The sequence below is a fragment of the Argonema antarcticum A004/B2 genome (assembly GCF_023333585.1).
GTDB classification, from domain to species: Bacteria; Cyanobacteriota; Cyanobacteriia; order Cyanobacteriales; family Aerosakkonemataceae; genus Argonema; species Argonema antarcticum.
This window is the reverse complement of the sequence record NZ_JAIQZN010000002.1, coordinates 57,325-157,919: the sequence shown is the minus strand read 5'-3', so window position 1 is coordinate 157,919 and position 100,595 is coordinate 57,325. Positions and strand designations below refer to the sequence as shown.

Here is a 100,595-nt window from a genome sequence, read left to right as displayed (position 1 = left end):
AACTGACCACTGACAACTGACCACTGACAACTGACCACTGACAACTGACCACTGACAACTGACAACTGACAACTGACAACTGACCACTGACAACTGACCACTGACTAATTTTCTTTTGATTTTTCTTGCCCAATTCCCCAATCCAAAATCTAAAATCTAAAATCTAAAATTGAATGAGTTTTCCTGTTTATTTGTGGCTTGGTTCTTGGCGGATTCATCCTCATATTTTATTTGAGTCGTTGGCTTATGCGATCGCTTTTCGACTTGTTCTGCGTAATGTTCGCCAAGATACTATTTCTTCGCCGCAACGCAGTTCTGTGATCGTCGGTGGGATGGTTGGGGCTTTGGTGGGTGCTAAGGTGCTGGTTTTGCTACAGCATATTGATGTAGTTTGGCAGAGTTGGGAAAATTTTCTTTTACTTTTATTGCAGGGGAAAACTGTAGTCGGTGCTTTGCTTGGGGGATTGATTGGGGTTGAGTTGACGAAAAAGTGGATCGGAGTAAGGCGATCGACTGGCGATGCTTTTGTCTATCCTTTGATTGTGGGGACTGCTGTGGGACGGATTGGCTGTTTTTTGACGGGGTTGAGCGATCGCACTTATGGTATTGCGACTAGCTTACCTTGGGGTGTCGATTTTGGCGATCGCATTCCTCGCCATCCCACTCAGTTGTATGAAGTTATATTTTTGTTGATTTTAATGATATTTTTATTCATCCGCAGCCGCTACTCTCGTCAGGAAGGGGATTTGTTTAAGTTTTACGCGATCGCTTATTTAGGTTTTCGCTTGTCGATCGATTTCATTAAGCCAGATTTTCACCCATTTTTGGGGCTAACTGCTATTCAGGTTGCTTGTTTGCTGGGACTTTTGTATTATTCCCGCAGTATTCCCCAGATGTTCTCTTTCACTCCTATTTCAGCTAGGTTGCCTTAGTAGGGCACCTGATGTCTCGGATTGTCTGAAAATTGCGGCAAAATCGCATTGAAAAGGGGGATCGGGAGGTACTAGACAGGGACGGCTGTTTGATGTATGTTTATATAATAGGAATCTGTCAAAAATAAATATTACAACCTAGTTCTTCCTTGTCAAGATTAGTCTAACATAAAAAATTAGTCCTGTCAAGGGAATAGAAGAAAATGGCTGCCGGATTTGAAGACTAAGTTTAAGTGGTTTTTAACCACAGATGAACACAGATGAAGATGTGGATTTTTGGTAGATATAGTTAGTAGGGTGATAGACTAAGCTTTTTGGGAATTGGGAAAAAGGTTTTTTCTGTAGTTATCCATTACCGCTATAACAAAAAGCGCGGTTTGTCACCGCCTCAGATAAATATAGATGGTTGTTAAACTGCGATCGGGCCTAGTTGCCTAGAAATCTGATTTTTGAGCGGGCTCATAACGAGATTCAGGTTTGTAGGTAGTATGGAAGAATCGGGAGAAGCATAATATTGCACTGTAGTTCTTACTTGTCAATACTAAGGTAACATAAAAAAATAGTGCCGTCAAGAGGATAGAAAAAAATCGTGGGGGGATTTGAAGAGGAAGAGGTTTGGAAGTAGAGATAAGTAGAGATGAAGATGAAGATGTGGATTTTTTGGATATAAATGTAGATAGTTGTGAAAGTGCGATCGGACTTGGTTGGTTAGAGATATGAGTTTTGGGATTATCATGGCAGTATTGGCAAGTATTGTGTAATAGATCGTCAGAAGTGGAAGAAAGTCAAAGTATATATCAATCAATCTTAGCCAGCCTGGTATTATTGTGCCAAGGTTACATCCCAGCAGTCATCTTGGGAATTCCGATAGGAATGTTGATTGGGATGAACAACGTTATTTATCAGATATTTAAGAGAATTTGTCATATCCCAGCGACTATCCCTTCCATCGCCTTGTTACCGATTGCTTTGGTAGGATTCAAAAATAACCAACACGCCATCCTTTTCCTGATTTTCTTCAGCGCCATCTGGGAGATGATCGTAAATACTGGAACGGGTGTACAGGAATTCCGACGTAATGACAACAACTTTAGATCCGCTATCCATCATACATTTACAGGGCTGAGAATGGGAATGAGGTTAGCTTGGTTCACCCTAATCGCAGCAGAATTTTTGACAGGTAGTCAAGGGCTCGGCTTTTTCATCTGGGACGCCTATAATTCTAACATGATGAATGAAATGATGAAAGCGTTATTATATGTTGGGACGATCGGCTTTTTGGTGGATGGGGTGCTAGACTTGGCAGAATATCTGATTTCGCGACAAGTCGCAGACGAGCAAAATATGTAAACTTTCGTAATTGCTATGCCTACTAGATCGTATCTTTTTTATGCTTTAACGAACAGCGTTTGCTCTCAATGTCTAGTCAAGGTAGAAGCGAAAATCATTTTTCGGGACGATCGCGTTTACCTGGTGAAACATTGTAGCACCCACGGGCATGAGGAAGTGCTAATTGCGGATGATATCGAATATTATAAACAATCCCTGGGATTCATTAAACCTGGGGATATGCCGCTGAAATTCAATACACCGATAAAATACGGATGTCCCTACGACTGTGGACTTTGCCCAGATCACGAACAGCATAGCTGTTTAACGCTGGTAGAGGTAACGGATCGGTGTAATTTATCCTGTCCAATTTGCTACGCTGATTCGGGAATGGAAGAAATTTCCCAAATTTCGCAACAACCGCGACGCCATCGTAGTCTAGCACAAATTGAAATGATGTTGGATGCGATCGTAGAAAATGAGGGAGAACCTCAAATCGTGCAGATTAGTGGCGGGGAACCTACGGTACATCCTGAGTTTTTTGAGATTCTGGATCTTGTCAAAAGTAAGCCCATCAAGCATTTGATGATCAATACTAATGGTATCCGCATTGCCAAGGAGAGGAGTTTTTGCGATCGTCTCAGTCAGTATATGCCGGGAATCGAAGTGTATCTGCAATTCGATAGCTTTGAGGTGGCGGCGCTGAAAGAGTTGCGAGGTGCGGATTTGCGAGATGTTCGTGAAAAAGCGATCGCACATCTCAACGAGTATAACATCTCCACCACCCTAGTCGTCACCCTGAAAAAAGGATTGAATGATGGGGAAATCGGCAAAATCATCGACTACGCCTTACAGCAGAAATGCGTGCGCGGTGTCACTTTTCAACCTATCCAAGCAGCGGGACGTTTGGAGGATTTCGATCCCAAGCGAGATAGATATACGCTGACGGAAGTCCGTCGTTCTATTTTACAACAAAGTTCTCATTTCAAACCAGAAGATATTTTACCTGTGCCTTGCCATCCAGATTGTTTGGCGATGGCGTATGCGCTGAAACTGAATGGAAAAGTAATCCCGCTGACTGGTTTACTCAATCCAGATGAATTTGTCAAAATCATGCCAAATAGCGTTCTTTACGAGCAAAATGAAGAACTGAAGCGCAACATTTTCGAGCTATTTTCCACCAGTCATTCCCCCCAATCTTCTGCAACTTCGTTGAAACAACTATTGTGCTGTTTGCCCATGCTACCAGTTCCCGAAGGAATTACCTACGAGAATGTTTTTCGGGTGATGATTGTGCAATTTCTCGACCCATATAACTTTGATGTTCGTTCGGTGAAACGGTCTTGTATTCATATTGTACATCCAGATGGGAGAATTATTCCATTTGATACTTTCAATATGTTCTACCGCGAGGGAAGTGCTGGGTATCAGTTGGTTAGTAACCGACCGTAGAAAATAAACGGAATTTATTTGATGTCTTACAATGAGTTTAGTTTACCTAAAATCAAATATAAAAGGATAAATTATGGCAATACGAAATGAATTTCTTGGCATAATCTATGGAATGTTATTGTTATTGGGTATGCACGCCATCGCAATAGTAGCAATATTCATTTTAGGATTTGTTTTATTTTATAAAACACCAGATTACGTTATTTTAGTATTTTGGTTATATGCAGCATTTGGTTTTTCCTTAATTCAGTTATTATATGTAATTCCAGTTGTTTTAAGGCTCAAAAAACAACAAAGATGGGGAATGATGAAAGGAGTGATTATCGGCGCAGTAATTACTGCTTTGGTGAATGGCGGTTGCTTTTTGATTTACGGTAGAGCTACTTTCTAATGTTGGTAAAATTATGTCAAACAGGGATGAATTCGCCAAACCGAAAAATGGACGCGCTTTGCTTTGTTGGGTTGAGGCACGAAACCCAACAAAGCAAAGAAATGGCGAAGGTATTGTTGGAGAAACCCGGTTTCTAAGGGCTTGGCAGTTTTACGCTTAATTATGGCCACCTACTTAGCTGTGGGGTACGAAAGAAGCGATCGCATCTTCAATAGTAACGCGCCCTTTCAGATGGGTTGTTCCCTCATCTTCAAAGACGATATGTCCCGTATTGAAACCGCGTAACATCTCGCTCCAACCGACGATCGCACCTGGGCTATTGCCAAATTGTGCCAGCAACTGCGCCCAGTCCGATTCGGGCACTTCCACCGCTTGTACAGGGCGACCCAACGCCTGTGCGAATGCCGCCGCCACGTCGTTTGGGCTATAGGACTGCGGGCCTTGAAGTTCGAGCGTTCTGATACCGCTCCATGTTTCCAGCAGCGATTCTGCACAGACACGGCCAATATCCGCCGCTGCAACCATTGGGATCGCACGGTCTAGCGGAGAAAGAAAGCTCGGCATCACACCCTCGCTGGCGGCTACACTTGCCACAGATGCCCAATTCTCCATAAAGTAGGCACAGCGAACAAAGGCGATCGGCAAATCGATCTGTCGGAAGCGTTGCTCAAATATCCAGGTGGTGCGGATGTTACCAGTTCCCTCTGGAAGATGGGCACCTACCGAAGAAAGCACCACAAGTTTGGACAGTCCGGCATTCTGTACCGCTTCTTGCAATGCTGCACCTACGTTGTCGGCTACAGCGAACATATCATCCGCTTGGTAGTCTGGAGGATTGAGAAGATAAGCGCCTTTGGCACCCGAAAACGCCTGGGTCATCGCACCCACATCAGTAACATCGGCGACAGCTACCTCTGCACCGCGCTGAGCCCAAATCTCCCCTTTGCTAGCGTTTCTGACTACAACGCGCACAGATGCGCCGTGTTCGATTAAAGTGTTTGCTACTGCTCCTCCGGTTTGGCCCGTTGCTCCCAGTACGACGTAAATATCTTTTTGGCTCATGTTTTTTTCCGAGTTAATAGAATATTGGTTACAAAATTTCGATCGAAGTGCTTGCAGCAATTAAATTCGCTCACTTCACGTTATTATTTCACGTTTTAGCCATCTAAATCCTCAAATTTATAAAGTTCTTCTTGTACCAAATGAGCTAGTTTTTGTGCTGCACCTGCTTCACCGCGAACACTGCGGAGGCGATCGCGCATTTGGTCTAACTTTTCAGGATTATTCAAAAAATCTATAACTAAGTCTACCACATCTGAAGGTTGCAACTTCCCCACAATTTCTGGTACAATTTCGGCCTTAGCCCAAATATTCGGCCATGCAAATAACCGCTTCTGTCTCAATACCAACCAGTTAATGATTTTAGCAAAGATAGAACCAAATCCCGGTAAATTGGCAAGTAATCCTGGCAAACCATCCCAACTTCGCATTGCATCCAGTTGCTGAGTGGGAATCAACACAATCATCGGCACTGCTAAAGCGCCCAATTCAGCTGTATTCGCTCCCACGGTAGTCAGGCAAATAGAACATTGGGATAACAATTGATATGCAGGGGATTGTGTAAATAATTCTACGTGCAAACCGCTATTTGTTTTAAGAAAAGGAGGTTCTGGGTGAGGCGGACTGACCAATTCTGCACTTCCCCATCCCAGTTGCCCAATCAGGGGATTTTGTTGGGGATTTGCAAAACAAGCTAATTTTTGGATATCTAAAGTTGGCGCAACGGGAATTACGAAACGAGTTTGGGGACGCAATCTGTGGATCTGTTCTGCGATCGCCAATACCAAAGGCAGTCCTTGAAGTAATTTAGCAGGTTTAGATCCGGGCAGCAATCCAATCGATTCGATTTTAGATTTTGGATTTTGGATTTTATATTGAGGTTCGCTTTGTACCTCTGCCATTAAATCGCCGACGACGGTAAATTTATGAGCGTATTTATGATGGGTATGGGCAACAATTTCAGGTTTCATCACCCCAAATTTGTCAATCCAATTGTGCCAACGGGCTTGCCATTCTGCGTAGACTATGGTATTATAGTCTAAACGTTTGCCAATTAGCACGGTAAAAAATTGATCGCCGCCTAAAAAGAGAACTGCACCTTTTTGTCGCCAGTCCCAATTTTCGGCAGTCTTACCCCACAGCAAAAACCGAAAGAAATGTTCTGGCCCTTGGACGCGATCGACTTCTGGATAGCTTTGGGCAATTTCCACCTCTTTGCCACTCCCATTCGGACAGGGGGATAGCACGATCGAAATGCGTAAGAGAGTGCGATCGTCTCCTAATTGTTGACGAAGCGATCGCACTACTGGCCGCACCCAAGTTGCCAACTCCCCAGGCCCATTGGAGAGAATCAGAATATCAGCTGGCTGCACAATCATATTCTGTGAACGATTGCAATAGTGGTGGTAACGCAAGTTGCTAGTTATATAGTTGAGGTTGGTATTAGGTACGTAGTTGCGATGCCGCGCTCTTATTACAACTAGGATAAGATCGCTAAAACGCAACTACATACCCAGAAAGCAAGTAACTAGCAACTTGAGTTACTATAAGGCTGGGTTTAGAAAAACCGACCTTCAAAAGTGCCAAACTGGATAAAGTGGTCGTAGGCGGATTTGAAGATTCCCTCAGTTACATATTGAGCCACATCGGCATTTCTCGCCAAATAAGCAGCTTGTCGATCTTCCGTCTGTGCGGTCGCTCCCGCTCCGTAGCGTCCTTCATAGTAACCAAACTCGACAAAGTGTTCTAAGCCAGATGAGAAAGCTCCTGTTGTCACCGCACCTGCCACATCTGTGTACCTTTGTAAGTAAGAAGCTTCATCGTAATATAGCGACACCTCTGTCCGGCCTTCATGTACACCGTTAAGATTGAAATGCTCTAATCCCGAAGAAAGTAATCCAGCTCCCACAGCCCCAGCTATATCCGGGTTATTTTGCAAGTAGTATGCTTCGTTAAATAACCCAGGAGGGAGTTTGCTCATCTCCTCAAAACCACCGTTGGCAATAACAGGATTTGCTTCTAACCGAATATTATCGAAGTTGACATCTTCACCTGGGAACTGCAAAAGATTGAGCAATCGGATTTCCAGGGGTTGACCCACATTCCGAGGGTTGGCGGAAGTAGTATAGGTAAACATTCTGGGTGTAAAAGTCCCGTCAGGCGGAATCCCTTCGTTCACAGTTTGGGCAACCACCTCATCGCCCGCCCGCAGTTGCACTGCATAGCCTGGGAAACCAGCTATGAGGGGGAAATCCGCACTGGGGGCGATATTGCCCAGATCGAATTTGAAAGTGTATGTTGTATTGGGTTGTAACAGTGTTGACTCCAGTTTTTGTGTTAACCCAACTACTCCGCTTCCCGGTGGTTTGACCAGAAAAATACCTACGGCATTATTGCCTTCCGGTACTCCTTGAGGATAAAAAAGTTCTTTGTACAGTTCGGCAGCATGGAATGTGGCAGTACTAGAGTCGTCGTTACCATCTACAACGTTGTATGGGTTGTATAACGACCAACCGGGCGTTTGGTTAATAGCAACCGTATCGGGCTCAATGACAGGACTTTCAAACCCTGGGTTTACAATTGTCAGATTCATCTATCTAACCTCAGACTAAAATCAAAATTAACTCATTGTTCTTCATTATCAAGGAAATTGTGCAGCAACACGAATAAATTTAATTGTTTACAAAAAAAAGACCTTCAAAAGTGCCAAACTCAAGAAAGTGGTAACTCCCAAATAAATTTTTAACCCAAGACGAAATGTCTTGGGTCAAGGGCAATGCTTGCTAAACTTTAAATCCGATGAGGATGCTTAGAAAAAACGACCTTCAAAAGTGCCAAACTGAACAAAGTGGTCATAGGCCGATTTGAAGATTCCCGCAGTTACATACTGAGCGACATCAGTGTTTCTTCCTAAATAATCTGCTTGTCGATCGCCCGTCTGTGCTATTGCCCCCGCTCCGTAGCGTCCTTCATTGTAGCCAATCTCCAGAAAATGATCCAACCCAGAAGCATAAATTCCCACGCCCACAGCACCGGCCACATCTGTGTACCGTTGCAAGTAAGAAGCCTCATCGTAATATAGAGACACCTCTGTCCGGCCTTCATTTAAACCGAAGCGATTGAAATGCTCCAAACCCGAAGCAATTAATCCAGCGCCCACAGCCCCTGCGATATCGGTGTTATTTTGCAAGTAGTACGCTTCGTTAAAGAAATTGGTCGGCAGTTTGGTTTCCGTTAACCGCACATTATCGAAATTAACTTCTTTACCAGGGGCTGCCACCTTATTGATCAATCGAATCGACAGAGGTTGACCCAAGTTTGCATCGTTGGCAAGTGCGCTATAGGTTACGGTAGAGGTGGTAAACACCCCCTCATCGGCTGCACCAAATAAGGGATCGGCAGGCGGAAAGTAATTGTCTTGGGCAATCACCTTACTGCCAGCCAACAATTGCACTGCATAGCCCGGGAAACCCGGTTCGCTGAACTCGTCGGCCAAGGCATTACCGACATTCACTGCCAAACTATAGGTTGTATCAGCCGTCAGTACGCGATTGAGTGTCTGGGATAACCCAACCGGCCCGCTTCCGGGTGGGTTTTCTATAAAAGTATCCAAGACATTGTTGCCTTCGGGCGCTTCCCCAGGATAAGAGACTTGGTTGGGATTAAGCGTACTGTAAGAGGAATCCGGGTTGATAGTTAAAAGGTTGTTTGGGTCATATAGTTGCCAACCAGGGACATTGAAAGAGATAAAGGTACCGTCCTCCACTGAGACATCTTCAAATCCTGCATTGGCAACAGGAGCATAGCTGTCTAACCTGACATTATCGAAATTGACCTCTGGGCCTGGTGTCTGTAGGAGATTGAGCAATCGGATTTGCAGTGGTTGACCCACGTAGCCGTCATTGGCAGATGAGGTATATGTGACACTGACGGGTGCAAAAGTGCCGATCGCGGGTCTGATTGTGTTAACGTCTTGGGCAATCACCCGGTTGCCTGCCAACAGTTGCACTGCATAGCCTGGGAAATCCACACCGTCTAAGGCATTATTACCGATATCAACGCTCAAACGATAAGTTGTATTCGCTTTTAATGCTTGTCCTAGCGTCTGAGATACCCCAGCGATACCGCTGCCGGTGGGGTTTTCAAAATAAGTAGCCAAAACATTATTCCCTTCGGTCGCTTGGCCGGGATAAGCCATTGCGGATGGATTGAGCGAACCAAGGTTAGAATTGGCGTTGGTACCTAATAGGTTGAATGGATCGTATATTTGCCAACCGGGCACCGTTCTGGAACTATAGCCGCCATCCGCCAGAACGGGTTCTTCAAACCCGCCGTTAGCGACGGTAGGATTGGCTTCTAAGCTGATTTGATTGAAATCGACTTCTCTACCTATATCCAGCAAGGGATTGAGCAATCGAATTTCCAGCGGTTGACCCAAGCTGGGGTCGTTGGTCAATGGGGTGTAGCTGACGGTGGAGGTGACAAATGCCCCTTCTGGTACCACCCTGGTATTGCGGTCTTCGGCAAGTATTTTTCCCCCGGCCACCAGTTGCACTACATAGCCTGGAAAACCCGCTCCCAGGGCTGCGTCTGGCAATGGATTGCCTATTTCCGCTCGCAATGTGTAGGTGTTCCCCACTGTTAAGACATCTGTGAGGGTCTGGGACAAACCTGCTATACCGCTGCCGATCGGATTTTCTAGATAACTGGCGCTGACGTTGCCTAACGATGCTTCGTTAGCATAAGAGAGGGTCTGAGGATTGAGGGTGGCGTAATTGGAACCTACGTTTGGTGCGGTAAACAGGCCCGATGGGTCATATACTTGCCAACCTGGTATTGGTTGTGCGACGGTATATCCGCCGTCTTGTAGTGGTAAATCGTCAAAGGCTGAATTGGCTATGGTTAAAAACATCTGTCTTACCTCACACTAAGAATCGAGATTAACTGCTATTCAAAACAATACTTTAAAACTGAGATTTTGCACCTCTGCTCGTAGGGTTTCGTTAGGCTTTCGCCGTAACACGCTGCGATCGATCGTGAAAATTGTGTTTTACGCTACCGAGGAAGCACCCTACAATTGGTTGCTGGAAGACCTAAGTTCAGACAATTAGCGATTTCCAATTTTGTCCATTTTGTCCCAAATTTACCGAGTAATTGAGCAGATGCTAGTGAAAATATCATTATAGCTAGGGACTAGGGGCTAGGGGCTAGGGACTAGGGAAGAGGGAAGAGGGAAAAGGTTACTCCGTAAGGGATTATGGACTTCATGTAACAGTTGGAGTTGGCTTAATCGCCCTGGCGGTTGCTTTATTACCTGGATTTGTGAATCTTAAATTAAGGATAAATCCGCTAAAATTTTCTATTCTGTTGAAGTCGAGAAGGTAGGAAAAGTAGGAAAAGTAGTTTTTAAAGTGCCACAGGATAGAAAAAGTTGATTTTGGTCTGGAAATTCAGAATTTACTGATATAATCAATTTTGTGTTTTGAAATCAGACTGACAAGAGCAGAGTAAACATCGGGAGCGGACAAATTTACTGTTAATTTGTCGCCTTATGTTAAGGAAATTAATTTGTATCTTGGCTAGGGTAAACAGTGGTACAATAACATCACTAAAAACTTGTTATTGTAAAGCATCGTGAAAATTACCCTAGTAACGGAAGTTGGTAGTTACAATAGATCCCCCCCTAACCCCCCTTAAAAAATCGTATGGAAGAGCAAATGATGGAGATGGACATGGGAAATAATGCCCCAGCAACAACACCAGTAATGGACATGGGCAACATGGAAAATAACCCCGCAACAACATCAGTAAGCCCACCCATGATGTCATCGCCTCCGGTAAGTAGCCCGCCAGTAGCGCAAGCAAATGGAGATGGATTTCGACAATATGAAGCACTAAAACAGGCAATCAGCACACCCGAAAAAACAGTGCGGAAAGCCGTTTTAGACCTCACGCAGGATGAGAAAAACGCTTACACCAGCGCCGTGCTGCAGATGAAAAACACATTCCGTCCGGGATCGCCGATCAGTATCCTGGACGAGTTTGTGATGCTCCACATTGAAATCATGGCCTTTGCCAGGATGCCCCTCAAGCCCGGACAGACGATGGGCGAAGGGCCTTTGGATATGTCTGGTATTAACGCGGCTCACTTTGCGCCTGCCTTCGCATCTTGGCACCGCGAGCTGCTGTCACGTTATGAACAGGGATTGCAGCAAGTTTCTGGAAATCCGAACATCACTGTACCCTACTGGGACTACACCGATCCCAGAACCCTGGATGTCTTGTTCTCTCCCAATTTTCTGGGCGGTAACGGGAGCGGCGGCGACTATACGGTAACGCCGAATCAAGAACTCGTACCAAATGCAGGCAGCACCCAAACCATTGTCGGCGGCGAAGTGATGGATGGGCCATTCACTAAGGCGAATGGCTACGTCCTCGACCCCAGAATCCACTCCAACATGGATGATTCTGTGAGTCGGGGTGATGCCCTGAAACGCTATCTCTACAACGAACCTTGGGGAAGAAACATGATCCCCAGAGAAGAAGTTGAAGCTTATATGCAGCTGGATGACCCCAGTTTATTCATCAGCGCCTTGGAAGGGAACATCAAGATCCTTTCTGAGAATGGTGAATTGGTCAGGGATGCGAATGGCAACATTCAGTACGACTTTCCCATCCAAAACCTAATTTATTACGGCCACAACTTAATTCATGATTTTGTTGCTGGCAGCCCAGTCCCACCACCAGGCGAGTTCAATCCCTTAATATACTTGGGGACAATGAACGTCTCCTCTTCGCCCTACGATCCGGTGTTCTGGATGCTCCACTCCAACATTGACCGGAAGTGGGCGGAATGGCAGGCTGACGGCCATAACGGGACTGATTTCTATGCGACAAGCAACCCTCTAGACCCTGTACCGGGAACCCCGCTGCCCTACGGACAAAATCTGAACGATCGGATGTGGCCGTGGGATGGAGGCCAGAATAATCCCCGCTATGTCATGGCTCAGACCGATACGAATGGTAATCCATTGCAGCGCCTCGATGTCGCAGGTATCAATCAGAATGCCTACGGAAACGAGATTGTTCTGTTAACAGATCCGATCGATATTTCGTCGGGTCGCTACAACTACACCTATAGTTCCCTAGTTACCAGATTAAGTGCCCCACCTACCCTTGGCGCTGAAACCCTGTTCAACCCCACCTATTATGCCAAAATGAATGGCGACGTAGCCAGCGCGGTTAATAGTGGTGTTTTCAGCAGTGCTTTCCGGCACTTCGCTCAAAGCGGTTACCAAGAAGGACGGAACCCCAGTGCTTTATTTGACCAGTACGCCATAGACAATCCAGATGTGGCGGCTGCCGTTGCTAGCGGTACTGTCACAAGCGCCTTCGATCACTTCATCAAGATCGGTATAGCAGAGGGGCGCGGACTTGCTAGACAGATGGCTGGGTTAGAAGCAGTTTACGAACTCCAAAACGCAGATGTCGCCCAAGCTACTCGCCAAGGAACTATTAGCAGTAGTCTGGCACACCTATTCGGATCTGGTTTAGCTGAAGGTCGCGATCCCTTCAGACTCTATAATCTGATTGCCGAAAACTTTGACGCCACCTATTATGACGCCAAAAACGCAGATGTAGCAACAGCCGTTCGCCAAGGCTTATTCGAGAGTTCTCTGGAACATTTCGTTGAGTTTGGAATGTTTGAGGGTCGTAACCCCAGTCTTCTGTTCAACAGCAAGACTTACGATGCCAACAATCCCGATATAGCCGCTGCGGTGAGTCAAGGCACAGTAAGAAGTCAATTTGAACACTATTTGACCAGAGGTTTCGCTGAAGGAAGAGCCCTTTCAGCTGGCACAGCAGCTAGCTTTCTAGGCGGTAAAACGCTCACAGGTAGCGCTGGAGATGATGTCATCACAGGTGGCTTTGGCAATGATACCATCAACGGTGGTGCTGGAGACGACGTGATTGATGGTGCTGCTGGCATGGATATGGTCAGTGGCGGTGCCGGTCGCGATTTGTTTGTACTGGGAATGGGCATGGGTGGAGTTAACATTACTGACTTCTCTGTGGCTGAAGACAGACTGCAATTATCTATGGGTATGACATTTAACCAGTTGGCGATCTCCGCCTCTGGACAAGATACCGTTGTCAACATTGCTTCCACAGGCGAACAATTAGCAATGCTGATGGGTGTGTCGGCTAGCGCTATCACTTCTGGTATATTCGCTACCGTCTAAGACTGGAGTTTGTTTATTGACATCATCCCCTGGTTGAAAGCACCGGGGATGATTGGGTTAAAAGAAAGGACAGGTCTACGATTTGCGATCGGGCCTGTCTTGTGTTTTTCTTCTAATCTAAAATCTAAAATCTAACCCAAAAGAGTAAACCCACTTTTGACAGCATCCGCTGGGTTCAACAGTCCTAAATTCGGATTTCCCTCCACAACAGCAACCAAGTCGTTTTGTTTGCCTAAATTGCTATTGGAAGATGTATAAATCAGATAATCTCCTCCAAAACCATTCGGCACCAAAGTGTATTGATTTGGTGTGCCGCCCAGAACTATGGTATCTTTCCCCATCTCGAAATTCTGAATTATAGCGTAATCGTTAGTGCCAACATCCTTGGAATTTAGATAGAACGATTGAAAGTTATTTTGACTGGTGCTACTTGTAATACGCCCAACCCCCAGAACAAATTGGTCTTCTCCAGATCCACCAACCAGGGTATCTATTTCACCATCTCCCTTGCTAGTAATTCTAATATCGTATGTAGTACTCCCAATATCTCCAACGACATTACTGATAGCAACTCCATAGATCTGAGTTTTTGCACCAAAGCCGCTGACGACATCACTAGCGTTGGAAGCAGTAAAATACCCCGTTCGTCCTTCCAATTGTCCAACTTGTTGGTAGTGTTCCAAACCTGACTTGTTAGTGCCCAGCCTAACAGCTGCCGCCACATCGAGGTTGTTTGTTATATAAGCCTTTTCGTTAAAAAAGGTGACGGGATCGGGGCCGCCCAAAGGAACTCCAGAACGACCTTCTGCTTCTCCGAAGTCGATGAAGTGTTGCACCCCCGAACTGAAAAGTCCAGAACTAACAGCTGCTGCTACATCGCTGTATTTTGCTAAATAAGTTGCTTCGTCAAAGGAAGGAGATATTAAAGTACGACCTTCTCTTACACCAGACTCTTGAAAGTGCTGTAGACCAGAGGTAATAACCCCAGCTTCAACCGCAGATCTTACATCGGGATAGCTTGCTAGGTAGAAACTTTCATTAAAGATAGCGAAACTCATGTTACTCTCCAGCTACATATATTGTAAGGTACGCCGAGATGGGCGTATGATAGAATTCTCAACCTATTGTTGGGTTATTTGTAGGTGCTGCCCTTTACCAAGTATATTACCAGCTATCCTATTTGGGTTTCTAGCCGAGTAAGAGAATCCCGCTGGGATCGATCGCAACTAAATCCATACCAGATGTGACCTCAAACAATAGTAACAGCGAAAAAAGGTAAGTCTTCAACAGCTTACCGCACGCAACAGCGATGCTAAGCTTAGAGTCTATAATTTCTAGCTGATTTGGAAAGTGCCTCCTTCGGGGTATGCACTTTCCAAACTCAGGGGAGTTGTTATCCCTTCCACAACCGCAACTAAGTCTCTGTCTGTTCTTGTAAAGATGCTAAGATTTCCATTCGCAGCCTCTTGAGCATAATTTTCGATCGAACCTACTAACTGAATTGTGTCAACTCCTTTGGCGAAGTTCCTAATGAAAGCATAGTCAGCGGCACGTCCACCTACGTAAAGTTGTATGGGATTTGAATTCATTTGGAAGATGTCTACTTCGTCTGTGCTGAGACCTAGCAAGAAGTCATCCCTTACCTCGCTGCCAATGAGCGTATCGATCTCGCCCCGCCCGTTACTTCTAATCCTATAATCAAATGGGCTTGAAGCCAGAGTCTCATAATCAACCCCAGTTAGCTGAGTTGGGCTTTCACCAAAACTGGTGATAACGTCACTACCACCAGTACCGCTGAAGAAAGCAAGTCGGTTTTCACGTTGCCCAAAACGCACATAGTGATCGAAACCAGAGGTAAAGCTTCCGTTTCGCACAGCTTCGGCTACATCAGGATTTAGTATTATATAATCCTGCTCGTTGAAATAAGTTGGAGAACGACCTTCAAACCTCCCAGCTTTAATAAAGTGGTCGTACCAAGACTTGTAGGTTCCGACTCCCACTGCCGCCGCTACATCGGGGTATTTTCTTAAATAAACGTCTCCCGAACCAGGAATTGCTACATCTGCACTGCGTCGCTCATCATAACCAAATTCCGTGAAGTGTTGAATCCCTGATGTGAAAACTCCAGATTGCACGGCTGCCGCCACATCTGGGTATTTTGTCAAGTACAAATCTTCGTTATAATATGGTGACGCTAAAACCCGACCTTCAAATCTACCGTATCTCTCGAAGTGTTGTAAGCCCGAAAGGAATCCTTGGGAAGTATTTACACCTGCGTTTATATCTGGATAACTGCTCAGGTAGTAAGCTTCGTCAAAGAAATCAAATCTTAATGCCATCGCTTTAAAAAATTTAAAATTAATCTACTTATAAGTTAAGTACAGAATCATGCTTTTGTCAATTATTGTAAAAAAATATTGCGAATTTTTTATCAAATTGTGTCAGATCGGGGCCAAAACCCGCATATAGTAAGCCTTTTCTGGTAAAACAACATATCAACGAGAAAAATCAGCACCAGGATCGACGCTTTCAGCGACTCTGGGGTTTTAGGTGTTGGGTGTTAGGTATTATACCCAATGTCCAACAGCCTTTGGATGAGCTGACCGATGACTGATGAATGCTAACGCATCACTAAGGAGCCTAACTGAATGTTCACCCACGTCAAGTCCACCATTCGACACATTGCGCCAGATAACCTAACGGGGCGATCGCTAATTAAGGTGGTCTATGTCGTGCTAGAGCCGCAATATCAGAGTGCTTTATCAGCAGCGGTTCGCTCGATAAACCAAAATAATCAAAACATTGCGATCGAAATTAGCGGTTATCTGCTAGAAGAACTCAGAGATCCTGAGAACTACGCGGACTTTAAGCGGGATGTCGCCAAAGCCAACATTTTTATTGCTTCGCTGATCTTCATTGAAGACTTAGCAGACAAGGTAGTTGCCGTTGTGGAACCCTTGCGGGACAAACTCGACGTTGCGGTAGTCTTCCCATCAATGCCCCAGGTAATGCGCCTGAACAAGATGGGTAGCTTCTCGATGGCGCAGTTGGGCCAGTCCAAGAGTGTCATAGCACAATTCATGCGGAAACGCAAGGAAAAATCTGGTGCTGGTTTCCAAGACGGGATGCTGAAACTGCTGCAAACCTTGCCAAAAGTCCTCAAATACCTACCGATGGACAAAGCCCAGGATGCCCGCAACTTCATGCTCAGTTTCCAATATTGGTTAGGCGGTTCCTCCGAGAACTTGGAAAACTTCATGTTGATGCTGGCGGACAAATATGTCTTTAAAGGACAGCATAAAGTCCAGTTCCAAGATCCAGTCACCTATCCCGACATGGGTATTTGGCATCCCTTGGCTCCCAATATGTTCGAGGATATCAAGGAATACTTCAACTGGTACAACAGCCGCAACGAGATCCCAGAAGATTTAAAAGACCCCTTAGCACCCTGTGTTGGTTTGGTGCTGCAACGCACCCACCTCGTCACCCGCGACGATGCACACTATGTGGCGATGGTACAGGAATTAGAAGCGATGGGGGCAAGGGTAATTTGCGTATTTGCCGGGGGGTTGGACTTTTCCAAACCTGTGGATGCGTATTTCTACGATGCAGCTAGCAAAACAACAATCGTAGATATAGTAGTTTCACTGACTGGCTTTGCCCTAGTTGGTGGCCCAGCAAGGCAAGATCATCCGAAGGCAATTGATACCCTAAAACGGTTGAATCGTCCTTATATGGTAGCTTTGCCTTTGGTGTTCCAAACTACTGAAGAATGGCAAGATAGCGATTTGGGACTGCACCCGATTCAAGTGGCGTTACAGATTGCGATTCCTGAATTGGATGGTGCGATCGAACCAATTATACTATCGGGTCGGGATGGAGCGACGGGAAAAGCGATCGCGCTGCAAGATCGGATTGAAGCGATCGCCCAACGCGCCCTAAAATGGGCTAACCTGCGTCGTAAACCCAAACTCGATAAAAAAGTTGCCATAACAGTATTCAGCTTTCCACCAGATAAAGGCAACGTCGGTACAGCAGCGTATCTCGATGTTTTTGGCTCAATTTATCAAGTAATGAAAGCCCTCAAAAACAACGGTTACGACCTGCCAGAACTACCAGAATCAGCCGAAAAACTGATGCAAGAAGTCATCCACGATGCTCAAGCACAGTACAGCACACCAGAACTGAACATCGCCTACAAAATGTCAGTACCGGAGTACGAAGAATTAACTCCCTACTCGACAAGGTTAGAAGAAAATTGGGGAAAACCACCCGGTCATCTTAACAGCGACGGACAAAACTTACTAATTTACGGCAAACATTTCGGTAACGTTTTCATCGGCGTTCAACCAACATTTGGTTATGAAGGCGACCCGATGCGATTGTTGTTCTCCCGTTCCGCCAGTCCCCATCACGGTTTTGCCGCCTACTATACCTATTTAGAACAAATTTGGCAAGCTGACGCCGTGCTGCATTTCGGTACTCATGGTAGTCTGGAATTCATGCCAGGAAAACAGATGGGAATGTCAGTAGAATGTTATCCTGATTCCCTGATTGGCAAAATTCCCAACCTCTATTACTATGCGGCAAATAATCCCAGCGAAGCCACAATTGCCAAGCGTCGCAGTTATGCCGAAACGATCAGCTATCTGACACCACCAGCAGAAAATGCCGGACTCTACAAAGGTTTGAAAGAACTAAGCGAATTAATTGCTTCTTATCAAACTTTGAAAGATACCGGACGCGGCGTTTCAATTGTGAATACGATCGTGGATAAATGCCGGTTGGTCAATCTGGATAAAGATATCGATTTTTCGGATAAAGATGCCAGAGATTTAACTGCGGAAGAACGGGATAATATCGTCGGTTCAGTCTATCGGCGGTTGATGGAAATTGAATCGCGGTTATTACCTTGTGGTTTGCACGTGATTGGGAAACCGCCGAGTGCAGAAGAAGCGATCGCAACTTTGGTGAATATTGCCAGTCTCGATCGCAAAGAGGATGAACTTCTCGGTTTACCTCGGATTATTGCTAATAGCATTAATCGCGACATTGACGAAATTTATCGTAACAACAATCTAGGCGTTTTAGAAGATGTCCAACTATTACAAGACATCACCCTAGCTAACCGCGCTGCTGTTAGCGCATTAGTCAAAGAACAAACCGACGCCGATGGTCGAGTTTCCCTCGTTTCCAAGCTCAACTTCTTCAACATGGGTAAGAAGGAACCTTGGATTGAAGCATTACAAGAATCTGGATTTGCCAAAGTCGATCAAGAAGCAATCAAACCGCTATTTGAGTATTTGGAATTCTGCCTCAAACAAGTTTGTGCCGATAATGAATTAGGCGCTTTGTTGAAAGCTTTGGAAGGCGAATATGTTCTCCCTGGGCCAGGTGGCGACCCGATTCGCAACCCGGATGTATTGCCAACTGGTAAGAACATTCACGCCTTAGATCCCCAATCAATTCCCACGGCAGCAGCAGTGGCATCTGCCAAAATTGTAGTCGATCGATTGCTCGATCGGCAACGTCAAGAAACTGGCCATTGGCCGGAAACGATCGCATCCGTTCTCTGGGGAACAGATAACATCAAAACCTACGGCGAATCACTCGCGCAAATTATGTGGATGGTAGGTGTAAAACCCGTACCCGATGCTTTGGGACGAGTGAACAAATTGGAACTACTTTCTTTAGCAGAATTAGGTCGTCCTCGGATTGATGTGGTGATTAACTGTTCGGGAGTTTTCCGGGATTTGTTCATTAATCAGATGAACTTACTCGACCAAGCTGTCAAGATGGCGGCGGAAGCAGAGGAACCATTGGAAATGAACTTTGTTCGCAAACACGCTTTAGAACAAGCTGCTGAAATGGGAATTAATTTGCGGCAAGCTGCTACTCGCGTGTTCTCTAATGCTTCTGGTTCCTATTCTTCTAACATCAATTTGGCGGTAGAGAATAGCACTTGGGATAGCGAAGCTGAGTTACAGGAAATGTACTTAACTCGCAAATCTTTTGCTTTCACATCGGATAGTCCCGGAACGATGGAACAGTCACGGAAGATTTTTGAAACTGCACTGAAATCTGCTGATGTGACGTTCCAAAATCTCGATTCTTCCGAGATTAGTTTAACGGATGTTTCCCACTATTTCGACTCCGATCCTACCAAAGTGGTAGCCACTTTGCGCGGCGATGGCAAAACCCCAGCTTCGTATATTGCTGATACTACCACCGCGAATGCACAGGTGCGATCGCTATCAGAAACCGTCCGTTTAGATGCGCGTACCAAACTACTCAATCCCAAGTGGTATGAGGGTATGCTTTCTCACGGTTATGAAGGCGTGCGGGAACTCTCCAAACGGTTAGTAAATACGATGGGTTGGAGTGCGACTGCTGGTGCTGTGGATAACTGGATTTACGAGGATACTAACAGCACGTTTATTCAGGATGAGGAAATGCGGAATCGTTTGATGAATTTGAATCCTCATTCTTTCCGCAAAGTTGTTTCGACTTTGTTGGAAGTAAATGGTCGCGGTTATTGGGAGACGAGTGAGAGTAATTTGCAAATGTTAAGAGAGTTGTATCAGGAGGTTGAGGATCGGATTGAAGGGGTAGAATAGTCGGTAAGTAGAACCCATTTTGTAGAGACGTGGCATACAACGTCTCTACAAAGTCTTAATCAGAGAAATAAGGTTAAATCCTTGTTGTGTGAGAATGAAACCTCCCGATAGACGTTACATTTGTGGTGTATTTACTTTGTATCTAAATTCTGTCAGAAGCTATTACCTACAAAAACCTGAAGCTCCAAGTCCTGGTTCTTGTCTCACTCTGTCTTTTTCTTCTTCCAACATAAAGCGACATTGAGATTGAGCATTCTGCCATGAAATAACTCCTTGCAAAATTGCGTTTGAAGTCGAAACGTTACCAGCATTTATATCGCCTCTGACTCTTTGAAGACAAAAGTCCCCTGCCCCATCTACTTTTTTCCGGACTTGGGCAATTTCATCGTACCTGACATTGGGACAGTTACGTTGACCATCTTGCCAGGAAATTTTATTTAGAATGATAGCTTTAGCCGTTTCAATACGCCCTGCATAAATGTCAGCCCAAATATCATCCGTTAAGCCTATATTATACTCAGGCTGAATGATGCTAATAGTTGATATTATGCTACCATTCGCCTTGACAATTAGTTTATTGCTAGTAGGCCGTAGTTGTACTCCATTAGCTCGACTGAGGTTTAAGGTTAAGCGGTATTTAGTTGGTGTGTCTAAAGGGTCGCTTACATCAACTTCACTTTGATCGCTCTTTTTCAACAAAACCTTAATTGAGGATGGGTTAAAGTCGTATCCAATGAACTTAAGTTCTTTCAACTTATTGGTGTCAACCTCAGCTAAATCAACAGAATCAGGAATCACTTTGCATATAGCAGGTTCTACAGTTTCAACAGGTTTGAGAGGCACTATCTCTTTCTTTACCAGATCATTTACTTCCTTTGCTAGATTGTTTCTTATGCCAATTAACGCATGGCGCGATCTTTGACCTACAAAGTCAGCATTACAGCGACCTTCTTCACCGACGCTAGCAATTCCGGTGTCGATAAGGTTAGTAATTTCGTTTCTGATAGTGGACTTTACATCCGCTGTTAACTCCTTTCGAGTATTTTCCAAAACGCTCTGCCAGTTCCTAGATTCACTTACTAGAGATCCTCCTAGAGTTCCTAGAGTATTGATGCCTTTATCCAAAGTTTCTATAGCTTTTAGTGAATTTTCTATTTTTACCTTAAGTTGAATGGGAATATCGGGAATATCGGGAATTTTGAAATTTTTACCGGGAATGCCGGGGAGGGGAATGCCGGGGAGGGGAATGCCGGGGAGGGGAATGCCGGGTATTTGGGGATTTTTGGGATTTTTGGGATTTTGAACGGGGATTTGGGGATTTGGGGAAAGACTACTACAGCCAGAAAGCAGCAATAGCAGTATCAGGTAAAATACTGAATTGTAAGAATTTTTTCTACGTTGATTCATCGAAGCTTTACTCTCTCTGCTACTGGTATTCATAATATTGGCATTCAAATTTAATATCATTTTATACCACACTGACTTGCAAGTAGTCCCCAAAATTTATTTCTTAATAATTTTTTCAATTTTTAGGGAGTAGATTCCTGAACCAAAGCTCTTGTGAAAAGCGGGTTGCGTAGGGTGCTGTATGCGTTGGCGTAGCCTGCGCGTAGCGCGTATCGCCCCATCCGACTATTGAGAACTAACAGACCTAGATGCGTTGGCGTAGCCTGCCGTAGGCATATCGCACTTTCATTTTTGGCAAAGTGCGATATTGTAGAATTATTGCGAGAGGATCGGACACAGTGATTAACTTTATAATTGTAGTAAATTGTGAAGTGTTCCCTTGAATAATCCAAATAGCCAAATCCTAATATGACTGCCTTTACCCTAAACTTCAACTCGATTAAACTGACAGACGAGCAATTTTTCCAGCTATGTCAGGATAACCGCGATTTAAGATTTGAACGCAATGCTAATGGAGAATTAATTATTATGCCGCCAACTGGAGGGGAAACGGGAAACCGTAATGGTAAGTTAACGCAACAGTTATTTAACTGGACAGATGTTGATGGTACTGGTATTGCCTTTGACTCTTCCACAGGTTTTAAACTGCCAAATGGGGCCGATCGTTCTCCTGATGTAGCTTGGATACCTTTAGCACGTTGGAATGCTTTAAATTCAGAACAACAACAGAAATTTCTTCCCCTTTGTCCTGATTTTGTAGTTGAATTACTTTCTCCTAGTGATAGTTTAAGTGCAACTAAAAAGAAAATGCAGGAGTATATAGATAATGGTACTCGTTTGGGGTGGTTGATTGTTCGAGCTTCACGGCGAGTAGAAATTTATCGGCAAGGTAGAGAAGTTGAAGTACTGGAATTTCCATCTAGTTTGTCAGGAGAAGATATTTTACCTGGATTTGTCCTTAATCTTGAATCAATTTGGTAAATCCATACTAATATTATCTCAATAAGTACTTAGTGACAAAAATGATAAATGGTAAACCTATTTCTATTTCCCTCTTCGCAGGTGCTTTTGGTCTAGACCTGGGTATAGAACAAGCGGGTTTTAACACAATAACTGTAGTTGAAAAAGACCGCGATGCCACAAAAACGATCGCTCTCAATAAACCACATCTTCAAGAAAGTGCAGTTCCCAGAGAAATCGAAAAAGTTAGTACCCAAGATTTACTTGCAGAAGGAGGAAGAGTTTTAAAATTAGACCGCGCTTTACGTCCTGGTGAAGTAGACTTAGTGACTGGTGGCCCACCTTGTCAGCCATTTAGTACCGCCGGAAAAAGAGGTTCAGTGATTGACCCGCGCGGCAGTTTATTTATGCAGTTTATTCGCATTGTTAAAGAAGTGCAACCTCGTTTTTTCTTAATGGAAAATGTCAGAGGTTTGCTGTCTGCACCTATTCGCCATAGACCAATTAATCAAAGGGGAAAAAATTACCCACCATTAGAACCTGATGAAATGTCAGGTGCGGCGTTGAGGGTGGTATTAGCAGAAATGAAAGAACTAGGCTACAGTGTAGTTTATAATCTTTTAGAAGCGGCAGATTACGGCGTTCCCCAAAACAGAGAACGGATAATATTTATTGGTTCTAGAGATAGCGAAGCTGCTACATTTCCTTTACCTAAATATTGCAAAAATGGCAAAACATTACCTAAGTGGCGTACTTTAAGGGACGCTTTCACAGGTTTAGTCGATCCAGAGTTAGAATTTATAGCTTATTCAGAAAGCAGATTAAAGTATTTGAAATTACTAAAAGCAGGACAAAACTGGAGAGATTTACCAGCAGAATTAATCAAAGAAGCAATGGGAGGCGCTTACAATTCAGGAGGCGGGAAAGTCGGTTTTTATAGAAGATTATCTTGGGATAAGCCTTCACCAACAGTAACTACCAGTCCTCATCAGAAAGCGACAGATATGTGTCACCCTGTCGAATTGCGCCCTTTAAGCGTGCGCGAATGTGCGAAGCTCCAAACTTTCCCCGATGATTGGATTTTTTATGGTTCAGTAAGTTCTAAATACAAACAAATTGGTAATGCAGTTCCAGTATTGTTAGCTAAAGAAATTGGTATTTATCTTTTTGATTTTATTCAAGGAAATAAGCCAAAAGGAAAGGAAATATTTGAACAACTATCACTGTTTTCTTTATAAATTTTGTATAACTTCCCCAACTTACTTGTTAAGTAGGATGCGTCAGACAGTCAAACCCTGATTTATCGATTTATAACGAAAGCCTGACGCACCATACAACTATTTTTGATTTAGCTAGCAGCCAATTCAGCAAAAGCCTTATCTATTTTCTGTAACATATTTCTCACATTATTTTCAACAAGATCGTAATCTATATGAATGCTATTCCAAAATTCCTTACCAGCAATGCGAGGAATATTAGGGTTTTTTGGAAATGTCCATTGACCCAAATCAAAAGCAGCTATGAACAAAGGATTTTGATGAATACCTAATTCTTTTTTAGCTCTAGGTATTTGAGAACCAGTTAATGTACCTCTGAGAGTTTTTAACTGTGCAAATTTAACTATTTCTTCGGAAAGTATCACAATATCAACACCCGTAATCTTAATTCCAAATTCAAATTCTGGTATAATCACGTAAGGACTAATATTAGATATGTCTTCCCAAAGTAGCCCCATTTTTGTGCTAAGGGTTCTGGTGACAGAGTTGCTAGTTACTAGCAATTTAGCTCCACAAAGTTCAAAAAGATTGATAGGGTTAGGATGACGATCGAGGATGGCATTCTTTCTTTCAAAATCTTCTTTTAGCCACTCAATAAACTTTTCGGCAAATTTATCAGTTTTACTGCGAATTAAACTAGATTGTGCTTCCAATTCTAGAACAGTTTCGTTTAGATTATCTTGTTCAATTTGATATTTAAAATATGCTGATGCTATTGAAGCAATAACTTTTCCCAATTTGTAAGCATTATGCAAATCTTCGTCTGTTATGTTAATAACATCAATTAATGAAGCATGATGCAAAATTATTGCTTTCCGTTCTTGGATAGAAAGCGGTATTAGGGTATCAACTGCTAACTCAGTAGGCATGAAATTTCTCTTGAACTCATTGGGCGTTCTTAGTGTTAATCAAAATTATAACCTAGTTCATCCTCAAAACAATATCCGACTATAGTAATTGTAAATTATTAACTGGGAAATCAAGATGAAGATGCGTTATTAAATAATTCTTTACTGGAGTAACGAAGACCAAGTATTTATTGCTGAAGTGCCAGAATTACCAGGATGTGCTGCTGATGGAGAAACCTATCAGGAAGCGCTGCAAAATGTAGAAATTATCATGCAAGAATGGATTGAAACTGCACAAGAGTTAGGTCGTCCGATACCTGAAGCAAAAGGTCGTTTGATGTTTGCTTAGGTGAAAAGTCGGTTGGCGTAGGGTGCGGTATGCGATACGCGCTACGCGCAGGCTATGCCAACGCACTCTCATTTTACCGAAAGTGCGATATTGTAGAATTATTGCGAGAGAATCGGACACGGTGATTAATTTTATAATTGTAGTAAATTCTGAACCGTTGCCTCGGATAACCCAAATAACCGAATCTTAATATGACTGCCTTTACGCTAAACTTCAACTCGATTAAACTGACAGATGAGCAATTTTTCCAGCTATGTCAGGATAACCGCGATTTAAGATTTGAACGCAATGCTAATGGACAATTAATTATTATGCCACCGACAGGAGGAGAAACAAGCAACCGCAATGCTGGACTAACTGCACAAGTTTGGATTTGGAACGAGCAAAGTAAACTGGGTAAAGTTTTCGATTCTTCTGGTGGTTTTAAATTACCAAATGGGGCCGATCGTTCTCCTGATGCAGCTTGGATACCTTTAGAACGCTGGAATGCTTTAACATCGGAACAACAACAGAAATTTCTGCCTATTTGTCCTGATTTTGTAGTTGAATTACTTTCTCCAAGTGACAGTTTAACTGCTACTCAAAAGAAAATGCAGGAGTATATGGATAATGGTACTCGTTTGGGGTGGTTGATTGTTCGAGCTTCACGGCGAGTAGAAATTTATCGGCAAGGTAGAGAAGTTGAAGTACTGGAATTTCCTACTACTTTGTCAGGAGAGGATATTTTACCTGGATTTGTCCTTAATCTTGAATCAATTTGGTAAATCCATAGTAATCTTATCTCAGTAAACAAATTAGTCACAACCATGATAGACGGTAAACCTATTTCTATTTCCCTCTTTGCAGGTGCTTTTGGTCTAGACTTGGGTATAGAACAAGCAGGTTTAACTGGAAAATCAAGATAACGATGCGTTATGAAATTATTATTTACTGGAGTAACCAAGACGAGGCATTTATTGCCGAAGTACCAGAATTACCGGGATGTGCTGCTGATGGAGAAACCTATCAGGAAGCGCTGCAAAATGTAGAAGTTATCATGCAAGAATGGGTTGAAACTGCACAAGAGTTGGGTCGTCCGATACCTGAAGCGAAAAGTCGTTTGATGTTTGCTTAGGTGAAAAGCGCGTTGGCGAAGCTTGCGCGTAGCGCGTATCGCGTTTATGATATCTTAGTAAGTAGATACGTTTTGTATATACTTACTCATGCCATTTGAATGGAATGAAGGCAAAAACGCCCAAAATCTGAGAAAACATGGCATTAGCTTTGAAGAAGCTCAAGAAATCTTTGACGGAATTGTTTTTACCGCCATTGATGAGCGTTTTGACTACGGAGAAATCCGAGAAATCAGTATCGGTGCAATACAAGGTGTCGTTATCGTCACCGTAGTGCATACTGAAAGAAATGGAGTTATCCGCATCATTTCTGCCAGAAAAGCCACTCCACAAGAAAGAAAAACCTACTATGACTATCTCGCCGAAACGACTTGAAGAATTAAAAAACCTCCCAGAAGACGCCATTGATACATCTGATATTCCTGAGTTAGATGCGAATTTTTGGTCAAAAGCAAAACTGGTAAAACCCATCACCAAAAAATCCATTTCTATCAGGGTTGATAGCGATGTGTTAGATTGGTTTAAAAGCCAAGGAAAGGGTTATCAATCTTTGATGAATGCTGTTCTGCGAACCTATGTTGAACATCAGAAGGATTAACGAGTTAAATCCAAAAATAAGCAAACTTTCACCTTGTTAATTTCGATATGAATGCTTTAACCGTCAACTTCAATTCCATAATTAAACTGACAGACGAGCAATTTTTCCAGCTATGTCAGGATAATCGCGATTTAAGATTTGAACGCAATCCTAACGGAGAATTAATTATTATGCCACCGACGGGAGGGGAAACGGGAAACCGCAACGGTAGGTTGACGCAACAATTATTTAACTGGACAGCAACTAAAAAGAAAATGCAGGAGTATATGGATAACGGTATTCGTTTGGGATGGTTGATTGTTCGAGCTTCGCGACGAGTTGAAATTTATCGCCAAGGTCAAGAAGTTGAAGTGCTGGAATTTCCTGTTAGTTTATTGGGAGAAGATGTTTTACCTGGATTTGTTCTCAATCTTGAACCAATTTGGTAAATCCATACTAATATTATGGGTTCTTCCGTACTTAGTGTGCCACAGGTAGCACAGGACTGGGAGTGCGAATGTAATAATTTCCAGTTTCCGAATCGAAAATTCGCAATTCAATCAACTCCAAGGTTTCCAAAGCATTAATTACCAAATATTGAACTGTTGTTTCCCTGGCGCGATCGCACTCCCATCTTCTCCTCAAAAGCGTTGGTGTAGCCCGCTGTAAGCATATCGCCATCTTCGCATATTTGCTAAATTTATAGTAAGAGTAAAGCTCAACTAATATTATGACTCAAATCCTAACCGCCGCTACTCCACCACCAACAAGTTCCTACATTGTGCTGCATGACATCAGTTGGGAAATGTACGAACAGTTGTTGGAAATTTTTGCAGAACATTCAACGCCACGCATGACTTACTACAAGGGAACTCTAGAACTAATGACGCCATTATCAGACCACGAAAGGTTTAGCTGGACACTCGGACGCCTAGTAGCGGCACTTTCTGAGGAACTGGGACTCGAAATTGTCGGTGTAAAATCTACCACTTGGCGTTCAGAACCCCATGCTGTTGGTAAAGAAGCTGATGAATCTTTTTACATTCAAAATGAACCTGCTGTTCGTGGCAAATTAAAGATCGATCTCACCGTTGACCCACCACCTGACTTAACAATTGAGATTGATACAACCCATTCATCAATCGATCAAATGGCAATTTATGCAGAACTTAAAGTGCCCGAAGTTTGGCGTTTTAGAAATGGAAAAATAATCATAAATATTCTCACTGATACAGGTTATATAGAATCAGAAACGAGTCTGGCATTTGAGTCATTTCCAGTCAAAGAATTGCCGAGATTTATGCAGTTAGACCCTGAAAAAGGTGAGAATGCGCGATTGCGGGAGTTTCGGGAGTGGGTGCGATCGCGAAGTGTATAAGCTTGTATCGCATCAAAGCTTGTATATTTCCGAGGGTCGGGTCAAACTGTCAATCCCTCTCCCCATCCCCCCATCTCCCCATCAGGCTCAATATCAAAATTAAATGCGTAGCAGCTTAGCTAGGGGCTAGGGGCTAGGGGCTAAGATTGCTAGGGACTAGTGCAGGATGGCGGAAATAACTCACCACTAAAAATTGCCAATGATTGCTCTGGAAATCTTGATTTTTACCACTGACAACTGACCACTGACAACTGACCCTAGTCCCTAGCCCCTAGCCCCTAGTCCCTAGCTATAACCATAAGGGCAGACACCCGTGCCTGCCCATTTCGGGTTAAGCGAAACAAAAGTCATCTATTTGTGGATAGATCCATCGGGCATTGTCGCACCCTTGAGGTTAGTATCCGTCAAGTAAGCACCTTGGAGCTTAGCACCTTTTAAATTAGCACCCCGCAGATTAACACCCCGCAGGTAAGCACCGCTTAAATTGGCACCGCTTAAATTAGCAGCCCTCAAATCGGCACCTTTGAGATCCGCATTGGTTAAATTGGCACTCTCCAGATACGTACCCCACAGCTTAGAATCGCCGAGAACGGCACCCTCTAGATTGGCAGCTTTTAAGTCAGCACCCCTTAAGTCAGCACGCTCTAAATTAGCATCTCTTAAGTCGGCAGATCCTAAATCAGCAGCTTCAAGTTTGGTATCGTTTAGCTGGGCACCATTTAAGTCCGCACTCTTAAGCTTGGCATTATTGAGGTAGGCATAACCTAACTTGGCACGCCATAGGTTGGCACCAGAGAGGTTCGCATTCGACAGGTTGGCACTTACTAAGTTGGCATAACCCAGCTTGCTAGATTTTAGGTTGGCACCGATTAAGTTGGCACCTTCCAGATTGGAGTAGGATAGCTTGGCACCCATTAAATTGGCATCTCCTAAGTTGGCATAGGATAGCTGGGCACCGCCTAGATTGGCGTAAGCTAACCTAGCACTCCCTAAATTGGCATTTTCTAAGTTGGCATACCGGAGATTGGCACCGGATAGGTTGGCATTCCCCAGCTTGGCATTCCCTAGCTTGGCACCGGATAGATTGATCTGTTTTAAGTCAGCACCTGTGAGTTCGCATCTAAAACATTCATTAGTAACCAGCAATTGCCGGAAGCCATCTTGGGGAATTTCCAGTTTTTGAGAATGGGAGAGAGTGGAAATTACCAAACTTGTGCCGAACCAAGCGAGAAAGCCGCCGAAGGTAGCCAATCCTACTGCGATGTTTCCCATCCTGAGTTTTGTGGCACTTGATCGCATTTCTAATGTTGTGGGATTGGCAATAACATCAATAGCTAGAAGTGCTTCCAAGGCAGCAGCAGCATTATCGAAGCGATTTTTGAGGTTGGGTGCCACCATTTTTTCCAGCCAGTCCATAAACTGCTGACTCAAGTTTGGCAGTAAATGCTTGAACTTGATGGTGTAAGCTTCATCGATTAAGTTGCCGATTTCTGTTGATTTTGTATTAGTCAGCAGGCAAATCAGCGTCGCCCCCAAACTGTAGAGGTCAGAGGCTTCTGTGACTTGGCGATTGAACAATTGTTCTGGAGGCATAAATCCCAAGGTGCCTTTGACTACGCTGCTGACAGCAAGTTCTCCGCCGCCGCTGCGGGCAAACCCAAAATCTACCAGGTATACGTAGGGGCGATTCTTGTCGTAGCCCTGGTCAATCAGGATATTTTCGGGTTTAATATCCCGATGAATCACAGTCGGAATTTGCTGTTGCAGGTAGACTAAAACCTCTAAAACAGCTATGGCAATTTGCTTGATTTCTTCTGGCTTTAAGAAGCGTGGCTGTGCTAGAGAGGGGGCTTGTTTGTATTCCTGTACTAAGCAAAAGCCGGTTGGGGTTTGGAATGAATTGAGATAGTGAGGGATGCTGGGATGATCTAGCTGCCGCAGCAGTTGAATTTCTGTATCTACAGTGTCGTAGTCTGACCAACTGGCACCGAATTGGGCAAACTGAAACTGTTTTATTACTACGGGTAGATGCGTATTTGTATTAATTGCTAAGTAGGTGACTCGACCACAGGCGCGATTGTGGCCCAGTTCTCGTTCAACTTGATAGCCGTGGTTGGAAAAATCTGGGAAGTTGCTCATGACGATCGTCGCTGTATGCCGCTAATGCGGGCTATAGGCATTGATGGTTAACTACCATGTTGCTCACAAAATTGGGATTTGCGATCGCTCTTTACCGAAAAAATTAACTAATCTCAAAATAGTGCAATTCTAGTGATTACGCAAAAATATATTTTGGATAACTAGCCGTCGTGAGAATTTTGCTAGTGGAAGACGATAAGTGCGTGGCCCAACAGCTTGCGGAAGCTCTGACAAGTCACAGCTAAGGGACTCCAAACGTGCTTGCGATCGACTGATTTCGTGGCGCAGGTGGGGGTAAATGCAGTTCCCCAAAAAAAACTAGCTAATTCTACTCAATCTACTCATTTTTATAGCTAAATGCCAATAGTGACTAAGTTTTGCTGTGGCTTTTCAGAAAGCCCTTCTCGCAGTATAATCAAAACAAAGTTCTCTTAAATTAGTATTGCTTGCTAAAATGATGATATTTCCACCAAAACAGATTAGCAAAAAATTGTCATGGGTGTCAATTTTAATTGGACTGGCAATTTCAATTACAACTCTGATAATTTGGCAAAGTCTACTAGCTCAAAAAAACGAGCAAATTAGACACTTAGTGCGGATAGAATCATCCCTGGCAAAAACTGCAATTATAGCGCAAGTAGAAACTCGCATCAAAGCGCTGAATCGGATGAGTCAGCGCTGGGAAATTCGAGACTTAACACCCAGAAAGGAGTGGGAAGCAGATGCAAAATCTTACATAAATGACTTTGGCGGTTTCCAGGCGATCGAGTGGGTAGATCCTTCATTTCACGTCCGCTGGATTGTACCGCTAGCAGCTAATGAAGCAGATCGAAACCTTGACCTTCCCTTTGAGGAGCGACGACAGACTGCTCTAGAAAATGCCCTAAAAAAGCGAAAAATAACTATTACCAAACCTATAGATTTGCTTCAGGGAGGCAAAGGAATTTTAGCTTATGTACCCATTTTTAAAGGCCAAAAGTTTAACGGCTTTATAATTGGTGTATTTAGACTTCAGCCGTTACTTGAGATGATTTTACAAGAACATTCGAGGGATGAATACGCGATCGCTATATTTGACGGTCAAGAAGAAATTTACAAACACAATGCCGAAAATAAGCAATACCAGCAAAAATGGAGCGAAAAAATCGAAATTAACCTTTATGGTTCCAAATGGGAGACGCAGATATGGCCTACACCAAAATTGATAGAAAAAATATATTCTCCGCTGACTACAGTAGTATTGATTAGTGGCTTGCTGACGGGTTGGATACTAGCCTTGGCAGTATATTTTGGACAAACCGCAAAGCTTCGCACTAAACAGGTTGAAATTATCAACCGAAAGTTAGCAGAAGAAATAACTCAACGAGAACAAACACAAGAAAGACTGCAAGCGATCGCCACACTTCAGCAAGCGATTCTGGACAGCACCAATTATATAATTATTTCAACAACAGAAGACGGCATAATTTGCACCTTTAACAACGCAGCCGAACGATTGCTGGGATATACAGCAGCAGAAGTAATTGGCAAAACAACTCCTGCCATTCTCCACGACAAAGATGAAATCGCCGAACGGGCAAAACAACTATCGCAAGAGCTTGAAATTACAATTGAACCTGGCTTTGAAGTATTTATTGCCAAAACAAGCCGTGGCAAAACGGATGAGCGCGAATGGTCTTATATTCGTAAAGACGGTTCCCGCTTTCCAGTGCTGCTGTCGATCACGACACTGCGCGACGTCGCCGGAAATATCACCGGATTTATGGGCATAGGTAGCGATATCACCGAACGGAAACGTTCAGAAGAAGCTTTCCAAAAAACGTTACAAGAACTGGCATTTCAAAAATTTGCTGTAGATCGGGCTGCGATCGTTGTCATAACAGACGATCGCGGCAGAATTACCTATACCAACGAAAAATTTCGTGAAATTTCCCAATACTCTCAACAAGAACTGATCGGACAAACTCACTACTTAATCAAATCCGATTATCATCCTCCAGCTTTCTTTAAAGAGCTTTGGTCAACCATTAGCAGCGGTAAGGTGTGGCAAGGCGAGATGAAAAATCGAGCCAAAGATGGTACGTTTTATTGGGTATACACCACAATTGTTCCTTTTTTAGATAACAAGGGAAAACCCTTTCAATACCTCGCAATCCGGTTTGACATCACCAAAACCAAACAGGCGCAGGAGGCACTGCAACAACAATTTCAACGAACTTTGTTGCTTAAGCAAATCACCGAACAAATTCGCGAGAGCCTTGAGAGCCAACAAATCTTTGAGACAGCTAGCAAAGTGCTAGCTAAGGCGTTTGGTGTCAATCGCTGCTTGATTCATACCTACGTTGCTTCTCCCACACCTCAGATTCCGTTTGTTGCCGAGTATCTTGAACCCGGTTACGCATCCGTTCTCAATTTAAAACTTCCCGTACTTGGCAATCCTCATGCAGAAAAGATGCTTGCTCAAGATCGATCTCTAGCCTCCCCAGATGTTTACGCCGATCCTCTATTGAAAGAGAGCGAACCCATTTTGCGCCAGATGGGGTTGAAATCAATGCTGGCGATTCGCACTTCCTACCAGGGTAAGCCCAACGGCGCAATCTGCTTGCATCAATGCGCTTACTTCCACCAGTGGACAGACGATGAAATCGAGCTATTGGAATCCGTCGCCGCTCAAGTCGGGATCGCCCTTGCACAAGCTAATCTACTGGAGGAAGAAACACAACAGCGCGAAGAACTTACCATCAAAAACTTTGCTCTGTCACAGGCAAAACGAGAAGCAGAAACAGCGAATCGGGCAAAAAGCGAATTTCTGGCGATGATGAGCCACGAAATTCGCACCCCCATGAATGCAGTAATTGGCATGACAGGATTGCTGCCGGATACAAACCTCAATTCCCAACAGCAGGATTTTGTAGAAACCATCCGCTCAAGCGGCGACGCCTTGCTTACCATCATTAACGATATTCTCGATTTTTCTAAGATTGAGTCTGGCAAGCTGGACTTAGAGAAACAACCTTTCAACCTTCGCAGTTGTGTGGAGGAAGCGTTAGATCTGCTGGCTCCCGCAGCAGCTGAAAAGAATCTGGATTTAGCTTATCTAATTGAACCCCAGACACCAGGTGCGATCGTCGGAGATGTGACGCGACTGCGGCAAATTTTAGTCAATTTACTCGGTAATGCCGTCAAATTCACAGAAAGCGGAGAAGTCGTCGTTTCAGTAACAGCGAAACAATTGGAGATTGAAGAAGAAAATTCTCAATCTGAAATCTCAGATCGGAAATTTGAAATTCAATTTGCCGTCACCGACACAGGAATCGGTATTCCCCCAGAGCGAATAGAGCGACTATTTAAGCCTTTCAGCCAGGTTGATTCTTCAATGACTCGCCGATATGGCGGGACTGGATTGGGCTTAGCAATTAGCAAACGCCTGAGCGAAATGATGGGCGGCGGTATGTGGGTGGAAAGCTCAGCCGGACAAGGTTCTACGTTTTATTTTACGGTGCGGCTCTTGTCCGCTGCCGCTTCGCTACTTGACTTTGAGATTCCGCCTGGGCCGCATTTAGCTGGCAAACGACTGCTAGTAGTGGATGACAACGCCACTAACCGCAAAATTCTCACCTTGCAAGCGGAATCTTGGGGAATGCAAGTTCGATCGGCTTTTAGCGGCTGGCAAGCTCTGGAATGGATTGTTTCTGGAGAGCAATTTGACATTGCGGTTTTAGATATGCAGATGCCAGAGATGGATGGCTTAAGTTTGGCAGCCCACATCCACTCTTTACCAAGCTGTCAGGAATTGCCCTTGGTGATGCTGAGTTCTTTGGGCAGCATTACACAAGAAGAAACTGGAGAAAAAGCTAAATTCGTCGCCTTTTTGAGTAAGCCAATTAAGCAATCTCACCTTTACAATGTTTTTGCTCGTATTTTTAGCAAGCAACGGATCTCTGTACGTTCTTCCCAATCGTCACCGCCGCAATTCGATCCGCAGTTAGCACAACATCTGCCTCTACGCATTTTACTGGTGGAAGACGTTTCTTTAAACCAGAAGGTAGCTTTGCAGATGCTACAGAAGTTGGGCTATCGCGCCGATGTTGCCAACAACGGTTTAGAGGCACTGGCAGCTTTGCACCGCCAGCCTTACGATGTCGTCTTCATGGATGTGCAGATGCCAGAAATGGACGGACTGGAAGCGACTCGTCTAATCGATCGAGAATGGCCTGACAATTTTAGATGGGAATCTGCGGATGAGAGTCAGAAATGTGTTGACGTTAACGAGAAAACCAATAATCTAAAATCTCCTCGTCCTTGGATTATTGCGATGACTGCTCATGCTATGCAGGGCGATCGCGAAGAGTGCCTCAAAGCCGGAATGAATGATTATATCAGCAAACCGATCCGAATCGAGGCACTTGACCAAGCTTTGAAAAACTACGGACAAGTACTCGATCGGGTCGGCCCAGGAGCAGAGGAGCATTCGCACTCAGCACTCAAAGTGTTCCCAGTTGCGATCGATACCCACAAGTTCCAAGCTCTAAAGGAAATGCTATGCGAAGATGGAAATACAGAAGTTTTCGCCGAGATCGTGGACAGCTACCTGGAAGACGCGCCCCAAAGACTCCAAGCTATTATTAATGCCCTTGCCCAGTCAGATGCCTCCACACTCCAACTCTCAGCCCATGCCCTTAAGTCTACAAGTGCCACCCTTGGCGCAATTCCCCTTGCTCAAATATGCGGCGAATTGGAAGCAATGGGCAATACCGCTAATACTGCCGGTGCATCTAAACTGGTAAGCCAACTCGCGGCAGAATACGAACGAGTAGAAGCTGCTTTGAAATTACTATATCCCAGTCGGCAACTATGATTAATCCCGACTTTCAACTCGTACTTTTTTAGGGATTTGGCAGCCATAAAACGATGCCAGCCGACAAGATAGGCTCTTCCGTACTTACGATGTTATTTCAGCAGAGGGGCAGAGGAGAAAAGAAATAAAAACGGCTCTTCCGTACTTACTATGCTATTTGAGTAGAGGGGGAGAGGGGGAGAGTGGGAGAGGGGGAGAGTGGCAGAGTGGCAGAGTGGGAGAGGCGAAAAGAAATAAAAATGTTCTTAGTTGAACAAAAGCATAGCAACTCCGAAAGAGAAATAAAAATGTTCTTAGTTGAACAAAAGCATAGCAACTCCGAAAGAGCCCTATAGGTTAAGACAGTATTGTAAAATATCAAGTCCATTAAAATGGACTTTCGCTATGAGCCTGCGATTTGAAGATCTAGCAACCGCTCTCGTCGGTTAAGGCATTCTTAATTCCACCAAACCCTTGATAATAAACCTTTCTTACCCTAGCCCCTAGCTATAAGACTGTAAGCATATCTGTTTGATATTACTAGATGAAGAACTTTTAGAGGATTGATAAATAGGAATGATGATCGCAAACTCTGTTCCTTTTCCTAAATCCGATGCACAACTTAACGTTCCCCCATGTTTTTCTACCACAATCTGATAGCTAATGGATAATCCCAAACCAGTGCCTTTACCTATAGGTTTTGTAGTGAATTGGTAGTCAAACAATTTCTGCTTCACCTCTGACGAGATACCAGGGCCATTATCTCGAATACAAATTTTGATGTACTCACCTCCCTCTAAAACAATTGTGCGAATGATAATTTGATTGGGGTTAGCCTGAATATCTGCAAAGTCGCGGCAAAAGTTTTTTTCCTCTAAGGCATCAATAGCATTCACTAAAATGTTCATAAATACCTGATTTATCTGTCCGGCATAGCACTCCACTAAAGGTAAGTTGCCATACTCTTTAATAACTTCTATGGCTGGATGTTCGGGCCTTGCTTTGAGTCGATGTCCCAGAATCATTAAGGTGCTGTCTATTCCGGCGTGGATATCCACAGCTTTTTCTTCTGCTTGATCTAATCGAGAGAAATTCCGCAACGACAGCACAATTGCTTGAATGCGTTCGGTTCCTACGCGCATTGAGGAAAGCAATTTAGGTAAATCTTCTTGAATAAATTCTAGTTCTATTTCTTCTATTTGCTGCTGTATTTTTGGCGTTAATGTTGGCATCTCTATTTGACATATTTCAATCAGTGTCAGTAAATCTTTAACATAACTATTGGCGTATTCTAAGTTGCCATGTATAAAATTAACGGGATTATTAATTTCGTGAGCTACTCCTGCTACCAGTTGTCCCAGGCTAGACATTTTTTCAGTTTGAACAAGTTGCGTCTGAGTTTGTTTTAAACTTCTCAGCGCTTCGGATAATTCAGCAGTTCGTTGTTCTACTCGAATTTCCAACTCGTGCGTAAGTTTTTGCAAGGCTGCTTCGACTTGTTTGCGTTCCGCGACTTCTTGTTGAAGTAGTTGATTTTGTTTGTCGAGTTCATCTTCGGCTAACTCCCGACTTTCTTCGCTTAAAACGAACCACCAAGTGCCAATTCCGGTTAATAATATTAAGGGGACATATAAAGGTATAAATATTTGAATAAATAGATAATGTAATGATTGTGATATTTGTGGCGATCGCCATACTCCTAGATAATAGACTAAGGTGAAAATTAATGCGAACAATCCAGAAATTAATGAAAATATTTCGATGAATTTAATAATTCTAATTCCGTTTTTAGGGGAAATTTTGTCACCAAAAATTACCCGTGATATGGTTGTTCTTAAACTGGCGAAATTTTTGTGGGAGGTCTTACAGCTATCGTGACACTGAGCATCTAAACTGCAACATAACGAACAAATCGATCCATCATATACGGGGCAGTAAGCGGTATCTGCCAGGGCATAATCGCGATCGCAAATACAGCAAGTTAAAAGGGAATCCGAAGTCAAATTGTGGGTATGAAGGTTTGTCCTGGCAATATAGTATTTTCCTTTGGTGATGAAGGCGATCGCAGGAGAGAGAACAAAAGCCAAAACCAAAGCGATGAAGGGGGAATAGGCTTGGGCATAAATGCCAAAAAGGCCGACAAAAGCGGCGATCGCTACGGCTGAAGCGATAACCATTGAGCCGAATCCGACTGGATTAAAGTTGTATAGATAAGCTCGTTTGAATTCGATATAGGAGGGACTCAATCCTAAAGGTTTATTGATAACCAGATCGGCGACTACAGCGCCTACCCAGGCGATCGCAACATTAGAGTACAATCCCAAGATGGCTTCTAAGGTGTGAAATACTCCCAATTCCATCAAGAGTAACGCGATCGCAACATTGAATACCAACCAAACCACCCTTCCCGGATGAGTGTGCGTCAGTCGGGAAAAAAAGTTTGACCAAGCTAGAGATCCTGCGTAGGCGTTGGTAACGTTTATTTTGATTTGGGAAACGATCACGAATAAGGTAGCAACCGATAAAACTACATCAGGACGGGAGAACATATCCGCAAATCCCGCCATATACATATAGATGGGTTGTTTAGCAAGGGACAACTCCACGCCGCGATTAATTGCCAAAGAAGCTAGAAAAGCTCCCCCTAACTGCTTTGCACCTCCTAAAATAATCCAACCTGGCCCAGCTAAAACCACGGCCAGCCACCACCGGAAGCGGTTCTCCTTTTTGCGATCGGGCAAAAATCGCAGGTAGTCCACCTGTTCCCCAATCTGAGCAATTAAAGAGAACGATACCGTTGCGGCAGTGCCAAATAACAACGGGTCAAAACCAGCACCACTCGGCGAATTTCCCGCAAAGTTCAGCCAATTGTTAATCGCATTTGGTTCTTTATGGAGAACAAAAATATACGGCAAAATCATTAAGCTTAGCCAAATTGGTTGCGTCCATAACTGCAACTTGTTGATTAGCGTCACGCCATAAAAAACTAAAGGGATAATTAATAAAGAGCAAAGTATATAGCCAATTGCCAAAGGCAAATTAAAATAGAGTTGCAATGCCTGAGCCATAATTGCGGCTTCTAGAGCAAAAAAAATAAATGTAAATGACGCATAAATTAATGAGGTAATAGTCGAGCCTATATAGCCAAAGCCCGCACCTCTGGTTAATAAGTCGATATCTATATTGTACTTGGCAGAGTAGTAAGCGATCGGTAAGCCTGTCAAGAAAATAATTGCACTGACAACTATGATTGCCCAGAATGAATTGATAAAACCATAATTAATGATTAGCGAACCGCCAATTGCTTCTAATGCCAGAAAAGAAATGCCTCCCAGAGCCGTATTAGCAACCGCAAATTCCGACCATTTCCGAAATGATTTAGGAGCGTAGCGCAGAGAATAATCTTCGATAGTTTCATTAGCAACCCAAGTGTTATAGTCTCGTCGCTCCTTTACGATTTTTTTAGTAGTTCTAGTCATTTTTTCAGGCATAAATTTTGGCTTTGGATATATAACAAAAACAGTACTTAGCAGTTTTTGTACTAATATAGCTAACAAAATAGCAAATATATAATGGGGTTTCTGTAGTCTAAGATACTTAGGCTTTGACGCAGTTTTTTAACCTTTTAGTAAGGCAGCTTAACCAACAAAATTTAAAAATGACTTCTATTTTATCTTTTCTACCTCTATAGAATTTAAACTTCATCCAATTTTCATAAAAGATGGCCTTTAATAGCGAGAATTCACCATTAATTTATGTAACTGTCAAAATAGGTCAATTTTACTTATTTACCTGTACAGATGCTTCTCACGTGAATAAAGGTTGAGTAAAAATACTTAGAGAGAGGGGGAGAGGGGGAGAGTGGGAGAGGAGAAAATCAATAAAAATGTTCTTAAGTGAACAAAAGCATAGCAACTCCGAAAGAGCCGAAGTTCTTATTCTTGCAGTTATTAATAGCTTCCTCTAACAAATCGCTGTCGAGATCCCACCACTCTTTCAATTCGATCAAAACGGGATACAATCTGACATCTCCTATTTCCTTGGCAGCCTCAACGGGTAACCTTCCCACACAACCAGATGACAGTTCTTCGATTAGCGGATTTACTACTCTCTCATCTTTTCTTTTAGCTAAACCAACTAATGCCTCTCCACGTATTTCAGCCTCAGTGTCTGTTTTGCGACCCTCTTTAATTAGACGTTGAAATAAGGCTTCTCGTATGACTTTTGAATCTGTTTCGATTTGCGACCCCAATCCAAAAGTTGCCCAGTTTCTAACATCCTCATCAGGATCTGAAGACAATTCGCTCAATGTGTCGATCGCCAGTTCATCCTCTTGAGATAATAGACCAAAAACAACCCCATAACAGACATCAGCGTTAGGGGAGTCTTTCAATCTTACCAATGGTTCAATTGATCTAGGATATTTTATATGGCCTAAAGCAATTCCTACTGCACTCAAAACATCAGGGTCATCATCGGTTTCAAGCATTTTTAGGAGAATTGCCAAAGACTCATTAGGAAAAGTTCTCTTGGGTATTCCTAGTTGACCTAATATATTTGTTCCCAGCCTTCTTTCCTGCGGATTTTCGCTTTTGCACAACCTTGATGCAGCTTGAAATACTTCAAAGTTACCGCGAAAGTGTAAAACACCTACTAGATACAGCCACGCATCTCGATCTTCTTCAGCCAGTGCAAGTTTGATTAACTCTTCGGTGGTTCGAGGGTCATTTTGCATATCTTTGTTAAAGCTAGATTTCCAATTCATAATAAGTTTCATAATTAAACTTATAACTGCCGCGCCCTTAGAAACCGGGTTTGGACGGTGTTCGGTTTAAGCAGACTAGGAGGCTAAGTAATGACTCAAAGCGACGATCGCAACGATCGCAAACTATCCCAACCGCAACCAGACGATGCAAACACATCCATCAAACCTACTTCACCGATTGAAATCCAGGTAGAGGACGATCGCACTGGCATGACTGTACAGGCTCTAAAACGGGCCTTTGCAGATAACCTGTATTACCTGCTGGGAAAGGATGAATCCTGGGCGACACCCCACGATTACTACATGGCTCTAGCTTATACCGTGCGCGATCGCCCTTGCATTATGCAATTTTCGCAATTGAATTGGTAGATTTTATATCTAAACAATTTTAACACTTTTATGAGTTTAGTACAATAATATAATTATAGCAACTTTAGGGCGGTTAAGACATTCTTAATTCCTGAAACCCTTGGTTATAAACCATTCTTCCCTAGCCCCTAGCACTCTTAGCCCCTAGTCCCTAGCTATAAACATAATTTTCCGATTTTTACACTACTCCATCTAGCTAAAAGCTATCAAAATTTAATTTATATCTTCCTAGTTATATCCTTTGGTAGATGCTCGCTTAAGTAATTATTACTATATTATTTTTGAGATACCAAGATTTAACTCATCAAAGCCATGAATATTATGGCTTCGCTTGTTTGATTTTGGCGTGAGGGTAGATAGCTAAAGCCATCTATCTAGATTAGAGAGGTAGATGTATTTTGCAGAATCACAGATTCCCGACGATCGGTGTTATTTCTGTTTTATTACCTGGACTAAAACGCAGTTAGTTGCACAAACCTTTTAGCCAAAGCTAGATTTTTCCAATCAGAAAGGAGATTAAAATGCGGATTGCTCAGGTTGCCCCATTATGGGAAAGAGTACCACCTCTAGCTTATGGAGGTATTGAACTGGTTGTCGGCTTGCTTTGCGATCAATTAGTACGATGCGGACATGAAGTTACTTTATTTGCTTCAGGTGATTCTCTCACTCTTGCCAACTTAGAATCGGTTCACCCACGAGCTTTGCGTTTAGATCCTACAGTCAAAGAACCGGGCATTTACGAAATGCTGCACCTCAGTCAGGTGTACGAAAGGGCGCAGGAATTTGACATTATTCATTCCCATCTGGGTTGTGCTGCATTGCCTTACGCAAATTTGGTAAAAACGCCTACAGTCCACACGCTGCACGGCATTTTCACCCCCGATAACGAGAAGCTTTTTGTCCATGCTCGCCGCCAGAATTATGTTAGTATTTCCAATTCTCAGCGGGAGCCAAGGCTAAATTTAAACTATGTCGGTACGGTTTACAACGGCATTAACACGGGCATATATGAGTTCCGCGAAAAGCCGGAACAACCGCCTTACCTCGCTTTTTTGGGGCGAATTTCGCCAGAAAAAGGAACGCATTTGGCAATAGAAATTGCTCAGCGATCGGGCCAGCATTTGAAAATCGCTGGAAAAGTAGATGCGGTTGATGTAGAATATTACGATCGCGAAATCAAGCCACACATTGATGGCAAACAAATTGAATATTTGGGTGAAGCGAACCACCAGCAAAAGTGTGCGTTGATGGGCGGTGCAATAGCAACATTGTTCCCCATTACCTGGCGCGAACCGTTTGGATTAGTCATGATAGAGTCGATGGCAGTTGGTACACCAGTGATTGCGATGCCCCTGGGTTCGGTGCCAGAAGTGATTGCCGACGGAAAGACTGGTTTCTTGTGTAACAGCGTTGAAGAAGCTGTCGCTGCTATTAATAAAGTAGCAAAGATCGATCGCCATGCGTGTCGAGATCATGTACTGAAAAACTTCAGTATGGAACGGATGACCGAAAGTTATATCGCAGTCTATCAAAAAATTATCGATCGGCGCTTTGCTGAAAACGGTCATATCCACAGTCCGTCTAGTTTTGTAGCACTATCCTGAGCGAGAATAGTGAAGTTCGACGATTGAAGCGCCCAGATGAGTGAGTTCGTAGATTCCCGACAATATGCCCCAGCAACACAACGCAATCGAGAGCCTATTTTGGAGGTACTTTTAAAAGTACTGCCGCCAACAGGCACGGTGTTAGAAGTCTCCAGCGGCACAGGAGAACACGCGGTCTTTTTCGCTCCCCGACTCCATCCCCGCAAATGGATTCCTTCTGACCCCAATCCGCTGGCGCTGCTTAGCATAGCAGCATGGCGATCGCATTTTCCGGCAGATAACTTGTATCCTCCGATCGCACTTGATGTCTGCGCTCGCATCTGGGCCATCGAACGGGATGAACTCCCAAAACCATTGTCAAATCTAGACTTCAAGCGTGACGAAATTGTAGCGATCGTCAACATTAATATGATTCACATTGCCCCTTGGTCAGCCTGTTTAGGATTGATGGCAGGCGCGAGGCGGATTCTTCCTCCAGGTGGCATTCTGTATCTCTACGGGCCTTTTAAACAGAGTGGCGTGCATACCGCAGCCAGCAATGCAGCTTTTGATGAGAGTCTGCGATCGCAAAATCCTGAGTGGGGGGTGCGGGATCTCGATGAGGTAGTGGCAGTTGCCCAATCTCAAAATCTCTCCCTACTCAAAACCTATACCATGCCAGCGAATAATCTTTCGATCGGTTTTCAAATGCGATCGACAATTTGAGGCTAGTTTAAGCTGTTAAACATTTAAATTTCTGGGGCTATCTAAGCCAGTCAAGGGCTTCAGCCTCCAAAATACCCAGTTTAAATGCCGAACAGTTTAGAACGCAAAAAGCATCCACCCTTACCAAGACTAGACGGGTGGTGTCTGCGGTGTTGTACGATCGCCTGAATACTTATCCACCATTAAAAATTTGCTTTGCAGTCAAATTCAATTCTGGAAACACCAACGACTCAACCTTTTCATCTCCCCGAAACAGCTTAATTTGATACTCACCATCTACTAAATGATAAATCGACAAAGTAGGCTGTTTCGGAGAACCAATATAACGATTACCACCCAAACCCAAATAATCTACAATCCAATATTCAGGAATGCCTAATGCTTCATAATCGATCATTTTGTGTCCGTAATCATCGCGCCAATTTGTGCTGACAACTTCAATGATTAGAGGAATGAACGAGCCTTGAGTAATTGTTGAGGATTTTTCCCACAAAGGTTCTAAGACTAAAGCATCACGTTTAACTACCAAAATATCAGGCAAATAACCCGTTTCTTGACTCAGAGATTTAACCAGGGCATTTCTAGGAAATCGATAAGGAAGTTGCAGCCTGCGAGTTTCTAAGGTTAGCTCCGTTTGCAAAAATTCAACAACTTCTTCATGTTTTCCTGTGGTCTGCATTTCAACAATAATTCCGTCATGTAGTTCGTAGCGTCCCTTTTCTGTTTTCCATTCCAGAAACTCATCAAAAGTAATTAACTTGGATATAGCTTGAATCATGGCACCAACCTCCAATCCTCTAACATCATTTTAAGGAAGCGATCGCTTTCTCCATCTCAAACTCTACCAGTTGGAGCGATCGCTCTGAATGAATCCCACCACAGCATAAACCGCCCCGCTGAGATCGGATTCCTTCTCCCTCAACCGTTGCAGCGTCGTCGCCATCTCAAAACTCAACCCCGCAGACAAATAATTTGACACGCGACAGCTGAGAATACGTCCCAATTTTACTTTGTCTGCCATGCGGAAGAAAGGACTTGAACCTTCACTCCTTTCGGAACCAGAACCTAAATCTGGCGCGTCTACCAATTCCGCCACATCCGCTCGGATATCTATCATAGCAGAACATAAGTAAAAATAGTTGGCACTCTCCATCGCTGAAGTAACACACCCACAAAGCCTACCTACGCACCTTGAATTTAAGACCGCGTAGGCGGTATGAGTTCGTGTAGCCGCGCCTTTAGGCGTTCGGGTGCAGCCCCCCTACCCCCAAATTTGGGGGAGTAAGCCCCCCTACCCCCAAATCTGGGGGAGTAAGCTCCTGTTCCCCCCAGATTTGGGGGGGTAGAGGGGCGAAACAACAAATATTGCCTAAGTCGCTCTAAATTCAAGGCTGCATTTAAATCCCCGTCAGCATAGAGAACAGATCGGTAGGCGAGCCGAGCTATTGACATTGCCCGCTTAAACTGTTATATAAAAAAAACTTATATAACTGGCGGGGGATGATAAGTGACGGTAAACCTGTTCGACGTGAATTACTACCGTGGGACCAACCCAGACTTACGTACAGCTGGACTGACTACAGATACTCAGCTGGTGGATCACTTTCTGAGATTTGGTATTAACGATGGGCGTCCCTTCTCGCCCTTTGTCAATCTCGACTTTTATCGCGCTGGCAATCCCGACTTGGCGGCGGGCGGGGTAAATAGCAATTTACAAGCTTTTTATCATCTGCAAAGTTTTGGTATTGCCGATGGGCGCAGGTTTTCCTATGGCTTGAATGTGCCTTTCTATGCGGCTGTCAACCCCGACTTGGCGCTAGCGGGTATAAATAATAACGAGCAAAGATTTGAGCATTTCCGATCGGCTGGTATTAATGACGGACGGGTTTCGGCAGAAAACTTCAATGTCCGCTATTATCTGGATGCTAATCCAGATTTGAGGGCCGCAGGTTTAAATTTTGCACAGGCATTTCAGCACTATGTAAACTATGGTTTTCGGGAGGGACGCCCTGCTGTACCTAGATTAATACCGTCTTTCATTTCTACTAGCAGCGGACAAATTGGAACAATTGATCCCTTAACTGCAACATTTAGAGAAATTGCCCGTGGCCCTGCGTTTACTGATATAGCTTTATCTAATGATGGTAGGCTTTTCGGAATCACGTCTAATGATTTGCACCGTATCGATCCAATCACAGGTGCATCCTCCCGGATTGGAAGCCTTGGGGCAGGATTTTTTAATGCCTTGGGGTTCTCTGCTGATAATAGACTTTATGCAGCTGCACGCAATTCTAATCTGTATACTGTTGACCCCTTTACAGGCACTGTATCCTCTGTAGCTAACTTAGGATCTAGTTTCTCTAGCAGTGGAGACATAGTATTCGACCCAGTAAATAACCGATTTTTAGCTACATCGGACGGTGTAGGAAGCGATGTCTTATTTTCTATCGGGCTGAATGGCACGGCTACCAGGATTGGTAATATTGGCTTCTCTGGTGTATTTGGTCTAGACTTTGAGAATGGCATTCTTTTGGGCTACACAGCAAATCGACAACAAATCACTCTCAATCCAGGTACAGGATCTGGCACTTTCAGTAAAAATGTCACAGGTGTTAGTGGTGAAATTTTTGGAGCAACCTAATTGAGTAAAAAGCTCTTTATTTAGAAATGCGATCGCGCCTCATCTTCCCCCGCAGTTTGGGGGCGGGTACATATTTCGTTCGCCTCCAACCAGACTCCGAAGGTCGTAACACGAACTACTCTCTTGGACTCACTGCTAACAATACGCGGGATGGTTTGATAGATGGTGGTTTGTTGAACGGTAGCCGCACTTTCAATGAGTTTGTGGGCAGGACTGACCGCCAGGATTTTTACCGCTTCGTCTTGGGTAGTCCCAGCAACTTCAGGCTGACCTTAAACGGTACGACTGCTAATGTTGGTGTAACGCTCTATGTAGATACCAACGGCAATGGGCAAATCGATTCTAACGAGTATGTGAACGATAGAACTGTTGGCTCTGGCGGCACGGAATCATTCAGCCGCAGTTTAGGAGCAGATACCTACTTCGTTGTCGTCAGTACCGGCTCATCTAGTAACAGTAACTACACCCTTAATCTTGCTACAGTGTAGATATTACTCCCAACGGTTGTGGAAGACTATGTATAGTGGGAGGGCGAAGCATTGCGGGATTAATCTTAATTGAAAACCGAAACGTTAATTCCGCAATGCTTCGCCCCTACATAATCTTTTGGCGGGAACGGAGTAAAGCCAATATTCAGTTTGGTGAAAACTTGGGCAGCATCTTTGGTTTTACTGATATAGCAACCGCCAGGGCGATTAAGCCAACTCCAACTGTTACCTTTAGTCCATAATCCCTTACGGAGTAACCTTTTCCCTCTTCCCTCTTCCCTAGTCCCTAGCCCCTAGCCCCTAGTCCCTAGCTATATCTTGCACCTGCGCCCTGACCCGCCGGGGATTTAAAGATGCTGTTGCCAAAGTTGGTGGTCTCGCCCACACCCGCCCTGCACTCAAGTGCAGGGCTAATAGCTAAAGTCCACTAAAGTGGACTGTCAGATTAGTATTCAGTCCACTTGAGTGGACTTTCGCTATTAGCCAGCGATTTGAATCGCTGGCGGGCCCCAAGCGAAGTCAGTGGCTTTGTGTAGAATTAAAATCTCATCAATTTACCAACAACATCTTGAAATCCCAGGCTAATAGCTTAGTCCAAAAAGCGTGGACTAAGCATCTGACAAACATCTTAATTTCGGATTTTTTACCACAGATAAACACAGATAAAGTTAAATTCATCTGTGTTTATCTGTGGTTTTATAAGAAGGATAAGTAACAGTAGGGACAAGGCAAAAGAAAGATTTTGCACGAGATGAATAATGTTAATCATGCCGTGTCCCTACCAATGATTTCGATCGACAATGCGATCGCATCCATTAATTAACGGGAGTTAGGCAAAAAAAGAGGTCAAAAAAGGATATGATGCAGAGATAGCAATCATGGTTCAACTACTAATAATTATCTAGACACCCGCTTGAAAAATCAGGTTAGCAGTTAGGGTTAACTCTGGGAAAGTTGGCGATACTATCCGGTCGTCACCTCTGAACTGACTAACTTGGTATTCTCCATCTATCAGTTCGTGAATAAAGATAGTTGGTTGTTTGGGACTACCGATAAATCGTCTACCGCCCAAAGCCAAGTAATCAGCAATCCAATATTCTGGAATACCGATTTCCTCATAGTCTTTAACCTTAGTCAAATAATCAACACGCCAATTGGTGCTGACAACTTCAATCACCAAGGTGACTGATGCACCCTGAGTAACTGTAGATTCTTTCTTCCACAAAGGTTCGTTGACCAAATTGGGACGGTTCAGTAATAGAACGTCTGGTAAATAACCTGATTCGCTATCAGGTGGTTTGACCAATGCTTGATTAGGTATAAAGTAAGGCAGATTTAATCTTCTATATTCAAAGGCTAACTCCGTAGTTAAAAAACCTTTAACTTCTTCATGTCCTCCCAGTGGCTGTGACATCTCAATAATTATCCCATCATGCAGTTCATACCTTCCCTCTTCTGGTTTCCATTGGGCAAACTCCTCAAAGGTTACTAGCTTGCTTTTAGGTAAGGCTTGAACCATAATTTACCTACCTTGTTTAGTTTTCATCAGAGATCGGATCAGGCGTAAAGGCGTCCAGCGTGCCCTGAAATAACCAGGGATGGACGGGCGTCTCGCCCATCCCACCCACCCCTCCATATTCTTCTCTTCACCCCCCTCTCCGATCTCGGAGAGGGGGGTTGGGGGGGTGAGGTTCTTCTCTTCACCCCCCTCTCCGAGATCGGAGAGGGGGCTAGGGGGTGAGGTTTTCCTACACCTCCACCTTCACACCCTTCCAAAATGCCACATAACCCTCAATATTCTTAGCGGCGTCTTTAGGTTGCGGGTAGTACCAGGCCGCATCTTTGTTCAGTTGCCCATCAACTTCGATACTATAGTAACTGGCGACGCCCTTCCAGGGGCAAGTCGAGTGAGTATTGCTTTCCTTGAAATACTCCTTGTTAATTGCATCAGGCGGGAAGTATTGGTTTCCTTCCACAACTTGGCACTGATCGCTTTCGGCTAAAGTAGCACCATTCCAAACAGCTTTCGGCATAGGTTTCTTTACTGAACGACTTTCCAAGTACCATTATGAAGCTAAGGTGCAGGTATAATATCTGAAAATCCACTCCATCATGTCTCAGTTTCGCTCCCTGGAAAAAGCACTCAAACATTATTTTGGCTACGACAGTTTCCGCCCAGGACAGCAGCAGATAGTAGAAGAAGCCCTGCAAAACCGGGATTTGCTGATCGTCATGCCTACTGGCGGCGGCAAATCTTTGTGTTTTCAACTACCAGCACTGCTAAAATCCGGTTTGACGGTGGTGGTTTCGCCGCTGATTTCCCTAATGCAAGACCAAGTGGACGCGCTAAAAAATAATGGCATTGGGGCCACATTTCTCAATAGTAGCTTGAACAGTTACCAGGTGCGATCGCGCGAAGAAGCCATTCGCAACGGTCACACCAAACTCCTCTATGTTGCCCCAGAACGCTTGCTCAGCGAGAGATTTCTGCCATTTATAGACTTAGTAAAGCACCAAATTGGGATTGCTGGTTTTGCGATCGACGAAGCGCACTGCGTCTCCGAGTGGGGACACGACTTTCGTCCAGAATACCGCCAATTGCAGCTATTGCGCCAACGCTATCCCGACGTTCCCATTATGGCGCTAACTGCCACCGCCACCGATCGCGTCCGTCAAGACATCATCCAACAGCTTACACTGCGACAACCCAGCGTCCACATTGCCAGTTTCAATCGCCAAAATCTTTACTACGAAGTTCGTCCCAAACAGAAAAGTACCTACACAGAATTATTATCGCAAATTCGCAAGATCAAAGGTGCAGTAATTATATATTGTCTCAGTCGTCGCTCAGTTGACGAACTCGCCTTTAAGCTACAGAAAGATGACATTAAAGCTTTACCTTACCACGCCGGATTGAGTGACGAAGAACGCACCAGCAATCAAACTCGTTTCATTCGCGATGACGTACAAGTTATGGTAGCGACAGTTGCTTTTGGTATGGGTATCAATAAACCAGATGTGCGCTTAGTAGTTCACTACGACTTATCCCGCAATTTAGAAGGTTATTACCAAGAAGCAGGACGCGCCGGACGAGATGGAGAACCAGCTCGTTGTACAATATTCTTCAGTTATGGTGACATCAAGAAAATCGAGTGGGGGATTGACCAAAAAACAGACGAAAAAGAACAAAAAATTGCGCGTCAACAGTTGCGTCGCATGATTGACTACGCTCAAGGTACAGACTGTCGTCGGACAATGCAGTTAAGTTATTTCGGAGAGTTTTTTCCGGGTAATTGTGGTAATTGCGATAACTGTCGTCAACCTCAACCATTGGAAGACTGGACAACTGAAGCGATGAAGTTCCTTTCTTGCGTAGCTCGTTGTCATGAAAGATTTGGGATGATTTATATCATTGATGTGCTACGCGGTTCTCGAAATCAGAAGATTTTGCAGAATAAACATGATGAGCTTTCTACTTATGGAATTGGCAAAGATAAAACTGCGGATGAGTGGAAGATCTTGGCCCGATCGCTCTTACACCAAAGTTTATTAGATCAAACCACAGATGGATATGCTGTACTGAAACTCAATCCCCTCAGTTGGGAAGTAATGCGGCGTCAGCGTCCTGTTCATATTGTAGTTCCTGCTAGAAATATCCCTAGCCAGGACGAGAAAAATATGAAAAGAGCGGGGATGGAAATGCTGTTCGATCGCTTGCGCCAACTCCGCAAACAAATCGCTGACGAACAATCTGTCCCTCCTTATGTTGTATTTCAAGATTCTACGCTGAAAGTAATGGCTCAAGTGCAACCCCAAACACTAATAGAATTTGCACAACTTTCCGGAGTCTCCGATCAAAAGGTAGATAAATACGGTTCTCGTTTCGTTAAGGAAATTCAAGTTTACAGACAAGAACAAGGACTATCAACAAGTACTGGAGATTCCCAAAAAAAGATCAGAAATGCTGAGAAAACAGGTTCAGCACAGTACACGCAATTAATGAGTTTTGAGCTATTTGAACAAGGGTTAAATCTGGAAGAAATTGCTCAAAAACGTAATTTAAGAACCAGCACTATTATGAGTCATTTTGTTGAACTAATGGAAATGGGAAAACCTGTAGATTTGGACAGAATAGTTTTGCCAGAACGTCAAAAAATAATCTGGCAGGCCATACAAGAAATTGGCAGTGCTGATACGCTTAAACCAATCTACGAATATCTCAAAGAAAAGTTCACTTACGATGAAATTCGCTTCGTTCGGGCTAAGTGGCGACTAGAAAATAGAGGTTGATTAAGAAGCTTGCTTTTGGCGGTAAACTAGCGATAAATCTTCTTTTTGTAAAGTCTCTAATTCTTCCGATCGAAGAAATGTAACAACTGCTTGAACTGTATTATCTTCAATTGTGAAAACCAAATTGTTAGGTAATTCATTTTGGTATGTAGCAATCAGCTTTTTCAAAGCATTTTTTGTTTCGTTAATGGCTTGTTCTCTTACTTTTTCTGATTCTTGTGGCAAATCACTTATTTCTTTATTACCTTCTTGTCTGACCTCAGACTCTGTAAGTGGTTCTATACCTTGATAGGCATCAGGATCGGTGATTTCTGGACAGAACCTTTTGTAATCTTCAAGAAACTGCTCATCGGAGATTTCTGTAAAATACTTACGAAGAAAATCGCCAATTTCTTTAGGATCGAGCATTATTGTATTCCTCCTGGTGTTTCTATTAAACTAGACTCCTGAATAAGAGAGTTATCGATAACTGCTATCTGAATATGAGCGCGGTTAAAAATGGCAGAATTAGCAAAAATTCGCTCGCCTTCCATAAATACGCCTCGAATAGCAGGCATTCTTATTCCTCTTCTCTGGGAAAGTAATCCGACCATAAAATTGAAGAAATCACAGTCTAAACCATGAGCCTTTCTCTCAAGATTTTGTACAGGTAAAGGCTGCTGTGTTCGTTCGTATCGAGCTAAATACAACTGATACATTTCATCGATTAAGGAAAACCACTTAATATCAACTAAATCCATGCAGTTTTGATCTAAGTGGATTAAGGAACGTATCACCGCTGGGTCTGAATAACGCCTTTGGGCCCATTCCCATGCGCGTAAAGGCGCGTCTTGGAAGAAGTAAACGCCGTCTCCTAACCAATGATATCTACTAGACTTTATACTAAAACCTTCTCGCAGAATTAGCTCAGCTGCCTCTGCACTTGTGCCATGATATCCCCAAACTGTAATAATTGAACTTGTCGCATCAGTCATCTGCTGCCAGCAACCTCCTCGCACCCTATCTTATGGTAGCCAGATTCGGCGAATTCTAGATATAGCGATCGCATTAAAAAACATCCTCATCCCGAACAAGACAGCCAAAATCATTTCTGTCCCCCAGATATTCCAACTGCGCCATTGTAGAGATAGTGTGTAAACAAGATAAATTGACATTCAAATGTGAGACTATGTTGAAAGAACAGCCTGCCTCTCCCCACTCCTTGAAAATGACTGAACGAGAACGTGCCAACTTGAAACGAATGGCAGATTACTCCTCAGTGCAGTCCTTACCGGAAATTTGGCCTCTGGCAGTGCAACGATTTGAAAAAGTCGTCGCCCTCCACGACCCCCACGCCAAGCCAGAAGTAATGCTCACATACCCCCAACTCTACCAACAAATTCAGCAGTTTGCGGCTGGTTTGCAGGCGTTGGGACTCGAACCGGCGGCAGAACCGCCTCGCGTCGCGTTAATTGCCGACAACAGTCCTCGCTGGACGATCGCAGATCAGGGCATTATGATGGCAGGGGCAGCTGATGTGGTTCGCAGCGCCTCGGCAGAGCGAGAAGAATTACTGTATATTTTGGAGAATAGCGGCAGTACGGTTTTGGTGGTAGAAGATAACAAAACGCTCAAAAAAATACGCGAGCGCATTTACGACCTCCCCATCCAATTTGCCGTCTTGCTATCGGACGAACAACCAGAAACTTCATCAAACCTCAAAGTACTCAATTTCTCTCAGCTAATGGCAGCTGGTGTTTCCCAAAAATTAAAACCAGTCAGCCAAAACCTAGATAAACTCGCAACCCTACTCTACACATCTGGAACCACCGGCAAACCGAAAGGCGTAATGCTATCTCACGGTAACCTGCTACACCAAGTCACCACCTTGGGTTCAGTCATTCAACCGCAAACTGGTGAGACTGTGCTAAGCATACTCCCCACCTGGCACGCTTACGAACGCGCCGCCGAATACTTCCTCTTATCCCAAGGTTGCAGGCAGATTTACACCACCCTGCGCCACGTCAAATCAGACCTCAAGCAATACAAACCTCAGTATATGGTAGGAGTACCCCGACTTTGGGAATCAATTTATGAAGGCGTGCAAAAGCAGTTTCGCGAACAACCCGCCAACAAACAACGATTGATTAACACCCTGCTGGGTATCAGCCAAAAGTATATCGAGGCGCGGCGAATTGTCCGCAGTTTAACCTTACAACCCTACCCGCCATCCCCATCCCAAAAGCTAGCAGCGGCGATGCAAACCATTGCCCTTACCCCCCTCCACGCACTAGCAGAACGCCTGGTTTATCGACAAGTACGCGAAGCTACAGGCGGAAAACTGAAGTACGTCCTCAGCGGTGGCGGTTCTTTGGCAATGCACTTAGACAACTTTTTTGAAATTGTCGGCATAGAAGTGCTGGTAGGCTTTGGTTTAACAGAAACATCCCCCGTTACCCACGCCCGTCGCCCTTGGCATAATCTGCGCGGTTCGGCGGGACAGGCAATTCCGGGTACGGAATGCAAGATTGTTGACCCAGAAACCCGCGAAACCCTACCTGTGGGTCAGCGTGGCTTAGTGCTGGTGCGGGGGCCACAAGTAATGCGAGGATATTATCAAAATCCTACGGCAACTGCGAAGGCGATCGATCCTGAAGGTTGGTTTGATACCGGCGATTTGGGTTGGTTGACAGCGGGGAACGATTTGGTGCTGACCGGACGCGCTAAGGATACGATCGTATTAACCAATGGGGAAAATATCGAACCGCAGCCTCTAGAAGATGCCTGCTTGCGTAGTCCTTATATCGATCAGATTATGCTAGTAGGGCAAGATGCGCGATCGATCGGTGCCTTGATTGTTCCCAACACAGAAGCCCTCAAGACATGGGCATCATCCCAAAACCTGCGACTGTCCCTACCGGAGGAAACCATATCCCTCGATTCCTCGTCCACCCAAGAAATTAACCTGGATAGTAAAATTGTCCAGGACTTATTCCGGCAAGAACTAACTCGCGAAGTCCAAAACCGTCCCGGTTACCGCCCCGATGACCGCATCGGCCCTTTCAAGTTGATTCTAGAGCCATTTTCCATTGAAAACGGCATGATGACTCAAACCCTGAAAATTAAGCGACCCGTCGTAATGGAACGCTATCGCGATATGATCGACGGGATGTACTAAAAACAGTCAGTCCATTCAGTACTGAGTGTTGAGTGCTGAGTGCGGAGAAAAAAAATTACTCACCACTCAGCACTACTGAAGGCACTCACAGAAACCCCCCCCTAGAAAGAGATTCAAAGTTAAATGGTTATGGATGTCTCTACAAACCACCTTTTGCTAAAGCGCCCGGTTACAGTCAAAGCGATCGTTACGCCCCGCTGGAAAGATGAGGCGCAGCAACAACTGCAAACCCAACTCAATCAAACAGACCAGCAATTGCAACAGCTAGAAATTCAAGGACAGCGGGCAATAACAGAAATTCAAAAACAAAGCCTGCAACCCCCCGGCCCGCAGGTAATGCAACAAATTGAAAACATTCAAATGCAGGTGAATCAAAGGAAAAGCGAACTGCTAGAACAGAAAAATCAAGCCCTGCAACAACTGCAACAAATCCAACTCCTCGAACTCAACCAAGAAGTCAGTCAAGGCCAAATTGAAAGCATTTTCCGCATTGAGCCAGGAGACAACTTAGTTGAGAAAATGCAAGTAGAAATACTGCTGCGAGATGGGATCGTAGAAGAAATTCGCGGCGATATTTAGCCAAAGAAGTCATGAGTCATATCATGTTTGGTTGCATCGCATCGATTCTCTAAAAAATTTCCGTTCTTATCTGTGTTCATCTGTGTTTATCTGTCTTCATCTGTGGTAAAAATTTAACCACAGATGAAGATAGAGAATTTAAAGATATCACTTTTAAACTAACGATACTACCGGACATGATATCATCGAAAAATTTCATATTCTAGATTGCAGATTTCAAATTTATTTTTAATTAATAATTTTCCCTTATAAATCTGAAATTTCCCAATGACTAATACCAAAATCTGTTATTCTAAGAAATTGTCGATTCGGAACATCACGCCATGATCCACGAAGTTTTCATGCCCGCACTCAGCTCTACAATGACCGAAGGCAAAATTGTTTCCTGGGTTAAATCTCCTGGGGACAAGGTTGAAAAAGGCGAAACGGTGGTCGTGGTCGAGTCCGACAAGGCAGATATGGATGTAGAAACCTTCTACGAGGGCTATCTAGCTACGATCGTCATCCAAGCTGGTGAAGTAGCCCCCGTTGGTGCCGCCATTGCCCTAGTAGCAGAAACGGAAGCAGAAATTGAGACGGCGAAGCAACAAGCAGCCAGCAAAAAAGCCCCATCTGCGGCAACTGCCCCAGCCAAAGTAGCCCCAGCCGAGACGGCCCAGCCCGTTACAGCGGCGGCAGGTTCTGCTAATGGCGACAACGGACGGCAGATCGTCTCTCCCCGCGCCAAAAAGTTGGCAAAAGAATTAAAAGTAGATTTGAATAGCCTCAAAGGCAGCGGCCCTCACGGACGCATTGTAGCAGAGGATGTGGAAGCCGCATCTGGTAAGGCTACAGCACCCGCAGCAGCACCAGTAATAACCCCCGTTGCCGCACCGTCACCCGCCCCAGCTGCCAAACCCGCCCCAGCCCCAGCCCCAGCCCCAGTTGTCCCCGGTCAAGTAGTCCCTTTAACTACCCTGCAAAATGCGGTAGTGCGGAATATGGTGGCGAGTCTGCAAGTACCTATCTACCATGTCGGCTACACTATCACCACAGACAATCTCGACAAACTGTATAAGCAGATCAAGTCCAAAGGCGTCACGATGACGGCGTTGCTAGCTAAAGCAGTTGCAGTAACATTGGAAAAACATCCGCTACTGAATGCGGGATATACCGAACAAGGAATTCAATATCGCAGTGCGATTAATATTTCTGTAGCAGTGGCGATGGATGACGGCGGACTGATTACTCCAGTATTGCAAAATGCCGACAAGGTAGATATCTACTTGCTTTCTCGCACCTGGAAAGATTTGGTCGATCGGGCCAGAAGTAAGCAATTGCAACCGCAGGAGTATAATTCAGGGACATTTACCCTGTCGAATTTGGGAATGTTTGGCGTAGACCGATTTGATGCTATCTTACCACCCGGACAAGGTTCGATTCTTGCGATCGGCGCATCCCGTCCACAAGTTGTCGCAACAGCAGATGGAATGTTGGGAGTGAAGCAGCAAATGCAGGTAAATATTACTTGCGATCATCGTATTATTTACGGTGCCCATGCAGCAGCTTTCTTGAAAGATTTGGCGAAGTTGATTGAAACAAATCCGCAATCTTTGACGATGTAAGATTGCCCCCTAACCCCCCAACTTTGGGGGGAAATATACATTTTATCGCCTCATCCATTACAGATGTAGAGTCAATTTATGAATTGACTCTACATCTGTAGGTAAGGTAAAAGCTCATGCTATCTTGGATTGGTATCCGCCAAAGGATAAATATGACAGATATACTTGAAATTACCTTCGGTTTAGCTGACGCAGAATTAGAAGATGATGAGCGCCTGAAATTTGCTAAAAAGCTATTGCCTGAGTTGCGTCAACTTGATGAAGTCCAGAAGGCTGACCGTACAGAAGACTTGGACACTGAAACTGGCGCTAAAGGATTTTCTACTCTAGCCGGATTTCTGACGGCTGAGGTCAGCATAGCTAATATTAAGACTTTTCTGGGGTGGATGGGCGATCGCCTCCAAGATAAACCCATCAAAGGAAAGGTCAAGATAGGCGATAGCGAAGTTGAGTTTGAAGTCAAAAGCCGTCAAGAACTAGCAGAACTCGAACAAACAACCCTAAAACTGATTGAGGCTTTGCGTAGAGGGCCAAATGCCTAGAAAGGTAGCGCTACTCATTGGTGTGAGCGAGTACGGCGAGGGTATTCCCCCTCTGTCAGCTCCCCCCAACGACGTTGCGGCGATGAAACGGGTACTGGAAAATCATCAGATGGGACAATTTGATGAGGTTGAGACTTTAATCGACCCAGAGCTAGTCCAGATGACAAAAGCAATTCAAAAACTCTTTAAAAGTTGTGGCAAAGATGATTTAGTATTGCTTTTTTTCTCTGGACATGGCATCACTGATGATGACAACAAACTTTATTTAGCAACTCGATTAACTGCAAAGGATGACTTTGAGGCAACAGCCGTACCAGCCAGTTTTGTGCAGCAACAATCAAAGAATAGCTACGCCAAGCGCCAAGCAATCATCCTAGACTGTTGTTACAGCGGTGCTTTTGCAGAAGGGTGGCAAACAAAAAGTGTGGGAATTGACTTCAAAAAAGAACTGGGTGCAGAGGGTAGAGTTGTTCTGACTTCTTCAACAGCAACTCAACCTTCTTATCAGCAAGAGGATTTATCGCTGTCTCTTTATACTCAGTATCTAGTAGAAGGAATTGAAACTGGTGCTGCGGATAAAGATGGCAATGGCAAGATTTACGCTCAGGAGCTTCACGAATATGCTAAAACGAAAGTACGAGAAGTGAAGCCTAAAATGGAACCTGGAATTATTCTGGATAAAGAAGGTTTTAACATTCTGCTAAGTTTGGCTCCAGTTAATAATCCAGAATTAAAGTTTCGGCAAGAGGTTGAGAAATACGCTGGACGGGGGGAGATTTCTAAACGCGCAGGCGAAATTTTGAAGGTTAAACAGAGAGAATTCAGACTTTCTGATGAGAAAGCAGAAGAAATTATTCATAGTGTGCTAGAGCCTTTTCATCAACGCTTAGTTAATTTAAATCGTTATAAAGACGAGTATCGAAAGGAAGTTCAGCGTCAGTATCCTTTAGATGAAGCGACTGCTAATGAGTTAAAGGATTGGCAGTTGTTTGTCTTGGGTTTCCGAGATGAAGATGTGGTGGATATTCAGCAACAGGTTATCGCTGAGATAGTAAACAAAGATGAAAATGATGAAATAGATTTGTTTGAATTTGAAGTGGTGAAAGTCAACATTAAAGGCGAAATAGAGAAAAAGAAAAAGCAGAGAGTTAGATACTTCACTGAAGACTTAGGTAATGATGTCAAGCTGGATATGGTTTGCATCCCTGGTGGTACATTTACAATGGGTTCACCGGAAACTGAAAAAGAAAGTCTGGACAGTGAAAGACCACAACATCAGGTTACCATAAAACCATTCTTCATGGGGAAAAATACAGTAACTCAAGCCCAGTGGAAAGTTGTTGCTAATCTACCAAAAGTTAATCTCGATCTTAACTCAGATCCATCTAGATTTAAAGGTGCAAATAGACCTGTAGAGTGTGTTTCGTGGTATGATGCAGTTGAATTTTGCGCCAGACTTTCCCGCCACACTGGCAAAACCTACCGCCTACCCAGCGAATCAGAATGGGAATACGCCTGTCGCGCCGGAACAACAACCCCTTTTTCCTTTGGTGAAACAATTACTTCCGAATTAGCTAATTATAATGGTAATTATACTTACGGTTCGGGGCCAAAAGGGAAAGATCGTCAGGAAACTACCCCAGTAGGTAGTTTTCCTCCCAATACTTTTGGAATTTACGATATGCACGGTAACGTATGGGAATGGTGTGCTGACCATTGGCACGATAATTATCAAGCAGCACCTAGCGATGAAACTATATGGCTAACTAGAGATGAAAGGTCTGCCCGGCTGCTGCGCGGTGGTTCGTGGCTCAACGATCCGGTGAATTGCCGTTCGGCTTTTCGCGTCAGGTTCGTTGCGGGCGGCAGGGGCAACTACATCGGTTTTCGGGTTGTTTGTCTTGTTGCGTGGACTCTGTAGCCCTTTATACTCTTGTCCTCTTGCCCTTTTCTCTCTTTTCTTTTTCCTCTCTTTGCCCCTCGCCGTAGGCGATCAATTTTTTTTTCAAAATGAGCGAACTACCGATTATCCAAAAAACCTACGATCTGATCAAATGGTACGTACCAATTTTGAGGGCTGATATTATGCGAAATTCTGTTATTTACCAAGAAATTCTCCAAGAAGGGAAAGAGGAAGGGAAAAAAGAGGAAGCGATTTTATTTATTACACGCCTATTAACGTGGCGATTTGGGGAAATTGATTCTACATTTCAAGAACGAATCCGCAGTTTATCGCTCGAAAAATTAGAAAATTTGGGAGTGGAACTCTTAGATTTTTCCGAAGTGGCAGATTTAGAGGCGTGGTTGGGATATCCGCGAGCGTAAATATTTTTTTAGGATATCATAATCTTGTCCGAATTTCCCCCCTCTCCGTTAACGGGGAGGGGGTTAGGGGGTGGGGTTCTAAATATATTAATCAACTACCAAACCATCTTTGACGTGAATTATGCGCTGAGTTTGGGCTGCAATATCGGGTTCGTGGGTAACAATAACGATCGTAATCCCTTGACGATTTAGGTCGCCAAGTAACTCCATCACCTCCTCAGAAGTTTGGGTATCTAGCGCTCCTGTCGGTTCATCTGCTAGAACAAGAGCAGGACGATTGACGAGGGCGCGTGCGATCGCAACTCGTTGCTGCTGTCCCCCAGACAACTGAGAAGGACGGTTAGATAGCCGCTGCGCCAAACCCACGCGAGTCAACGCTTCCTCAGCTCTACGACGACGTTGCGGCTTAGAAATGCCAGCATATACCATCGGTAACATCACATTTTCCAACGCCGTAGCGCGGGGCAGCAAATTGAACTGTTGAAACACAAAACCAATCTGCTGATTGCGGATATACGCCAACTCATCATTTGTCATAGTAGTCAAGTTTCTACCATCCAAAAAATAATATCCTCCCGTCGGACGATCCAGACAACCCAAAATATTCATCAGCGTAGACTTACCAGATCCCGACATTCCCATAATCGCCACATACTCGCCCTCTTCAATATTGAGGTCAATACCCTTAAGTACAGGCACCTCCATTTCGCCGAGGCGATAGCTTTTAGTAATACCTTCCATCCAGATCGTAGTTGCCATAATTTTTGGATCTTCCGTACTTACTATACTATTTGAGCAGAGGAGCAGAGGGGCAGAGGAGCAGAGGAGAAAAGAAATAAAAATGTTCTTAAGTAAACAAAAGCATAGCAACTCCGAAAGAGCCTGTTCTTATTCTTATCTGCGTTCATCTGCGTTCATCTGTCTTCATCTGCGGTAAAAATTTAACCAACGAGGGAAAAAAAAGCCATGTTCCCCTCAAACTTCTGGGAGAAACCCGGTTTCTGGGAGTTCAGTTTATTTAAGCCTAATCACTCCGTAACGCCGCGATCGGATCGAGCTGTGCCGCATTCCGAGCCGGAATAACCCCTGCAACCAGCCCCACACCCAAAGCGAGGCCAATTCCGGCGAACACCGACCAGAGGGAGACGACAAAGGGAAAACTAAACGCCTTAGAGGCAGAAAAAGCAAGACCAACACCGATCGCAACACCGATCGCACCCCCCAGCAGAGACACCAAAATCGCTTCCGCCAGAAATTGACTCAAAACAGCGCTATTGGTAGCTCCAAGGGCTTTGCGGATACCGATTTCGCGGGTTCGTTCTACAACAGAAACCAACATAATATTAGCAATCCCAATACCTCCAACAACTAGAGAAATTCCGGCGATCGCACTTATCAAAACAGTAAACAATCCCACCACATTGCTGAAAGTATTAATAATATCAATCTGATTGCTGATCCGAAAATCATCCGGCGCAGGCGGGTAAATATTGTGGCGAATTCGCAACAAGTTCGTCACCTGAAACTGTGCCGCTTCCAGTTGCGCCTGGTCTTGTGATTTCAACCAAAATCCGCTAATTGCCGTACCATTAAGAGCGTTATTCCCGACAATTCGAGAAGACATATTCGTCAGAGGAATGTAGACGCGATCGTCCTGATCCTGTCCTCCAACCGAGCCTTTAGACTCCATCACCCCAACCACCCTATAGCGTCCGCTCTGAATCCGAATACTGACACCAACCGCAGGCTCTCCCGAAGCAAACAAATCGCTTTTTACTTTGCTACCCAAAACAACAACAGGTTCTGCATTATCCATATCATCCTGGGTGAAAAACTGCCCTGACTGCGGCTGTATTTCCTTCACATCGGGATAGCTCAAGTCAACTCCTAGAATAGTGGTAGAGACATTGCGATCGCCATATACAACCTGTACATTTCTCTGCAAATAAGCAGTCACCGCTTGGGCCGCAGGCACTTGTTTTGCGATCGCTTGGGCATCTTCCCAAGTCAGCGTACTTGCCGAACCAAATCCTTGACTGATACCGCCTGTACGCGCTGCCCCTGTCAGTACCAGCATCACATTCGTTCCCAATGCCTGAATCTGTTGTTCTGTTGCCTTTTGCACTCCCTGTCCAACCGATGTCACCGCAATCACCGAAGCAATACCGATGATCACCCCCAGCATTGTCAAGCTCGTGCGTAAGCGATTGCTCCATAGCGCTTCCACCGCCATTGTCAGCACTTCCAGCAGGGAAACCTTCCTGGGACGAATTTGAGTCGATTTCCCTCTGCCCCTCTGCTCCTGGGCCCCTCTGCTCCTCTGTTCCTCTATCTTCATCATCCCCCTCCTCTTCTTCTGCCGCCACCGCCACCGCCGCCGCCAGGCCCTTGAGGCCCCATACCTGGGATTAACGAGGGCGTTCTAGAAGCTGGGCGTTCTCCTGTCGGAAAACTAATCGTAACTTTGTCCCCTTCTTCTACCCCAGAAACAACGACCGTCTTTCCGTCCACCGTTATACCTGTCGTAATCGGTGTAAATCTGGGTCTGCGATTCTCTCCTTGACCTACCAAATAGACGCCCGTTCCCTGTTCTTGGCGCACGATCGCTATAGTTGGAACAACCAGCGCATTTTCCAGAGTACCCACATTAAACGTCACGTTCACGTTCATACCCACCTGCAAGAGATTTTTGGGATCGTCCAGAGACATCTTGACCTCAAAATTGGTCACGTTCTGCTCTACAGTGGACTGGGTTGCAACTTGCACGACCTTTCCCTGAAAGGACTGACCTGGATAGGCATCAGCTTCGATCGTAACGCTCAATCCGACTTTGATTTTTGGGATACTCGTTTCAGCAACTTTGGCAACAATTTGGTTAGTCGAGGCTAGCGCCAGAATAGAAGATGAAGTAGCGGAGGAAACCGAACTGCCAGATGTAGTCGGCGTGACGAAGGAACCGGGATCGGCAAATTTGCGGGTTACAATGCCGCTAAAAGGAGCGCGAATCACAGTATCGTTAAGCTGCGCCTGGACAGTTTGCATTGCCCCCTCAGCAGTCATCACTTGAGCGCGTGCCTGTGCTATCTCTTCGGGACGGGCACCTAAGCGCTGTAATTCCAATGCCTGTTTTGCTTGTTCGACTTGAGCGCGTGCCTGTGTAATCTCTTCTGGACGGGTGCCTGACTGCTGCAAGTTTAGCGCCTGTTTTGCTTGTTCGACTTGAGCGCGTGCCTGTGCAATTTCTTCTGGACGGGTGCCTGACTGCTGCAAGTTTAGCGCCTGCTTTGCCTGTTCGACTTGTGCTTTGGCAGTATCGTAGGATGTGCGCGAGCTGTCTACTTCGCGCCGAGAGATTGCACCCGCCCTATAAAGCTGCTGATTCTGATTGAAGATGAGTTCCGTCTGTCGCAAATTCGCTTGTGCGGATACTAATTGTGCTTGCGCTTGGGCGATTTCCTGGGGGCGATTGCCTGCTAATAGTTTGTTAAGATTCGCTTGTGCGGATACTAATTGTGCTTGTGCCTGGGCGATTTCTTGAGGGCGATTGCCTGTGAGCAGTTTGTTAAGATTTGCTTGTGCGGATACTAATTGTGCTTGCGCTTGGGCGATTTCTTGAGGACGATTGCCTGTTAGCAGTTTGTTAAGATTTGCTTGTGCCGATGCTAGTTGTGCTTGTGCCTGGGCGATTTCCTGGGGACGATTGCCTGCTAGCAGTTTGTCAAGATTTGCCTGCGCCGATGCTAGTTGTGCCTTTGCTTGAGTCAGTTGCCCCTGGGAATTGGAGTTATCCATGTAGGCGAGAATTTGGCCTGTATTGACGCGATCGCCCTCTTTGACCAACAATTCTTTTAGTACCCCAGAGTTCTTCGGACTGACATTGACCGATCGCTCTGGTTGCACCGTACCATTGGCAGAAATCGAGATAGGCAAATTGGCACGTTCTACATTTACCGTTTGAATTCGGCGTCTCGCTTCCTGGCGCTGAGCTGTTGTCACCTGAGTATATGCAAGATAGCCTCCACCAGCTAGCAAACCAAGAACCAGAAGCCCTAGTAACCATTTCGGCAGCTTGAGTTTGAACTTAGGGGGATCTTTTTTAAGTTCAACTCCGTCTTTGCCTACGGAATTATCATCTAACCTCACAGGTGGCACAAGCCTAGATTGAAGCCTTCCCATTCTCTCATTCGTCCTCAGTCAAACACTATTATTTTTAGACCGTGACATTTGGCGCACGGTTCAAACTGCGATGATTTTTTTACCCCCTTAAAATTATCTGCAATTTTAAGCAACTTTCCCGATCTGCGATCGTATTCGTTGCATTTAACAACTGGTAGTTGCTCTGAATAGGGGGTTTTGATGATCGCGAAAGATAAAAACTGCACTCAAGAGTGCAATCAAGCTCAATGTCCATTTGTCAACGACCCCTGCAACCCCCGCCGATATGTCTGCCTGAAATGCGGTTTTGAGCGCCATCTTGACCAGAAAGATCATTACGATGACGATTGGACTCCCTTCCTGCTGATCGTCATCAGCGTTGCTTTTATCGTCATTTTGATGCAGTAACACGCCAAAGTAACAACTAAGGGGAGTAGATACTTACTCCTGAAAAATCATCAAGATTCAAGCAAATCAGAACAACTGTCAAATCCATACTACTGGGAACTGGAACAGTGAACAATTGTTAACGAATTTTCAACCATTTCTTGCTCTGGCGATAAACTCTGCTGGTTAGCCGCTACAATTTGACATCCATTTTCTGTCCCATAGTGGTTGAAGTAGTTAAAACCGAATCGCGCTAGTGCAGGATGGCGGAAATAACTCACCACTAAAAATTGCCCATGATTGCGCTGGAAATCTTGATTTTTACCACTGACAACTGACAACTGACCACTTGCACTAGTCTATCTTTGTGAGCAATCACCAGTTGGGAGATTTCACTGGTGCAATTTTACTCATGAGACCTACTTGCGATAGAGTTTCAAATACAAGGCTCTAGCTTTAACTGTGAGGAGGATATCGTGAAAGCAGTCTTAATGACAGCAGCCGGAGATCCCGAAGTCCTGCAAGTGCAACAAATCGAAAACCCAGCCGTTCCGGGAGACACGGAACTTTTGGTACGATTGCGGGCAGCAGGCGTCAACCCTATTGACATCAAACTGCGGCAGCGGGGCACTTTCTACCCAGATAAAATGCCCGCTATCTTAGGATGCGATGGTGCTGGTGTCGTCGAAGCAGTCGGTGCTGCGGTCAAACGCTTTCGTGTCGGCGACGAAGTATATTTTTGCTATGGTGGATTGGGCGATCGCTACGGCAACTATGCTGAGTATACTGTTGTAGAAGAGCGGTATGTCGCCCCTAAACCCGCTTCCCTCTCTTTTGCCGAAGCAGCAGCAGCCCCCCTAGTTTTAATTACAGCTTGGGAAGCATTATACGATCGCGGCGGTTTGGAAGCTGGACGAAAAGTTTTAATCCACGCCGGTGCTGGTGGCGTCGGTCATGTGGCGATACAATTGGCCAAACTGCAAGGTGCCCAAATTTGCACTACTGTTGGTTCCGAGTCAAAAGCCGAATTCGTTCGCAAGCTCGGTGCAGATAAAGTAATTCTCTACAAGCAAACCGATTTTGTCGAAGCCACATTAGACTGGACTCAAGGAGAAGGAGTAGACCTCGCCTTAGACACAGTAGGCGGCGAAACTTTTTACAAAACTGTTCCAACCGTACAGGTTTACGGCGATCTCATCACAATTTTAGACCCAGATCCAGCCCTGGGTAATTTTAAGACAGCTAGATTGCGAAATCTCAGAATTAGCCTGGAACTGATGCTGACGCCGATGTTGCAAGGGCTCGTTGAAGCACAAACACATCAAGGCAAGATTCTAGAAGAATGTTCGCGTTTGATCGATCGAGGTAACCTTAAAATTCACCTCGGCAAAACCTTTCCCTTAGAAGCAGCAGCCGACGCCCACCGCTTACTGGAAACAGGCTCGATCCCAGGTAAAATCTCCCTCCTGATCGACTAGACCGCTACGCGGAAGTCACTCATTCAAAAGTCAAAAGTCAAAAATACTTTGAGTGTCAGGCATTTATAGCAGTAGTCAAGGAAGAAGGACATCCTAAAACACCAGAACCAATTCACAGCAAGCATTTGACTTTTGACTTTTGACTTTTGACTTTTGACTTTTGACTTTTGACTTTTGACTTTTGACTTTGTTTATCCGCTTTCATCTGCGGTAAAAAATCAGAGATTAGTATTTTTGCAAGTAACCCAATCAGGAAATCTTTGCTTCCAAAGACTTGAGAAACTCAGTATTGACACCTGACTCGCGAGTGAGGGCAATTTTTCCAGTGCGAGCAATTTCGCGAAGGCCAAATTTTTGCAGCACTTGGACGATCGCCACCATCTTACCAGGATCTCCTACTACTTCCAAGGTGAGAGACTCCTCAGCCACATCCACCACCCGCGCCCTAAAAATCTGAGCCAGTTCAATAATTTCTGAACGGTTGGTGCTACTGGCGTTCACTTTTAGCAGCATCAACTCTCGCTCTACACAAGGGGTTTCGGTGATGTCCTGCACCTTGAGGACGTTAATCAGCTTGTAAAGTTGTTTAGTAAGTTGCTCGATTACCCGGTCATCGCCAGGAACGACCATCGTAATCCGAGAGATTCCCATCTGCTCTGCTGGGCCAACTGCCAGACTTTCAATATTAAAGCCTCGGCGGGCAAACAGACCAGCAATCCGGCTCAAGACACCGGCTTCATCTTCAACTAAAACCGAAATGGTATGTTTCATCTTCGCCAAAAGACGGTGAGGCGCGATCGCGAACTCCATGCCGTTCAAAAGCAGCAAGGATTTAGTCTAATCATATTACCACACATCAATTTCACTGCGACTCTCATTCGCTGCGCCTATTCCACCCCGTCATCGTATGGGATAGGCGCGATTAAGAATTGTCAGGCGACATTGACAAAACCAGAACCCTCGTTTCTCTATCCAAAGACTTAGTATCGGCAGAATATAAAATCTTTTTGACGATAGATACGCTAAATCTCACAAAATCGTTTAATTATTACTTGTGTCCTTTTTTATTGGAGTAAAAACGCCAATGGGTTTCTTACAGCGCCTATTTGGAATGGAAAAACCCGCTGATGCTCAAACAAATCCCGCACCAGTTGAGTCTGCCCCCGATGGTGGGGAAATTGCCCCAGAGCGAGTAGGATTGAACGGTGAGTACGACCAAAGTGGTTTAGCCAAGCGCGTCGCCCTCGCTTTTGACCAAGACTCAGAACTAGCTGATATCGATCGTCTTTGGGTAGCTCAGACTGGCGGTACTGTAGTTTTAAAGGGAGAAGTTCCCAATCAGGACATTCTCAACAAGATCGTTTCCGTCGCCAGCAACGTTAACGGCGCAACAAATGTAGATACTGACCAGGTTCAGATTGGCTAAGTATTTTCCCCGACATCGTGGGAGTTAAGATCTTTTGACTGTAGAAGGCATCGGTGTCGAATCGAGCTGACTGGCGTTTCCACACCGGCCTTCTACCCAGTCCAAAATCATTTGATTAACCTGTTCAGGGCATTCATCGTGGGGACAGTGACCGGCATTGTCTAACTCAATCACTTCTAAATTGAGGTTGTACTGTTTGAACTGACGGGCCAAACTGCTCGGCACCATCCGGTCTTGTCCACCCCAGATCAAAAGCATAGGAATCTTTAAGTTTGGCAACAATGACTTGACACTGGGGCCGAACTTTGAACTGGTCATCGCTTTCAGGATGGCGGCGAAGGCTTGGGCGGAACCCCGGTCTTGTGCAGGGCCAACCAAGATATCGACAAGTTCGTCAGTAATAGCTTCGGGATTGGCATAAGCTAGAGCTGCCCAGCTGCGAACTCGACCTTGACCTCTAACCCAATAGAAAAGGGTTTTGAGTACCCACGGCGAAGCAACTATGCTTTTAATCCCAGCAACGAGCGGACGCAATGGTGAGGGAATCATTTCCTCTTCCACCGATGGATCGGGCAGACTCATCATCACAATACCCTTTACCATTTCAGGATGGGCTGCCGCCGCTGCCAGAGACACCAGAGAACCGATAGAATTGCCAACCAACACAACCGGCTGCCCGATAAAAGTCCGCCAGAAGTCGTAGACCTGCTCTACCCAAAGTGATACATTATATTTCGCCAGTGCTTTCTCGGAAGCGCCGAACCCCAGCATATCCAGGGCGTAAACTGGGTGAGACTGACTCAGCACCGTCAAATTGTGTCGCCAGTGGCCAATAGAAGTCCCGAATCCATGCAGTAGGATTAAGGTCGTCCCACTCTTGGCAGACTGGGTAGGCAGCATATATGTATATCGCGTTTGCCAGCCCCGCCAAACCCAGTCCCGTTGACTTCCAACCCGTTGTTCCCAGTGCAGGGAAGTTGTCACGTTGACCTCTGCTTCAAAAAAATTTACAAAATATTGCCTAGACTTTAATTTTAGCTTTCCTCATTGGTTATTGGTCATTGGGATGAATTAAGCACTCACGCATATAATTGGCATAATGTTGACATCAGGGGAGAATGGAGGAGCGGGGGAGTAAGATTGAAGAATTGCAGATTTCAAATTTGAAATCTAAAATCTTCCCTTTTCCCTTCTCCCTAGCCCCTCTGACCCACCCACGCGAGCCGATAAGTTAGCTAGACAGGTGGGAATCCCCACACCAAACGAAGCGTTATGGCGACGAGACGATCGCTCATTGCAATAATCATGGTAAAATTTTTCTATCTAGCATCGCAGAATAACAATCTAGGTCTAGAAAAAAAAACTTTTTCATCAAACAAGTGGGGCTGGTCGTGTTCCTCACTATAAAATGCCGTAGAGGGAAACATTGGAGTACCTCGAAGGAAGTCCTTGATATCCTTTGCCGGACTCTTGGTCAGCCCACACCATACCGCTTCGGTTGGTGTCGGGAGTACGTCACAAATAAGATTAACAATCAGGCCGAAACCGAATCATACTGAGTAGAATGGCAAATACAAGCACAAAAAGCTTTATGGTGGTTTCTCGTTCTTGAGACGGCATTGCCGTTCATGTACCGCAAAGGCCCCATCAAGCAACTGGATAATGCTGTAATGCACCGCCCAATCCAACTCTCAATCAACTGCTCATACACATCTTAATGCCTGTGATCGAAAAAAGACGCCCTAGCAATTTACCCCAAATCAACGAACGCATTCGATTTCCTAAAATTCGGGTTATTGATACCGATGGCGCGCAACTGGGGATCATGACCCCACAAGATGCTCTATCCTTAGCGGTGGAAAAAGAACTGGATCTTGTCTTAGTCAGCGATAAGGCTGACCCTCCGGTTTGCCGGATCATGGACTACGGCAAGTTTAAGTTTGAGAAAGAAAAAAAAGAGCGGGAAGCCCGCAAAAAGCAGCATACTGCTGACGTGAAGGAAGTGAAAATGCGCTACAAGATTGAGGAACACGACTATAATGTACGGATAGCTCACGCGAAGCGCTTTATTCAGGAAGGAGATAAGGTTAAAGCGACCGTCATGTTCCGGGGTCGGGAAATTCAACATAGCGACTTAGCAGAAGAGCTGCTCAACCGGATGGCGAACGATTTGCAGGAGGTTGCGGAAGTCCAGCAAGCGCCCAAAAAAGAAGGACGCAACATGATGATGCTGCTAGCTCCTAAAAAATAACCTGCCCTCATCAGTACCGACTGTTTTGCCCTGGGTTAAACGCCACAAGATTAGGCTCTTACCGCTAGATCGCATTTTGTTGCCATCGGCTACGGCCAAAACACAGGGCAAACATTTGGTAGTAGAGAAAATTTCAAATTTTAGATAAATTAGAAGATTTGTTTTAGGGAACAAAGCTAAAATTTAACTTCCTCGCGGGGAATAGCTCTATACTTTCCTAAGATATCTGAAATATGGCTATATTTGACAATCCCCTCGAATAAACGGAGATTGTTTAAGAGATTTTAACTCTTAAAGGCTGGGTTAAAACCGCCGAGTCAAACTTTATCCGCGAGTTAAAACATCGCGGTTTTTGTTCTCCCGTGAGGTTTTGGATGAAAATAAGTAATGTGTTGCCTCGCACGAGTATTTCGCGAGTATTGCTGCAATGGCTAAATCTGCGCCCAGAAGAAAGCGAGCGCACATTTCTAATGTTCGCGGTTTATACTACGACCTCAGTGGGACTGGTCTGGTTAGAGGCTAGCACAGTCGCGTTGTTCTTGGATCAGTTGGGAGCAGAGTGGTTGCCCTGGATTTATATTGCCAGTGCGGGACTGGGCGGTGCTTTGGGCTTAATGTCAACCTGGATGCAAAGAACTCTGCCGCTGCGCCAGTTTATTGTAGCGATCGCAACGCTGCTAGCTATCCCCCTGCTGTTATTTCGTCTGGGGTTACAAGTTGAGTCTTTGGGTTGGCTCACAGTGTTTTTGCTACCGCTGTGGGTGGATGGAGCCTACGCTCTCAATCACCTTAACACTTCACTTACAGCCAATCAGCTCTTTAATATCCGAGAAATTAAGCGCACTTTCCCCCTGATTAGCAGTGGCAGTTTGGTAGCAGACGTACTCAGCGGCTTTTCATTACCGCTGCTCCTTTCCATATTCGGGCTGAACAACATCATCCTGCTAGCAGCAGTAATGCTAGTCTTGGGGGCTGTAATTGTTTATTATCTGAGCAATCGCTACCAGCAGTCTTTTCCCGACTCTCACCCAAGTAACTCGAGAGACTTCAACGAGGGAGGTTCTACCCGTAAGTTGGCAGGCCCGCTACGGCAATACGAGTTACTTTTGTATGCGTTTTTTGTAATCGCCCAGGTATTGTTGTTGCTAATCGACTTTCAGTATCTATCTCAGTTGGAGCTGCATTTAAAACCCGAACAGATTGCCAGTTTCTTGGGTCTATTTAGTGGCATCGTCGGCATCTGCGAACTATTCACTCAATGGTTTATATCGAGTCGGGTAATAGAGCGGATGGGTGTGTTTGTAACCGCTATGCTGCCACCCGCTGTAATGGCGCTCCTGGGTTTAATCCCCTTGACTATATTGATTGGGGCTCTCTTGCGCGTAATATCCCTTCAGGGGTTGGAATTGTTCATTGGTTTAATAGTGCTGAAATTTGTAGATGAACTCTTGCGTTACACCTTCGTTGCCAGCACTGGTTCTGTTCTATTCCAACCCATTCCTGATAACCTGCGTGGCGCTGTGGAGACGAAAGCCCGTGGGATTGCGGAACCGATAGCCACAGGCTTTACGGGAGGGGCAATCTTAGCCTTTCTTTGGTTTCTGCATTGGCAATTCCCCAAGATCGGTGAGACAGTCCGCAGAGAGTGGCTGGGTTGGATTGTCGTGATCGGAATAGTGATCTTCGCTTTGGCATGGCTGCTGTCGGTTTGGCTGTTGCGATCGCGCTATGTAGATCTGCTAGTATTAAGCGCCCAAAGGGGACAGCTGGGGAGTGCTGATGTCGATTTGCGAGTCTTGAGGCGAGCAGTAGTAGAAGTGCTGGAACGTCCCGCAGAGGAGGCCGAAAAACGTTCTTGTATTGAACTTTTGAGCCAAATATACTCCCAGGATGTTGGGGAGATCCTAGCGCCTCTGCTACCTCAGTTTTCTCCAGCTTTGCAGCGTCAAAGCTTAGAGGTGATGCTCAACAACCCCAATCCCGCCTATCTCAACCTGGTTCGCACTCTGGTAGAATCAGACCCTCAACCAGACGTTTTAGCCGTTGCTTTACGCTACGTATGGCTAACCGAACCAGAGCCAGATTTGCGTCAGTTACGACCCTATCTGGGATCGGAGGTGAATCCAATGGTGCGGGGCACTGCTGCTTCCCTACTTTTGCGGCTGGGTAGTGCCACACAAAAGGCAGAAGCCACATCTGTCTTGCGGCGGATGCTAACCCATCCAGAAGAACAAGAACGGGTGATGGGTTGTCGGGCTCTGGGGGAGGCAGTGTATTTGCAGGCGCTGAGACTCCAAATTCCCAATTTGTTGCGAGATAAGTCGTTGCGGGTACGCTGTGCTTTGCTGGAGGCGATCGCAGCAACACGCCTGGATGAGTATTATCCCTCCCTGCTACGAGGGCTGGAATACAAGTCTACCCGCGAGGCTGCCCTGCACGCTTTAGTGCGACTGGAAAACGACGCTATTCCTATGCTGGTAGGACTGGCAACAAATATTCACAAACCTGATTTGGTCAGGCGCTATGCCTGGGATGCGATCGGTCAGATTGGCACGATCGAAGCTATGAGCGTTTTAGTATCTCATCTGATGACTGCCTGGGGAAACACTAGACGCCAGATCGTCCAAATTTTGCTGAAACTGCCCAATGACACCGGAATTGAAAGCGTGCTAGACCGGCTAGGCCGCAGCGGGGTGGAAATGCTAATCGACCAGGAACTTATGTTTATGGCTCAGATGTACGCCGCTAGGGCAGACTTGAGTCGAGAACTGAAATCCCGCGAAGCGGAACTGCTGGAAAGGGCACTTGCGCTTAGCTGCATTGATGCTATTGAGCGTTGTTTTCTGTTGATGAAGTTTTTGTATCCCCTTGGCGCTATTCAGGCGGCGGCTTTCAATTTGCGATCGGGTTCCCCATCTGAGATGGCACGCGGGATAGAAATATTAGATCAGACGATCGATATTCCCACTAAACGTATATTGCTTACGGTTCTCGATCGCAACTCCGATCCGGAAAAACTGCAAAGTCTGGGGGCGCTAGTTGTCTATCAACCTTTGGATGAGTCCGATCGCGTCCGTCGATTGCTATCTTTGCGGCACTTTCTGTCAGACTGGTCTCTAGCTTGCTGTTTTCATTTGGCTAGATCTGCTCGCTGGAATTTGACGGCTGAACCTACCATAGCTTGTCTGCGTCATCCCACTGGTTTTGTGCGGGAAGCTGCTCTAGCTTACCTGAGAGTTGCCTCGGAACGTGCGTTGGTGGAACTGCTACCCAAACTCCAACAAGATCCCGATCGCTTGGTAGCCGCTCAAGTGCAGGAGATGATGGCAGAGTTAGGTATAGAACGCGGTGCAAATCCAGCATAAACCTGCTTATTCGGATAATATAATGCCCCGATTAACGTAGAGGCTGAATCCATCACCAAATTGAATGGCTGGTTCGCATAAAGCGTCAACCCAATGTTCCTCGTTATCAAAAGAAAGCTTTGTAGGCCGATCGCAGACAAAGCAAATTTTATTATATGGTATAGCAACCGCCAAGGCGCTTAAGGCATTCTGAATTCCTGAAACCCTTGATTATAAACTTTACTGATGAATGAGCCTGGATAGCTATCATTATTTGTGTTGACATATTTATTTGAAAGTGGAATTTAGTTTTTAAATTAACCAAGAAAGATATACTTTCAAATTATTAGATTAATAAATAATTTGAAAAAAATGTATTAAATCGTTATTTTTATCTGCGGTAATACATGAAGGCTAAAATATACAAAACGCCTAGTTGGCTGAAAAGCAGTACAATGTTGCTTGTGAACCAACTGATGTTAGGTTTACCGCGCTCCGGGATGTTGACGCATCGGCGGGGTATTATTATTATCAGATAAAAGTATAGATAGATGCTTACCAGTGTCGATCGGCTATTGTTTGTCAGGGGCGTGCCCATCTTTCAGGAACTGCGAGATGATTTTCTCGTGCGACTGGCGTCGGTGATGGATGAGCTATCATTTCCAGCTAAGCACACCATTTTTACCCAAGGGCAGGAGGGCCGATCGCTCTACATAGTCGTACTTGGCCAAGTGCGGGTGCATATAGGGACTAACGATCTAGCCCAGCTGGGCCAGGGAGCCTGCTTCGGCGAGATGTCCTTGTTTGATGCAGAACCGCGTTCCGCCTCGGTTTCGACCGTGACTGCCTGCGAGTGTTTGGTGCTGACTCAGCAGCAACTATATGATGCGATCGAAGAAACGCCGGGAATTGCGGTCAATATAATTCGTCTGCTTTCCCGCCGCATTCGAGATTTGAACCAAAAGCTAAATGCACAGGCAGCTGAGCGTCAGGCACAGGATTCAGCTGGTGGGAAGAAATTGGTGGGATAGGAAACCGACCTATTCAACCGATGTCGCCGTTTTTGTTTTTAGTTCAAAGATTTACACTAACCCACACAAACCCGTAGGGTTTGTGTGGGTTAGTGTAAATCTTTGTAAACTCCTCGCTCTTCGCCAGTGCGAAACTTCCCGTGGAGTATAAGGCGAAGTCACAAGAACCAATTTAGAAATATGCAGCTTTGAGAGACTATGTATGAAAAAGTTGTAGAAACCCGAAAATGTTAAAAGTGGGTTAAAAGTATAACCAGTAGGTAGTCTCAACCCAGATATACTCATAAAACATGGGGGCAGAGTCTCTCACCTCTCTGGTCAAATTTACAATTTTATGCATTGACATCCGTGAAAGTTCTCTTATCTGGCCGCAGTCATCGCTCAAATGTTACCACCAAGCGCCCTACGCCAATGGATGCTTCCATTCTTGTAGTTGGAAGTGATGAATTTCAAACAACACTTCTAGAACGGCTGCGGTATATAGCAGCTTGTACGGTAGAGGTTACATCCAGTCCCAAGGAAGTGCTGCCTCTGATTCAAGCAGAACAGCCCGATGTGCTGATTCTACAGGCAAGCCAAGTTGGCAGCTTGGATTTGTGTCGTCAGATCAAACAACAGACCAGTTTGGCTTGGATCTACTGCATCCTGATCGCAGAACAACCTCAGAATGCTATTGAGGAAATCCTACCGGGCTGGAATTGGGAGTTAGGATTCAGAGCAGCGGCGCTGGAAGGAGGCGCAGACGCCTATATGTGGTTACTGCCCAATCACGGAAAAGGGGATATGTCCTGGGAAGCAGGATTAACGCTGCAAAATCATCTTCTGCAAGCGCAGATTCAAACTGGGATCGGGCGAGTGCAAATCTACCGCAATCTAATGCGTACCAACGATGTGTTGTCTGCGATCGCGCTGGCTGACCCTTTGACGGAACTAAATAACCGTCGGGCTTTAGACTGGGAGTTACCCCGGCAAATACAGAATGCGAGAGTCAGAGATGTACCTCTGAGCCTGCTGATGTTGGATATAGACTATTTCAAGTCAATTAACGATAATTATGGACACCCTGTTGGCGATCGCGTCCTCCAGCTATTCTCGGCTCGCCTGCGGCACAATCTGCGCTTTCAAGACACGCCCTTTCGCTATGGGGGCGAGGAATTCGCGATCGTTCTGAGCAACACAAACGGTCAGGAAGCACAACAGGTTGCCCAACGCCTGAATCGCGCGATCGGCAACCAATGCTTTACGGTTGACAACAACCGGGCGCTAAATATTACGGCCAGTATTGGGATAGCTTCACTCCAACCAGATGATGACGCCAACGGAGTAAGTTTACTTAATCGTGCCGATCAAAACCTGCTGCGTGCTAAATCGAATGGACGCAACCGAGTGATTTGTGAAGCAAATCAGCCATCAGACGAGACTCCCTCTTAAGGAAAAATTATGAATTTTGAATTGTAAGTTAAGATTTTTAATTAAAAACTCAACATTCTTAACTCTTTGAGGCATCCCGGCAAAAAGCGGCGACAATCTCAGAACACTCGGCCACGGAAGCCCTTTGTTCCATTGCGGCCACGAGAGCTTCGTAGGACGCCCAGTGAGCTTGCAGAAGGGTACGGGCTTGGAGAGCATAATGTCGCTGTTGCTGCGGGTACGATGCCGCAGGACGCCCTATCTGGGCGAGAACTGTTCCCAGTTTCTGCCGATCTTCGGCTCCTCCTTCGGCGTCACCGTAGACTAGGGTTTCGGCAACTATTCCAGCCATCCAGACGGTGCCGTAGCGATTCAACAGGTGGGCTGATATGATTCCCTGTTGCAGTTGGGATGCCAATTCTCGATCATCAAATGTGACGCCCCCCTGTCCAGGTTGTCCTTGCTTGAAGGCTGACCAGGCGGTGAGGGCATAGCCGGTAACGGGTATTCCTAAAAGGTGAGCTACCAAGAAGTGTCCTGCTTCATGCCTGACGACGCGATCGCGATGCGCCTGAGAAGCACTTGCCAGCCAATCCAGAACTAGGTTGACTCCCTGTCCCTGCCAAGAGAGAGTATCGAGGGTGGCGAGTCCCAGGACGGTCAGAGTGGCGATCGCTGGCACATAAGGTGATATGTTCAACAAGGGCCCCAAAAGCGTCGAAAGCGTCATCGCAAAAACTAAAATGGCAATTAAATTTAGGGCTGTTTTGCTCATGCCGGGGTGAACTGAAGTTAAGCGTAATATTCTTTATTATGTGGCTATGTTAGCTGGCAATTCGCCAGAGGGTTCCGCCTCCCATACCGCCGATCGCCGCCTTATTCGTGTAAATTTTCTAGGGTGAAGGTCTGGTTATCGCCGATCTGGTGCAGACCGCTAGCTTCTGCTTCCAGGTTAGGCCAAGACGCTGGAGTGGGAGATAGCATCAACTCTTACCAAGGCTTTTGCAGGGTGCGATCGTCAAAGCATTGTATTGATGTCGCTCTCACCTCTATTGCAAGACTGTATTTACTGAGCCCGCTAGCTAATTACTGTTTATATATTGCCAAACTTTTGCCAGTGGATCGAGTGACAAGTGTTAATAAATGGGTGTGTCAAAAAAGGTATATCCTAAAAAATAGGGGAAGCATACACACTTGTACATCGTCTATTTGTCTGCCCTAAACAAGATCTAGCACCAAAATATGCCTGACCTACGCGCTCCGATTATTACTAGGCTTCGCCAAGGCACTGGTGTGGGATGGCTTCGGGTAGCCATCCTGCTTGTGCTGGATAGCCTGATGTTGTCTTTAACTTGGATAATAGCTAACTCTTGGGGAACGCCGGTCGATTCTTTTGAGCTTTTCTGGAAGTCTGGACAAGAGCCGGGGTTTTTGTTACCGATTCTGGTATTAACCTTTGGCATACTTGCCGCTTCAGGTTTATACGGTACGGATGATAAAAGACGCGATTACTTAACGCTAGTAAAATCGCTTACCCTGGCGCAGATTGTTTTATTGATTATTGCTTTTCTTTACGATCCGGATCTTAAAATATCTCGTTCGACCTTTTTGTTGGCTTGGGTGCTTTCTATAATTTTTGTTTGCACCGAGCGGCTGCTGATTCAGTTAGCGATCGTCAGCCTACGCCGTCAAGGTGCAATACGTCAGAGAATTTTTCTATTAGGCGACACGGCAGATATTGAAGAAGCTCGTAAACTACTAGATAAAACAGCAAGATTTGATGTTCGCGGTCAAGCAGTTTTACCTTCAGAGAACAACCAAGAATCTTGGGTTAAAATCCTCGAACGGGTTCGCCAACTCAGAGTCAGCGAAGTTTTTGTTTGCTCCTGGGAAGCTGTTAGGGCTCCTATTTTTCTTTATTGGGAATTGATGAGTTCTGGTATCAGCCTAAGAGTTTTACCCATTGGTCTCAAAATACCCAGTCAATGGTCTGAAATCAAGATGATAGATGGGTTGACTACCATCAGATTTCGTTCTCCACCCATCCTGGGTAGCGATTTTTGGACTAAGCGTTTTGTTGATGTTGTGGTAGCAATCCTGATTTTGATGTTGGCAAGCCCCCTCTTTCTACTGATCGCACTACTCATAAAAATCGACTCACCAGGAGCGATATTTTATAAACAGAAACGGGTGGGTCTGAAGGGGCGTCATTTCCAAGTTTGGAAATTCCGCACAATGGTAGTGAATGCCGATCGGTTGCAAAAAGAACTAGAAGCAAGAAACGAAATGAAAGACGGTGTTATGTTCAAAATGAAGAACGATCCCCGCATTACCCGTGTAGGTAAGTTTCTGCGTCGTTATAGTCTGGATGAACTACCGCAAATAATTAACGTTCTGGTGGGTGAAATGAGTCTTGTCGGCCCACGCCCATTTCCCCTGCGAGATGTTGAAAAAATGTCCGATCATCACTTCATACGCCATGAAGTATTGCCCGGTATTACTGGTCTGTGGCAAGTTTCCGGTCGTTCCGATCTTGTCGATTTTGAAGATGTTTTCCGTCTGGATCTAACCTATATTCAGAACTGGTCTCTTACCCTTGACTTCCAAATCCTGTTACAGACGATCAAAGTTGTGCTGCGAAAAGAAGGAGCCTACTAGACCTATTAACCTCCACTGATGTGGAATAAAGCTTAGAACGCAGGAGTACAGTATAATTCGTCTAGGCATGAAGATCCGCCTTTAGAGAGATACTCCGTAAAAACACTATAATTAGTAAGGAGGAGAAAAGGTTAATTTCGGCAAGCTTGGCCTTGATGAGCGTAAAAACAGTAGAAATACGGAGAATAAAAAGCTAGTTATCAACGCCGACAAGATGGAATTTTCCAGTAATTTACATAAACACCGAAAATTTTAAAGAGTGCGTAAAGGTTCATCAAAACTATAGACATTAGACTGCTAAGTCGGTTACTAATAGAGCATGACGAAATCAATCGAGGGGTTCAAAGCCGCGGTAAGTAAAGGAGAGCACCAGTTGTCAATCTATATTTGCTAAACTAAGGGGCCTCTAGATCTAGCCTAAAGCCTCTGAGAATCAAAGCTCAATAGGACTCGAACAATAGTTAGACCGCCTCTTAGTCAAAATCATCATCACCAAGTTATATCTCTCACTACCTTTAGGATGGTTATCATGAAATTCAAACAAAGCCTACTTACTACCGCCGCTGCTGCAACTGCTTTATTCGGTATGGCTTCGGCTCCAGCCCAAGCCTTCAATTTTGGAAATGGGGGCATCACATTTGATGCTGATACCACTGTAGACTTTAACTTCATGGAATCCCACGGCTATTACAAAGGAAAACTGGGAGTTTTCGGCCCTGGTGGAACAAAAACATACCTGGGCATCAACGAAAATAACTTCTCGGATGCTGGGAATGCTGGGGAGTGGAAGGGAACTTGTGGTGTCACAGTTACAACTTGTACAGACGCCTTCACCTTTAAGGCGGGCGAGACATACAGCCTGTTTCTGGAAAGTTGGGGTGCGACAAGGCTAAATACGACCGTGTACTCGACAACGGCTAAGAATACGGGATCGCAGGTTGTAAATGGAGCTAGTTACAACTTCGGTCAACAGGTGAAGTTTTTCGACGACCTGACCCTGCTTAATGACCCCAAAATTAGTAATGGGAGTTTGGGAAGTAACGGAAGCTTGAACAGTAAATTGGTTACCACCGCTGGACTAGCAAATGCCGATCCCTTTGCTAAAACTATTCTCATGGCCTTCGAGGATCAAGGTCAGGGGGTACACACAGACTACAACGACTTCCTGGTAACAGCGAAGGCGAGAACCCCAGTTGCATCAGTACCCGAACCAGCTACCTTGGCGGGTCTCGGACTGGTGGCGGGCGCACTTGCCTTCTCTCGCAACCGTCGCCGCAGAGCTAGTCAGTTTTCATAATCACGACCTAGCTAGCATGAATTAAACTAGCTAACACAGAGTCTAAAACTCCGGTTTCAGGAGATTTAGGCTCTGTGTTGATTTTTTTTATGCCTAAGCCTATACAATCTTGAAGAGAAATTGTGTGATTGTTAACCGTTCCGAAGACTCCGGCTTTGAGGAGGATTTAGCAACGGGTATACAAAGCTAATTTGGTATGAGAAGTAAATTAACCCAGAATAGTAGTCTGCATACAACTTGGTTACGGCTTTTAATCATCCTTATATTGGTATTGGGAGTCTTTTTTAGATTTGTCAATTTGGATAAAAAAGTTTACTGGCCTGATGAGGCTGTTACCTCATTACGGATTTCTGGATATACAGTGCGAGAATTAGTTCGGCAAGTTTTCGATGGTCATGAAATTGGCATAGAAGATTTACAGAAGTATCAGCACATCAACTCTGAAAAAAACGTAATCGATACAATTCAGGGTTTGGCAATGGAAGAACCCCAGCTACCGCCACTCTATTTTGTGATGGTGCGATTTTGGGCGCAATGGTGTGGCGATTCCGTGGCAGCAATCAGAAGTTTATCTGCCTTGATAAGCTTGCTGGCGTTCCCTTGCATTTACTGGCTATGTCAAGAATTATTTGAATCGCCGCAGGTAGGATGGGTAGCCATTTCACTCATAGCTGTTTCGCCATTCCACGTCCTTTACGCTCAGGAAGCGCGGCCATATAGTTTATGGATAGTGACAATTTTACTATCGAGCGTTACTCTGCTGCGAGCTATGCGAGTCCAAACCAAGCTGAGTTGGGGCATATATGCAGCTAGTATGGTATTGGGGTTCTATACATTTCTATTTTCTGGGTTGGTGGCTATTGGATATGGAATCTATGTATTTGCTACTGAAGGCTTCAAATTTAGTCAGAGGGTAATTGCCTTCTTGGTAGCATCGTTAGTGGCGCTGCTAGCTTTTGTGCCTTGGCTTTTGGCTTTTGCTGTTAATTTGTCAAAAGCTGAAGGCGGCACAGACTGGGCAGCAAGGAAAGTTAGCCTGTTCTCTTTAATTACAATGTGGGCTGGTAACGTTAGTCGGATTTTTTTTGATTTGGGTGTTGGTTCTGACGATCCATTAATAAAAGTTTTTCCGCTCATCCCTGTCATTTTAATTTTCTTAATTATAGTAGTATATTCAATTTATTTTCTCTGCTGCCGCACTCCAAAACGGGTGTGGTTGTTTGTTTTGATGTTGATTGGAGTGAGTGCGAGCGCTTTAATAGTTCCAGATTTAATTGTTGGTGGGCGAAGATCGGGGGTAGCTAGGTATACAATTGCTTGTTATTTGGGTATTCAGCTAGCTGTTGCTTACCTCCTGGGTACTCAAATTACTTCTATTTCTATTAATATCAGACGACAGCGGTTATGGCAGTTTTTAGCGATTATTGTGTTTTCGAGTGGAGTGCTGTCCTGTGCTGTCAGTTCTCAAGCACAAATTTGGTGGAACAAAGGGCCTGATCGAACTAAATACAATCCGCAAGTGGCTTATATTATTAACCAAGCTAAACACCCCCTGTTGCTCAGCGATGCTAATCCAGCGCACGTGCTGTCTCTTAGTTATTTGCTAGCAGCCCAAGTGCGATATCAGTTGGTGAATAAACCGAAGGTGTTCAAAATTAACTATGGTTTCAGCGAAGTATTTTTATACAAACCTTCGGATAAATTCAAACAGGCACTTGAGAAGCAGGAAAACAGGAAATTTAAGCCAAATAAAGAATTAGGTAAGTTCCAGAACAACCTTTGGCAATTGGAAAAACTATCCTCGGAATAACCGATTATTTTGAGGCGGTTTTAATATTATCTTTTGTCTGTGCGGGGGGGGTACTGTGGCGCTGTGGTGGGCTTTGTTGTTCGGAGGGTTCGATCGGTGTCATACTTATTACTACAAAAAATATCCAATAGATACTGTATGGCACTACCATGACTGATTGGGTTTGGTTCATAATGATAAAAAATGTCAGATATCCTATCGGCCAGAGGCTTTCTAGGGAATGGAGCGATCGCACCCTCTTTAAGGCTTGTGAAATAGAATATACAAAAGCCACAAGAAACACTATTGAGCCAATTAAGCCAAAATCAAGCACAATATCCAAAAACCCGTTGTGGGCGTGGGAAGGTAACCAGCCAAATGTACGCCAAACACTTGCATTCTCCTTACCTTTCCAGCCCTGCCAGAACCCGTGCAAACCGTAGCCCAGCCAGGGGCGCTCTCCGAGATAACCGAGCAGAACTGTCCACAAGGGGATTCGCCCGGTAAGAGTCGGATCTTTATTAATAGAAGCTAGGGCACTATTCCAGTTATCCGCAAGTGTTTGAGCCCCTATTCCGCTTACCAGCACCAGGATCAGGTACAGGGGTACAGCAATGACGGAGTTCCAGCGAAAAATTCTATGGAAGGGGGAAATAATTAACAGAAAGAGAAATCCGACTAGAGCGGTTTTTGAATTTGTGCCCAAGATTAGCTGAAACGAAATGGCAAAGACCAACCACCACAACCAACGTTTTTTATGGCTAGTTAAGGCTTTGATCAACAAAAATATACCTGCTATGGTCATAATACGACCCAGGACATTTTTATGTACGTAAATACCCCGCCAAGTTCCATTAAGTTCGCTACCAGCCTTATGCATTAACCCTAAGGATGGTTGGGCAAATACATAAAATATGCTCAGTACCGCTGCTATGCCGAAAACCCAGCTAAAGAGATCGGTTTGCTCTTTGTAGTTGTACCGGGTACAAATATAAGCTCCCATTAAGGTTGTTTCTATCAGTTTCACTGCCGCTGTTTTAGTGTCGCTTGGTGCATCTGACCAATACTGAGAGATATAAGTTAGCACCACAAAGAGAACTAAAAATTTTCCTTGCTTAATAACAATAAAAAAGCGATCGCGCCGTAAAAAGAGACAAAAGATAGCAATGTATAAAAGCAATTTCCACACGTAAAACTGGCTGCGGCCTACCCATGCGTAACCGGCTTCTTTATAAAGGGGAATGAAAGCTTCTGTGAGCATCAAAAGGAGTAAAACGGCGTAGGCTTTTTCGGCTGCTAGCATTAGCCGAACTAGCGATCGTGTTGAGCTATGTACGAGGGACATTGCAGTAGTACGGAAGTATAATTTTACGATAGTACAAAAGGGTGGTTTATGCTTTTCCTAAGATTTCTGTGAAAATCGACAAGTATCGCTGTGCTTGCAGTTCTAGGGGATATTCTTGTTCGGCTTTTTGACGGGCGCTAGAGGATAGTTTTTGATGGCGTTCTTTGTTTTCTAACACCCAGTCAATTCCTTGAGCTAAGTCTTCTATTTTATAAGGTTGAGCTAGGTAGCCGTTTTGCTGGTGTTCGATCGCGTCGGGCATTCCGCCGATATTGAAGGCGACGCAGGGTGTGCCGCAGGCTAGAGCTTCCAGGACGGTGTTTGGCAAGTTATCTTGGATGGAGGGTGCGATAAAAACATCTGCTGCTGAATAAACAAGGGCTAATGCAATATCGTCTCCCAATCTGCCCAAGTAATGAGATCTAAAACCTAAGTCGGTGGCACTGCTTGGCCCAGATGAACCGAAAACAACGAGTTCTGCGCGATCGTGCCATCCCGATTTGCTAAGCTGTTGTAAAGCTGGTTCCAGCAGATGAAATCCTTTCCTGCGATCGCTGGTTTTCATCGATCCAAAAAGAATGAGTTGCTTATCTTGAGGTAAATTGAGTAATTCCCGTGCTGTTTCTTTGTCTACTGGTTTATATCGTTGGAGATCCAATCCGTAGGGTATAACTTCTATTCGGATATCTTTAAAAAGGGAACTTGCTTTGGCGCATTTAGCTAACCATTGACTGGGGGTAACAACTGTTAAATTTAGTCTTTGCCAAGATTTAGATTTTCGCTGCCATATCCAACTGGATAAATCCCATTTGTTGTTGCTTTGAAGTTGAGGGCAATTTCCGCAGGATTGGGTGTAGCGATCGCAATCTTCGCTGTAGTGGCATCCGCCTGTAAATGCCCACATATCGTGGAGTGTCCAAACTAGGGGTTTGTTAAATTTTGCGATCGTTTCCAGTTGCAAGTAGCCCCTGCAAATCCAATGCAAATTTACCACATCTGGATTGACTTTGGCAACTTTAGAACCTATTGTATCTGGCACTAACGCAGGCCAAAATGTGGTGTTTTGCCGCTGTTTATAAAACTTTAAGGGCAAAAAGTCCAAACTTTCTCTAAAATTAGCAAGTTTTTGGATTATGGGACTTTTTGCTCCTATTACGCCGCTGTTATCGCTGACTTTATCTTGCACTAGCATTTGGGAAGGTACGCCAATAGTCTGCAAACCTTGATGCAGTCGATAAGCAGAACGACAAGCACCACCCTGGATGTCCGATTTGCAAAGGAGTAAAGGCTTCATTTGTTGTTTGACCTTATATTCTTCAATTTCTGGCGTAAGCTTTCTGGTATTATTATCCTAGCTGTTAGTTTAGCAAACTTTTGCGGAGATATCGCTCTGAGCAATAGCGCATCGAGCAGTATTTTTTGGGCATAAAGTTTTTCTCGCTCGCTTGCAATTAGTACGGAAACAACTTCTGTAACTAAAAATCCTTTGATTGCTTTGGGTGAGAGCGAGGATTCGTATTGCATAATCCAGTTTAACGATCGGCGGTAATCGCGCATTTTTGTTAAGCGATTGCTTCGCATATCGTTATGCCAAATACTTAAAGGTTCTTGAATAAAAATATATTTTCCGCCTGCCTCTTCAAGTCTTAAGAATACGTCCAGATCTTCGTGAGGAGATATGCCGGAACGAAACGGTACAGACATTGCTAATTGTCGTGACAGCATTATAGTACTTGTTTGGATAAATCCATTATAGACAAACATATAATCTGCTAAAGACTCTGTATCCTTTTTTGCCCTGTTAGGCTGGATTGTTACTTCGTAGCCTTTATCATTTTTTACCTGAGTATAGATTACTGCTTTTTCTGGATCGGAAGCGTTTTGAATTGTGGCTACTTGCAATTCTATTTTATTTGGCAACCAAACGTCATCTGAATCTAAAAAAGCTATATACTCTCCGGTAGCTGCTTCAATCCCGGTATTACGAGCTTTATCGGAGCCACCATTTTTCTCGTAAACGATGTAGCGAATTCTAGGGTCTTTAATAGCTTTGATTACCTCGGCTGTATTGTCGGTGGAAGCATCGTCAACTACGATTATTTCCAGGTTATTGTAGGTTTGTTTAATTACGCTGTCTGTGGCGCGAACGATTAGATTGGCGCGGTTATAGGTTGGTATGACAACGGTGACGAGAGGATTTTCTTTGACCATTTTATTGAACATAAATTACTTATTTTCCGTTAAACTAATTACTCAATGCCACTAAATATTTTTTTATATTTGGAAATAATAGATGATCCAGGTATTTTTATAATAATTTGTTATGCCTCCCCTAAATTTTGATAGATTTCAACCAGTCTATCGTTTAATTTGTTAAGGTCGTAAGATTTTTCTACGCAGGCGCGACCGGCACGGCTCATTTGCAGCCATATTTCTGGATGATCTGCCAAATAGCCGATTTTTTCGGCCAGAGTATCTGCATCGCGTTCTGGAACTAAGAAACCCGAAACGCCATTTTCAATCAATTCTGGGATACCGCTGTGGTGGGTGCTGACGACTGGTAATCCGATCGCCATTGCTTCTTTCAATACATTAGGTATACCTTCTTGAGCGCCGTTTTTAGCTGTGACGCTGGGGGCTACCAAAATATCTGCACCGCTGAGGATTTCTATAACTTCGTTTCGCTTTTTCCAGCCTAGCAGTTTTACCGCGTTTTGTAAATCGAGTTCCCGAATCAATTGCTGTAATTCTCCCATTAGCGGGCCATCTCCGACGATGAGATATTCGATGTGCGGGTAATTTTTTACCAGTTTTTCGATCGCTCTAATACCGTATTCTATGCCTTTGCTTTCCGCCAGACGAGCAATTGTTACTAATTTTACTCGTTGATCGGCACGTATTTGTCGCTGAGTAAAAGCAAAATTTTTCAGATCGAGTCCGGTGCGATATACGGTAATTTTTTTCTCATCGCACCCTAATTCGATCATCTGGCGTTTCATACTTTCGCAGACGGGAAGGAAGAAGTCTCCTTGTTCCCAAAGCTCGTTAAAATAATCTTTGCCAAACTTATTAATATAAACGATAAAATCGTTGCCGCGAAATGATGTTACCAACTTTCCTTTAAGGACTCCTATCTGGCGATACAATAGTCCTTGCAAGCCGAGAAATCCTAATTGACAGTGGATGATATCGTATGGTTTTTTACCTACAAATCTGCTGGTTCCGTAGAACAATTTTAGTGATGAAGCTTGCTGTTTGTATTTCAAATAGTCGATCGATCGCACCCAAATAGCAGGATTTGTTAAGGGATTTGCTATGATTATTCCTAGTGCTTTCATTACGCGCAAGAAACGGTTATCTGGCATTTGGGGATAGAAGGTGCGGTTGAGAAGTCGGTATTTTTCTACCCACGAATGCACTTGGGAAAGATTGCCGATTTTGTTAGAGTAAATATCGACTTCGTGTCCGCGATCGATTAAATCGACAATTTGCTGCAAGATGAAGGTTTCTGATACGGCGGGAAACTGGTCTACCAATACGGCAATTCTCATGCTGTTTCTCCTTTTGATGTCTGTAATATCGCTCTGCTAATTAGACATTTCATGGCTTTGTAAGTAGTTAAATTGCTTCATTTTTTCGCCGCAGATGCCTTCGATGCGAGCTAAATTATCCTCGCCAAAAAATTGCTTCCATTTGACGTTTTTATTACCGCCTGCTGGTTGAAATTGCACATCTACTTTGTCGGAAATATCTTTAACAGGTTGGAGTCCCAGTTTCTCGGCAAGTCGGGCGATTTCGCCGATTTTATCTTTCACAAAATCTTCGTATTTTACCAGTAGTATCTGATCTCGATTTTGCAGATATACGTTTGCTGTGTAGTTCCATCTTTCTGCTAATATTTCGATGTAATTTTCTCCTTTTATTCCCAACCAGGTTCCATCGAAAATAGAGGGCCAAGAACGGACAAGACGGTTATAATGTTCTTGTTCCATTTGGTTAAGATTGCCCGGTATTTCAAAAAGGTCGAGCATACTTCTGATATTATTTCTGGGGTCTCGAATCACAAATGCAAATTTTGCTTCGGGGAAATGTTCGACTAATTCGTCATAAAATAAAGTCAGGTTAGGCTCTTTTATGATATTTTTGGAAAATTCGAGTTTGTTGAGCTTAATAAAATCGCGAAAGGATATTTCTCCTTTTTTTACTGGTTCGTAAATGTTGCGATCGTTCGATTTCATCATGTCGATCAGAAACGCTTGGCCGGTCATTTCGCCCAGAAGTGCCGCAATAGCTGAGGTGCCAGACTTCTGGTTGCCCAAAACTATAATTGGTTTGGGATTGACTTTGGCGGAGATCGTTTCCCATTCTGTTTGAAGCTTTTTCAATTGCTTTTGCCCGTTGTATTTCAGGCGTTTAATCGGTTGGGGAATTAATTGTTTGAGCTTATTAATTTGCATTGCCAGCCTCCTTGGGTTTTGAACGCAAAGTTTTGATTAGTTGCACAATTCCACGCAGGGTCTGCCAGCCATTGGGCAGGATAGACCATGCCAAAATATAAAACAGTGTGTAAATAATAAAATCGATCGCCAATCCGATCGCTGGGTTCTGGGTAAACAGGATTAGATAATCTACTCCAAACAGTGCGGCACCAGCTAACACTGAAGCCAAGGCAGGTTTCCAGATTACAGCGTCAAGATCGGTGACGTTCAAAAATGTAGCTTTATAACAGTAGTGGATGGCGGGATAACGGGTGAGAATTCTGCTAATGCTGTAGGCTGTGGCTACACCGATCGCACCCCATCGAACGCCGATCGTAAAAGCGATCAGATCTACAACTGCGGTAAAAATGCCCCAACGCAACTGACGATCTGCCTTACGCAAGGAAGTATAAACCCATCCCGCTGCGGCGTTAAACGTTGCTACAAAAGTAGCTGGAGCCAGCAGTCGAAAGATTGCAATGGCGTCCGTCCATTGGTCGCCAAGGAGGGTCAGGATCACCTTATCTGCTGAGACGAACATTAACACAACCAGAGGCATTCCCAATATAACTAACATCAGAACGCCTTTCTGATAATAGCTGCGGTATCGCTCTGGCTCATTTTGGAGACGGCTGAGTGCAGGGAGAGCGACGTTGCTAATCGGTACGGTGATTTGTTGGAACGGCAGGAGCAGTAATTGGTAAGCTTTGGCATAAAGACCCAACTCTTGGGGCCCCCAGTACCATCCAATGAGCAGATTATCTGTGTTCCGACTAAAGTAATTAAGCATACTAAAGCCGGTAATGTGGCTGCCGAAGGCCAGCATATCACCTATGCCGCTGTTCCGATCTGGTAGACCGGGACGCCAACCAGACAGGATCCACACTCCGATCGTGTTACAGATCGTCATGCTCAATCTGGCAAACACTAGCGCCCAGTACTGGTTTTTATCGGGCAACATCAAGGCTGAGGCGATACCAACAATAACACTAACGAACATGGAGGTGAGATCGATCGCGCTTAAGGCTTTAAAGCGCATCTGCCTTCTCAGCAAGGCTTGGTGTTGGACTGTTAAACTACCGAAGATAAACCCGATTGCCAGCACCATTGCGATCGGTGTCAAACGCGGTTCGTTGTAAAACCAGGCAACCAGAGGTGCGATCGCTATTGTCAACACCGTAATCCCAAAACCGATCGCTACGTTTATCCAAAGCAGAGTGCTGACTTGTTTGTGGGTAATCTCAGATTTTTGGATCGTTGCTGTAGACAAGCCTAGATCTTTGAACAGATCGATAAAGCCGGTAATGATGACAACCATGCCAAGCAACCCATAATCCTCCGGTGTCAGCAGGCGAGCCATGACTGCGGTCGAGCCAAAATTGAGGATAATTTTACTTATCTGACTCACCATTGTGACCGCCCCGCCCCGCACTGAGCGGCCTTTGAGGTCGGCCTTCAGGTGGTCTGTGCGGAAGTGTCGATCGGGGTCGTTATCAGGAGGTATGTTGCTTGTGGGATCTGACAATTTGACACCTGTACAATAAGCTTGCAGACAAATTGATTATGGCTTATGTAGAGTTAATCGCTTATTAAAAACCGCGTAAAATTTGTGGAAGGTTACAATTTAGCGATCGCCGATAGTTTCAGAGCTTAACAAACGATCGTCTTTGTTTTTGGTCTGGTCAGCGGACTTCGCGTCTGGGTGCTTTATCGAAGGCAAGTGCCATCGCATTCCAGGCTAACTTGCGTTTCATTTCGGCGTCAAGCGGTAGAGGGCGCACCGCAGCGCCATCGTTTCGCTCCGCCCTTTCGGAAAGCCAAGTATAGCGATCGCTAAGCCCCCAAGTAGACACTCCTATCGTGGCTGGATTTTCCAGCACAACTGAAAGAAAATCTTGGTATGCTTTGGCAATGATGCGATCGCGCACATCAATCTCCTTTGGTAATGTTTGGTCTGTCACATCCATTTCTGTAATCATAATTTTTAACCCCATATTTGCCACTTCATCCAAAAAAGCTTTTAGCTTGGCGGGATTGAAGTCCCTCATTTCATTTCCCCGCCTTAATAAATGTCCCTGCAAACCCAAAACGTGAATAGGAGTTCCCTTCGATTTTAACCGCTCCAGCAACTTTAATACCGCCGTTCTTTTTGCACTTTCTTCCTCCCTGTCATACTCCAAACCGAACTCGTTATATGCTAACAATGCTTGGGGATCTGCCTTGGCGGCGGCGCGAAAGGCAATATCAATATAATCTTGCCCTAAATAATGAAGCCAATCTGGAAATTTCTGCCCTCGCCTGTTCGCCGTAATCTGCGGATCTCGCAATCCATCGGGATGTCGATCGGGAATATATATTCCTTCATTTACTACATCCCACATATATGTTTTTCCCGCATACCTTCCCACTGACGTTGAAATATGGTTAACTAAAATTTCTTCTATTTCTTTTGCTTTGGTATTTGCATTTTGAAATTTCTCAATTAACCATTTTGGATATGAATTATACCACACTAAAGGATGCCCTTTAAAAAGCATCTTATTATCCGTAGCAAACTTGGCAAACTTATCGGTATTTTTGAAATCAAAAACACCTTGACGTGGTTCAATTGCTCTCCAAGTAAATATTCCCACCAACAAAGCGCACTCTCGCACAAAATTAGACATAAACTGGCTATCTTGGGAAAATTTTTCATAGTTAGTTTGTGTAGATGCTCCGTAAATTAAACCTTTGGCGGTGGCCCGATCGCGCAAAGGTGCATCCCCCAATGCTAAAAGCGCTTGAGTTTGGTTATTTTCCCCTCTGAATTTGCTCTCTAGTGTAAAAGCACCTACCCCCGCCAACCCTCCCAATCCCAGTATAAATGCCCGCCTTCCTTTTAATTTTCCGTTCATTATTTTATCTGCCTACATCTGCGTGTATCTTTCTACCCTACGGTCAGGCTGCGCCAACATCTGCGGTTAATTTTTATGATTCCGAAGCTAGCGGAAATGATATAATAATTCTATTATTAGTATTAGCTCAGCTATAGCTCAAATGAGCGATATCTTAGGAAAAATTTACGATTTTCGACGACCTGATTCCCTAGCGTCAAAGCTAAGGAAAAAGCGGTTTGTATTGTTAAAATCACTGCTTGAATCAATTCCTGGCCCACTGAAGATACTCGACGTAGGTGGAACCCAGACTTTTTGGGAAAAAATGGATTTTTTGTCCCAAGAAGCGGGTCAGGTAGAAATTACCTTATTCAATATTAACGAAATTGAAGTTAATCATCCGCAGCTTAAAGTTGTTTATGGCGATGCTAGAGATATGAAGCAATTTGCCGATCGCGAATTTGATACAGTGGTTTCCAATTCCGCGATCGAACACGTAGGAGATTTTCGCGATCAGATGCAAATGGCAAATGAAATAATGCGTGTGGGAAAAAGATATTTCGTGCAAACGCCTAATTTATATTTTCCCATCGAACCTCATTTTCTTTTTCCTTTCTTTCAGTTTTTACCGCTGTCGGTAAAAGTGTGGTTAATTCAACGGTTCAAGTTGGGATGGCGCGGCCCAGTTTCCGACCAAGTACAAGCAATAGAAGCAGTCGATTCTATTAAATTGTTAAGCAAGCAAAAATTGCTAAGCTTATTTCCCAACGCCAATCTTTTTGAGGAAAAGTTTTTCGGTCTTACCAAGTCTTTGACAGTGTATGATGGTTGGGAATGAACAATCAACAATAAACGACTACTTGCCAAAAGCTTTCTTGTATGCTTCTAAAAGTTTAGGTGCTTGGTGACGCCACTCAAGCTTATCCTCCATTCTGCGCTGACCTTCTTCTCCCATTTGTTTTCTGCGATCGGGATCTGCTAAAAGTTCGAGAATTTTGTCGCCAAAATCTACAGGGTCGTTACCTCTAGCGTAAACCGATGCGCCTTCTGCCGATCGCCTTCCTTCCAACAAATCGAACTGGACAATAGGTTTCCCCAGCGCCATATACTCCATAATCTTATTCATCGTGGAGCGATCGTTGTAAGGGTTTTTGCGATCGGGATTCACACAAACATCGCAAGTCGAAAGTCTCGCCAGTAACTCATCATTGGGAATTCTGCCTGTAAATTCCACAAACTCGGTAATCCCAAGTTTTTCGTTGAGAACTTGTAGTTGATCGAACATCGGGCCGCTACCGATTAGCATAAACTGAATATCCTGGCGACCCTGTTCTCGGACAATATATTTCACAGCTTCCAAAAGGTAATCAATTCCCTCCGGTTCCCCCATCACCCCCACATATCCCACCAAATACTTCCGACCCCGGCGATAAACTGGATTGGGAGGAACTAGACGGAAGCGTTCCAGATTAGGCCCACTGCGAACCACAAAAACATCTTCTGGTTTTTTGCGTCCGCGCACAAGCGCCACTTCCCGGTACGACTCGTTAGTGCAAATCGATACATTCGCTGTCGCAAAAGTCAAGCGTTCCGCCCAGCGCAACCCATAATAGAAAATATCGCGCCGTGCGTACTTTGCTTCGTACATTTCTGGATTAATATCGTGGTGATCGAAGATGACTCGCACTCGTCGCCAAAGTTTAAACCAAGCTGCCACCAAAAAAAGTAAATCTGGCGGATTGCAGATATGGATTAAATCGAAACCCTGTTCTTTCCAGACGCGGTGCGCTAAGCGAAACTCCCAAACAACCGCCCAGAAATATTCTCGCAGATAGCCGTAAACCGAACTTATTTCAGGCGGCATAGGATGGCGATAGACGTGAATGCCATCAATAACTTCGTAGCTTTCTTCAAAACCCTTATCTTTCGGACAAATTACCGAAACGTGATATCCCGCCTGACGCAGGGTAGTTGATTCCAACCATACCCGGCGATCGAACGGAACGGGAAGGTTTTCCACAATAATCAGTACTTTACCAGCCGAGCCCATGATAATCCAACTCCTTAACTGGTTCAGTAAAGACACCTGCCAAATCTAAAATTTTGGTTCCTTGGGGAACTTCTTTTACAAGTTCGCGAAACTCTGGTGTAGAGTATGTCAGCACAACCATTTCCGCATCTGCCAAAGCTTGCTGTGGTTCGGCAACTAGCAAACCCTCAAAGTGAGGCAGATTTCGCTGAATGTAGGCGAGGTTAGTTCCCATCAGACGAGCTTGCTGCACTGCCTTATCGTAAATTTTGACTTGGCATCCTTCCCCGATCAAACGTTTGATCAGAATTACGGCTGGACTTTCCCGCAAGTCATCTGTACCCGCTTTGAATGCTAAACCGAAAACGGCGATTCGTCTAGCACCCGATCGCATCACCTCATGTGCCGCCAACTCAATTTGCAGGTTATTCGTGGTGGGGATAGAATTCAAAAACGGTATGGGTACATCCTTCGATCGCGCATAGTAAAGTAAAGCGCCCAAATCTTTAGGCAAGCAAGAACCCCCGTAAGCAAACCCCGGTCGCATATAAGTAGGCGAAAGGTTTAATTTAGTATCCTGAACGATCAAGTTCATCACTTCCCGTCCGTCTACCCCAAACGCTTTAGAAACCCGTCCAACTTCATTAGCAAAGCTTACCTTAGCAGCGTGCCAGGTATTGGCTACATATTTCACCATTTCTGCCACTGCTGGTTTTACCGTAATGATCGGCGCATCCACTTTGGCGTACATCTGGCGCACCCCTGCTTCCGCAGCCGGATGTTCGGTGCCGATAATAGTGTAAGGTGGCAGATCGTAATCCCGAATAGCCGAACCTTCGCGTAAAAACTCTGGGTTAAAAGCCGTATACACAGCTACATCCCCCGCCGCATCTTGCAGCAGTTTGGTGCAATGTTCTAACGTACCGGGAGGCACAGTGCTACGCAAAACTACCACGTGGGGTACTTGCTTGTGACGAATAGCTGCCCCAATTTCCTTACAGACGCTGAAAACGTAGCCGAGATCGGGTTCTCCTCTTTCTGTGGGAGGCGTACCCACACTGATCAGGGAAACATCGGATTCCATCACCGCTTTTTGGGAGTCTGTGGTAGCATCGATACTGCCTTTGGCGACACCTTCAGCTAGCAATACATCTAGTTGCGGTTCGACGATCGGCGTTTCTCCCGCTTTAATCAAGGCTACCTTTTCTGGGTTCACATCTACGCCGATGACTTCGTGACCGTCCCGCGCTAAGCAGGCTGCCGTTACCGCACCTACGTATCCAAGGCCAAAAATGCTAACTTTCATGAGAAATGTCCAAAGAGTTGGTTAAAGATACGGGCAATTTTGTATCCAAAGTTCCTACTAAAGTATAAATAGACTCTTTGAGGTTGAATCCAGACGAATACCATCCGGCTTCTTTCTCACCCCTAGCCAGCACCCATTGCATCTGAGAATCCAGGTGAATTTCCAAGCGTCCGCCATCCCAGGTTACCTGACAAATGTCCGATCGCAGGTCTACTCTACACAAGGGGGAAAAATGAAGACGCCACTCTAAACTATGCACTCCATTGCCTTCTAGGCGATCGCCAATTTCCAGTCGTTTGTTCTTCAGTTCCAGCTTGCGCTGATGAACTACTCGACCCGCTAGCCTAGTATACCCATCGTGTTCTGCTACCAGCACAGCACCTTCGGGTTTCTCTTCCCAGTGTATTAGGTTCGATCGCGCCTGTTCAACCCAGATAAAAATTCCGCCAGCTACCGACTGGTCGCAATTATCCACAGTTACTGTGTTATGCGCTTTTGTGCTGCGGAAATACTTTCGCCATTCCATGTCGGCGTGGTAAATATAAGTTCCAGGATCGACAATTACTGGCACTCCTGCCACACTCAGGGTGAAGGATAGCGCGTCTGCGTGTCCGTGTGCTGCGATCGAGAGAAAACCCAATGGCCCAGCATCGGCGACGCAGAAAATTTCCGATCGGCTACCCCGCTGATTCGTCAGTACGTAGATGCCCGCATCATCAAATTTTACCGAATTTTGGGGTAACTTGTATTCGATCGCTTCTTGTTCTGGATTATCCCAAATAAGAGTAGCGGCTAAAATACCCTCATCGTCTTTCGGTAGAGGCACTTGTGCTTTAAAACACTGGCGACCGAGACGGAAAAGCCAATCCAGACGTGAGGAATCCAAGGGTCTTAGCAAAAGTGCCATACCATCGTCGCCGTCCCCGTACTGTAGCAGGTTTCCCCCCACGTCCACTACTAAGGGAATTACTTCCAGCATCCGCTGCACCCACTGCTGGTAGTTGGCAGAAAAAGGAGTTCCCAAACGCTGTGCTTCTATGCCAGCTAATAGGAAAAATTCCAGAGAAAAGATGTGATAGGAAAATGCTTGTTCGCGGTTTAGTCCGGTGGAGAAGGTTTGCAGGGATATTTCCCGTTCTAATATTTTCCGGGATAAAACCTGCCACTGACTGGATTCAGGGAAGAAGGGCCAAACTTGGGCTGCGATCGAAAGTCCTGCCATTTCCCCGATTAAGTGATTGTTGGCGGAGGAACCGTGGGAATAGTGTTGGGAGATTAACCACTGATGCCAATATACGGTATCCCACAATACTCCTTTTTCTCCGAATAAATGCGTATGACTGGGGGAACCTCTGAGCAGGCGATCGATCCACACCCAGGATATCAAACGGACGCCGAATTCGAGGGAACTTGTCCAGTTTACGCCAATCGGAAAAGGATTTTGCTCTACCCAGGAGAGCAGTTGTGCCTCGACAGTTTCAGCATACCGCTTATCTTCTGTAAGCGCATAAGCGAGTGACAATACTGTGAGGTGATGATGGCGGTTCTTTTCCCAGATATTCTTGACGTTGCCGGTTACGGTCGAATCGCGGTAATTTAGGTCTGGGCCAAAGGTCTGGGGAGCGCGTTTACCTGTTTGCGGGTCGCGATGCCAGTCAATTTCAGGCTCCTCAAAAGAGATGTTAAGCAGGGTATACTTTCCCTGTAGATAGCGATCGGCTTCTTCTAGGATACCCTCCCGCTCCCGGACTGCTGACTGTGGTAGAGGTGGAAGTACCCACGTATCTTTGCCGAGTATATTAGACTTGGGAGCAAGCCAAGATTGGCACCCTCGCCAACTCTTCTTTTTTACGGTTAATTCCGCCCTAGCCACAATCTCTTCTAAAGACATGGCTTTCAAGCGGTGCCAATACCATTGCAGCTTTAGATTCACAATAAAAATAAATTGCTACTGTTAATAGGATAGATGACGTTGGGTGCGATCGCACTTCTATACTAAATTACAATAGACAAGTTCATGTTATTCCATAACGGAAACTTAAGCATGGCACAAATAACATCAGAGCAGTATAGTTCAATTCGACAAGTTCCGTATTTTCACGATGGAATTTACGCCGATCTTGATGTAGAAAAGACGTTAGACTACATGACGCGGCGCTACGTTCGGCCTTGTATCAAAAGACTGGATATCACTCAAGCGATCGTTGCCGACTGCGCGGCTGGTTTTGGCTGGGTTTCCTTTGCTTTTTTGCAAGCGGGCGCAAAGAAAGTTTATATGATAGAACCGGATAAACGCCGCTTGGAAGCAGCCAAAGAAATAGCAACAATTTTGGGTCTGGATAACAGATGCGAGTTTATTTGCGCTATCTTACAAGAAGTAGATTTGCCACCAGATTCGGTGGATATTTTCGCCTGCATAGAAACAATCGAACACGTTGGTAAGGAAAACGTAAAAGTTTGTGTAGAAACGATCGCTAGGGCAACCCGTTCTGTAGTTTTACTTACCACTCCAAATCGACTTTTTCCTGTTGTAGCGCACGACACGAAATTGCCTTTGGCTCACTGGATGCCCGCTTGGTTGCGTAAGCCCTACGCACGCGCTTTTCGCCGGGAAAAAATGGACTACAATAACTATTTTATCGCACCGTGGGAATTAGACCCTCTCTATCAAAAGTTCAAATCTGATGCACAGTATACCATGTTTTCCTCGCTTGAAGAATTCGATGAATTTTACCCTCATTACCTACCCTACGGAAGAAAGGAATCTGCGCGTTACAGAAAGCATCCGTCCACCCCTGCTCGGTTATTTGTAAGTACAGCAGGACGATTGTTTGGCAACTACGCATTTGCGGTGTCACCAAACTTGGCGACGGTTTGGACGCGCCGGAATTATACCAATTAACCGTGAACTTGGGCTCCATTCAGGATGGCATCTACTTTACTTGCTTGACCCAGCCATCGCTGGTTTCGTTCCTCTTTTAGTCGCTCCACTTCTGCGGTTAATTCGCTTTTTCTAGATATAGCTTCCCTACAACCTTTGGCGATCGATTCCGCATTAAGAGAATCTACGTAAACGGCACCTTTATAAAACAATTTTTTGAGAATTTTCGTCTCAGAAAGAATCATCGGTTTACCCGTTCCCACAGCTTCATTTGCTACGCTTAGTTGGACACCTTCTAATGTTGTTAAACCTAAAACGGCATCGGTGCAGCACAGCAACATATCGAATTCCGATTTGGGCAGAAATCCTACTAATTTAAGGTTGGGTGGTGCGTTGCTCAAGTCGTGCATTCCTTCAGCCCGTGCTGTTTTTCCGGTTACTATAAAGGTAATGTCTGGTATTAAACTAGCAGCTGCTAAAACGACTTCAATTGGTTCGTCAGCGTTAAAGGAGCAGGCAAATAAAATCCACGGATGAGGAAAGTTATCTTTAATTTCGATATTAACGGGATTTAAGAGTGCGGGTCTTGTTTCTAGGATGCAGAGTCGATCGCTTTTTACGCCTAGTTCTATAGCTTGCTCTTTTACCAATTCGTTATGTGGAAGCACTAGCTCGCAACGATTAAGAAGAGATAGGGCTCCAGGAAATTTTATCCAAGGAGCGCGGAACATACTGTTGTGACAATCGGCAATAATTATCACCTGGCGGTTAAACAATGCTTTGTATAAATGTGCGGTATACAGTAACGGTGTCGGAGCAATTTGAACCCAAATAACGTCTGGATGTTTCTGTACAAACAATAGCAGCGTTTTGGCGGCTTTGATGATATATTCTAACAATCTTAAATACCGTTTGTTGAAAGCAAACGTTATAAAGGTAAGTTCGTAGTTAAAGTGCGGCTGCATGGATTCGGGACGCCGCATAAAAGTCCATGCCACAAACAACTGTTTCATCTGCTTACTATACTCATTGCTGTTCAAGTTTCTTATTTATGTCTTAGGTTTTAAACTTTGTAAAGCAGAACTAATAAACAAATTGAGGTAAGGACTTAGCCAATATAAAAACCATACCGGGCCGCCATACCTTTTAGCATACAGTGTCCACTCTTTAGAAGATAACTCTTTAGGATTGTTCAACTTTTTGAGCCGATCGCTTAGAGGCAAGTTAGCATCCATCCAAGTTCCGATGATAGGATTTCTCGAACAAGTACCAACATAACCGGATGCCACCCAAATCGAACACCCCAGCTTACCCGCCCTTAATCCGTAGTCAAAATCTCCTCTGCGATGGGTCAAAACAGGATCTACGCTCCCTACATTTTCAGCCACTGCACGAGGAATCAAGACGCAATTCCCATTCATGGTATCGCACTCTAGGGGTTTCTCACCAGGTTCCAATAACTCAAATTTGAGAGGACGCCATTTTTTTAACCGTACCCTTCCCCCATAAGTTATCTTGCCTGTGGTGCGATCGCGCAACGAACCAACAACTATAGAGTCTGGTTTACCAGTTTCTTTCAAATAGCGATGGGTTTCCAAGAGATGACTTAGTGCATTGGCAGAAAGTTCGATGTCGTCATTTAGCCAGACGTAGTAATTATAACCGATTTTGGAGGCTTCTGCAAACGCAAGTCGCATCCCCCCTCCCCAAAATAAGTTGCCGTCCGCCTCAAGCAGCTTAACTGCTGGATAGGTATTCCTCACAGCATCTGAGGTACCATCAGTGCTGCCATCGTCCACCAAGTAGACATCACTGATGACGTTCTGCTCATAAATCCCTTGCAGACACGCTAAGGTTTTCTCACGCCGGTTATGACAAGCGATTAGAATCGCCAATTTCGCATCACTCATCCGATCCCACCATTCAACCTGTTAATCTTAAGATTACTTTAATTTTGCCGACCCAAAAACTGATTTTATCCTAGTTCTATTTCTAGTAAGTATAATCCTACAAGGAAGTATCCGCACCCCTATGATAGAGAAGCGCATCTACTTGCTCCGCCTGTTTAAGCCATCGTTGATTGCGCTCAACTTTCAGATCGACGATTTGTTCGATTAATTCAGCTTTTCTAGATATAGCTTCTTGGCAACCTTGTGCGATCGACTGAGGATTATCAGATTTCACGTAAACGGCACCCTTATAAAACAGCTTTTTTAGGAGTTTAGTCTCAGAAAGAATTAACGGCTTAGCCGAGCCCACCGCCTCATTGGCGGTACAGACTTGGACATCTTCTAATGTGGTTAGACCTAAAACAGCATCTGTAGTACACAATAACATATCAAACTCTACTGTTGGCAAAAATCCTGGTAATTTAACGTTAGGCGGGATGTTGGTCAAATTATGGATACCTTTGGCGCGGATCGTATCGCCAGTAAGCACAAATGTAATATCGGGCACCAAACGAGCAGCAGCCAAAACAACTTCAATAGGTTCATCAGCGTGGAACGAGCATGGAAACAGAACCCAGGGGTGGGGAAAGGCAGATCGATCCTCTATTATTCCACAATCTAACATTGCAGGCCGATCCTCCAAAACATACAAGCATTTGCCTATGACGCCTGCTGCTGTGGCTTGTTGCTTGACACAATCGTTGTGTAAAATTACCAGATCGCAACGATTAAGAAGATCTACCGCGCCTGGTAAATTTATCCAAGGAGCGCGAAACAAAACGTTGTGGCAATCTGCAATAATAATAACGTGACGGTTGAATAATATTTTATATAAATAAGCCACATATAGTAGAGGAGTAGGGGCAAGTTGCAACCAAATCGCTTCAGGCTTTTTGTGCAATAACAGCACTAGCGTTGTCCAACCTTTAACGAGGTACTCTAAAGGTCTTAAATAGCGTTTGGAAAAGGCAAATTGGCTAAATTTTAGTTCATAGCCAAAGTGGGACTGCATGGAAACAGGGCGTCTATGAAAAGCAATCCAGGCTACAAATAATTGTTTCATTATTTTTATGGTTCAAAAAACTGGCAGGTCAAACAATTTATCTATATATACTGAAATATTATACTGGCGAATTCTTCAGGAGAATTATCTTCTACAAAAGACTTCATTTTAGTGAAATCACAAAAAGAGCTTGGAGATTTGAGTAGTAACTGAGTTAACCCATCGGCAATTTGGGCTGGTACAGTTGTATCAACTGTCAAACCAAGGCCATATCTTTGAACTTGCTCTCCAATTAAACCATAATTTGAACTAAGCACAGGTTTACGGGCAGCGGCGGCTAATAATAAGATTCCACTCGCACCGACCTGTCGCTGGTAGGTCGCCAGGACAACATCTGCCATTAGAAAATATTTATAAACATCTCCTTCAGAAATAAAATCATACTTGCCGATTATTTGAATTGGTAGAGATTGACAAACTTCTGCAATTCGAGATTCTATTATTGATTTTTCTTCTATAGGGTGCGGTACTCCCAACAATACCAGACAAAGTTTTTGGCAAAGAGTAGGCTGCAACATCAATATAGCTTCTAGTAACTGATGAATGCCTTTACGTCTTTTGAGCGAGCCAAATAAAAGAAACACTTGTCGGTCGGGATGAATTCCTAAATTTTCCTTGAATGTGGCTAGATCGAATTCAGCGTTATTAGGGATTTGCACTGGATCTGGCAAATAGACTGCTTTGACCTGGCTATTAATTTTATTGATAGGGTTGACTGCCAAAGGATCGAGACAAAATAATATTTTTAGGTGTGGATTGCTGACAAGGCGAAGCAAAATAAATTTATCGCGCCACTGCTGTAGTAGCTCTTTTATGGAAGGCACATAGTTAGACAACTCGCTATAATGAAATTTGGGTTGGAAATAAATACCGGAAACCGAACAGGGCGGTATAGCTCCAAAAGCGAGTGGGAATTTCAAAAAATCAAAGTACATAATCAAGCAGTGAGTAGCTTCTAAAGAGCTAGCATACTTACAAATCAATTGCCACTCCTGAAACCACCGCCGGATGCGATCGCGGCGAAAATTGTCAGAGCAAAGAGAATTTTCCTCTTCAGGGGAGATAGGTATAAAATAGATGTTTTTACGATCGCATCTAGTAGCTATATTTACAACATCGGAATGTTGTACCATAAATGTGGGTGAGACAACCACATTCAAGTGTCCCGGTAATTCGCGATCGCACCAATGCCTAACCAGGTATCGTATATAGCCTGCATGATGACCGGCAACAGCAACATCAAAAAGCATCAGCTTACGCGGTGGGTTGGCGCAGTCTGTCCCCAGGACATAGTTGTTGCGAAGCGAATTGCCACTAAAACTCATCCGATCGCGATAGGAATACACATTTTCACTATACACGACCGTAGTGGCAATTAAGAAAGTAACAGGTAAGCCGTGCGACGACAGGGAAAGCTTCCTGCCGATTTTGCTTTCCTATTGCAACGCCTGGTCAGAAGCAACCAATCCCTTCGTGAGTTAAGTTTAATAAATGAAGAGGAAAATATAAAAAAAAAAGTTGTGTATGTCCTATAGCGGTACTGCTAGAAAAATGGGTAGATCGGTTGTAAGTACGATGCTGTGTGGTGCGATCGCGATTTCTTTTGTGCTTCCGACTCAGGCGCAGCGACCCGGAACTACAGGACCTGCGCGATCGCTAGAGCCTGCGAGTCAGGAAGATGGTTACATATTGGGAGGAGGCGATCGCATCCGCATCGACAACGCCAAGCTACCCCAATACAGCGGTGAGTACGTGATTCCTGCTGGTGGTTCCCTATCCTTGCCTCTGGTTGGCAGCCTATCGATCGGGGGACTGACAATGCAACAGGCTACTAATGCCATTAACGCTGCCTACGGTCGCATTCTCAAACGTCCCCAAATCGGAGTGAGGCTGCTAGAACCTCGTCCCGTAATCATTGCCATCTCAGGAGAGGTCAATCGCCCCGGCTCTTATACAATACCCGTAATCGGTAGAGAAACCGGCATACGATATCCAACCATAACCCAAGTCATTCAGCAGGCCGAAGGAACTACCCCATCTGCCGACCTCCGTAGGATTCAGGTTCGCCGACAGCAAAGATCGGGTTCCCAAGTAATCAATGTCAATCTACAATCATTTTTGCAGGCAGGTACTTCGGGTCAAGACATCACTTTGCGGGATGGAGATACAATTTTTATCCCCACAGCAACCAATCTCACCTCCGCACAAGCAAATCAGTTAGCAACTGCCAGTGTGGCGACAGATCTAACTAAACCGCGCACGGTTACAGTGTCAGGGGAAGTCACTAATCCAGGTTCCTACGTTTTGGTTGGAGGGAACACCATACCCGATCGCAACGTCGGTGGAAGACCGACCGTGACTCGATCCATACAGCTAGCTGGGGGAACTACCTCAGCATCAGATCTTCGGCGGGTGCAGGTACGCCGACGCACTAAAGCAGGTGGAGAGCAACTATTTAATGTGAACTTGTGGCAATTGTTGCAAACAGGTGACTCCAGCCAAGACTTAATCGTGCAAGAGGGAGATAGTATTTTTATTCCCACCCTAACTAATATGACCCCCGCACAAGCAAACCAGCTAGCAACTGTTAGTTTGGCGACAGATATAGCTAAACCGCGAACTGTTACAGTACTGGGAGAAATTACTAATCCAGGCTCCTACGTCCTGGTAGGAGGCAACACAATTCCAGACAGAAACATTGGTGGGTTTCCCACGGTGACGCGAGCGATTCAATTAGCTGGGGGAACTACATCAGCATCGGATCTTCGCCGCGTTCAGGTACGCCGACTTACTAAAGCAGGTGGAGAGCAAATCTTTAATCTGGATCTGTTGCAATTTTTCCAAACAGGGAATTCCAATCAAGATTTAATCGTGCAAGAGGGAGATAGTATTTTTATTCCCACTCTAACTAATATCACCTCTGCACAAGCAAACCAGTTAGCAACTGTTAGTTTGGCAACAGATCTAACTAAACCCCGCACGGTTATAGTGGTGGGTGAAGTTACCAGTCCGGGTTCCTACGTGCTGGTTGGAGGGAACACAGTACCGGATAGAAACGTGGGCGGAAGACCGACGGTAACGCGAGCGATTCAGCTGGCTGGAGGAATTAGGCCAACATCCGATATTCGCCGCATTCAGGTACGCAGAACCACCAAAGCAGGTGGAGAACAAGTCTTTAATGTCAACCTCTGGGAATACTTACAAACGGGCGATGCTAGCCAAGATTTAATCGTCCAAGAGGGAGACACTATTTTTATCCCTACTGCTACGGAATTTAACCCCGTCGAAGCGAATCTATTAGCATCTGTTAACTTTGCCACAGATATAAATACACCCCGTACAGTGGCGGTAGTCGGCGAAGTAAATCGTCCGGGGGTTTACGCGATAATTGGAGGAATTACGGCAGAGTTTGATAGAAAAACAGGTGGACTGCCAACTCTAACAAGAGCGATCGAGCGGGCTGGAGGAA

79 protein-coding genes, 1 tRNA gene and 2 pseudogenes (1 of these 82 running past the window's edge) are annotated in these 100,595 nt (G+C 44.8%); 41 read left to right on the top strand and 41 right to left on the bottom strand.

Features of this window, described 5'->3' with window-relative positions:
• Positions 1 to 173 precede the first annotated feature (173 nt).
• The 4 genes from LAY57_RS01850 to LAY57_RS01835 all read left to right on the top strand — a co-directional run bounded on the left by LAY57_RS01850 (position 174) and on the right by LAY57_RS01835 (position 4,104).
• On the top strand, positions 174 to 932 hold the full coding sequence (locus tag LAY57_RS01850; RefSeq protein ID WP_249064587.1) for a prolipoprotein diacylglyceryl transferase: 759 nt from the start codon (positions 174 to 176) through the stop codon (positions 930 to 932).
• A gap of 723 nt (positions 933 to 1,655) precedes the next feature.
• A complete protein-coding gene (locus LAY57_RS01845; protein ID WP_249064586.1) occupies positions 1,656 to 2,282 on the top strand; it encodes an ABC transporter permease subunit in 627 nt (208 codons plus the stop codon).
• A gap of 15 nt (positions 2,283 to 2,297) precedes the next feature.
• Entirely contained in the window at positions 2,298 to 3,713 is a 1,416-nt protein-coding gene (locus LAY57_RS01840; RefSeq protein WP_249064585.1) for a radical SAM protein, read from the top strand.
• Between the two features lie 73 nt (positions 3,714 to 3,786).
• Complete coding sequence (locus LAY57_RS01835; RefSeq protein WP_249064584.1) at positions 3,787 to 4,104, top strand: hypothetical protein; 318 nt, start codon at positions 3,787 to 3,789, stop codon at positions 4,102 to 4,104.
• Between the two features lie 174 nt (positions 4,105 to 4,278).
• Here the strand turns inward: LAY57_RS01835 and LAY57_RS01830 are convergent, their stop codons facing one another.
• From LAY57_RS01830 to LAY57_RS01815, 4 genes are all read right to left on the bottom strand, one after another.
• Positions 4,279 to 5,166, bottom strand: coding sequence for an NmrA family NAD(P)-binding protein (locus tag LAY57_RS01830; protein ID WP_249064583.1), 888 nt, complete (start codon positions 5,164 to 5,166; stop codon positions 4,279 to 4,281).
• 95 nt (positions 5,167 to 5,261) lie between these two features.
• Positions 5,262 to 6,542, bottom strand: coding sequence for a glycosyltransferase family protein (locus tag LAY57_RS01825; protein WP_249064582.1), 1,281 nt, complete (start codon positions 6,540 to 6,542; stop codon positions 5,262 to 5,264).
• A 179-nt stretch (positions 6,543 to 6,721) separates the two neighbouring features.
• Positions 6,722 to 7,756, bottom strand: a complete 1,035-nt coding sequence (locus tag LAY57_RS01820) for a hypothetical protein (RefSeq protein ID WP_249064581.1) — start codon at positions 7,754 to 7,756, stop codon at positions 6,722 to 6,724.
• Positions 7,757 to 7,972: 216 nt separating this feature from the next.
• Positions 7,973 to 10,075, bottom strand: coding sequence for a hypothetical protein (locus LAY57_RS01815; protein WP_249064580.1), 2,103 nt, complete (start codon positions 10,073 to 10,075; stop codon positions 7,973 to 7,975).
• A gap of 793 nt (positions 10,076 to 10,868) precedes the next feature.
• Here LAY57_RS01815 and LAY57_RS01810 point away from each other — a divergent pair.
• On the top strand, positions 10,869 to 13,406 hold the full coding sequence (locus LAY57_RS01810) for a tyrosinase family protein (RefSeq protein WP_249064579.1): 2,538 nt from the start codon (positions 10,869 to 10,871) through the stop codon (positions 13,404 to 13,406).
• Positions 13,407 to 13,537: 131 nt separating this feature from the next.
• Here LAY57_RS01810 and LAY57_RS01805 read toward each other — a convergent pair whose 3' ends face one another.
• Complete coding sequence (locus LAY57_RS01805; protein ID WP_249064578.1) at positions 13,538 to 14,464, bottom strand: hypothetical protein; 927 nt, start codon at positions 14,462 to 14,464, stop codon at positions 13,538 to 13,540.
• 276 nt (positions 14,465 to 14,740) lie between these two features.
• Positions 14,741 to 15,745, bottom strand: a complete 1,005-nt coding sequence (locus tag LAY57_RS01800; RefSeq protein ID WP_249064577.1) for a hypothetical protein — start codon at positions 15,743 to 15,745, stop codon at positions 14,741 to 14,743.
• Between the two features lie 309 nt (positions 15,746 to 16,054).
• On the opposite strand from LAY57_RS01800, the gene LAY57_RS01795 reads away from it, so the two are divergent.
• Positions 16,055 to 20,023: a magnesium chelatase subunit H gene (locus LAY57_RS01795; protein ID WP_249064576.1), complete on the top strand. Its 3,969-nt coding sequence runs from the start codon at positions 16,055 to 16,057 to the stop codon at positions 20,021 to 20,023.
• Between the two features lie 162 nt (positions 20,024 to 20,185).
• On the opposite strand, the gene LAY57_RS01790 is transcribed toward LAY57_RS01795, so the two are convergent.
• A complete protein-coding gene (locus tag LAY57_RS01790; protein WP_249064575.1) occupies positions 20,186 to 21,430 on the bottom strand; it encodes a hypothetical protein in 1,245 nt (414 codons plus the stop codon).
• A gap of 408 nt (positions 21,431 to 21,838) precedes the next feature.
• On the opposite strand from LAY57_RS01790, the gene LAY57_RS01785 reads away from it, so the two are divergent.
• Positions 21,839 to 22,411 (top strand): Uma2 family endonuclease, encoded by a 573-nt coding sequence (locus LAY57_RS01785; RefSeq protein WP_249064574.1) that lies wholly within the window; start codon positions 21,839 to 21,841, stop codon positions 22,409 to 22,411.
• Positions 22,412 to 22,452: 41 nt separating this feature from the next.
• Positions 22,453 to 23,628, top strand: a complete 1,176-nt coding sequence (locus LAY57_RS01780; RefSeq protein WP_249064573.1) for a DNA cytosine methyltransferase — start codon at positions 22,453 to 22,455, stop codon at positions 23,626 to 23,628.
• A 110-nt stretch (positions 23,629 to 23,738) separates the two neighbouring features.
• On the opposite strand, the gene LAY57_RS01775 is transcribed toward LAY57_RS01780, so the two are convergent.
• Positions 23,739 to 24,536, bottom strand: a complete 798-nt coding sequence (locus LAY57_RS01775; RefSeq protein ID WP_249064572.1) for a hypothetical protein — start codon at positions 24,534 to 24,536, stop codon at positions 23,739 to 23,741.
• Positions 24,537 to 24,714: 178 nt separating this feature from the next.
• Here LAY57_RS01775 and LAY57_RS01770 point away from each other — a divergent pair, with 178 nt between their 5' ends.
• The 6 genes from LAY57_RS01770 to LAY57_RS01745 all read left to right on the top strand — a co-directional run bounded on the left by LAY57_RS01770 (position 24,715) and on the right by LAY57_RS01745 (position 27,002).
• Positions 24,715 to 24,864: a type II toxin-antitoxin system HicB family antitoxin gene (locus LAY57_RS01770; RefSeq protein ID WP_249064571.1), complete on the top strand. Its 150-nt coding sequence runs from the start codon at positions 24,715 to 24,717 to the stop codon at positions 24,862 to 24,864.
• Positions 24,865 to 25,055: 191 nt separating this feature from the next.
• Entirely contained in the window at positions 25,056 to 25,628 is a 573-nt protein-coding gene (locus LAY57_RS01765) for a Uma2 family endonuclease (protein ID WP_249064570.1), read from the top strand.
• Between the two features lie 143 nt (positions 25,629 to 25,771).
• Positions 25,772 to 25,978 (top strand): type II toxin-antitoxin system HicB family antitoxin, encoded by a 207-nt coding sequence (locus LAY57_RS01760; protein WP_249064569.1) that lies wholly within the window; start codon positions 25,772 to 25,774, stop codon positions 25,976 to 25,978.
• Between the two features lie 88 nt (positions 25,979 to 26,066).
• Positions 26,067 to 26,351 carry a BrnT family toxin gene (locus tag LAY57_RS01755; protein WP_249064568.1) on the top strand — a complete coding sequence of 95 codons (285 nt, stop codon included), beginning with the start codon at positions 26,067 to 26,069 and terminating at the stop codon, positions 26,349 to 26,351.
• Positions 26,326 to 26,574 carry a BrnA antitoxin family protein gene (locus LAY57_RS01750; protein ID WP_249064567.1) on the top strand — a complete coding sequence of 83 codons (249 nt, stop codon included), beginning with the start codon at positions 26,326 to 26,328 and terminating at the stop codon, positions 26,572 to 26,574. Before LAY57_RS01755 ends, LAY57_RS01750 begins: the two co-directional genes overlap by 26 nt.
• Positions 26,575 to 26,621: 47 nt before the next feature.
• Entirely contained in the window at positions 26,622 to 27,002 is a 381-nt protein-coding gene (locus tag LAY57_RS01745; protein ID WP_249064566.1) for a Uma2 family endonuclease, read from the top strand.
• A gap of 31 nt (positions 27,003 to 27,033) precedes the next feature.
• On the opposite strand, the gene LAY57_RS01740 is transcribed toward LAY57_RS01745, so the two are convergent.
• Complete coding sequence (locus LAY57_RS01740) at positions 27,034 to 27,234, bottom strand: hypothetical protein (RefSeq protein ID WP_249064565.1); 201 nt, start codon at positions 27,232 to 27,234, stop codon at positions 27,034 to 27,036.
• A gap of 49 nt (positions 27,235 to 27,283) precedes the next feature.
• On the opposite strand from LAY57_RS01740, the gene LAY57_RS01735 reads away from it, so the two are divergent.
• On the top strand, positions 27,284 to 27,931 hold the full coding sequence (locus tag LAY57_RS01735) for a Uma2 family endonuclease (RefSeq protein ID WP_249064564.1): 648 nt from the start codon (positions 27,284 to 27,286) through the stop codon (positions 27,929 to 27,931).
• Between the two features lie 351 nt (positions 27,932 to 28,282).
• On the opposite strand, the gene LAY57_RS01730 is transcribed toward LAY57_RS01735, so the two are convergent.
• Complete coding sequence (locus tag LAY57_RS01730) at positions 28,283 to 30,070, bottom strand: serine/threonine-protein kinase (protein WP_249064563.1); 1,788 nt, start codon at positions 30,068 to 30,070, stop codon at positions 28,283 to 28,285.
• A gap of 499 nt (positions 30,071 to 30,569) precedes the next feature.
• On the opposite strand from LAY57_RS01730, the gene LAY57_RS01725 reads away from it, so the two are divergent.
• The gene (locus tag LAY57_RS01725) at positions 30,570 to 34,928 is read left to right on the top strand and encodes a response regulator (RefSeq protein WP_249064562.1); all 4,359 of its coding nucleotides are present in this window, start codon (positions 30,570 to 30,572) and stop codon (positions 34,926 to 34,928) included.
• A gap of 482 nt (positions 34,929 to 35,410) precedes the next feature.
• Here the strand turns inward: LAY57_RS01725 and LAY57_RS01720 are convergent, their stop codons facing one another.
• Positions 35,411 to 38,398 (bottom strand): ATP-binding protein, encoded by a 2,988-nt coding sequence (locus tag LAY57_RS01720; protein ID WP_249064561.1) that lies wholly within the window; start codon positions 38,396 to 38,398, stop codon positions 35,411 to 35,413.
• Positions 38,399 to 38,799: 401 nt separating this feature from the next.
• Positions 38,800 to 39,672, bottom strand: coding sequence for a HEAT repeat domain-containing protein (locus tag LAY57_RS01715; protein WP_249064560.1), 873 nt, complete (start codon positions 39,670 to 39,672; stop codon positions 38,800 to 38,802).
• 90 nt (positions 39,673 to 39,762) lie between these two features.
• Between LAY57_RS01715 and LAY57_RS01710 the strand changes: the two are divergent.
• The 3 genes and pseudogenes from LAY57_RS01710 to LAY57_RS01700 form a co-directional block, all read left to right on the top strand.
• A pseudogene (locus tag LAY57_RS01710) lies at positions 39,763 to 40,005 on the top strand (hypothetical protein); the annotation flags it as partial.
• 557 nt (positions 40,006 to 40,562) lie between these two features.
• Positions 40,563 to 41,645, top strand: coding sequence for a glycosyltransferase family 4 protein (locus tag LAY57_RS01705; protein WP_249064559.1), 1,083 nt, complete (start codon positions 40,563 to 40,565; stop codon positions 41,643 to 41,645).
• Positions 41,646 to 41,681: 36 nt separating this feature from the next.
• Complete coding sequence (locus tag LAY57_RS01700) at positions 41,682 to 42,350, top strand: DUF938 domain-containing protein (RefSeq protein WP_249064558.1); 669 nt, start codon at positions 41,682 to 41,684, stop codon at positions 42,348 to 42,350.
• Between the two features lie 172 nt (positions 42,351 to 42,522).
• On the opposite strand, the gene LAY57_RS01695 is transcribed toward LAY57_RS01700, so the two are convergent.
• The 3 genes from LAY57_RS01695 to LAY57_RS01685 form a co-directional block, all read right to left on the bottom strand.
• Positions 42,523 to 43,128, bottom strand: a complete 606-nt coding sequence (locus LAY57_RS01695) for a Uma2 family endonuclease (protein WP_249064557.1) — start codon at positions 43,126 to 43,128, stop codon at positions 42,523 to 42,525.
• A 63-nt stretch (positions 43,129 to 43,191) separates the two neighbouring features.
• On the bottom strand, positions 43,192 to 43,371 hold the full coding sequence (locus LAY57_RS01690) for a hypothetical protein (protein WP_249064556.1): 180 nt from the start codon (positions 43,369 to 43,371) through the stop codon (positions 43,192 to 43,194).
• Positions 43,371 to 43,452, bottom strand: a tRNA-Leu gene (locus LAY57_RS01685). The genes LAY57_RS01690 and LAY57_RS01685 overlap by 1 nt, the downstream gene beginning before the upstream one ends.
• Before the next feature lie 405 nt (positions 43,453 to 43,857).
• Here LAY57_RS01685 and LAY57_RS01680 point away from each other — a divergent pair.
• Together LAY57_RS01680 and LAY57_RS01675 are read left to right on the top strand one after the other, a co-directional pair.
• Positions 43,858 to 44,991: a DUF4394 domain-containing protein gene (locus tag LAY57_RS01680; RefSeq protein ID WP_249064555.1), complete on the top strand. Its 1,134-nt coding sequence runs from the start codon at positions 43,858 to 43,860 to the stop codon at positions 44,989 to 44,991.
• 26 nt (positions 44,992 to 45,017) lie between these two features.
• The gene (locus LAY57_RS01675; RefSeq protein WP_249064554.1) at positions 45,018 to 45,479 is read left to right on the top strand and encodes a pre-peptidase C-terminal domain-containing protein; all 462 of its coding nucleotides are present in this window, start codon (positions 45,018 to 45,020) and stop codon (positions 45,477 to 45,479) included.
• 901 nt (positions 45,480 to 46,380) lie between these two features.
• Here LAY57_RS01675 and LAY57_RS01670 read toward each other — a convergent pair.
• Together LAY57_RS01670 and LAY57_RS01665 are read right to left on the bottom strand one after the other, a co-directional pair.
• On the bottom strand, positions 46,381 to 46,998 hold the full coding sequence (locus LAY57_RS01670; RefSeq protein ID WP_249064553.1) for a Uma2 family endonuclease: 618 nt from the start codon (positions 46,996 to 46,998) through the stop codon (positions 46,381 to 46,383).
• A gap of 229 nt (positions 46,999 to 47,227) precedes the next feature.
• Positions 47,228 to 47,512, bottom strand: a complete 285-nt coding sequence (locus LAY57_RS01665; RefSeq protein ID WP_249064552.1) for a DUF427 domain-containing protein — start codon at positions 47,510 to 47,512, stop codon at positions 47,228 to 47,230.
• 79 nt (positions 47,513 to 47,591) lie between these two features.
• Between LAY57_RS01665 and recQ the strand changes: the two genes are divergently transcribed.
• On the top strand, positions 47,592 to 49,769 hold the full coding sequence (gene recQ / locus LAY57_RS01660) for a DNA helicase RecQ (RefSeq protein WP_249064551.1): 2,178 nt from the start codon (positions 47,592 to 47,594) through the stop codon (positions 49,767 to 49,769).
• Here recQ and LAY57_RS01655 read toward each other — a convergent pair whose 3' ends face one another.
• Both LAY57_RS01655 and LAY57_RS01650 read right to left on the bottom strand, forming a co-directional pair.
• Complete coding sequence (locus LAY57_RS01655; RefSeq protein ID WP_249064550.1) at positions 49,770 to 50,177, bottom strand: hypothetical protein; 408 nt, start codon at positions 50,175 to 50,177, stop codon at positions 49,770 to 49,772. It abuts the gene before it with no gap.
• Positions 50,177 to 50,743 (bottom strand): poly(ADP-ribose) polymerase family protein, encoded by a 567-nt coding sequence (locus LAY57_RS01650; RefSeq protein ID WP_249064549.1) that lies wholly within the window; start codon positions 50,741 to 50,743, stop codon positions 50,177 to 50,179. The genes LAY57_RS01655 and LAY57_RS01650 overlap by 1 nt, the downstream gene beginning before the upstream one ends.
• Positions 50,744 to 50,937: 194 nt before the next feature.
• Between LAY57_RS01650 and LAY57_RS01645 the strand changes: the two genes are divergently transcribed.
• The 6 genes from LAY57_RS01645 to LAY57_RS01620 all read left to right on the top strand — a co-directional run bounded on the left by LAY57_RS01645 (position 50,938) and on the right by LAY57_RS01620 (position 57,976).
• A complete protein-coding gene (locus LAY57_RS01645; protein WP_249064548.1) occupies positions 50,938 to 52,926 on the top strand; it encodes an AMP-dependent synthetase/ligase in 1,989 nt (662 codons plus the stop codon).
• A gap of 129 nt (positions 52,927 to 53,055) precedes the next feature.
• Positions 53,056 to 53,505, top strand: coding sequence for a YlqD family protein (locus LAY57_RS01640; protein WP_249064547.1), 450 nt, complete (start codon positions 53,056 to 53,058; stop codon positions 53,503 to 53,505).
• 323 nt (positions 53,506 to 53,828) lie between these two features.
• Positions 53,829 to 55,109, top strand: coding sequence for a dihydrolipoamide acetyltransferase family protein (locus LAY57_RS01635; RefSeq protein WP_249064546.1), 1,281 nt, complete (start codon positions 53,829 to 53,831; stop codon positions 55,107 to 55,109).
• Between the two features lie 116 nt (positions 55,110 to 55,225).
• Entirely contained in the window at positions 55,226 to 55,651 is a 426-nt protein-coding gene (locus LAY57_RS01630) for a hypothetical protein (RefSeq protein WP_249064545.1), read from the top strand.
• A complete protein-coding gene (locus LAY57_RS01625) occupies positions 55,644 to 57,572 on the top strand; it encodes a caspase, EACC1-associated type (protein WP_249064544.1) in 1,929 nt (642 codons plus the stop codon). Before LAY57_RS01630 ends, LAY57_RS01625 begins: the two co-directional genes overlap by 8 nt.
• Positions 57,573 to 57,661: 89 nt before the next feature.
• Positions 57,662 to 57,976, top strand: coding sequence for a DUF4351 domain-containing protein (locus LAY57_RS01620; RefSeq protein WP_249064543.1), 315 nt, complete (start codon positions 57,662 to 57,664; stop codon positions 57,974 to 57,976).
• An 87-nt stretch (positions 57,977 to 58,063) separates the two neighbouring features.
• Here LAY57_RS01620 and LAY57_RS01615 read toward each other — a convergent pair whose 3' ends face one another.
• The 3 genes from LAY57_RS01615 to LAY57_RS01605 all read right to left on the bottom strand — a co-directional run bounded on the left by LAY57_RS01615 (position 58,064) and on the right by LAY57_RS01605 (position 62,152).
• Complete coding sequence (locus tag LAY57_RS01615) at positions 58,064 to 58,735, bottom strand: ABC transporter ATP-binding protein (RefSeq protein ID WP_249064542.1); 672 nt, start codon at positions 58,733 to 58,735, stop codon at positions 58,064 to 58,066.
• 265 nt (positions 58,736 to 59,000) lie between these two features.
• Positions 59,001 to 60,317, bottom strand: coding sequence for an ABC transporter permease (locus LAY57_RS01610; protein ID WP_249064541.1), 1,317 nt, complete (start codon positions 60,315 to 60,317; stop codon positions 59,001 to 59,003).
• Complete coding sequence (locus tag LAY57_RS01605) at positions 60,314 to 62,152, bottom strand: efflux RND transporter periplasmic adaptor subunit (protein ID WP_249064540.1); 1,839 nt, start codon at positions 62,150 to 62,152, stop codon at positions 60,314 to 60,316. The genes LAY57_RS01610 and LAY57_RS01605 overlap by 4 nt, the downstream gene beginning before the upstream one ends.
• Before the next feature lie 180 nt (positions 62,153 to 62,332).
• On the opposite strand from LAY57_RS01605, the gene LAY57_RS01600 reads away from it, so the two are divergent.
• A complete protein-coding gene (locus LAY57_RS01600; protein WP_249064539.1) occupies positions 62,333 to 62,539 on the top strand; it encodes a hypothetical protein in 207 nt (68 codons plus the stop codon).
• Between the two features lie 98 nt (positions 62,540 to 62,637).
• Here the strand turns inward: LAY57_RS01600 and LAY57_RS36385 are convergent.
• Positions 62,638 to 62,775, bottom strand: a pseudogene (locus tag LAY57_RS36385) (IS607 family transposase); the annotation flags it as partial.
• 219 nt (positions 62,776 to 62,994) lie between these two features.
• Here LAY57_RS36385 and LAY57_RS01590 point away from each other — a divergent pair.
• Positions 62,995 to 63,996, top strand: coding sequence for a zinc-dependent alcohol dehydrogenase family protein (locus tag LAY57_RS01590; protein ID WP_249064537.1), 1,002 nt, complete (start codon positions 62,995 to 62,997; stop codon positions 63,994 to 63,996).
• Positions 63,997 to 64,245: 249 nt separating this feature from the next.
• Here LAY57_RS01590 and ilvN read toward each other — a convergent pair whose 3' ends face one another.
• Positions 64,246 to 64,767: an acetolactate synthase small subunit gene (gene ilvN / locus LAY57_RS01585; RefSeq protein ID WP_249064589.1), complete on the bottom strand. Its 522-nt coding sequence runs from the start codon at positions 64,765 to 64,767 to the stop codon at positions 64,246 to 64,248.
• Between the two features lie 313 nt (positions 64,768 to 65,080).
• On the opposite strand from ilvN, the gene LAY57_RS01580 reads away from it, so the two are divergent.
• Entirely contained in the window at positions 65,081 to 65,422 is a 342-nt protein-coding gene (locus LAY57_RS01580; RefSeq protein ID WP_249064536.1) for a BON domain-containing protein, read from the top strand.
• Positions 65,423 to 65,446: 24 nt separating this feature from the next.
• Here the strand turns inward: LAY57_RS01580 and LAY57_RS01575 are convergent, their stop codons facing one another.
• Complete coding sequence (locus tag LAY57_RS01575) at positions 65,447 to 66,406, bottom strand: alpha/beta fold hydrolase (protein ID WP_249064535.1); 960 nt, start codon at positions 66,404 to 66,406, stop codon at positions 65,447 to 65,449.
• A 733-nt stretch (positions 66,407 to 67,139) separates the two neighbouring features.
• Between LAY57_RS01575 and infC the strand changes: the two genes are divergently transcribed.
• Complete coding sequence (gene infC, locus LAY57_RS01570) at positions 67,140 to 67,673, top strand: translation initiation factor IF-3 (RefSeq protein WP_249064534.1); 534 nt, start codon at positions 67,140 to 67,142, stop codon at positions 67,671 to 67,673.
• 374 nt (positions 67,674 to 68,047) lie between these two features.
• Positions 68,048 to 71,038 (top strand): Npt1/Npt2 family nucleotide transporter, encoded by a 2,991-nt coding sequence (locus tag LAY57_RS01565; protein WP_249064533.1) that lies wholly within the window; start codon positions 68,048 to 68,050, stop codon positions 71,036 to 71,038.
• A 6-nt stretch (positions 71,039 to 71,044) separates the two neighbouring features.
• Here the strand turns inward: LAY57_RS01565 and LAY57_RS36105 are convergent, their stop codons facing one another.
• Entirely contained in the window at positions 71,045 to 71,212 is a 168-nt protein-coding gene (locus tag LAY57_RS36105; RefSeq protein WP_338022337.1) for a DUF6745 domain-containing protein, read from the bottom strand.
• Between the two features lie 356 nt (positions 71,213 to 71,568).
• Here LAY57_RS36105 and LAY57_RS01560 point away from each other — a divergent pair, with 356 nt between their 5' ends.
• Both LAY57_RS01560 and LAY57_RS01555 read left to right on the top strand, forming a co-directional pair.
• Positions 71,569 to 72,048, top strand: coding sequence for a Crp/Fnr family transcriptional regulator (locus tag LAY57_RS01560; RefSeq protein WP_249064532.1), 480 nt, complete (start codon positions 71,569 to 71,571; stop codon positions 72,046 to 72,048).
• A 348-nt stretch (positions 72,049 to 72,396) separates the two neighbouring features.
• Positions 72,397 to 73,479: a GGDEF domain-containing response regulator gene (locus LAY57_RS01555; protein WP_249064531.1), complete on the top strand. Its 1,083-nt coding sequence runs from the start codon at positions 72,397 to 72,399 to the stop codon at positions 73,477 to 73,479.
• A 58-nt stretch (positions 73,480 to 73,537) separates the two neighbouring features.
• Here LAY57_RS01555 and LAY57_RS01550 read toward each other — a convergent pair whose 3' ends face one another.
• The gene (locus LAY57_RS01550) at positions 73,538 to 74,233 is read right to left on the bottom strand and encodes an ATP-dependent Zn protease (RefSeq protein ID WP_249064530.1); all 696 of its coding nucleotides are present in this window, start codon (positions 74,231 to 74,233) and stop codon (positions 73,538 to 73,540) included.
• Between the two features lie 467 nt (positions 74,234 to 74,700).
• Here LAY57_RS01550 and LAY57_RS01545 point away from each other — a divergent pair, with 467 nt between their 5' ends.
• From LAY57_RS01545 to LAY57_RS01535, 3 genes are all read left to right on the top strand, one after another.
• Entirely contained in the window at positions 74,701 to 76,116 is a 1,416-nt protein-coding gene (locus LAY57_RS01545; RefSeq protein WP_249064529.1) for a sugar transferase, read from the top strand.
• 529 nt (positions 76,117 to 76,645) lie between these two features.
• Entirely contained in the window at positions 76,646 to 77,413 is a 768-nt protein-coding gene (locus LAY57_RS01540; protein ID WP_249064528.1) for a PEP-CTERM sorting domain-containing protein, read from the top strand.
• Between the two features lie 196 nt (positions 77,414 to 77,609).
• Positions 77,610 to 79,223 (top strand): glycosyltransferase family 39 protein, encoded by a 1,614-nt coding sequence (locus tag LAY57_RS01535; protein ID WP_249064527.1) that lies wholly within the window; start codon positions 77,610 to 77,612, stop codon positions 79,221 to 79,223.
• A gap of 4 nt (positions 79,224 to 79,227) precedes the next feature.
• Here LAY57_RS01535 and LAY57_RS01530 read toward each other — a convergent pair whose 3' ends face one another.
• The 7 genes from LAY57_RS01530 to LAY57_RS01500 all read right to left on the bottom strand — a co-directional run bounded on the left by LAY57_RS01530 (position 79,228) and on the right by LAY57_RS01500 (position 87,919).
• Complete coding sequence (locus LAY57_RS01530) at positions 79,228 to 80,505, bottom strand: O-antigen ligase family protein (protein WP_249064526.1); 1,278 nt, start codon at positions 80,503 to 80,505, stop codon at positions 79,228 to 79,230.
• Between the two features lie 88 nt (positions 80,506 to 80,593).
• Entirely contained in the window at positions 80,594 to 81,841 is a 1,248-nt protein-coding gene (locus LAY57_RS01525) for a glycosyltransferase family 4 protein (RefSeq protein ID WP_249064525.1), read from the bottom strand.
• Complete coding sequence (locus LAY57_RS01520; RefSeq protein ID WP_275993473.1) at positions 81,838 to 82,770, bottom strand: glycosyltransferase family 2 protein; 933 nt, start codon at positions 82,768 to 82,770, stop codon at positions 81,838 to 81,840. Before LAY57_RS01520 ends, LAY57_RS01525 begins: the two co-directional genes overlap by 4 nt.
• 98 nt (positions 82,771 to 82,868) lie before the next feature.
• A complete protein-coding gene (locus LAY57_RS01515) occupies positions 82,869 to 84,098 on the bottom strand; it encodes a glycosyltransferase (protein WP_249064524.1) in 1,230 nt (409 codons plus the stop codon).
• A 36-nt stretch (positions 84,099 to 84,134) separates the two neighbouring features.
• Positions 84,135 to 85,004 carry a sulfotransferase family protein gene (locus LAY57_RS01510; RefSeq protein WP_249064523.1) on the bottom strand — a complete coding sequence of 290 codons (870 nt, stop codon included), beginning with the start codon at positions 85,002 to 85,004 and terminating at the stop codon, positions 84,135 to 84,137.
• On the bottom strand, positions 84,994 to 86,550 hold the full coding sequence (locus LAY57_RS01505; RefSeq protein WP_249064522.1) for a lipopolysaccharide biosynthesis protein: 1,557 nt from the start codon (positions 86,548 to 86,550) through the stop codon (positions 84,994 to 84,996). The genes LAY57_RS01510 and LAY57_RS01505 overlap by 11 nt, the downstream gene beginning before the upstream one ends.
• A gap of 157 nt (positions 86,551 to 86,707) precedes the next feature.
• On the bottom strand, positions 86,708 to 87,919 hold the full coding sequence (locus LAY57_RS01500) for an endo-1,4-beta-xylanase (protein WP_249064521.1): 1,212 nt from the start codon (positions 87,917 to 87,919) through the stop codon (positions 86,708 to 86,710).
• Positions 87,920 to 88,061: 142 nt separating this feature from the next.
• Between LAY57_RS01500 and LAY57_RS01495 the strand changes: the two genes are divergently transcribed.
• Positions 88,062 to 88,736 (top strand): class I SAM-dependent methyltransferase, encoded by a 675-nt coding sequence (locus LAY57_RS01495; protein WP_249064520.1) that lies wholly within the window; start codon positions 88,062 to 88,064, stop codon positions 88,734 to 88,736.
• An 18-nt stretch (positions 88,737 to 88,754) separates the two neighbouring features.
• On the opposite strand, the gene LAY57_RS01490 is transcribed toward LAY57_RS01495, so the two are convergent.
• From LAY57_RS01490 to LAY57_RS01480, 3 genes are read right to left on the bottom strand one after another with little or no spacing between them, the layout of a single operon-like run.
• Positions 88,755 to 89,948, bottom strand: coding sequence for a glycosyltransferase family 4 protein (locus tag LAY57_RS01490; RefSeq protein WP_249064519.1), 1,194 nt, complete (start codon positions 89,946 to 89,948; stop codon positions 88,755 to 88,757).
• Complete coding sequence (locus LAY57_RS01485) at positions 89,932 to 91,233, bottom strand: UDP-glucose dehydrogenase family protein (protein WP_249064518.1); 1,302 nt, start codon at positions 91,231 to 91,233, stop codon at positions 89,932 to 89,934. Before LAY57_RS01485 ends, LAY57_RS01490 begins: the two co-directional genes overlap by 17 nt.
• Positions 91,223 to 93,166, bottom strand: a complete 1,944-nt coding sequence (locus tag LAY57_RS01480) for a heparinase II/III domain-containing protein (RefSeq protein WP_249064517.1) — start codon at positions 93,164 to 93,166, stop codon at positions 91,223 to 91,225. Before LAY57_RS01480 ends, LAY57_RS01485 begins: the two co-directional genes overlap by 11 nt.
• 111 nt (positions 93,167 to 93,277) lie before the next feature.
• Here LAY57_RS01480 and LAY57_RS01475 point away from each other — a divergent pair, with 111 nt between their 5' ends.
• Entirely contained in the window at positions 93,278 to 94,135 is an 858-nt protein-coding gene (locus tag LAY57_RS01475; protein WP_249064516.1) for a class I SAM-dependent methyltransferase, read from the top strand.
• Here LAY57_RS01475 and LAY57_RS01470 read toward each other — a convergent pair.
• The 4 genes from LAY57_RS01470 to LAY57_RS01455 all read right to left on the bottom strand — a co-directional run bounded on the left by LAY57_RS01470 (position 94,132) and on the right by LAY57_RS01455 (position 98,487).
• The gene (locus tag LAY57_RS01470; protein ID WP_249064515.1) at positions 94,132 to 95,127 is read right to left on the bottom strand and encodes a glycosyltransferase family protein; all 996 of its coding nucleotides are present in this window, start codon (positions 95,125 to 95,127) and stop codon (positions 94,132 to 94,134) included. The genes LAY57_RS01475 and LAY57_RS01470 overlap by 4 nt on opposite strands.
• 36 nt (positions 95,128 to 95,163) lie before the next feature.
• Positions 95,164 to 96,024, bottom strand: coding sequence for a glycosyltransferase family 2 protein (locus LAY57_RS01465; protein WP_249064514.1), 861 nt, complete (start codon positions 96,022 to 96,024; stop codon positions 95,164 to 95,166).
• A gap of 97 nt (positions 96,025 to 96,121) precedes the next feature.
• Complete coding sequence (locus LAY57_RS01460) at positions 96,122 to 97,126, bottom strand: glycosyltransferase family protein (RefSeq protein WP_249064513.1); 1,005 nt, start codon at positions 97,124 to 97,126, stop codon at positions 96,122 to 96,124.
• A 41-nt stretch (positions 97,127 to 97,167) separates the two neighbouring features.
• Complete coding sequence (locus LAY57_RS01455) at positions 97,168 to 98,487, bottom strand: glycosyltransferase (protein ID WP_249064512.1); 1,320 nt, start codon at positions 98,485 to 98,487, stop codon at positions 97,168 to 97,170.
• 163 nt (positions 98,488 to 98,650) lie between these two features.
• Between LAY57_RS01455 and LAY57_RS01450 the strand changes: the two genes are divergently transcribed.
• A protein-coding gene (locus LAY57_RS01450) for a polysaccharide biosynthesis/export family protein (RefSeq protein ID WP_249064511.1) crosses the window boundary here: on the top strand, positions 98,651 to 100,595 show its 5' portion. It continues 572 nt past the right edge of the window; only the first 1,945 of its 2,517 coding nucleotides appear in the window; it begins with the start codon at positions 98,651 to 98,653; its stop codon lies beyond the right edge, outside the window.

Coding starts and splice junctions, on each gene's coding strand:
- infC (WP_249064534.1), top strand. CDS start 67,140: ATGCCTGTGATCGAAAAAAGACGCCCTAGCAATTTACCCCAAATCAAC.
- LAY57_RS01790 (WP_249064575.1), bottom strand. CDS start 21,430: ATGAATCAACGTAGAAAAAATTCTTACAATTCAGTATTTTACCTGATA.
- LAY57_RS01805 (WP_249064578.1), bottom strand. CDS start 14,464: ATGAGTTTCGCTATCTTTAATGAAAGTTTCTACCTAGCAAGCTATCCC.
- LAY57_RS01470 (WP_249064515.1), bottom strand. CDS start 95,127: ATGAAACAGTTGTTTGTGGCATGGACTTTTATGCGGCGTCCCGAATCC.
- LAY57_RS01745 (WP_249064566.1), top strand. CDS start 26,622: ATGAATGCTTTAACCGTCAACTTCAATTCCATAATTAAACTGACAGAC.
- LAY57_RS01605 (WP_249064540.1), bottom strand. CDS start 62,152: ATGGGAAGGCTTCAATCTAGGCTTGTGCCACCTGTGAGGTTAGATGAT.
- LAY57_RS01750 (WP_249064567.1), top strand. CDS start 26,326: ATGACTATCTCGCCGAAACGACTTGAAGAATTAAAAAACCTCCCAGAA.
- LAY57_RS01540 (WP_249064528.1), top strand. CDS start 76,646: ATGAAATTCAAACAAAGCCTACTTACTACCGCCGCTGCTGCAACTGCT.
- LAY57_RS01515 (WP_249064524.1), bottom strand. CDS start 84,098: ATGAGAATTGCCGTATTGGTAGACCAGTTTCCCGCCGTATCAGAAACC.
- LAY57_RS01705 (WP_249064559.1), top strand. CDS start 40,563: ATGCGGATTGCTCAGGTTGCCCCATTATGGGAAAGAGTACCACCTCTA.
- LAY57_RS01645 (WP_249064548.1), top strand. CDS start 50,938: ATGTTGAAAGAACAGCCTGCCTCTCCCCACTCCTTGAAAATGACTGAA.
- LAY57_RS01795 (WP_249064576.1), top strand. CDS start 16,055: ATGTTCACCCACGTCAAGTCCACCATTCGACACATTGCGCCAGATAAC.
- LAY57_RS01840 (WP_249064585.1), top strand. CDS start 2,298: ATGCCTACTAGATCGTATCTTTTTTATGCTTTAACGAACAGCGTTTGC.
- LAY57_RS01735 (WP_249064564.1), top strand. CDS start 27,284: ATGACTCAAATCCTAACCGCCGCTACTCCACCACCAACAAGTTCCTAC.
- LAY57_RS01475 (WP_249064516.1), top strand. CDS start 93,278: ATGGCACAAATAACATCAGAGCAGTATAGTTCAATTCGACAAGTTCCG.
- recQ (WP_249064551.1), top strand. CDS start 47,592: ATGTCTCAGTTTCGCTCCCTGGAAAAAGCACTCAAACATTATTTTGGC.
- LAY57_RS01610 (WP_249064541.1), bottom strand. CDS start 60,317: ATGATGAAGATAGAGGAACAGAGGAGCAGAGGGGCCCAGGAGCAGAGG.
- LAY57_RS01785 (WP_249064574.1), top strand. CDS start 21,839: ATGACTGCCTTTACCCTAAACTTCAACTCGATTAAACTGACAGACGAG.
- LAY57_RS01850 (WP_249064587.1), top strand. CDS start 174: ATGAGTTTTCCTGTTTATTTGTGGCTTGGTTCTTGGCGGATTCATCCT.
- LAY57_RS01780 (WP_249064573.1), top strand. CDS start 22,453: ATGATAAATGGTAAACCTATTTCTATTTCCCTCTTCGCAGGTGCTTTT.
- LAY57_RS01755 (WP_249064568.1), top strand. CDS start 26,067: ATGCCATTTGAATGGAATGAAGGCAAAAACGCCCAAAATCTGAGAAAA.
- LAY57_RS01525 (WP_249064525.1), bottom strand. CDS start 81,841: ATGAAGCCTTTACTCCTTTGCAAATCGGACATCCAGGGTGGTGCTTGT.
- LAY57_RS01460 (WP_249064513.1), bottom strand. CDS start 97,126: ATGAAACAATTATTTGTAGCCTGGATTGCTTTTCATAGACGCCCTGTT.
- LAY57_RS01655 (WP_249064550.1), bottom strand. CDS start 50,177: ATGCTCGATCCTAAAGAAATTGGCGATTTTCTTCGTAAGTATTTTACA.
- LAY57_RS01665 (WP_249064552.1), bottom strand. CDS start 47,512: ATGCCGAAAGCTGTTTGGAATGGTGCTACTTTAGCCGAAAGCGATCAG.
- LAY57_RS01650 (WP_249064549.1), bottom strand. CDS start 50,743: ATGACTGATGCGACAAGTTCAATTATTACAGTTTGGGGATATCATGGC.
- LAY57_RS01580 (WP_249064536.1), top strand. CDS start 65,081: ATGGGTTTCTTACAGCGCCTATTTGGAATGGAAAAACCCGCTGATGCT.
- LAY57_RS01690 (WP_249064556.1), bottom strand. CDS start 43,371: ATGGCAGACAAAGTAAAATTGGGACGTATTCTCAGCTGTCGCGTGTCA.
- LAY57_RS01675 (WP_249064554.1), top strand. CDS start 45,018: ATGCGATCGCGCCTCATCTTCCCCCGCAGTTTGGGGGCGGGTACATAT.
- LAY57_RS01695 (WP_249064557.1), bottom strand. CDS start 43,128: ATGATTCAAGCTATATCCAAGTTAATTACTTTTGATGAGTTTCTGGAA.
- LAY57_RS01465 (WP_249064514.1), bottom strand. CDS start 96,024: ATGAGTGATGCGAAATTGGCGATTCTAATCGCTTGTCATAACCGGCGT.
- LAY57_RS01495 (WP_249064520.1), top strand. CDS start 88,062: ATGAGCGATATCTTAGGAAAAATTTACGATTTTCGACGACCTGATTCC.
- LAY57_RS01825 (WP_249064582.1), bottom strand. CDS start 6,542: ATGATTGTGCAGCCAGCTGATATTCTGATTCTCTCCAATGGGCCTGGG.
- LAY57_RS01635 (WP_249064546.1), top strand. CDS start 53,829: ATGATCCACGAAGTTTTCATGCCCGCACTCAGCTCTACAATGACCGAA.
- LAY57_RS01730 (WP_249064563.1), bottom strand. CDS start 30,070: ATGAGCAACTTCCCAGATTTTTCCAACCACGGCTATCAAGTTGAACGA.
- ilvN (WP_249064589.1), bottom strand. CDS start 64,767: ATGAAACATACCATTTCGGTTTTAGTTGAAGATGAAGCCGGTGTCTTG.
- LAY57_RS01565 (WP_249064533.1), top strand. CDS start 68,048: ATGAAAATAAGTAATGTGTTGCCTCGCACGAGTATTTCGCGAGTATTG.
- LAY57_RS01490 (WP_249064519.1), bottom strand. CDS start 89,948: ATGGGCTCGGCTGGTAAAGTACTGATTATTGTGGAAAACCTTCCCGTT.
- LAY57_RS01670 (WP_249064553.1), bottom strand. CDS start 46,998: ATGGTTCAAGCCTTACCTAAAAGCAAGCTAGTAACCTTTGAGGAGTTT.
- LAY57_RS01530 (WP_249064526.1), bottom strand. CDS start 80,505: ATGCTAGCAGCCGAAAAAGCCTACGCCGTTTTACTCCTTTTGATGCTC.
- LAY57_RS01520 (WP_275993473.1), bottom strand. CDS start 82,770: ATGTTCAATAAAATGGTCAAAGAAAATCCTCTCGTCACCGTTGTCATA.
- LAY57_RS01545 (WP_249064529.1), top strand. CDS start 74,701: ATGCCTGACCTACGCGCTCCGATTATTACTAGGCTTCGCCAAGGCACT.
- LAY57_RS01600 (WP_249064539.1), top strand. CDS start 62,333: ATGATCGCGAAAGATAAAAACTGCACTCAAGAGTGCAATCAAGCTCAA.
- LAY57_RS01510 (WP_249064523.1), bottom strand. CDS start 85,004: ATGCAAATTAATAAGCTCAAACAATTAATTCCCCAACCGATTAAACGC.
- LAY57_RS01715 (WP_249064560.1), bottom strand. CDS start 39,672: ATGAATTGGAAATCTAGCTTTAACAAAGATATGCAAAATGACCCTCGA.
- LAY57_RS01775 (WP_249064572.1), bottom strand. CDS start 24,536: ATGCCTACTGAGTTAGCAGTTGATACCCTAATACCGCTTTCTATCCAA.
- LAY57_RS01560 (WP_249064532.1), top strand. CDS start 71,569: ATGCTTACCAGTGTCGATCGGCTATTGTTTGTCAGGGGCGTGCCCATC.
- LAY57_RS01835 (WP_249064584.1), top strand. CDS start 3,787: ATGGCAATACGAAATGAATTTCTTGGCATAATCTATGGAATGTTATTG.
- LAY57_RS01830 (WP_249064583.1), bottom strand. CDS start 5,166: ATGAGCCAAAAAGATATTTACGTCGTACTGGGAGCAACGGGCCAAACC.
- LAY57_RS01810 (WP_249064579.1), top strand. CDS start 10,869: ATGGAAGAGCAAATGATGGAGATGGACATGGGAAATAATGCCCCAGCA.
- LAY57_RS01740 (WP_249064565.1), bottom strand. CDS start 27,234: ATGGCGATATGCTTACAGCGGGCTACACCAACGCTTTTGAGGAGAAGA.
- LAY57_RS01500 (WP_249064521.1), bottom strand. CDS start 87,919: ATGAACGGAAAATTAAAAGGAAGGCGGGCATTTATACTGGGATTGGGA.
- LAY57_RS01760 (WP_249064569.1), top strand. CDS start 25,772: ATGCGTTATGAAATTATTATTTACTGGAGTAACCAAGACGAGGCATTT.
- LAY57_RS01535 (WP_249064527.1), top strand. CDS start 77,610: ATGAGAAGTAAATTAACCCAGAATAGTAGTCTGCATACAACTTGGTTA.
- LAY57_RS01640 (WP_249064547.1), top strand. CDS start 53,056: ATGGATGTCTCTACAAACCACCTTTTGCTAAAGCGCCCGGTTACAGTC.
- LAY57_RS01630 (WP_249064545.1), top strand. CDS start 55,226: ATGCTATCTTGGATTGGTATCCGCCAAAGGATAAATATGACAGATATA.
- LAY57_RS01820 (WP_249064581.1), bottom strand. CDS start 7,756: ATGAATCTGACAATTGTAAACCCAGGGTTTGAAAGTCCTGTCATTGAG.
- LAY57_RS01620 (WP_249064543.1), top strand. CDS start 57,662: ATGAGCGAACTACCGATTATCCAAAAAACCTACGATCTGATCAAATGG.
- LAY57_RS01720 (WP_249064561.1), bottom strand. CDS start 38,398: ATGCCTGAAAAAATGACTAGAACTACTAAAAAAATCGTAAAGGAGCGA.
- LAY57_RS01625 (WP_249064544.1), top strand. CDS start 55,644: ATGCCTAGAAAGGTAGCGCTACTCATTGGTGTGAGCGAGTACGGCGAG.
- LAY57_RS01615 (WP_249064542.1), bottom strand. CDS start 58,735: ATGGCAACTACGATCTGGATGGAAGGTATTACTAAAAGCTATCGCCTC.
- LAY57_RS01800 (WP_249064577.1), bottom strand. CDS start 15,745: ATGGCATTAAGATTTGATTTCTTTGACGAAGCTTACTACCTGAGCAGT.
- LAY57_RS01550 (WP_249064530.1), bottom strand. CDS start 74,233: ATGAGCAAAACAGCCCTAAATTTAATTGCCATTTTAGTTTTTGCGATG.
- LAY57_RS01485 (WP_249064518.1), bottom strand. CDS start 91,233: ATGAAAGTTAGCATTTTTGGCCTTGGATACGTAGGTGCGGTAACGGCA.
- LAY57_RS01815 (WP_249064580.1), bottom strand. CDS start 10,075: ATGTTTTTAACCATAGCCAATTCAGCCTTTGACGATTTACCACTACAA.
- LAY57_RS01700 (WP_249064558.1), top strand. CDS start 41,682: ATGAGTGAGTTCGTAGATTCCCGACAATATGCCCCAGCAACACAACGC.
- LAY57_RS01765 (WP_249064570.1), top strand. CDS start 25,056: ATGACTGCCTTTACGCTAAACTTCAACTCGATTAAACTGACAGATGAG.